This is a genomic window from Klebsiella sp. PL-2018 (genome assembly GCF_019048985.1).
Classification (GTDB): domain Bacteria; phylum Pseudomonadota; class Gammaproteobacteria; order Enterobacterales; family Enterobacteriaceae; genus Klebsiella; species Klebsiella michiganensis.
Map to the genome: position 1 here is coordinate 2,928,444 of NZ_CP077673.1, position 115,007 is coordinate 3,043,450.

Sequence of the window (115,007 nt, forward strand, 5' to 3'; positions counted from 1 at the left end):
CTAGAAATGCCTGAGCGTCATCTGATGACCGGATAACGATAATTTTCGCTTCACAGTTGTAGTGATAAACACGGTAATCGCCATCCCATGACTTTGCGAATGCCTGCGGCTCTCTCGATGACGTGAGAAGATGAACTGCAGTAAACGGATCCTTTGACTCTGGAATCTTCTGTTGCGCGTAAATTGGACTGTCGCCCACCAACTCAATCATTGCCTGTCTTGCCCGTACCATTGCAACGTAGGGCGCACCGCTCAGGATTGTTGGTCTGGCCTGTGTATCGGTTTCTTTGAGTGTGCCAGCCGGAAATTTGACAACATCGCCAACATCCAGCCGGAAATCAGCCGAAATATTGATAGTGGTTCCGCTGCCATTATCCAGCACAACAGAACTGACCACAGACGGATCCCGAAAATTATATGGCGTGAATAAAATATCTTTGCTGTTACCGTTAGCGGAGAATGTCGCCTTTTCTGCGCGATAATCAGAATATGATAATTCCCCGTCAACGGTCATTAATTTGACCGTATAATTAGTCATTATCCCACCAGCGCGAGCGCGTCCCGTTCTTTCATACCAAATAGCAAATATTCGTAGTGGTTAATAACGCCGTTTTGCCACTCCTGCCGCTGCACCACTTCGTAATATTTACCCGCACACAGGACTATAGCGCCGTTATGCTCGCCCTCTTCTGTAACCTCTAAATCCGTTTCGCCCATGGCTTCCATGTAATCTTGAGGTTTGCGCCCGGTTAGGTACGCCCGAAATGAACCGCCACCATCAACCGGCTGCATACTGAGGAAAGCGGATTGTTGCTCCGAATATCCCTCGCGTGGCATACCTCCAACTATCTCAATCGGTAATGGACGCCAGTAATGAATTAATCGTCTCATGCAAAAGCCCTGTAATTGACTGTCTGAATAAGCGTACCGCTATGAATAAGCGGCTTTGTTGAACCCTTGCGGGCGATGGTGATATCTGAGTTAGGACGGTATAGCGCGGAATCAGCGATTGTTTTTCTGGTAATTTGAACAGCCTGAGCACCTATGCGAGCAATAGCCTGTTGCGGAGTAATGCGACCTCGCGCAACATCACGCAAGACCTCCTTGTAAGCGTCTGTACGCATCCAGTCAGCTATTCTGTCTGCCGCAAATCGCATAAATGGACGCTCTGGTATTAACTCCCATCCCATAGCGTTCTTTGTGCCGAAGTTATTCCAGGCTCCATACAGCGCAACATCGACGCCCTGATTCATTTTCCCTCTGTGAATACCAACGGTAAGCTTGACGCCCGCCAGCGCATTCACGCGCTGACGGATTACGCGGTCAAAGCCCTTTGTTTCAAACTTTGCACCTCCACGCATGGATCAAACTCCGTTAAACGTTTTCAAATATCAGAATATTTATCTTCAAAATCGAGCGTTGACCCTCTTTTTATTGCTGATGGCCAAGCTGGCCAATCGCATTTTTTAGAATAAAATCCCGTTAATAGGCGTGACCGATAAGGATGCAACCGCCTGTCAAATCCCCCATTGCGTCTAAAAACTCCTGCCCCCACTGCGTACCCTGCCAGCCAGACTTTTGCGCGGCTTCTGTGAATGTCACCGCAACTTTCCCTTCCCGGCGACTTGCAACACCGCGAACACTTGCGCTTATGCCTTCTACTGCTATTGGGGCGAGATTGGCAGCAACATACAGCGCTTTCAGGCGCTCAATGTCGTAACCGTACTCCGCAGCGGCCCGCAGGTTGTAAAGCCGCTCACATTGAGAAGAAAGGTCGCTAATAGCGCCCTCATCAAGTGTCACCCCCGGTAGCAGAATGGCGAGCCAGTCATTTACCGTCATGCTATGCCCTTACTCGTCGTCAGAATCAACTACGCCGTCATGCTCTTTATTGAGCTTTTTGGCTTCAGCGGCTGAAACTTCTTTTAACCATCCTTCGTCCAGAAACTGCTTAACGCCGCCGATGGTCAGTGTTGCGCTGTCCACCTCGACCGCCTCCAGCGGAGCGATTGAGATAGTAATAACGGTGCCTTCACTGTTTTTTGCACCGATATGAATCGGTGCCTGAGTAGTGTTAGTCAGAAAAACTTTTTCTTTCTCAGCCATGAGTTAAATCACCTTAGAGGATTTGGCAGCAGCCAGCGGCGCACGGACGATAACGCCAGCAGAGCGCGACAGGCACGGAATAGACAGGTCTAACCCGCTACGCTGAACCGGCAACTGACGGAACAGCACAGGAGTAGCCTGGGCGAAGTGGCGACGATTGTTTGCCAGCGCGATACAGATACCGTCATCATCCAGATCGGAGTTTTTGCGGAAAGTAACTTCCGGGTAAGAGCTACGCAGGAATGACAGCACCGTGCCGAGCGTACCACTCAGGCGCAAGCCCTGAATTCGCGCCCACGCCTTAGACGGCATATGGAATTCATTCACTTCGTAGATTTTCGTGGTGTTTACTGCAGCAATAAGCGCTGATGCGTCGTCGCAAATCTTATCGCCGTCAGAAGTCGCCCAGGCACCTTGCAGCGCCACCAGCGGAATATTCGGATGTTCGATAAAGCCGATAATCTGATATTCCTTGTTACCGCGCCACAGCAGATTAGAAACGGTGCGTTCATGCGCTTCGCGGGTATTGAGCGCCAGAATGTTATCAAGCGGAGTACCGGACATTGCCGCCGCCATAACGTCACTGTAGGTGTAGCCATAGCCCAGCCCGATATCGTACATCAGCGCGAAGTATTCCCGGCCTTTGGCGCTCATCATTGGCATATCTGTACCGAATGCCGCCATGATTTTAGCCATGCCCTGAGCGGAATACATGCGATAACCCGCCCACTTAGCGCCCTCGTTGATGCCCGGCTCCTGCTGGAACATGGTCAACGCGACCGGCGCGGGCATTTCTTCCATGTAAACATCGTTTGACATGGAAATAAGGTCACGGGCAAAAATTAGCCCTTGCTCGTCAACGTTGATACCCGGCACCGCGCCAGCTACCTGAGCTTCGGTAAAAAGCTGCGCCATAAGCGCGGCTAAATATTTCTCATTCATCTTTTGGGGTTTCCCTGTTAGCTAACGGTGATTACAGCGGTGTCAGTGAAACCACCGTCTTCAGTACGTACCGTAATGGTTGCCGTCTGTCCGGTTGTTGCCCCGCCTTTCACCGTGGCAAGGCCGGATGCGTCTACTGTTGCTACGTTCGCATTGCTGGATGCATAGGTAACGTCTTTATTGGTCGCACCTGCCGGAGAAACTGTCGGCGTAAACTGCTGAGTCGCGCCAGCGGCTTTAGATGCTGTTTTAGGCGACAGCGCAACGCCAGTTACAGCGACTTCGCGGGGATATCCGGCGCTGAGTAGTTCGCCATCAATGACCATCACAATTGCCGTACCACCGCGCTGAGTTGGCGATTCAAAGCGGAAGCGGCTTTTATCGCCGGATGCAGCAACACCCCATTCCATATAACCGGTAGTGGCGTTACGGCCTTTCGGCACGGCTAAATCACCCACCTTCGGCGATTCACCCGTTTTGACCGCTACGCGAATCGGGCCATTTTCGACAATACCAATCGGGCAATTGATAGTGACCACACCAATGCGCGTGTTGCTACCAAATCCCGGTGTGGCGGGCATATTTGAATGCGCGGTAACAGCAATGCCGATGGCATCCGTAACATCTCCATCATCAGGTAAAGCAACGCAGGTTGAATCATTACCGGAGGTAAGTTTCACCGCATCGCCCGGCGCAACTTCACCACCAGCGCGACGGGAGGTTACCCGAGCGGAGGAACGGAAAGACGGCAGCACCGCCAAATCACCCGGCAAGCCCGCGTCAAAATCGTCTTTAATCGTGGTCTGCATTATTTGCCTGCCTCTTTTTTGCCAAAGGTGCGAGCCAGATAATCCTGATGGGCTGACTTCTGAGCACCCTGCTCATCGGTGTTAACTGCTGCGCGGGGATTACGCGGGGTTTGTTCGAACTTCTTACCGCAGGCAACCAGCGCCATTGACAGCGCAACATCCACCTGCTCATCCGTCCAGCTATCCATGTTTACTTCAGGGTTTGCCTTACGGATGATGGCCTGTTTGACCAGATTGATATCGCCCAGGCTGTCGGTGTTGATGTTCAGGCGTTTAGCTGCTGCTTTCAGGTCATTTTCCTGACGACCATCAGCAACACCGCGCTCGTAAGCTTCGTTGCTGGCTGAGTCCATATTCACAAGGCGCGTATTTGCTTTCAGCAGGTCGCCCTGTGTTTTGCTTAAATCAGTCGTAAGCGTTTGATTTTTCGCTTTTAGACTCTCAATTTCGGCTAACGCCTCTTCTAATTCCATCGATTCACCGTCCAGATTAAATTTTGCATTTTCGTATCGGGGGTTATATACAATGCTCATATGGTTGTATTTAATCCCCCTTTGCAGCGTGTCGTGCTCTTTTCCGTCAGGTGACAACCCTATAACTTTAGGCTTCTCATCACACTGATAGCCCAACGACGCCCCTCGCAATTTCTTGTCACGCTGTATCAGCCGTATAGACTTCTCATCCTGAATTAGAGCGCGAGCAAACAACTCATCACCCTGACGCATAACAGCAGTAACAACCCCCGCAGAAACGGCCCGGTAGTTTTTGGACGTCACCAGACCATTGCGAGGATGTGACACCGTCACAGGCTTGCCGATTAAGGTATTCATTGAGTCCTGGTTAAACAATTCATCGGCTGAGCGGTACTCTTTAGCCGTGAATGCATCACCGCGCTTGCGGTCATAAACCAGTACGCCCGGACGGGCGACAGGGATATCAATCTGGAGATAACCTTCCGGGGTTATCTCCCATTGCTTGATGGCGTCAACGTTGACCTGTGTTTCTTGCAGCAATTTCTTTCTCCGCTTCTTCAACGTCCGACGCAGAGAACAACCATTCAGGGAAGCAGCGGCATAAATGCGGTTGCCCCGGATTCCCGTCCTGTGGCGGTCTGGTCGGCTCGTATGCCTTACCTTCGCGCTCAACATGCAATTTTCGCTCGCGTTCGTCTAACATCCCCCGCCAGCGGTATATTTTCATCCCGGCAATACGGGCGTTGGCTTCCTCCAGATTCCAGGCCTGATTACCTATCTCATTGCGGGCGACGTTGCGGGCTCTCCGATAGGGAATTTCCATTTCGGTTGCCAGTTTGTCGGCGATATAGTCAACTCCCCGCCCCTCGCGTAACCCCTGCTGTACGACCTTAATTCCGCGCTGTAGCGCCTCATCGGTGACGTTATCCATTCGCCCCATGCTTTCCGTGAGCCAGTCAGTCGTTTGCTCCAGCAGTTTTTTATCGCCGTCATAAATATCAATGGATATCAGGTCAGCCATATTTTCTGTTGGCAGTTTGATACCCGGTGCCAAATCAATATCGGCGGCAGCGCGAACAATCAGCCGGAAATCGTCAACCGCCGAGTTAGCAAGCTGGGTATTTACCGCTTCCATAGCCGGTAATGATGGAACCGTGCTCGCTGCTCTCATCGGATCCGTTAAGCTGGCGAGCGGCTTAGATATTGCCCCCGCTGTATCTGGTGTGGCTGATAGCCCTGTTTTCAGGTCAATAAGATTCACACCATCGACGCGGAAACGCTGGTAATAGTTCTGGTAATACTCGTCAGTCAGGCCAAATTGACCATTTACAATAGCGGCCTGAACATCATCAGCGGTGCGATTGATAACACGAAGGTAGGTATCGGGCTTTGAGCCGGTCACTCGGGCGAAGTCTTTAGCCAGGCTGATTCCTGCCTGCCGCCTTACTTCACTGAATGCATAGGCGGGAACAGCCCCAAACTCACCATCTTTCAACAGCGCCGGAATAGCTTTAAGGAATATTGATGCATCCGGCAAAAGTTCCTGAGCAACAGACCTGACAAGCCTTTCCTGCTGCTCACGCGTCATTCGTGAATAATTGCTTCCGGCTTTCTTCTTAATATATACGCGCACTTTTTTGACCGTTGCGGCGGCGATGAAATCCCCCAGCAGGTCATCAACGGAAATATCTTTGCCATCTGCGGCATCGGTATTGAGCACCGCGCCGGATTTACCGATTGCTCTGTATGTCTTTATGCAGGCATCGCGAACCCATTTACCAATAAGCCGGGCGTTATCGCCCAGCCTTTGAGCGTAAACCAGTTCGATAGCCAGCGGATACCCGGCGTCGTAACGTGGTTCACTCTTCGCCATTATTGGCCTCGTCGTTGTCTTTTTTGGCGCTATTCCGGTTCAGATTCTCGTTGTTCTGGTTCGAATCGTCGTCATTCTGGTCATCAATGGTGCCAGTTGCGGGCGGAGTGGTCGCAAGCATAACCACCGCTCCAGTTTCCTGCGCCGTTGCGCGGGCCTCTTCGCTGGTAATAGCTCGCATTGAATAGTAAAGCTGTGCCGTTTCCGCTCGTTTCTTGTCCCGGTCTACCTCGCGGTCTATTTGCCCCTGAGATTTATTCGGCACAAAGTCAGCGCGGATCCCCGTATAGCGAAAAGCCAGCTTTTTCAGTGCCGGAATGATGTAATTGGTGTTGATATGAGAAACAAGGTTTTGCCATTGTGCATCGGCGCTGGTATCGCTATTGGAAAGACCGCCTTTACGCTCTGCCAGCATAGCTATGGGGAAACCTGTTTCTGCGCATACCAGCTTAATAGCCATATCAACAAGGTCGGCTGTTCCGGTCATGGTTGACTGTAGGCGGTTAATTTCCTCTTCAGCATCAATCGCGACCATGTCATTTAACTGACGGGTTGCCGCTATCCCTGCCAGCCTTCGGGCTGCTGTAGCCTCTCCTTTTGCCGTTTTCAGGTCTTCCGCTAAGTCATTCTTTTTATAGATATCCTGAACGGAAAGGGAAAGAATGCTGATGATTAGCTCATGCGAAAGCCCCAGACGTTGTAACGCTGCATAAGGCTTGCAGAGCAATGGTTCGCCAAATTCGATACCGACCATCGCGTAAATCGGCTGATAGTTTTTATCGCCAAAGAGGATCGAATCTTCCTGCTCAATAAACACTTCGCCACCGATGGGGCTTTTAAGCTGGATACGCCAGCCTTCCGGCAGGCCAAAAAATGGCGAATTGTAGTCTGCAAACCAGTCATTCGACGGGGTAATCCAGTGTGAGCCGTGGCAGCGTACCCACTCTTCCCCCATAACCAGCACAGACCAGCCATGATGACGCTTCAGAATAGCGGCGTTTTCCACTACCTGCCACGCACCCATTTCGTCAAAAATCTGCTGAATACGTTTTGAATCATCAGGATTTTCAGTAACCACTGTGAATCCGTTCAGCATTGCGGCAGCAACCGGTTCGCTGATAATGCGCCAGCCTATGCCGGATAGCTCCCCGGTCATTGCAGCCACCAGCGGAATCATCCCCTCTGCGGCGCGAGCCTTCATGCGGTTGGCTGTCGGTGAACTCATCCCCGCCGCACCCTTTGAGCTTGCCGCTGCGCTGGTCATCATACTGACATAGCCGTCAACATTGTAATTAGCCGGCTGCAAGCCCTCTTTCGTTAAAATCCCCTCAGTGGGAATCAAGCTGGTTTTGTTCGTCATTCGATAATTCCTGATTTCATGCGTACCAGATGTGGGAATATGGCGTCAGCGTAGTCAGTGGACACGCCCAGCCGTTTTTTAACTTTTTTCTTCGCTTCAATAAGGATTTTGTCGTCAGGAGTGGTTTCCCACATGACGCCAGTAGAATCAGAAAGGATGCGGTCGAGATATCGACGCGGTATCTGGTCAGAAATCGCGAAAAGGCCATCAGGCGGCATAATGTCTGTCTCTATCCAGCGCACAGAGTCGTTAACTGCATCCCGATACGCCCACCACGCCTGCGCTCGCAGGTTGTGGAAGGTATCTTCGTTCGGCCTCCCGCCGCGATATCTGGACTTTTTGCGCAACACTTCGCCCTGAGCGACGAATTTACGAAACTCAATCTCTGAATCTTCGTATTTGTTTAACTCGCCTTTAACACCAGAACCAACGCCGACAGAGTCGTAAATCAGGACGGTACAGCCTTCTTCCGTCGCCATCTTTAACGCCTGTTGCGCAAGCTGAACGGTGTCACGTGCCTGTAATCGCTCCATACGGTACAAAAAACGCCCGTCAAAGAACGACAATACCGAATCATCGTCGCCATCATCAGCAACATCGAGCACCGCCGTTTTAACGCCAGTTCGACACGCTTTCGCCAGCTTCGAATCTGGCGAAACAACTAACTTTTCAAGATGGCCACGGTTAACAACAGCGCCGGGTAAATCACTGACGGGAACGCCGTTCCAGATGTTGTCGTACTTGTCCGGGTAATACTTCAGCGTATAAAGCCGCTCTTTATCCAACGTCGAATTGAAATATGGGTTGTGATACCAGTTCACCTCCTCAATAAACCAGTCATCCTCTGCATTGAGAACATATCTGACATAGGTTTCATCCCACGCAAAAGCCGGGTTGAAGGTAATCCATAGTTCAGCCCCGTTGCGGCGCAATGTCGGGGCCAGCGTTTCCCACGCTTCAGCCGAAATCGCGTGCGCTTCTTCCACCCAGCAAATGTCCACACCTTCAATGGATTTAATGCTGTCGAGGTTCGACTGAAAGCCCAAAAACCGGAATTCAGCGCCGGATTTAGCCTTGATACTGTTTTGAGTTATCGTGAACTCTGATTCATACCCCAGACGGCGTATCGTATCGCTGAGCAGCTTATGTGATGATGCGTCGATAGATTTTTGCACCCGGCGCAAGCACAGAATGCGCAGGTCATATCGCACAGTGAGCTGAATCAGTGCTTCGGCAATCCTCCATGACTTACTGGAGCCACGCCCACCGCGCAGACATTTAACGCGGTGCGGTTTTGTCGTGAGCGAACGCATGACGCGCCGCCACTCTGCCATTTTCTTTTTCTCTGACAGCCAGTAGCGACGGCGCTCTAAATCATGCTCAGGTGCTATCTCAATCGCCGTCATCGAATCCCATATCCCGGTAAATTTCGGTCAGTGTTTCTCTCGCGAGGCGCTTACCTTCGTCGGTTATCGGCTTGCTGATATCCACCCCGGCAAGCGTAAGGATCCGCGCGGCAAGATGTGACTTATCCAGCCCCTCAACCTGCCATCCGTGCTTTGTTCTTTTGATGTTTTTAACTGCACGGGTATCAATTGCCGCCATGCGGCTGCGGAACACCTCCGGTTCAAGCCTCATTTTCTCCAGCGCCTGCAATTCCAGCATTACCGCTGTTGAATCCGGCGCACGGAAACGCGCCGAAAGGTCAATTAACGCCTCCTGACGCCCCACGATATCCGCTGCAATGATGTGCTTTTTGTAAACGCTGACGGCCTGCTGTATGTCGTCATTTTTAAGTAACTTTTCAGCCTGAAAATCATCGTTAAAGCCCTTGTAATCACGGTTGCGCGACTTTGCATAGCTGAACCCCGGCGCTTCCCGCGCTTCAGCCACCAGCTTTGCAAATGCATCATCACGCCTGTTTATTTTTATTGTCACAATTCCCCCCTTGTGAGGCTTGCAGCGTAGCGAGGAAAGAAGAGGATCAAAAACAGCGTTACCGCTGGCGTGTAGTACAAATAAAAAAAAGCCACTCCGGGGGCGGAATGGCTGAAATCACAAGGGTAATAACAAAGGCTTAAAGGTAACAGGCAATGCTTCCTGTCCGTGGCAGGTGCCATTATGGTTTTTTACCTGGAGGATTCAAAAGATGATGCGAGAGGTAACGCCAAAGAAAAGCCGCCCCCGAAGGAGCGGCGTTTAAAGGTGCTCAGGCCATGCCAGACAACCAGAAAGGCGGGGACGGATCCCCGCCCTGATTTAGCGACTCTCCTTAGCTTCGTAGGCAAACTTTGCCGCTACCTGCACACCTCCCTGACCTATGGACGCTTCGCAAAGCGTCCGGTTAAGGGCGGTATACGCCAGTAACGCCGCGATAAATATCGCGATAAACAAAAAAACTCCTTTGTAAAACAAAGTTGCCTCCTTCGCTTTTGGGAGGCTATAATCGTGTTGTCACGCAAGATTAGAGGCCTCGTTGGTTAATGAAAATTGACCTTCGGGGCTTTCTTCTATCTGCCACATGGTGACATGAGGCAGACAGCCTCAAGCACCGGGCGAGATTATACCCATAAACAATCCCTTACCGCAAAAAACACCCCTTCTTCCTTTCGTCTTATTTGTAGTTAATATAAGATAATCCCGCATCAGCAACGCTTGCTCAGCCACCAAAACCACAGGCATGTAAGCAGGTTTCCGATTGATATACCTAATGCCAGAGTAGCCGCAAAGTCAGCATAGGACATAAGGATAGCCTCATGAGTTACAGTGATGTAGTGGCAACGATAGCGCTTTTTGTTTCGTTTATCGGCACTTTTGCCAGCGGTTACATCAGCTATCACTATGCTATCAAGGGGGAAAAGCGGAAAGAATTTAACTCTGTTGCAGACAGAGTAACGCTTTCACTTATGCAGCAACGAGACACTGCAACCAATGGAACATTCCCAAATGTGACGTTAGGTAAGACTGACCTTCACGCCCTTCTCATTGTCACCAAACACGCAGAACGGGCCGGGCTACAAAAAGCCTTTTCCGACTATGAGGCGGCGTTAAAGTCTTGTGGTGAGTGGAAAGCCGGTTTCTATAGTTTCAAATCATCCGACACGTTGAAAGCCGCAATTGATGAACTTCTCAAGTTTGCCGAGCGCAAATAAGCCCTTGCTTCTAATTTGTAGTTGTCTTAAGATCTATATCAGGTGCTCAAAACACCAATCCAAAGCGGTACATCACCCCGTCAGCGTGATTTTTTTGTACCCAGAATTTATGCTCTGGTGGCTCCGGCTACGCGAGTGCTGAATTATGGGGTGGAGTGCGACGAATAGCAGGCCTCTCCGTCTGTGAATAAGTCCGCCGACTTTGGACGGTTTTGAGCTCCACCCCGCCCCATCTCAAAAGTGGGGATTCAGTCTCATCCAAAGGAGCAACCACAATGAGTACATTACTCACTATCCCCGACGCCGCAGAACTGGCAGTACATACAATGATGGCACTTAAAGCCGCTGGTTATGCAACTGCCGCTATGATTCCCGTTCACAAAAATGCCTCAAATGAAGTCGAAAAAACGGAAGTGACCGCGCCGGAAGTCTACGTAGCGCCCGGCAAACAGTACGCCAATGCTCAGGAAGCGCTGGCGCATCTGGTGCGCGAACTGAAAAACCCGGAACGCGACAACTATAACGAAACGCTGGACTTCACTTTTGCATCACTGGCGCAACTGCTGGACATGCTACGCGAGCCTATCTATCAGCATGGCCTGATGCTCAAACAGGAGTTTGAGAAAGGTGACGAACTTCCGCTGGAAATGGTGACAACCTTTATCCATATCCCAACCAGCACGGAAGTATCTTTCCGGCTCCCGGCCTTTATCAAAGAGGATAAGCGCCTTGATGAATGCCAGCGCGTCGGCGCGTCCTTCACCTATTTTCGCCGTTATGGTCTGCGTCAGGCGCTCGATATTACTGATGGTGATGACGATATCGACCAGGCAGACAGTAAACGCGAACGCCGTAAAGCCCGCTCTCTGAACAGTAGCCGCAAATGGAAGCCAACCAAATCAGAACGCACTAAAGCGGAATCTATCCTGAATATGCTGGTCGCGGCTGGTGAATTCACTGGCAGCGCGGTAATCGCCCAGGCTAAAGCCCGCAACCCGTTTCTGCGCACACCGTCAGAAGTTGCAGAGGATGTTATCCATTCCCGCGACAATTCCAAAGACGATGACGCAATGGCCCGCGATACAGTGTTGCGCTATGGCCTGACGGATGAACACTGGCAGAGTTTCTACAAACAGGCCGGATTCTTTCAGGTAGACGGCGACGAACTTATCGACACCAGAACCGGCGCACACGTCAGCGCTGAAGTCGCTATGGATATCGCAGAATCCCTTTCTTCTGTTGCGATTTCCAGCGCTGATTCAAACGATGTGCATGATACCCGCGATATGTCAGCGCCAGTCGCCCGGACGTTTATTCCTGACTGCACCCTGCTTGATGAGGATGAAGAGGCTTTTGTTGCTGCCGTTGAAGCGGGGCACGATTCGGAGATTATCGAAATTGCTATGCGTCAAATGGAAGTTCACGTGTCGCACGGTCTGGATATGCGCTCAGTACACAGCGACACAAGCTATCACCGCCGTAACTGGTATAACGCCTGCCGCGAGTTCTATACGCTGGCGCTGATGCGTGGTGATGTGAGCTTTGAAGCGCTGGCAAATCCTGAAATGAAAGTTGCCCGCACCATCATGGATATCGTCGGCGCTGACGGCGATAACGAGGCCAGCGAATCCACCATTGCAGACGCACAAGCGCAACTCCCCGCCGATGCGATGCAACAAAAAGTCGATATTGCGCAGGAAATCGCGACGGGCAACGCTGACACCGATATCAAGCTTCAACAGCTTAATGAAATTGCGCGTCGCTGCGATACGTACACCGCTGGCTATATCGAAACTCTAATCCTTCATGTTGAAAGTGGTGGCTTCAACAGTGAAATTCCGGCGTATGTCCCTGAATCTGACCTTCCTTACTAATATGCGGGGTTCTCAACATGAAAACCGTACAGGAAAAGTTACAACGTCACGTTGAAAAGCAACGTGAGTATCAGCAGCGGGCTATTGCCCGCCAGCGCGAGAAACAGGCAAACCCGGAATGGCGACAGGCTCAGTATGAAAAACAGCGGGAACGACAATCCCGCTATATTGAACGGGCAAAAAATAAACCTTGTGCGCGTGGCTTGAAAGGACGAACGCCCCGCGCCGCTGAACGCTCACTGATGGACAAAATCGGCGCTCTACCCTGCATTGCCTGTTACGTTCATGGGATTATTAACGATGTGGTCAGCCTACACCATATCGACGGGAGAACAGCAGCAGGCGCACACGCCCGCGTATTGCCACTGTGTGGCCATCACCACCAGCACGCAGCGCCAGCAGCAATACGCGCGGTTTATGCCTGGCTGATTCCGGTTCATGCTGATGGAACATGTGGAGGAAAAGCCGCATTTGAGGCGTTAAACGGCACTCAGGACGATTTATACGCCCAATGCCTTGAAATGATAGCCTGATACTCACCAAACGCCGCCATGCCCTATCTGGCGGCGTTACCGCTCGCCCGCTTTCTGTATCATCCCCGCCCCATCCGGTTAAATCGCACCTGTTAACAAACATGAGGTGCTTATGTCCGAAAATAATTATGGTGCGCTGATGATGAAATCGGCACTCAGCGCCAATGTTGATATTGATAGTGTACTCCAGCCGGGAATATATCCCGTTCCTTCGGGCAACACTTCATCTCCAGACCCTAACGGGGGAATCCTTACTATTTATCCAGACCCTTCCAAGCGTCGGATTTTTGCTTCCAATCGCTTCATTACTACACCTTCAAGCTATAACACATTGCTAAAACAATGGGATGAATGGGAAAGCTTAATACTTCACTCTGAACTTTCAGATGATAACGGCTTTAAACTGGTAGGTCAGGTGCACAGCGCAGCAGCACTGGCAGTACTGGCCGGTGAAGACGGAGACCGTGTTTTACTTCTCGGCTACCATGATGGCTGGGCCGCGTCCCGCAGCGAGCTTTCAGGCGGCGGTGAGTTCCATTACGTCAGCTCTCTTGCGGATGTGAACAACGGTGTCACGATTTTTAACGGATGGTGCCGTAAATTTACAGATACCGTTATCACTACCTACGATGCCGGGCTTGGTGATAATGACGGCATTGATGCGCGGGAACGTCTGACGACGCTGTTTAAAGTGGTGCCGGACGGGTTTACGGTCAAAATTCGCGGCCGTCACCTGACGTCAGGCCCGGTGAAGTGTGAAGGTAAACCCGGTCTCATCATTGACGGCATGAGCGGCGTTATTTCAGCAAAAGAGCTCCGCGACGTTTATACCGTTTATGACGTTGCTGAAACAGACCCCAGAGTAGCGATGACAGGGGTTCTGTCGTGCCTGGATTGTCCTGGTATTAAAATATTTGGCCTTGAGATTCAGGGGGCGATGAAGCTCTCCGTCAGAAATGAAGACGGTACACATAAGGGAGAGGAGCATGCATTAGTGGTACGTGCATGTGACGGTGGTGAGATTTGGGATACGCACCTTCATAACGTATTCGGGTATGGGTGTCGGGGACTATATCAGAGCAATGTTAAATTCCATCATAACTATGTCCATCACTGTCTGCGTGAGTCCGGCGTAAACTTAGTTACGGGTGGGAGTCACGGTTACATTTATTGTAATCGCTTTGAGTATATTGGTTTGTACGGTCGGTAATGGTGCCAACTTACTGATTTAGTGTATGATGGTGTTTTTGAGGTGCTCCAGTGGCTTCTGTTTCTATCAGCTGTCCCTCCTGTTCAGCTACTGAAGGCGTGGTGCGTAACGGTAAAAGCACTGCCGGACGTCAGCGCTATCTCTGCTCTCACTGCCGTAAAACATGGCAGCTACAGTTCACTTACACCGCCTCTCAGCCCGGTACACACCAGAAAATTATTGATATGGCCATGAATGGCGTCGGATGTCGCGCCAGTGCACGCATTATGGGCGTTGGCCTCAACACGATTTTACGACACTTAAAAAACTCAGGCCGCAGTCGGTAAACTCACGCATACAACCGGGCAGTGACGTCATTGTTTGCGCGGAAATGGACGAACAGTGGGGTTACGTCGGCGCTAAATCACGCCAGCGCTGGTTGTTTTACGCGTATGACAGGATACGGAGGACGGTTGTGGCGCACGTATTCGGTGAACGCACGTTGGCCACGCTGGAGCGTCTTCTTGGCCTGCTGTCGGCCTTTGAGGTCGTGGTATGGATGACGGATGGCTGGCCGCTTTATGAATCACGCCTGAAGGGAGAACTGCACGTTATCAGCAAGCGATATACGCAGCGCATTGAGCGGCATAACCTGAATCTGAGGCAGCATCTGGCAAGGCTGGGCAGGAAGTCACTGTCGTTCTCAAAATCGGTGGAGCTGCATGACAAAGTCATCGGGCATTATCTGAACATAAAACACTATCAGTAAGTTGGAGTCATTACCCAGGATTGGGCGCGGAGAGATTTCCTTAATATACGTCATCAGCGGGAAATTCATAAAGGACATCGGCGTTGTCACGGACCATGAGTTTCCGGAGTTGACGGCACGTGGATGATATCCGCGTTTGGTCATATAGTAGTCCGCGTATTCCACGAGGAACTGCGCTTCGCCGCCCTTCAGTTTATTGTAAGCTGGCTGATAGGCCGGTTGACCGGTTGACCGTTTGCCGCATCGTCCCAGCGCTGAAGGCTCATCTTCTCAAGCGCCTGCTCGCGTTGCGCCGGCGTTACGCTGTCATTGTAGCCCTTTGACATCACGCGGCTCATATCATACATGGTGCTGGCAACAACCGCTTTTACGCGTTTATCCACGACAACAGCGTTCAGCGCGATCCCCCCCATACCGCAGATACCGATGACGCCGATACGTTCACGGTCCACATAAGATTGCAGCCCAATAAAATCAACGGCTGCCATAAAGTCTTCGGTATTAATATCGGGTGACGCGATATTGCGCGGTTCCCCACTGCTTTCGCCGGTATAAGACGGATCAAATGCCAGCGTCACAAATCCGCGCTCGGCTAAGGTTTGCGCATAAAGACCTGAGGCCTGCTCTTTTACCGCGCCAAAGGGCCCGGAAATAACCAGTGCCGCAAGCTTCTTGTTTCCGCGATCTTTAGGAAGATACACATCTGCGGCCAGCGTAATGCCGTAACGGTTTTTAAAAGTTACTTTTTGATGATCCACTTTGTCGCTCCTTGGGAAGGTTTTATCCCACGTCTGAACCAGGCGTACTGAAGAATCTGCTGTGCCTGCTGCCGGCTGGGCGACCGCAGATTCTGTTGAAATCATGGCCAGCGCTCCGGCAAGGAGTGCGCCATTAAAAAAGCGGGTTGAAGTTTTTAGCGTCATGATAGTCATACCTTCATTCAAATTGGATGCGGGTTGGGTTGTAGTCAGCGCCTCATTTCGGTATGGCTATTTTGGATGTCGCTAATGAAATCTGTTATTAAAATACTCTGTATTATTTGCCTGATCCTATTAACATGATGCCAAAGCGTATATTTCACTTTTCATAACGGGTAAGTTGACGACGTCGCACAGACTTAACAAATATGAGGCGTGACGGAATGATTTCAGACAAATCGGTTGAGAGACGACTCGGCAAGCTCTCCCGGGATATTGCTCAGCGCACGCCCGGTACCGGTGATTTTCCCACCGCGGTTGAAGGGCTGGAACTCTTCCGGCGCAACGAACCCGCCCCTCCGGTGAGCTGCCTGGTTCCTCCGAGTATCGTCCTGGTGGCTGATGGCGCGAAGATCATGTGGGTTGGCGGTGAAGCTTATGAATATAATACGGAAAAATTCCTGATCACGTCTCTCGACTTGCCAGCCAGTTCGGAAGTGTTACAGGCATCGCCATCACGGCCCTGCGTCGGCGTCGCCTATAAACTTGACCAGCGCGTACTGATGGAATTAATTGCCCAGGGATGCCTGCCGCCAGTCAAAAAACGAGATGCGGGAACGGGGGTCGGTATAGGAACCATGACTGATGTTTTACTGGAGCCTTTCTGCCGCCTGCTTTCACTGCTGGACGAACCCGAAGCCATTCCCGTTCTCGGCCCGCTGATTCAGAGGGAGATACATTACCGACTGTTGATGAGCGATCGATCCGATCGTCTCAGACAGATTGCGGCAGTCGACGGCCATGGCTACCGTATCGGTAAAGCTATCGACTGGTTAAAGACCAATATTGCTTCGCCTCTGCGTGTCGAAGAGCTGGCAAGTCGAGTGCAAATGAGCACGCCCTCCTTCCACCACCATTTCAGACAGCTTGCGGGAATGAGTCCGCTCCGCTATCAGAAATGGCTGCGTCTCAATGAAGCAAGGCGACTGATGCTGAATGAGCATTACGATGTCACCACAGCGGCCTATGCTGTCGGCTACGAAAGCTTATCCCATTTCAGCCGGGAATATACGCGGATGTTTGGGGAGTCACCCAAGAGGGATATTACTGTGCTGAGAGAGTCTGCCGGTAAGATTTAATGGTACCGATTTTCATCGTTAATCCCGGGGTGAAAGTGAGTCGTCGTTTTTATCACTCCGTAGCGGCTATCAGAAAGTCGATCAGGGTTTTCACTCTTTTGGTTTTACCGGCGTTTTTCGGGTAATAGAGATAAACTGGCGGATAGGTTTTCCAGTAGCTCTCCATCACGGGTATAAACTGCTCTCGATCGGGCTGTAACCGCCAGATGGGTTCGAACAAGCGCCCTATCCCCAGCCCGTGGCGAATACCGTCTGCCATAACGTCAATATCGTTGCTGATTAACTGTCCGGGCATTTCTAAGGTCAATGGTTCTCCGCGATCGTTAAGGATCAGCGGAAGAATGCGGTTGTTGGTGATGAAACGATAGCCAATCAGCCGGTGATGGCTGAGATCGGCTGGCGCCTCAGGCATTCCATATTCGGCGAGATAGGCTGAAGACGCATATAACCCTTCACGAAACGGTTTCATCAACGGGCGTGCCACCACCCCGCCTTCAAGGATATCCCCAAAACGAATCCCCAGGTCAAAACGCTCCTCGATAATATTCACGGTACCGTCGTAGACCGAAATTTCCAGCTTTATACCCGGATATTGCCGACAGAATGCCGCCATTGCGGGTTTAAGAATGAGCTGGTAGGCAAAGCGCGAGAGCGTAATCCTCACCGCGCCGGAGGGCTCCCTATTCTGGTCACGGAGACTTTCCAGCGATTTCTCCAGCGAATCCACCGCGGCGGCGGTTTGCTCCAGCAGCTGTTGCCCGGTTTCCGTTAGCTCAATGCGCCGGGTCGTGCGCACAAAAAGCGGATGGCCAATATGTTCCTCCAGCAGCTTGAGCGCATTGCTGACGGAAGGCGGCGTAATTTCAAGTTTCCTGGCGGCTGCCGAAATATTGCCTTCGCGCGCAATGCTCTGAAAGATACGTATCTGATTATAAAGGGCGTTATTCATAGCATTTTCCTTAGCAAACCTCGGCTGATTATTAAGTACAGGCTAAATATGCTTAAGTCAATGCCCGCCTAATCTTCTGCGAATGAGGCGCTTATACTTTTTTCTCTTTCCGCTGAAAACTGAGTACAGGAGACGATGATGCGAATTTTATGTCTGGATATGCCCAACCCTGGCGCAACGCCGGAAAAATATGCGCCACACCTTACCGCTGAGGCCCTGCACGCCTGGGGGCTGTATAAATCCGGCTTTATCCGCGACATCTATTTCCGTCAGGACAGGCCCGGCGTCGCCATTTTCCTCGAATGTGACACCGTGGAAGAAGCCAGTAACGTGATGGCTGAATTCCCGCTGGCAAAGGCGGGCTTATTAACGTTTGAGTGCATTCCTCTCGGATCCTTTATTAGCTGGGAAAGTCTCTTCTCCGCAGAATTTAAAAATCAAAAATGAAGGAAAGGTGATGACCGACGAACGCCTTAATACAGAGCGGATGGCGTGAGCATGGCGCGGGTGCATGCGCGCCACCAGCCAGCGTAAGGCGGCAGAAAGCATTGCATTCTTATCCACGCCTTTGGCCGCAAGCAGCGCTTCGGCCTTTTTAAGGTGCTGATTATTAGCTTCTGTCTAAAAGTGATTGAGCCTTTACTGCGCTAAAAAATAATCCTGCATCCCTATACTGAGTTAATCTTTATCAACGGACTTAACTGATTGAAATGAAAAATATCCTCATCGTATCCGGGCATCCCGATGTTAACCATTCCGTCGCCAACGCCACCATCCTTGACGAGGTGGCGACCGCCCTGCCCGACGCTGAAATTCGTCGTCTGGACTGGCTTTATCCAGACGGCAAAATCAATATCGGCGCGGAGCAGAAAAGTCTGCTGAAAGCGGATGTCATCGTCTGGCAGTTTCCCTTTTCCTGGTATGGCCTCCCGGGGCTGATGAAACAGTGGCTGGATGAGGTTTTTGTTCACGGCTTCGCGCACGGTTCGGCGGCGAAACTGGGCGGTAAAAAGCTGCTCCTCTCCTTCACAACGGGTGCGCCGCAGGCAATGTATACCTCTGACGGCTTCTTTGGTCACACCATTGAGGAGTACCTTATTCCGTTCGAGACCACGGCAAGGCTGTGCCGGCTTGACCTGCTGACGCCGGTTTATACCTGCGGTATCAGCTATGCCGACCGGGATGCCGATAAAATTGCCCAGCAAAAGACGCTCGCCAGGGAGCACGCTTCCAGGCTGATCGCGCAGCTTAACGCCCTTCCTGAATAAACCCACGAGGGAAATGAAGATGCAGTATACCCGACTCGGCAAAAGTGACTTACTGGTCTCCCGCATCTGCATGGGGTGTATGGGATTTGGCGATCCGTCTACGGGCCAGCATCGCTGGACGCTGAATGAAACGGAAAGCCGGAACATCATTCGCTACGGTCTTGAAAAAGGTATCAATTTTTACGATACCGCCATCGCCTATCAGAACGGCTCGAGCGAGCGGTACGTTGGCCGGGCGCTGCGAGATATGGCAAAACGCGATGAGATCGTCCTTGCTACCAAGTTTCTGCCGCGTACGCCAGCGCAAATTGCGCAGGGTATGAGCGGAAAACAGGCGATTACCCGTTCGCTTGAACAGAGCCTGCAGAATCTTGGTATGGACTATATAGACCTCTACATTTACCACCTCTGGGACTATAACACCCCCGCGATCGAGGTCCTTGAAGCACTGCATGCCGCCGTCACCGCCGGCAAGGTACGCGCCATTGGCATTTCAAACTGCTATGCATGGCAGCTGGCGAAGATGAACGCGCTTGCCGAACGCGAAAGGCTCACGCCCTTTGTTTCCGTGCAAAGCCACTACAACCTGATTATGCGCGAAGATGAACGCGAACTCTTGGGGCTGTGCGCTGAAGACGGCATCGCAGTGACTCCCTATAGCGCACTGGCAAGCGGTCGTCTTTCCCGTAAGGAAGGCCACACGCGGCGGGCCGCTGAGGATGACTATGCCCGCGGGAAATATGACCGCACGGCGGAACAGGACAGCGTCATTATCGAGCGGGTCGCTGAGCTTGCCGAACGGCATCAGGTGTCCATGACGGAAATCTCACTATCCTGGCTGCTTAATAAGGTCACCGCCCCGGTCGTAGGCGCGACCCAAAAAAGGCATGTCGACGGCGCGGTTAACGCCGTGAATTTTCAATTGAGCGCGGAGGAAATCGGGTATCTGGAAGAGTCCTATCAGCCGCATTTTCTGACAGGGATTATGGCGCAAAACACACCGCAGACCAAAGACGCCAGGCAGGTATGGACACGATAGATGCCGCGAATCTGATACGCTGAAAACCGAATGACAGTTCCAGAGGATTTCCATCAGGCTATCGCGTGGCAAAAGAAACCCGGCATTCAGCGCCGGGTTTGTCTGAGGCTTTAAGGCCGTCTGAAAAGGGCAATGCTGCGCCCGGCCAGAACAAAATCAATTGTCTCGGTAATGATGACGCCGTCCGTTTTTTCTTCAGCGGTCGACAGCTCAAGAACCCAGCCGCCTTCGCCAAACTGCGGGATCTGGAACGGAACGTCGCCCTCAAAGGGATTGAACAGCATCAGCACGTCATGCCAGATGCCCTCCTCCTGTTCAAGATCGGGTCGGCTGATGGCGAGACCTAACGTCGAACCTTCATCCCATTGTTCAGATTGCTGCAGACCGCCGCCGGCGTTAAACCAGCGTATCTCGAGCCCGTCACGCCAGCTTTCACGGCGTAAAAGCGGTTGCTCCGCACGCAGCGCTATCAGACGCTGGGTGAAATGGCGCAACGCATGGTCCTGATCGGACAGTGCTTCCCAGTTGACCCATGAAATCTCGCTGTCCTGGCAGTAGCCGTTATTATTGCCCTGCTGAGAACGGCCAAACTCATCGCCGGCCAGCAGCATCGGCGTACCGTGGGAGAACAATAACGTGGTCAGGAAATTCCGCTTCTGGCGTTCGCGGACGGCGACGATATCCTGGTTTTCTGTCGGGCCTTCTTCGCCATAATTGCAGGAGCGGTTGTCATTATGCCCGTCGTTATTGTCCTCACCGTTGGCTTCATTATGCTTCTCGTTATACGAAACCAGATCGTTCAACGTGAAGCCGTCATGGGCGGTAATAAAATTGACGCTGGACCACGGACGACGGCCGCGTAAATCGTACAGATCGCCGGAGCCCAGTAAACGGGCGGCAAAGTCGTTGGAAACATTATCCCCCTTCCAGTATTCCCGCACCGTATCACGATATTTGTCGTTCCACTCGCCCCAGCCAGGCGGAAAACCGCCGACCTGATAACCCCCGGGACCGATATCCCAGGGCTCACCAATCAGTTTAAGCTTCGATAAAACCGGATCCTGGGTTATCGCATCGAAAAACCCGCCTCGCGGATCGAAGCCTTCGGGTTCGCGCCCGAAAATGGTCCCCAGATCAAAACGAAAGCCGTCGACGTGCATAGCTTGCGCCCAGTAACGTAGCGAATCCATGACCATCTGCAGCACCCGGGGATGCGAGGTATTCACCGTGTTCCCCGTCCCGGTATCATTTATGTAATAGCGATGCTGGTCCGGCATCGTCCGGTAGTAGGAAAAATTATCAATGCCTTTAAATGAGAGCGTCGGTCCCAGCTCATTGCCTTCCGCGGTGTGGTTGTAAACCACGTCAAGGATCACTTCGATACCGGCATCATGAAATGCGCGCACCATGTCGCGGAAGCCCGCGATACCCGCAGGTCCATAGTAACGGGACGCGGGAGCGAAGAAGCCCAGCGTATTGTAACCCCAGAAGTTTTTTAGCCCTCTGTCGAGCAGATGCCGATCGTCCGGAAACCAGTGTATGGGAAGCAGCTCAACAGAAGTGATGCCCAGGCTCTTGATATAATCGACGGAAGCCTGATGCCCAAGCCCCTCAAATGTGCCGCGAAGCTCCGGGGGAAGCGCCGGATTGCGCTGGGTAAAACCCTTCACATGCGTTTCGTAGATAACTGCATGCGGCCAGGGGACGTCGGGACGATTTTCCCCCTGCCAGTCGAAGGCATCCGGGTCGACAACCTTGCATTTTGGCGTAAATGGCGCGCTATCGCGGGTATCAAAGCTCAGATCTTTCTCCTCATGGCCCAGCTCGTAGCCGAAATGCGCATCGTTCCATTCAATATCGCCTTCCAGCTCCCGCGCGTAAGGATCGATAAGCAATTTGTGTGGATTAAAGCGATGGCCGTTCTCCGGATCGTACGGCCCATAAACCCGATAACCGTATAAGGCTCCGGGCTGCAGACCGGGTACGTAGCCGTGCCAGATTTCGTGTGTATATTCAGGTAGTTCAAGCCGGGCTATTTCCTTTTTTCCGCAAGGATCGAATAAGCACAGCTCAACCCGCTCAGCGTGCGCTGAAAACAGCGCAAAGTTCACGCCCTTTCCGTCAAAATTAGCCCCCAGCTGCTGGCCGTCCCCGGGCTCTATTGCAAACGTTTCTTTCATTGACACTATTCCTCTCTACTTTTCTTTTCACTAATAAGCGTTACTAACCACCCCGTTGCTGACGCCAGATCGAGCGCCTCTTCGACCAGACGGTTTTCGCCGGTTAACGCATCGCGATAATGTCGTCCTGCCAGATCTTCGGGTATGGCTACCGCAGTGTTGCCCCACAGCCTGACCGGGGAATCAGCCAATCCGTGCGCCGCGACGTCAAACGCCAGGCGAGGAACCACCACGATAAGGGCCTCCTCGTCGTTGATGCGCGCGTAGGCGATAAGATTCTCTTCCCTGTCACCGGTGACCTTTAATGGTACCCAGTCACCATAATGGAAGAGCGCGGAATGCCGCTGCCTTAACCTGAGAAACGACGCGGTGACGTACTGCTTCAGCTGCCCGTCTCGCCATGCGTTTTCGCTATTAAACAACTCAGGGCCTTCGCTATCGAGGTTATGCGCCAGGACGGCGAAGTCAGGTTCACGTCGGTTATCCGGATCGACAAGGCTGAAGTTCAGCGCCTCGCTCCCCTGATAAATATCCGGTACGCCGGGCGCGGTCAGTTTGATGACCGTCTGGCTGAGGCTGTTCACCAGGCCAGCACGGATAAAAGGCTGCAGGGCGGTGTGAAAATCGTTGAGAAAGAGCGAATTATCCGCAGCGAACAGCTGTTGCGCATAGTTCAGCACAACGCTTTCATAGCTTTCATTGCTGTCGATCCAGTCGGTTCTTTGCTTGGCCTCGCGCAGCGCTTTTTCCATAAAAGCAAGAAAACGCGTCTCGAGTTCTTTCAGCCCTGCGGTATCGTCGGGCAGCAGCGTTGCAGGCCACACGCCGGCGAGCGCCTGATAGATCATCCACGTATCCGCCGCGTTCGGCGCCGTACCGTCGTTCAAAAAACGCACCTGGGTTTGATTCATCTGACGCCAGCGCGCAAGGTTTTCCGCCCACAGCAGCGGGGCTTCCGTCAGGGTGTAAAGCCGGGCGCGCGCATCTTCCCCGCGTTTAGTATCGTGCGTCGACGTTCCCAGCAGCGCGTCGGGCTGGCGGGCAAGACGAATGCGCATCTCCTGGTGAAAACGAGAGAGAGAAAAAGCGCGAGGAGTAGGATCGGCCCCGACTTCGTTCAATGCCAGGTCGAGGTTATGGCGAAAGAACAGCGTATCCTCGACCGATTTAGCCATCAACGGCCCCGTCAGCTGCTGAAAGCGGGTCCTGAAGAGTGACGCGGTGTCGAGGCTACTTTCGTGCAGATTGCCGGTCAGGATGGCGATAATGACCTCAAGCGCCCTGGCATCGGGTTTGTCTTCCCTGGCGTTCACCTGGTCAACCACCCGGTTTAACAGCGTAATATCGCCTGCGGTCAGCCCTTCGGCGGTGCCGTAGGTACGATAGACCGGGAAGGCCAGCAGCAGTTCACGCAAGGCATGGCGCAGCGCGTCGCTCTCAACCGCCATGCTATTACGCTCCGCCAGTTCGGTGGCCAGCCGCAATAAGGTGGTAAATTCACCCTCAAAATTGCGATCCACCATCAGTCCTTTCGCCTCGCGCAGCGCGGTATGGCGATCTATCGCTCCGCCGAGCGCTTCGTCATGAACCTGCTGCAGCTGATCGAGGTTATTGTCATCCACCAGCACTTCCGCCAGCGAAGCGATAAACTCATATCCTGTGGTGCCGGAGACGGGCCAGTCGGCGGGCAGCTGCTCGCCTTTGGCGAGGATTTTTTCCACCGTAATGTAGCACTCTGGCCCGGTTGCCTGGCGCAGGCGCTGCAAATACCCCAGCGGGTCGGCAAGGCCATCGATATGGTCAATGCGCAGACCATCGACGATGCCAGAATGCACCAGTTCAAGGATAAGGCGGTGGGTGTCGTCAAACACCGCCGGGTCTTCAACCCGGACGCCAATCAGGCCGGTAATTTCAAAAAAACGCCGCCAGGAGAGCTGCCTGGGCGCCTCCCGCCAGGACATCAGCCGCCAGCTTTGCGCCTTGTGCAGCGCCAGAATGGCGTCGCGATCCGAGGATGTTAGTAGTTGCTCACCTGTCGCCAGGGTTTGAGGATTCAGGGGCCAGGCCTGGTCATAGTAGACGAACGCCGGCTTCCCGGTTTCCGGATCGCGTTTTAGCGCGAGCGCCCCGCTCTCCAGCTCTGCCTCAAAGGTATCCCCCAGAAACGGCAGCGTAACGGGACGCGTCCAGTCAATATCGAAATAATGGGCCCAGGCGCTGTTTTTGCCCTGCTCGATGACGTCCCGCCACCAGCGATTCTCCAGCGAGGTCGCCATATGGTTGGGAACAATATCCAGAATCAGGCCAATTTGCGCGTTTCGCAGCGCCTTCACCATCCGGTCAAACCCTTCGCGGCCCCCGATGGCCGGATCGATCTCGTTAGGATCGGTAATATCATAGCCATGGGTTGACCCGCTGGTTGCCGTAAAAATCGGCGAGGCGTAAAGATGGCTGATACCCAGGTCTTTGAGATATGGCGCCAGCGCCGCCGCGCGATCGAAAGTCATGCCGTTACGGAACTGAATACGATAAGTTGCGGAAGGGATCATGATGAGGCTTCTCCATGTGCAAAACGGACAACAATACTGTTTGGCGATAACGCCTCCTGCCGCTCCGGCCAGCTAAAAATGACCTCGCCCGGTATTTCCGGCATCGCGGTCCGCTCCTCGCCGATATTCAGCGCCACCGAGAGCGTGCCGCCGGAGAATTGCCAGCTCACCGCCAGCGCCTGCGCCGCCGCGTGCAGGATCATGCCCTCCGCGGCCCCTCCCGCCGCGAGCAGCGGGACAATGTAGCGATGGCGCAGCTGGATAAGGTGGCGCGTGAAGCGCAGCCAGGCTTTCCCCTCCTCGCTTGCCGCCTTCTGCCAGTCGAGCTTAGAACGGATAAAGGTCCGGGGATCGTTCGGGTCAGGGACTGATGCATCGTGTCCCGCGTGCCCGGCAAACTCTTTAGCCCGCCCTTCCCGCACCGCCTTCGCGAGGTCGCCATGAAAATCGGTAAAGAACAGAAAGGGGTTCGTCTCCGCAAACTCTTCGCCCATAAACAGCAAAGGAATGTGGGGCGACAGAAGCAATGCGGCGAGAAGAACGCGCGTTTTCCCGGCGCCGGCAAGAGAAATCAGCCTCTCCCCCTGCGCACGGTTCCCGGTCTGATCGTGATTCTGAATAAAGTCGACAAAAAACTGCGGCGGCTGAGCGGCGCAGGCCACGCCGCGTGGCTTTCCGGTTTGCGCAGAAAGCTCACCCTGGTAGACAAACCCTTCGGCCAGCGCCCTTGCGACATTCTTTGCCGGCTGATGCGCAAAATCCTGATAATAGGCGTGCGTTTCGCCGGTCGCGAAAACGTGGGCGGCGTTATGAAAGTCATCATTCCACTCGGCGGTAAAGAGCGGCGTCTGTCCGTTCTCATCGCGCGGATGGAGGAAAATCACGTTCCGGCTGTCTTCAGTGGTGAGGTGGATGTGGCGGTCGGGAATCGCGGCGCGGATATTTTCGGCTATTTCTATCAGTACGTGCCTGGCGGAGCGATCTTCAATCTGATCGATAGCATCAAAGCGCAGCCCATCAAGCTGGTATTCGGTCAGCCAGAACAGCGGCGCCTCGGTAATATACTGCCGCACGGCCTCGGTTTCATAGGCGATAGCGTTACCCCACGGGGTCATCCGGTCCTGATGAAAAAAGCCCGGCGACAGCAGAGAGAGATAGTTGCCTTCCGGGCCAAAATGGTTCAGCACGATATCGAGAACCACCGATAGCCCTAACCCGTGGGCGGCATCAATAAAGGCGTGAAAATCCTCCGGTGCGCCATACGCTGCGTGCGGCGCATAGAGTAATACGCCGTCGTAACCCCAGCCGCGGGAACCGCCAAACTGGGCTACGGGCATGACCTCTATCTGGGTGATCCCCAGCTCCGCCAGATAAGGCAGCTTTTCGATGGCGGCCAGAAAGGTGCCATCCGGCGTAAAGGTGCCCGGATGAAGTTCATATATCACTGTTTCTTCCCACGGACGCCCTTTCCAGCCAGCGTTAACCGGCTGAAAACGCCTGGGGTCGATGACCACCGAAGGGCCGTTAACATCATCGCGTTGCGCGCGCGACGCCGGGTCCGGAATGCGCGTGCCGTCGGCTAAACGGAGCATATATTCATCACCATGCTTTACGCCGGGGACGTCAATCTGGAACCAGCCCTCTCCCGCGGCGTCCATCGGAATATCCCGGCCCGTCAGGCTCAGCGTCATCGTTTTTTGACCTTCGGCCCAGACGCGAAAGCGGACCGTGTCCGCGGCAATGAACTCCGCCCCCCAATGTTTTTTAAATACTCTGGATTCCATTAAATATCCTCAAATGACCTGTGGAAAATGCGGCATGAATATAAGATTAGACCAGGTTTAAACGCGTGCGCTGTTGATGGCGAGGCTGTTATTTTTAAAGACGTTGTCTATGATTAATAAATCGCTTAAAAAACAAGGAATGCTATGCAGATTCGTAAAGGATTAAATTCTGACCTGGCTCGTCTGGAATATTGTGATTTTTCCTTCACCGTCAGCCAGATTGCCACCGGCCCCTTTGTCAATAATGATCTGAAAATTGAAACACTTCCCAGCGCTTATAATAAAACCTATGAACTGGACATCCAGACGCTGGAAAACCACTGCGTTAATCCGGATGCTATATTTTTAATCGCGGAAACCGACGCGGGGCAAGTCGCCGGATTTATCACCGCTTCCTTGATCTGGAACAAATTTATTTCCGTGGATTATATCGCCATCGAGCGCTCACAGCGCAGAACGGGCGCGGCCAACAAGCTCATGGCGGCAGCCCATATATGGGCTCGGAGCATGAGCGCGGCGGGATTAAAGCTGGAAACCCAGAACGTCAACGTTCCCGCCTGCCTTTTCTACCGAAATTATGGCTTTACCCTGGGCGGATACGATCGTTATCTCTACAGCGCGTTACCGGAAAAAGATGAAATTGCGTTGTTCTGGTATTACATGTTGACTTAAAAGCCAGGTAAATAATTCCTGGTTTTACGATGTTAATTATTCCTGGTTTACGCTTTTTTTATCGCCCAAACGCAGTCATTGACTAATCTTAAATTTCATTTATTAAGGAGGCCGGTATGACAACAGGAAATAACCCAACGCTACACTATCCACTTCCGCCGTTTGTCGAGCAGCCGCAGCAGCCCCCGGGGCTGGCATCCGAAATGAAGCCCCTTCCCGATCACGGTGAGACCAGCTATACCGGTTCCGGAAAGCTGGCGGGGAAAAAAGCGCTGATTACCGGCGGTGATTCGGGGATTGGTCGGGCTGTCGCGATTGCCTACGCGCGGGAAGGCGCGGATGTCGCTATCGGCTACCTGCCGGAGGAGGAGTCCGACGCGGCTGCCGTTATCGCGCTGATCCAGGCCGAGGGAAGAAAAGCCGTCGCCATTCCCGGCGATATTCGGATTGAGTCATTTTGCGATACCCTGGTTGAAAAGGCGGTCGCTGAGCTGGGCGGGCTGGATATTCTGGTTAACAACGCCGGCAGGCAGCAGTATTGTGAATCCATTGAGACGTTAACGACCGCCGCGTTTGACGCCACGTTTAAAACCAACGTTTATGCGCCCTTCTGGATAACCAAAGCCGCGCTTCGTCATCTCTCGCAGGGGGCGGCGATCATTAACACCTCTTCCGTGCAGGCGTTTAAACCCAGCGAGATCCTGCTGGATTATGCCCAGACCAAAGCCTGCAACGTGGCGTTTACCAAATCGCTGGCTAAGCAGCTTGGTCCGCGCGGTATCCGCGTTAACGCCGTGGCGCCCGGCCCGTACTGGACTCCGCTGCAGTCAAGCGGCGGCCAGCCGCAAGAGAAAGTTCAGCATTTTGGTGAGGATACGCCGCTCGGCAGACCGGGACAGCCGGTCGAGATTGCGCCCCTTTACGTTCTCCTCGCCTCAGATGCCTGCTCGTACGCTTCCGGTCAGGTCTGGTGCTCAGACGGCGGTACCGGCGTCGCATAAAAGAAGCGCTCGCCGCTGTCGCGCGCTGTTCCAGCTCGCCGCAGCGGCGAACGCCAGGTGCGTAAAAAGAATCTGGCGAGAGATACCAGCATAAAAATTTAAGCCTCATCCTGGAATAATCTTATATATGTCAGAAAGGTGAATTGGGGCTTTTCTATTTATTAAATATGTAGTAACGAGGTGCGGGTAATATTAGCAGTCTTATTATTCAAAAAGTTAAAATTTGCAAAAACAGACGCAACCGCTAAAATAATTATGAGCTAACTCACTTAACAGGGAGATATTATGGGTTTTTGGCGAATTGTGTTGACGATTATTCTACCCCCGCTTGGCGTACTGCTGGGTAAAGGCTTTGGTTGGGCGTTTATCCTCAATATTATTTTAACGATCCTCGGCTATATTCCAGGCCTTATCCACGCTTTTTGGGTTCAGACCAAAAACAGCTAATCAGAGCCATTATCACCGGTCATCAAACGGAATCAGAAAGTTCGCAGGAGCAATTTTATGCTTAAACACTTAACCGCTATCGCTTTTCTGGCTGCATCCACCCACGCCATGGCGCAAACCGATATGACGCTGGACGGTCTGGCCGAAAAGGAACCGGCAGCCTTTAGCCAGATGGTTAAAGGGCATACCCTGCCCGCCTGGATAAAGTCCGGCGGCACGGGCTCGCCTGCCCGGACGGTGAAGCTTGGCGCCGAGGTCTATCAGGTATTCAGCGTCTGCAAACCCCACGACTGCGCAGCGGAGCGCTTCGCCGTGCTGTGGTCGGAAAAATCCGGACAGATGTCCGGGCTTTATTCCGCCGTTGACGAAAAAACCGCCCAGGAGACACTGACCTGGCTGAATGTTAGCGATGAGCGCTCTATCGATGGCAAGACGGTGCTCTTTGCCGCCCTGAGCGGCAGCCTGGAGAACCATCCGGATGCGTTTAACTACCCGTAGTAAAACGCTGAGGCAATAATTTCGCGCCTTCTGCCGTACAACCCCAGGGTCTGGACGGCAGAAACTCTCCCCCGATGTTCAGCGCAGCCTACAGCGAGATGCCGGCGAACGACATAAACCCCAGCGACATTAAGCCGGCGGTAATAAATACGCTGCCTAAACCGCGTAAGCCTTTCGGCATATTGGCATATTTCAGCTTTTCACGAATGCCGGCCAGCGCCACAATCGCCAGCGCCCAGCCAATACCGCACCCGGTGCCATAAGTCAGTGATTCAAGGAAGCTGTATTCACGCTGCACCATAAAAATCGTCGCGCCGAAAATGGCGCAGTGGATAGTTAACAGCGGCAGGAACGGCCCCAGAGCATGGTTTAACGCGTGGAAATATTTGTCGATCACCATTTCGAGGATCTGCACCAGCGCCGCAAGAACGCCGATAAACGTGATGAAATCGAGGAAGCTCAGGTCAACCCCTTCGATCAGGGCGTTCTCTTTCAGCAGGTAATGGTAAATCAGGTTGTTAATCGGCGTCGCAATGGCCAGCAGCGCCGTCACGGTTACCCCGAGGCGAAATGCGACATCGATTTTTTTGGAGATAGCGAGAAAAGTACACATCCCGAGGAAAAAATTGAGCGCCATATTTTCAACGAAAACCGCGCGGATAAAAATATTGAGATGAGTTTCAAACAAGACAACCTCCATGTTGTTGAGTTGTTTCTCAATAATGCCAAATTTTCAGCTTGAACGGGTTATTATTACTCGGTTTTGCCGAGTCGATCACCTTTTAATTTCCTGTGTTTTTGCGTGGGCAAGAGCGTCGCCTTTAGGGCCTTCCTGACTCGCTAAACGAGCGAGGAAGCATCTGAATAAACGCATCGACCGGCACCGGTTTAGAAAAGTAATAGCCCTGATAGAGGGTAATCCCCATATTTTTGAGCATCGCGAGCTGCTCCTTATCCTCGATGCCCTCAGCAATAATCTGGCAATGAAACTTCCTGGCCAGATTAACCATATTCTTCACCACCAGCGCGGAAGCCGTGTTGGTCACAATGTTGAGGGTAAAGACCTTATCGATTTTGATAATCTCAGGATTAAATTGCTGGATGTAGCTGTAGTTCGCGTAGCCGGTACCAAAATCATCCAGCGAAAACTGGACGCCGATACGCCTGAGTTTGTCCGTCACCGCTGATGTTTGCCGGGTATTTTCGATCGACTCCCGTTCGGTGATCTCCAGAACAAGGCGGACTTGCGCCTCTTTCATCTGCTGGATAAACGTCTGGCACAGGGTCACTATTTCGTCGTCCTGAAAGTTTACCGAACTGGTGTTAAAGCAAATAAACAGCCCTCCAGGGATAACGGATTGATGGCGCCGAAGCTGACGGATCACCTCGGCAAAGCAAATCGCCGTCACGTCTTTAATCAAGCCGGTCTGCTCTGCCACGGAAATAAATTTATCCGGCGCAATAAATCCCTGCTTCGGATGTTCCCAGCGCACCAGCACCTCACCACCGATAACCGCTCCGCTGTCATTGTTGATAATTGGCTGAATATAGGGCTTGAGCTGCTTCAGTTCGATAGCCTTTCTGAGCTGATACTCAATCGTATTACGGTAGCGGAGGTAGTTTCTGAATAAAAAGGTGAGCAGCAAGGAGGCCAGAATAATGGCGATAAGCGTGTGTTGCTCATAGCGGATAAACGCACCGACGCCAGAGGCGTAGCCGCGGTCGGCAATAACCGAATAGGTAAACAGCTCAGAGGCCAGGCGCACGGGAACCTTGATATCCGGCGTCGCCGTCACTTCCCCTTTGCGGGTCATTATCCGATCGCCAACCTGAAGATAGAGATGCGCATCGCCATCAAGAACGGTCAAAATGTTGTATAAATAATAGCCGTCAACGCCAACCAGAATCGTATTTCCCCGCTCATCCTGTTCGCTGTAAACCATCAAGGGATGAAACGGCGTGATTTCGCTGCCGCTCAGCAGGCGCAGAGCGCCATGCGTATACTGACGGCGATCGAACTGAAATTTACGCCCGCCAAAAACCGAGGTGCAGTATATTTCGTTATCCTTACCTAAATTCACCGTGCGCACATCGGGAATGGTGGCCACCAGCGTGCGCAGCTCCGTCAGGACATTCTCGCTACAGCTTTTACCATAAAAAGGCTCAGCCAGATCGGCTGCCTGCTCCGCATGGGAGACGGTCACATCGAGGCTGGCTATCGCCTGCTGCAGGCGCGAATGGATATCTTGATCCACCTTTTTTTGCATTTGCCAGTAGCAAAGCCCGGTTCCCAGGCTCAGTAACGCAAGCAGAAACAGGAGTATCCACAGACGATGGCGTGATGATGAGTAGTTCATTGTGCTAATCCAGTTTGACTCGCCGGAAAAGGCCAAAGGTCAATTGTTTGGCCAAATTTTAATAAATCCTGTTTATACTCGCCCTGAACCGATCAAGTTTTAATGCATATCAATGATATATCATGGCAAACCATTGCGCGGCGCAGGAGGCGTTTTCTGCGTCTGAGGTTTGCGTGCTTATGCCGCCGCATCTGTAGCTAAATGATTGACTTAAAGCCGAATAATACGAAAATGACTCTTTTGTGCGATGACCAGAAAAGCTGGCAAATATGATGACGATCCGCTCTCGTAAGTTTATTCTGAACAAGGTGAAAATATCCGCGGTAGCTATAGCTGCCGCGCTGCTGTTAGCCCACTGCGGTAGCAAACCGCCCGTTTCTCTTGTCACGCCCATGCCGCCCGCGGCCCGCCAGCCGACGTTGCCCAAAAGCCAGGAGCCGGTGCGCGGCGTCTGGCTGACGACCGTGTCGCGCCTCGACTGGCCGCCGCTGGAATCCGTCAATGGCGGCATTAGCGCCGAACGGCGCATCGCCCTGCAGCAGCAGGCGCTGGTTGCCAAGCTGGATAATTTAAAAAGCCTCGGCATTAACACCGTCTTCTTCCAGGTGAAACCGGATGGCACCGCGCTCTGGCCATCGAAGATTCTGCCGTGGTCCGATATGCTGACCGGCAAAATCGGTGAGGATCCGGGCTACGATCCGCTCAAATTTATGCTGGATGAAGCCCATAAGCGCGGCATGCGCGTTCATGCCTGGTTTAACCCCTATCGCGTCTCGGTCAATACGCGGCCGAAAACCGTCACCGAACTGAACAGCACGCTGTCGCAGGTTCCCGCCAGCGTATACGTCCTGCACCCTGAGTGGATTCGCACCTCCGGCGATCGCTTCGTGCTCGATCCGGGCATTCCGGAAGTCCGCGACTGGATCACCAGCATCGTGGCCGAGGTTGTGGAGCATTACCCGGTTGACGGCGTCCAATTCGACGATTACTTCTACACCGAATCACCGGGATCGGCCCTTAACGACAACCGGACGTTCCAGCAGTACGGCCAGGGCTTTGCCGCGAAAGCGGACTGGCGGCGGCACAACACGCAGCTGCTGATTGAGCAGGTTTCCCGCACCATCAAGCAGCTGAATCCCGATGTTGAATTTGGCGTCAGTCCGGCAGGCGTCTGGCGCAACCGCTCCCACGATCCGGCGGGTTCAGATACCCGCGGCGCAGCGGCCTACGATGAGTCGTATGCGGATACCCGCCTCTGGGTCCAGCAGGGATGGCTGGACTACATCGCGCCGCAGATTTACTGGCCTTTCGCTCGCGACGCGGCCCGCTACGATGTGCTGGCAAAGTGGTGGGCTGACGTGGTGAAACCCACCCATACCCGCCTCTATATCGGCGTGGCGCTGTACAAAGTTGGCGAGCCATCGAAGAATGAACCTGACTGGATGATTAGCGGCGGCGTGCCGGAGCTGAAAAAGCAGCTTGATCTGAATGAATCCATGCCGCAAATTCAGGGCACGATTTTATTCAGAGAGAATTACCTCAATCAGCCGCAAACCCAGCAGGCCGTTAACTACCTGAAAAGCCGCTGGGGAAGCTGATGCACTCACCTGACAGGCCAGGAGCCTGGTATCAACCCCACCGGAGGATGTATGTTGAAAAAATCGATCGTCGCCTTTTCCTTGTTCTGCGCTCTGACGCCCGCCGTTTTTGCGGGCAACAGTGAAAATGAACAGCTGAATAAAAAGAATGTTATTGATTTTTATAATAAAGCGTTAAATGACAAAGACTTTGCCGCCGCCAGACCCTATCTGGGAGACCGCTACGTACAGCATAACCCGATGGCGAAAGACGGCGTTGCAGGCTTTGAGCAATTTATCGCCTTCCTGAAGAACAAATATCCCGACTCGCACAGCGAAATTAAGCAGGCGTTTGTCGACGGCGATCATGTGATCCTGCACGTTGAGGTCACCGGCCGCGAGCCGGGCGTGACGCGGGCGATTATCGATATCTTCCGCGTCGACGAGCAGCATAAAATCGTTGAACACTGGGACGTGACCCAGAACGTTCCGCAAAAAACCGCCAGCGGCAACGGCATGTTTTAAATCCTGAGCAGGCGTATCCTGCTCATCCCCCCTCGCTTTCCCCGTTTACTCTTCGTACAGATGAACGCTTGTTTAAACAGTTTATTTACTTTACTGTAAAGTAAATAAACTAGCGGAGTGAATCTGATGATTAACAAAGAAAAATGGGGAAAGCTTTTTTATTTCATTGCATTAGCCATTTTCCCCTGCGCGATGAACGCCGCTTTACCCAGCCTGCCCGCGCAGGGCGCCCCGCTCTATGACGCCTGCTCGCACCTACAAGAACCGTCCGAGGCCTGGCGCTGTCGCGCCCTGCTTATTAGCCAGCGCGTGGAACAGCGGCAACGCTATCTGCACTTTTTACTGCAGCAGAATATTTTCAGCATTCAAACCTACGACTATCTGTGGAGTGAGTACCAGCGTACGACGTCATGTTCTGAGATCGGCGCCTTCTTGATGAGCAAAGTCCACGATGAGGCATTCCATGGGCTGCCCTTTACCCCGATTCCGCCCGACGATGCGATAAACGCGCCGCCCGCCGTGTTTGCTCTGCAAGCATCCCTTAACTGACCGAAGGTGCACCACGATGCTGGCTCGCTTTTTTGTGTTTCGCCCGGTTTTCGCCGTCGTCATCGCCATCTGTATTATGGCGGCCGGCACCCTTGCCCTGCTGACCCTGCCGGTTGAACAGTATCCGGATATCGCCCCGCCCGGCGTCAACGTCACGGCAAACTACCCCGGCGCCTCGGCTGAAACCGTGGAAGACAGCGTGACGCAGGTGCTGGAGCAGCAGATTAAAGGTATCGACGGCCTGCTTTATTTTTCCTCCAGCAGCAGTTCAGCGGGCCAGGCGCGCATTAGCCTCAGTTTTGATCAGCGCATTAACCCTGACATGGCGCAGGTACAGGTGCAAAACGCCGTCAATCAGGCTATCACGCGCTTACCGCAGGAGGTGCAGCAGCAAGGGATCGCGGTGACCAAATCACAGGGAGACAGCCTGATGGTGGTGGCCCTGTATGACCAAAGCCGGTCGTTAACCAGCCTCGATATTAGCGACTTTCTCGTCAGTTCCCTGCAGGAGCCGCTGAGCCGGGTTGAAGGCGTCGGAGAAACCACCGTTTTCGGCGCCCAGTATGCAATGCGCATCTGGCTCAATCCGCTGCAGCTGACCAGCTACGGTCTGATGCCCTCCGACGTGCAGGCCGCCATCGAGGCGCAGAATTCGCAGGTCACCAGCGGTGAAATCGGTTCGCTGCCCACGCTGGAGGGGCAGTATCTGAACGCAACGGTCACCACCCAGTCCCGCCTTGAGCGTCCGGAACAGTTCGAAAATATTATCCTGCGTACCCACAGCGACGGCTCGGTGGTCTATCTGCGCGATGTCGCCCGGGTGGAGATCGGCGCGGAAAACTATCAAAACCAAACCACGCTCAACGGTTTCCCCTCCGCCGGGATCTCAATTCAGCTGGCATCGGGGGCTAACGCGCTGGCGACGGCGGAGAAGATCCGGGCGGAGGTCGAACGCCTGACGCCGCGCTTTCCGCAAGGCGTTGTCGCCGCTTACCCGCGCGACAGCACGCCGTTCGTGACGGTCTCTATTGAAAGCGTGGTGCGTACGCTGATTGAGGCGATTCTTTTTGTGGTGGCCGTCATGTACCTCTTTCTTCAGAGCTGGCGGGCTACGCTGATCCCGACGCTCACGGTGCCGGTGGTTCTGCTCGGCACCTTCGGCATCCTCAGCCTGCTGGGCTACAGCATTAATACCCTCACCCTGTTTGCGATGGTTCTGGCAATCGGTTTGCTGGTTGATGATGCCATTGTGGTGGTGGAGAACGTTGAACGCCTGATGGCGGAGGAGGATCTTACCCCGCCTGAAGCCACCCTGCGCTCTATGAATGAGATCGCCGGCGCGCTGATTGGCATCGCGCTGGTTCTCTCTGCGGTATTTATCCCGATGGCGTTTTTCGGCGGCTCGGTGGGGATTATCTACCGCCAGTTCAGCGTCACCATCGTCTCGGCAATGGCGCTCTCTGCGCTGGTGGCGTTAACCCTGACGCCGACGCTGTGCGCCCATCTGCTTAAACCCGGGCACCTTAAAAAAGGGCGATTCTTCACCTGTTTCAACCGCGGCGTCGCCGCCAGCCAGAACCGTTACCTCGCCATACTCCGGCGGATAATCGTTCGCCCGCTCCGCTTTGTGCTGCTGGCCCTGACGCTGACGCTTTTGATGCTCTGGCAGTATCAGAAGCTGGCCAGCGGCTTTCTGCCCGAAGAGGATCAGGGCGCGGTGATGGTTCAGTTTACGCTCCCATCCGGTTCGCCGATGGCGATGACCGAGGCGGTCGGCACGGACATTACCCGCTATTTCATGGCCGAGGAGGAGGATAACCTCAACGTCATCTTTATGGTCACCGGCAGAAACAACGCCGGCAGCGGGCAGAACGTCGGGATGGCCTTCGCCGAACTAAAGCACTGGGACGCGCGTCCCGGGGAACAGAACAGCGCGCAGGCGATTATCGCGCGGGCGAACCGGTACTTTTTAAAAAACGCCCGGCTGGCCACCATCAGCGTCATGTCGCCGCCTACCGTACGCGGACTCGGGCAGTCGAGCGGCTTTGAACTCTGGCTGCAGGACAGCGCGGAAAACGGCCGCCAGGCGCTCATCGAGGCGCAAACCACCCTCCTCACTGCCGCCAGGCAAACGCCGACGCTGGACGCCGTGCGAATTAACAGCCTGGAGGAGAAAGCGCAGCTGCAGGTGGATATCGACAGACAAAAAGCCCAGGCCCAGGGGCTGGATCAGGCCGCCATCAATAGCACCCTCTCTGCGGCCTGGGGCGGCGTGTACATCAACGATTTTATCGACCGCGGGCGCGTCAAGCGCGTGTATATGCAGGGGGATGCGGCCTGGCGTTCGACGCCGGATAATTTATCCGCCTGGTTTGTCCGCGGCGACAGCAACAACATGGCCTCCTTCGACAGCTTCTCATCATTCCGCTGGACCACCGGGCCGCAAATGCTCCAGCGGTTTAACGGACTGTCGGCCGTGCAGTTTCAGGGAAACGCGGCGCCGGGAGTCAGTTCCGGTGCGGCGATGGCGACGATGTCCGAACTGGTGGGCGAGCTGAGCGGGTTTGAAAGGCAATGGAGCGGTTTATCCTGGCAGGAGCAGACCTCCTCAGTGCAGACGTTATGGGTATACCTGGCGTCGCTGGCCTTTATGTTTTTGTGTCTCGCCGCCTTATATGAAAGCTGGTCGATTCCTGTCGCCGTACTGCTGATCGTCCCGTTAGGCATTCTTGGGGCCGTGAGCGCTTCGTTGCTCGCCGGATACGAAAACGATATCTACTTTCAGGTCGGTATGCTGACGACCATGGGGCTTTCCGCCAAAAACGCGATTCTGATCGTTGAGTTCGCCCTGGCGCGGTTTCAGCAAGGTAAAACGCTGGCCGACGCGGCGCTGGAGGGCGCTCGCCTGCGCTTGCGCCCCATCGTGATGACCTCACTTGCATTTGTTGTCGGCGTTATCCCTCTGGTACTCTCTACCGGCGCCGGCGCTTCCAGCCAGCGTGAGATTGGCGCCGCGGTGATCGGCGGTATGCTCACCGGGACGCTGCTGACCTTGCTCTTCGTTCCACTCTTTTTCCTGCTGGTACAGCAAGGAATGATGCGCCTTAAAGGGCGCAAACGGTAAGGACTCAATTGATGGGAAATCAACGCGGGCGGCCAATGAAAGCCCGCCCACGCATTTTACAAACCGCCCGTGAGCTGTTTCTCAGCCACGGGCTTGATGTGTCGCTGGATACCATTGCCGCCGAAGCGGGTACCACGCGCCCGACCCTGTACAGCCATTTTCCCGGCGGCAAAGACGCGCTGCTGCTGGAGACGTTCGCGTTTCTCAATGACACCATGCAGCCGCCCCTGCGCCAGCTTTTGCAGGATCGTCAGCAGGATCTTCCCGCGCTGCTGCGCGGGTTTGCGAAAGTGGTGCAACAACACTTTTATGCGCCGGAGAATATTCACTTTCAGCGCCTGCTGATCCAGGTGCTGGTGCAAAAGCCCGAGCTTTACGTCACGCTCGAACAGCGCCCCTCAGGCCGCGTACTGCAGGCGCTGAGCGATATCCTGGCGCAGAAACAAGACGAAGGTCTGCTGACCCTCAGCGAGCCGGAGCTAGAGGCGACGGCGTTTCTCGGCGCGATTATGGGCTATCCGCTGCCGGGGGCCTTAATTGCGCAAAAAGCGGTGGCGCCAGAGAGGCTGGAGCAGCTCGCCGAATGCGCGATTAGCGCCTTCCTCACGGCCTGGGGCTACAGGCAATAATTCAATCAGCGGTTTAAACGCACCTCTCCGGCCCCTGCAGCAGGAGCCGGAGAATGCCTAACTGGCCAGCAGTTCATCGTACAGCGCGCGCAGGCGGGTACGAAGGTAGAGTACCGCTTTATGCTTACGTGAGAGCAGCGCCTGTTCGCTGACGCCGGACTCCTCTGCCAGCTCCCGGTAGCTGTAGCCATGCAGTTCGGTTTTCTCAAAGGCTTCACGCTGGGCGGGCGGCAGCTCCGAGAGCGCCTGACTTAATTCCTCCCAGAGCAGCGCTTTCAGATACTCATCCTCCGGCGTTTGCGCAACGCCAAACAGCGTTTCGGCCAGCTCATCCTCGGGAAAATCGCCCTCCTCCTCGTCGCTGAAACCGCCCGCCAGCGGCAGCTCGCGCTTTTTTCTTGCCCTGTCGGTCATCTCGTTACGCGCCGCCCGGAACAACCAGGCGGCGATATTCTCCACCGGCTGCTCGACGCGAATGAGCTGATACGTCACTTCCTGCAGGATATCGTCCGCCTCATCGCGCAGCGGGGTCCGTCCGCGAATAAAAGCCTTCAGCCGCGACCGGCAGGCATCGAGGGCGGAAACAAGCCGTGATGGCGCCACGATCCTGTTTTTCATTGTGCTCACTCGGGATCCGCGCTTTTAGGCGAACTCTCCTGCTGCGGAGCATGCTCGCTGCGGCGGTCGCGCCAGCCGCAGTGGCCGCGATGCCCGCGGTGGCCAAAGCGCTGCACAAACTCATCGCGCTGCTCCGGGCTCATGTTCATCCAGCGTTCATGCATCCGACGCCGCGCGTTACCGATGCCGAACATTCCCGGGCGAAAGCCGAGACCGCCGAACAGGATCCGCGACAGCGCCAGCACACCTAACGCCTGCCAGAAGCCAATGCTCTTCACCCCAAGGATGGCCGGCAGCAGCGCATTCCACAGCGACATCACCAGCAGCCCAAGTATGGCGATTAGCGCCACGCCGATAAGAAGCGGCTTCGCCATTCTGTGGCGGCCAAAGCGGTGATGGTGGTGCTGACCGTGCATATCGATATCTCTCATCGTCTGTTTACCTCATTACGCTATTGAATAATTACCCTGTGCGGAGGTAGACGAATGAGCGGGCAAAATATTGCTGAGAAGAGTAAAAAAATTGACACACTTTATTTGTATGACAAATATTTTTTATGTGATCTCTATCACCTACATGCAGGCGCGACGGCGGTAACGTTACCCGGTGATTCATTGAAAAAGAGGAACTTATGAACGCGGTAAAATCACTAAAAGCCGACTGGGCGATTATTACGCTGATGATTGTTGTCGCCGTCGTTATGTATGGCTATCTGATCCCCAAATACTGGTAATCGACGCCATACCTGTACTGAACCGCCCCTTGCTCAGGGCGGCTCATCATCCCTTCGCCGCTACCGCTTATCGTTGAGCGTCTTAATCAAAAACGGCACTGAGTCGCGTATAGACGGGTTAACCGTACCGCTATGATCCAGCCCCTCATAAATATGCACGTCCGCACGGGTTCCCGCGCTTTTCACCGCGTCCGCAAAGCGTTTTTGCATTGCCGTCGGCACGTTAATATCCGCGCTGCCGATACCGATAAACACCGGGTGATCGATTTTCAGCGTCGGGTAGAGCATGGCGCCCACGCTGGCGTTTAACAGCGAATCCACCCCCGGCTTCAGGGCGTTAGCCGCATTCAGACCGGCCTTCATCACTTCATCGTTGAGCGGCGTAATGCATAAATTGCTCGCCTCTTTCAGCAGCGGCAGCGCTTTATCCTGGAAATAATCAGCCGGATTGAGCTGCGGGTTGCTATCGGCAGCCGAGAGGTAAATATAGAAAATATAGGGTATTTTCGGGTCGCCGCCGATCGGCGCTTTGCCGACTGCCGGCGGAAGAATGTCGGCTGCGGTGGTCCCCTTCTCAAAATACGGCGTCCCGGTCAGCACCGTTGCGCGAACATTCAGCTCCGGCGCGTAGTGGGGTTGATATCCGGCGCTGGCGAACGCGGCGTGCGCGCCCTGCGACTGTCCGACCAGAATGAGTTCATTTTTCAGCGGGAACTGTTTCAGGGCGGCGCGAACGCTATCAAGCACGCTCCACGCTTCGCCGCGGGCATTAAGATAATGGTGCAGGCCAGACGAACCCAGACCGGCATAATCCGGCGCGACCACCGCGTAGCCCAGCGACAGCCAGGTGTTCAGGTACTGCTTATCGCGATCGCTGCGCGGGTTTAACGACGGCGCGCAGTGATTAGCCACGCCCACGGTACCGTGGGCCCAGACCACAACCGGCCATCCCCCTTCCGGGGTGGCGCCAAACGGAATAAAGACCGCGGCGGTATCTTCGCGGGCGGTTTTGCCGTCCACGCCGCTGCGGGAGGGATAGCGCAGGAGATACTGCTTTGCCGCTTCGCTTAAGCCATTTCCGGCGCTGAGCGGAGAGACCGCGTCGCTATTATCGGCGGCGGCGCTGGCCGGGACCGCGCTCATGGAGAGCAGTAGCAGCGCAGAGGTGGCGGCGAGGAATTTTTTTGAGAGGGAATACGTCATAACATCCTGTTCCTGAGTGGGGATGCACTTAGTGTAGACCCTGGCGGTTGAATATCAGGTCAATGAAGCCAGTGCGGCGAAATGATTTTCCTGAAGTCTGACCCGCCTCGCTGTTTGCCTGTCACAATAATGATAGCTTTTTATCATTACCCTCAAAGGAAGAGAATCATGTCAGCAAAAAAAGTCACCATGGCGGATATCGCCAAAGAGGCCAGAGTCGGTATCGCGACGGTGGACAGGGTGCTCAATAAACGCACGCCCGTGAAAGAGAGCACCGAACGTAAAGTGCTGGAATCCGCGCGGCGCTTAGGCTTCGCGCTGGAGCAATCCCGCTATCGGCTGGCGGCGGATCGGCCGGCGGTAGCCCTCAGAATGGGCTTCATTCTGCTACAGCAGTCACACTCGTTTTACCATCAGCTGGCGCAGGCGCTGGAGCAGGCGGCGTTACCGTGGCATAGCCCGGCGCAGGCCCCCGCTTTCCTGCATTATGATATTAACGCCATCGACGATATGGCCGCCGCGATCGCCCGTCTGAGCGATACGGTCGACGTTATCGGTATTGTCGCGCTGGATAATCCGCTTATCCGCCATGCGGTCGTGCAGGCCATCGAGAAAGGCGTCCGCGTCTTCACCCTGCTCTCCGATATGAGCATCCCGCAGCGTACCGGCTATATCGGGCTGGATAACCAGAAAGCGGGCCGCACCGCCGGTTGGGCGGTGGACAGGCTGTGCCACGAAGACGGCGAAATTGGCATTATCGTCGGCGATAACCGGTTTATTTGTCAGGAAAGCTGCGAGATAAGTTTCCGCTCCTACCTGCGTGAACAGGGCAAAGGCGATCGGGTGCTTGAACCGGTGCGCAGCCACGAACGCGCCGATGTCGCGCGCCAGGTTACGGAAGAGATGCTGCAACAGTACCCCGATCTGAAGGCCATTTACGCGCCCTGCGGCGGCGTGGAAGGGATTGTCGCCGCCCTGCGCGCGCGCCAGCGCCAGCATCAGGTCACCCTGATTTGTCATGGCCCGGTGGATAGCGGCGAGCTGGCGCTAATTGACGGCACTATCGATCTCATGCTTACCCATCGGCTTGACGAATTTGCCGCCGCCACCATCAACGCGTTTGTCCACGCCGCCAGCCAGCCGCAGGCGGCGTTTATCAACGCTCTACAGCCGTTTGACCTCCTCACTAAAGAACACCTCTGATTGCCGCAGGCGCGGGTAAAGTTGCCGCGCCCCGCTTCAGCGCTGCGTTTGATAAAAAACTATCATTTATGCCATCAAAATAAACCTTGAATCCCATCAAAGAATTTAAATTTCATCATTGTTGGATATGAAATTTTCATTCAATACTGGTCATGTTTTCTCCTCATCTGAAAAGGAAGCCATCATGACCATACATATTGCCAACGCGCCGTGCAGCTGGGGCGTCGATGATCCCAAAAATCCTTATCTGCCGCCGTGGTCCAAGGTACTGGAAGAAGCGGCGACCGCCGGTTATAAAAGCATTGAACTGGGCCCGTGGAGCTATCTGCCGACCCGGGCCGATGAACTCAGCGCAGCGCTGAATAAACAGGGGCTGTCGCTGGTTGCCGGAACGATCTTCGACGATCTGGTCAGCGAAGAGAACTTCGCGAATATTGTCGAACTGACGCATAACCTCTGCCGCAACCTGTCGCAGGTGCCGTCGGCGGAAAAGACGCCGGGCAACCCCTTCCAGCCGCCTTATCTGGTCATTATTGATTTCGGCAATCCGCAGCGGGCGAAATATGCCGGGCGCGGCGAGCTGGCTCCCCGCCTGTCACCCGCCGACTGGCAGCGGATGGTCGACCACATTGTGACCATCAGCCGACTGGCGTGGCAGGAGTACGGCGTTCGCCCGGTTATCCATCCTCACGCCGGCGGCTGCATTGAGTTTGCCGATGAAATCGATCTGCTGGCGGCGCAAATCCCCCATGACGTAGCCGGTTTATGTCTCGACACCGGCCATCTCTTCTATTCGGGTATGGACCCCATCAGCTGGCTGGATCGCCATTTTGATCGCCTTGACTACCTGCACTTTAAAGATGTCGACCCGCAGGTGTTCAGGAGCGTGATTTCCCGCGGCATCGACTTCTTCTCCGCCTGCGCGGAGGGGGTGATGTGCCCGCTCGGCAGCGGCGCCATTGATTATCCGGCGGTGCGCGCCTTTCTCGACAAGCGGGGCTATCAGGGCTGGATCACCATTGAGCAAGAGCGCGATCCGCGCAACGTCGAGGGCAGCCTGCAGGCGGTCACGGAAAGCCTGCGCTACCTGCGCTCGGTTGGTTTTTAATCGGGAGAAAACACATGATTAACGGTATTAAACCTGTTGGCCGCTCCTTGCGCTGGGGTATGGTGGGCGGCGGCGGAAGCAGCCAGATTGGCTATATTCACCGCTCTGCGGCGCTGCGTGACGGATCGTTTACCCTGCTGGCCGGAGCCTTTGATATTGACCCACGGCGCGGGCGCGAGTTTGGCCAGCAGCTGGGCGTGGAGGCCGGGCGCTGTTACCCCGACTACGAAACGTTGTTTCGCGAAGAGGCGGCGCGGGAAGACGGCATTGAAGCGGTCTCCATCGCCACGCCAAACAACACCCACTACGCCATTTGCCGCGCGGCGCTGGAGGCCGGACTGCATGTGGTCTGCGAAAAACCGCTCTGTTTTACCGGCGAAGAGGCCGATGCGCTGGTGGCCCTGAGCGAAAAGCAGCGCAAAATCATCGGCGTCACCTACGGCTACGCCGGGCATCAGCTGATTCTCCAGGCGCGGCAGATGATTGAACAGGGGCTACTGGGCGAGATCCGCATCATCAATATGCAGTTCGCCCACGGTTTCCATAACCAGCCGGTAGAGCAGGATAACCCCAGCACCCGCTGGCGGGTGGACCCGAAATTTGTCGGTCCCAGCTACGTGCTGGGCGATCTGGCCACCCACCCGCTGTTCCTGGCGGAGACCATGGCGCCGAAGCTCAATATCACTCGCCTGATGTGCTCCCGCCAGAGCTTTGTCAAAAGCCGCGCGCCGCTGGAGGATAACGCGCATGTGCTGATGGAGTACGACAACGGCGCCGTAGGGTCGATGTGGTGCTCGGCGGTCAACAGCGGCTCAATGCACGGACAGAAGGTCCGCATCGTCGGGGAGAAAGCCAGCCTGGAGTGGTGGGATGAACAGCCGAACCAGCTGCGCTACGAAATTCAGGGCGAGCCGGTGCGCATCCTCGAACGCGGAATGTCCTATCTCGATCCGCTGGCCCTGCAGGACGACCGGATCGGCGGCGGCCATCCCGAAGGGCTGTTTGAGGCCTGGTCGAATCTGTATCGCCGCTTTGCCATCGCCATGGATGCCACCGACCGTCGCGACGCGGCTTTGCTGGAAAACTTCTGGTATCCGGATGCCAGAGCCGGGGCGCTCGGCGTGCACTGGGTCGAGAAGTGCGTACGTTCAGCAGACAGCGGCGCCAGCTGGGTAGAATTTCACTGATCCTTTGATAATACGCGCCCGGCAAGGCATCAGCCGCCGCCGGGCTGCCGCGATGTACAAAGCCCTTTCTCGCGACACTCACACGTGACAACGTCACCTTTCCTCATAAAATTCACAGCATTGTAATCAAAAAGGGAATGTCGTATAACAGGGGCCAAACCGAGGGGTGTCCCGTGAGGGCTGAGATGGCGTAAGCCGAACCCTTTGAACCTGATCTGGGTCATGCCAGCGAAGGGACGGGTCGGCATTTCCGCCAGTTTTGCGCCATTGCCTGTTCACACTTCTTTCAGCACGCCCGGATCTCCCTTTTTTTCAGGAGGTCCTGTGATTCTTCCCGCGTTTACCCAGGGTATTTATGGTCGTCTGCGTCAGCAGGCCGGCGCCGACTGGCAGCACTACGTCGCCCACCCCTTCCTGCGCCAGCTCGCCAACGGTACCCTCCCCGAGCCCGCTTTTCGCCGCTATCTGACGCAGGACTATCTGTTTCTGATCCACTTCGCCCGCAGCTACGCCCTGCTGGTCAGCAAGCTGCGCACCCTGGCGGAAATGCGCGCTGCCGCCGCGTCGATGAACGCCATTCTCGACGAACTGCCGCTCCACGTTGGCTACTGCCGGGAATGGGGGCTGGATGAAGCGACGATGGCCGCCGAAACGGAAGCCGCGGAAACCGTCAACTACACCCGCTACGTACTGGACATTGGCCACTCCGGCGACGCCCTGGATCTGCTGGCGGCGCTGATGCCCTGCGTGGCCGGCTACGCGGAAATCGGCCTCGGCCTGCTGCACGATCCGGCGACCCGGCTGACCGCCAATCCTTATGACTCGTGGATCCGCAACTACGGCGATGAGGGTTACCTGAACGGCGTCAATAACGCCATCGGCCTGCTGGAAACCCTCTGGCAGCAGCGCGGCGGTGAGGCGCGTTTCGCTGAACTCAGCGCTATTTTCACCACCGCCACGCGTCTGGAGGCTAACTTCTGGCAGATGGGCCTTAACGCCGTCGCGGAGCGCCCGGCGTGACGGCTCCCGGAATTGAGGTGCACGGCCTGGGCCTGCGCTTTGGCTCGCGGCAGATCTTCGACAATCTGACGTTCACTATCCCCGGCGGCCAGTGGGTATCGCTGCTGGGGGCCAGCGGCGCCGGAAAGACCAGCCTGCTGCGTATTATCGCCGGGCTGGCAAAAGCCACCGCCGGTGAGGTTCGCGCCAGCGACGGGCAGCCAATAAACAAGCGGCTGGCGTGGATGGGGCAAAAAGATCTGCTGTATCCGTGGTTAAGCGTGCGCGACAACGTCTCGCTTGGCGCGCGTCTGCGCGGGGAGCGCGTGGACCATCGGCGGGTTGCCGAGCTGTTACAGCAGGTTGGCCTTGAACACTGCGCCGGCGACCGCCCGGCCGCCCTCTCAGGCGGCATGCGCCAGCGTGCGGCGCTGGCGCGTACGCTCTACGAAGACCGGCCCATCGTGCTGATGGACGAGCCCTTTTCCGCGCTCGACACGATTACCCGCACGCGCATTCAGACCCTGGCCGCCGGGCTGCTGGTAAACCGCACCGTCGTGCTGATCACCCACGACCCGATGGAAGCCTGCCGCCTGAGCCACCGTCTGCTGGTCCTTTCCCCCGCTCCCGGCGGGATTGACGACGGGCATCACCTCTCCGGCATGCCGCCGCGAGCGCCGGACGACCCGGCGCTGTTGGCCAGCCAGGCGGAGCTGCTGCAACAGCTCATAAGGGCTAACGGATGAGCGCAAAACTGTTTCGCGCCGCCGTGGTGTTCTGCGGCCTGCTGCTGCTCTGGTGGCTGGCGACCCGCAGCGGCATTCCCGCTTTCCTGCTGCCTTCCCCCTCGGCGGTGGCAAGCGCTCTGTGGGTCAACCGCGCGTACCTCGGCGAACACATGCTGATCACATTAAGCGAGATCCTCAGCGGCCTCGCGCTCGGCGTTCTGCTCGGCGTGATCCTGGCGCTGTGCATGATTGTCTCGCCTCGCCTTCAGCGCTGGCTGATGCCGCTGGTGCTGACCAGTCAGGCGATCCCGGTTTTCGCCCTTGCCCCGCTGCTGGTGCTGTGGTTCGGTTTCGGCATGAGCGCCAAGGTCATGATGGCGGTGCTGGTGATTTTCTTTCCCGTCACCTCGGCGTTTTTCGACGGTCTGCGCCGGGTTAACCACGACTATCTCGATCTGGCACGCACGATGGGGGCCTCTTTTGGCGCGCAGCTGCGCCACGTTCGCCTGATGGCTGCCCTTCCGGCCCTCGGTTCCGGCCTGCGGATGGCGGCCGCCGTCGCCCCCATCGGGGCGATCATCGGCGAATGGGTCGGTTCAGCCGAAGGATTGGGCTACGTGATGCTTAACGCCAACGCCCGTCTGCAAACCGATATCTGCTTTGCGGCCCTGTTTATTCTGGTGCTACTGACCGTCCTGCTCTGGCTGGCGGTGGATGCTTTCTTACACCGGCTGATTAACTGGACGCCGGAATAACGCTCTTAAATAAAAGGACTAATCATGCGTAAACGTGTTTATGCCGGTATGACGATTGCCGCGCTGTTCAGCGGTCAGGCGCTGGCCAACGAGAAACTCACCCTGGTGCTGGACTGGTATATCAATCCCGACCACGCGCCGATCCTGGTGGCCGAACAGATTGGCGCCTTTAAAGACGCGGGGCTGGACGTCAAGATTGTGCCGCCGTCCGACCCGGCGCTGCCGCCGCGGCTGGTCGCCGCCCGCCAGGCGGACCTGGCGATTACCTACCAGCCGCAGGTGCATTTTTTTGCTGATGAAGGGCTGCCGCTGGTCCGCGTCGGCACGCTGATTAATTCGCCGCTGAATACGGTGATCGCGCTGGATAAAAGCATAAAATCTCCCGCCGATCTGCAGGGCAAAAAAGTGGGGTATTCGGTGAGCGGCATCGAACAGGCGACGCTGGCCACCATGGCGCAGCATGCGAAAATCGATCCCAAAAGCATCAAGCTCATCAATGTTAACTTCCAGCTGACCAGCGCCCTGCTGGCCGGACAGGTCGACGCGGTCATTGGCGGCTATCGTAATATCGAAGCGCTGGAGCTGAAGCTGCAGGGGAAAGATCCGCAGGTGATGAACGTTGAGGATTACGGCGTACCGGCCTACGACGAGCTGGTGATTGTCGCCAACCGGGATGAAGTCCACGCGGCGAAAATCAGGGCCTTCCTCAAGGCGCTGCAAAAAGGCGTCGCTTACCTGCGCGCTCACCCGCAGGAGACCTGGCAGGCGTTTGCCGCCGCGCATCCCGAGCTCAACACCGAACTGAACAAGCAGGCATGGCTGAAAACCCTTCCTCTGTTTGCCAGCGATCCGGCGGCGCTGGATAAACCACGGTATGAAGCTTATGAACAGTTTTTATATAACAATAAGTTGGTGAAAAAAGTCACACCTTTAACAAATTATGCGGTTGAGCTGCATTGAGTCATGCCATTGCTGGCGGAAACTTTTCGCCAGCAATGCCCGCCCGGCAGTATTAAAAAACGAGAAACTTCCTCACTAATAATTACAATTTTAAAGGTCTTTTATCCTTTAAAACACCTGATTTAAATCAAATGGTTACGTTGGTTTTTGCTTGTGTAAAAATAACGTAAATATACCTTAATCAATAAAACGTTGAATGCGTATCTAAAAAGCCATATATTGTGCCCGCTTTAATGTATGGCGATTCAATTTCTTACACCAATTTATTCAACCAGCGCTCAACCGTAACGCTGGTTGTGGGAGTGATATGATGACGGATAAAGTCCGTATTGATACTTTAGGCGCAGATTTATTAGATGCAAACAACGATACCTTTTTGGCCCGTCAGGCTGAATTCGAATCGAATGTCAGGAGCTACCCGCGCAAGCTGCCCCTTGCGATTACCAAAGCGGAAGGCGTCTGGCTGACCGATGCGGATAATAAACAGTATCTGGACTGCCTTGCCGGCGCAGGTACTCTGGCACTCGGCCACAACCACCCTGATGTGCTGCAGAGCATCCAAAGTGTCATTACCAGCGGCTTGCCGTTACATACTCTCGATCTGACCACTCCGTTAAAAGATCGCTTCTCTGAATACCTGCTTTCCCTGCTGCCGGGCGAAGGCAAAGAATACTGCCTGCAGTTCACCGGTCCGTCCGGCGCTGACGCCGTGGAAGCGGCGCTGAAGCTGGCGAAAAAATACACCGGCCGTTCTTCCGTGATCAGCTTCTCCGGCGGCTACCATGGAATGACCCACGGCGCGCTGTCCGTCACCGGCAACCTGTCGCCAAAAGCGGCGGTTAACGGCATGATGCCGGAAGTGCAGTTTATGCCTTACCCGCACCAGTACCGCTGCCCGCTGGGTATCGGCGGTGAAGCCGGCGTGAAAGCGCTGACTTACTACTTCGAAAACCTGATCAATGACGTCGAAAGCGGCGTGCGTAAACCGGCGGCGGTGATCCTGGAAGCCGTTCAGGGTGAAGGCGGCGTGAACCCGGCTCCGGTCGAGTGGCTGCAGCGCATCCGTAAAGTGACTCAGGAACACGGCATTCTGCTGATCATCGATGAAGTTCAGGCTGGCTTTGCGCGTACCGGTAAATTCTTCGCCTTCGAACACGCGGGCATCGAGCCGGACATTATCGTGATGTCGAAAGCCGTTGGCGGCGGTCTGCCGCTGGCCGTTCTCGGTATCAAAAAGCAGTTCGACGCCTGGGAACCGGGTCACCATACCGGCACCTTCCGCGGCAACCAGCTGGCGATGGCCACCGGCCTGACCACCCTGCGCCACCTGAAAGACAATAACATTGCGGATAAAACCGCCGCTCAGGGCGAATGGCTGAAAGGCAAGCTGGCCGAGATGCAGAAACGCTATCCGGTTATCGGCCACGTTCGCGGTCTGGGCCTGATGATCGGCATCGAGATCGTTAAACCGAACGAAGCGCCGGACCACATGGGCTGCTACCCGGCGGATGGCGAACTCTCCGCGCTGCTGCAGAAGAAATGCTTCGAAGCGGGTCTGATCCTCGAGCGCGGCGGCCGCCACGGCTGCGTGCTGCGTCTGCTGCCGTCCCTGCTGATCAGCAACGCTGAGCTGGAAATTTTCTTCGACAAATTTGAACAGGCCCTGCTGGCCGCCGGCGTAAAACCGGTCTGAGTGGAGTAAGTGACCGCAATGTCCAAGTTGAATCCGATTCTTGCTGGTTCCGCGCATAGTATTGATGCCTACCAGCAAGCGATCGCCCAGACCAGCCAGGCGGTAGCGCAGTGGCTGCAGCAGCCTGAAATGTATCAGGGGAAAAGCGTTGACGAACTGCGTGAGCGCATCACCCTTGATTTCAACGAACAGGGTCTGGGCAACCAGGCGGCGATTGAACGTGCGATCGAGTACTTCCTTAAAGACAGCCTGTCGGTACATCACCCGCAGTGCGTGGCGCATCTGCACTGCCCGAGCCTGGTGATTAGCCAGGCGGCGGAAGTGCTGATTAACGCCACCAACCAGAGCATGGACTCCTGGGACCAAAGCCCGTCAGCCACCATCATCGAGATCAAGCTGATTGAATGGCTGCGCGCTCAGGTCGGCTACGGCGCCGGCGATGCGGGCGTTTTCACCAGCGGCGGCACCCAGAGCAACATGATGGGCCTGATGCTGGCGCGCGATGCCTTCTTTGCCCGCCGGGGTCATTCCATCCAGCAGGATGGTCTGCCGGGCGATATTCGTCAGTACAAAGTGCTGTGTTCAGAAAACGCCCACTTCTCGGTGCAGAAGAACATGGCGCTGATGGGCCTCGGCTACCGTTCCGTGACGCTGGTGAAAACCGACGAATTCGCGCGGATGGACGTGGCGGATCTGAAAGCGAAAATCGCCGAGGCGCAGGCTAACGGCGAACAGATTATGGCCATCGTTGCCACCGCCGGCACCACCGACGCGGGGGCAATCGACCCGCTGCGCGAGATTGCGGCCGTCGCGGCTGAGCACCAGATCTGGCTGCACGTTGACGCGGCCTGGGGCGGCGCCCTGCTGATGTCCGACAAGTATCGCGATCGTCTGGACGGCATTGACTTAGTGGACTCCATCACCCTGGATTTCCACAAGCAGTTCTTCCAGACCATCAGCTGCGGCGCGTTTCTGTTAAAAGAAGCCCGCCACTATGAGCTGATGCGCTATCAGGCGGCCTATCTGAACTCTGAGTTCGATGAAGAGCACGGCGTACCGAACCTGGTATCCAAATCGCTGCAGACCACCCGCCGCTTCGACGCGCTGAAGCTGTGGATGGGCCTGGAGGCGCTGGGCCAGAAGCAGTACGCGGAAATCATCGATCACGGCGTGACGATGGCGCTGAACGTGGCGGATTACGTCAAAACGCAGCCGACGCTGGAGCTGGTCATGCAGCCGCAGCTGGCGAGCGTGCTGTTCCGTTCCCGTCCGCAGCAGATGGCGGGCAGCGACGATGCCGCGATCGCCCTGCTCAACCAGCGGGTTGGCGATGCGCTGCTGGCTTCCGGTCGCGCTAACGTCGGCGTGACCGAGCACAACGGCGTCACCTGTCTGAAGCTGACGCTGCTGAACCCGATCGTGACGTTAGAGGACGTGAAGGTGCTGCTGAGTCTGGTAGAACGTACCGCCCAGGAGCTGCTGGCGCAGTAAATTTGTTTTCGCATTAACCTTGAAAGCCGATAACTCACCTTATCGGCTTTTTTATTGGTTTTTCGCCCTGAATTTGTGACGTTGTCACAATATTGAGGCTACCGGCCTGAAGATGGCTGTGAACCTGTAGATACTGTGAACGCCTGCAACCATTTTTAGTTGCCGATACTTTCTCCGGCTCCCGGATGACAGGCACACCAACGACAGCACTCTCTGGTGCTGTCGTTTTTTCTCAGGGAACGTTGTTACGCTATCAACAGCTCATGCTGTGAGGCATCGAACGCCTTTCCTGACTTCAGTACTCCATAAGCCACCTGCGCCAGCTTTCGCATCATCGCCCCTATGATGACTTTTGCCCGCTTTCCGCTCTCTTCCAGCCTTTTCCTGAACGCTTTTCCCCACGCCGTATGGTACAGCGCCGATAACGCTGGCATGTATAACGCCTTGCGCAGTTGAACCGGCCCCGCTTTGCTCATCCGGCTCGCCCGCATCACGCTGCTGCCCGACTCATGCTGCACCGGCGTCAGTCCTGCATACGCCGCGAACTGCCGCGCTGTACCGAACTTCAGCCTCAGGCCCGTATACGCCAGCAGAACAGCCGCTGTTTTCTCCCCGATGCCCGGAATACTGTTCAGCAGCTTCCGCCGTCGTTTCATATCCGGGTCGTTATCCGTCAGGTCTTTTATCTGTTTTTCGATACGTGCCAGCTCCGCGCTCAGACATCCCAGCAGGATGTCAATGCTGGCCAGCTGAACCTCCGGCGCGGTTTCCCGTCGGTTTTTCTCCTGCGTCTGCATCTCTGTCAGCGCCTGATGCCTTAACACCAGGGCTTTCAGTGCCCGCTCTGTCGGATGAGGGGCCTCCCAGGCTGACGGGCGTTTTTCCCGGCAGAAGTGAGCCAGCATACGGGCGTCCACTTTGTCAGTTTTACTGCGCAACCCCTCACTCTGTGCGAAAGCTTTACTGAGGGCGGGGTTGATGATGGACACGGTATACCCGGCATCACTCAGATGCGCGGCCGCGTCTTCCATGTAGGTGCTGGTGGACTCCATGCAGACATGGGCACGGTTCACGTCATGGCCGCGAAGCCAGCGGACCAGCGCTTCGTGTCCGGAGAGGGTATTATCAAATTTTTTACAACGATGCCGGCCATCAGGGCGAAGAATATCGACATCCAGTTTAGCTTTGGCGACATCAATACCGATGAAGTGGAGTTCATTTTCCATAGTGAAACCAACCTTGCAAATACGGGTTACCGGTGAAAGCCGGTCCATGATACTGTCCGGTTTATCACATGAGAAAGAACGGCGGTCCGGTGCAAAGGATCTACGGAACAGGCGCGAAAGCCTAAGCCCGGACACGGCATCCGGACCGCCATCAGAGAGAACTGGCCGGTTCTTTCTGACGGAGTAATCATACAAGCCCGGACAGGTGCGCAGCACCGCCTCCGGGTATTCTGCCACTCAGCGCTCTTCTCCCGGGGGCGGCGCAAAGCGCCTGCCCGGGCTACCGGCCCGATGATAGCTATGCGCAGCACCGCCTTCCAGAGGCGTTGTATCTGCGCCGGGCGTGACATGGCGGGATGTTGTCGCACCGTGTATCGACTCTCCTTTCCGATACACGGTGCGACAAACTCACGATCGCGACAGGTAACGGGCCGCGGGTTCAGATTGCGCAAAGCCGGGGAGCATGGCCTGACGCGTCGCGTTCAGCGTCTGCCACTGCGTTTCATCATGCAGCGGCGGTATGGTCACCGATTCGCGGCGGTCGAACCCCACCAGGGCGGCATCCACCAGTTTATCCACCTCCATGACGCCAGGAATGGTATCCACGTCTTTGCCGCTGTGCTGCCAAATCTCGGTGCGCGTTGCCGCCGGCAGTACCGCCTGAACGTATACGCCTTTCGCGCTCAGCTCAACGTCGAGCCCCTGCGAGAGAAACAGCACAAAGGCTTTCGTGGCGCCGTAGACGGTCAACCGCATTTCCGGACCCAGCCCAACGACCGACGCAATGTTGACAATCGCCCCCTCTCCGGCCTCGGCCAGACGCGGCGCGATCGCGTTCGCCAGGCGAGCCACAGAGGTCACGTTGAGGGTAATCAGGCGAGTGATATCGTCACTGCTCTGGTGGAGGAAATCACCGGGAATCGAGGTGCCGGCATTGTTGACCAGAATCCTGATACGCGCGTCTTCCCGCAGCCGCTGCTCCACGGCGGCGATGTCGCTATCCTGGGTTAAGTCGGCCTGCAGGATGTCGACCTGAACGCCGGTTTCGTCGCGCAGCCGCTCGGCCAGCGCCGTCAGCCGCTCGTGATTACGCGCGACCAGCACCAGGTCATGGCCGCGGCGGGCAAAACGTTCGGCATAGACTGCGCCAATTCCGGTCGATGCGCCGGTTACCAGCACCGCTGATTCACTGCTCATAGGTGTACTCCTCAATTTATACATGATGGTCGTCATGTATAATGGCACGGGCTGGGTATGCTGTAAATAATGTTATATGATGGTCATCATAAATAATTTCGCAGCAGGACGACGCCATGAGAGTGAGCAGAAAACAGGTTGAAGAGAATAAGCAGACAATCCTGACCGCCGCCGGGCGGTTGTTTCGCGAGCGGGGTTTTGACGCGGTCACGGTCACCGATATTATGAAATCAGCCGGTCTGACCCACGGCGGATTCTACGGCTACTTCAAATCGAAGGATGACCTGATCGCCCAAACCCTCGCGGAACTGAAGATAGAGAACGACGCGGCGAAAAACGACGTCGTCGCGCAAATCGAGCGTTATCTTTCCCCCGAACATCGGGATAATTTTGCCAGCGGCTGCCCGCTGGCGGCGCTGGCGGCGGAAACCATCCGCCAGTCCGAACCCGCGCGTGACGAAATGAGTGCGCGGCTGCAGCAGCAGATAGCGCAGCTCAGTGAAGCGATGGATGATCGGGACGCTCAAGCCAGCCGCCGCGCGGCGATTGGCAGCTGGTCGGCCATGGTCGGCGCGTTAATTCTGGCGCGGATGACCGCAGATTCAACGTTTTCCGACGAAATCCTCGGTGAAACGGCGGCCTGGCTCGCGGAAAAACAGCGCTGAGGTTAAGCCGGGTTCAGGTCTGGCTGCAGGTAGCCTGCGACAAAGCGGATCAGAATCGCCGAGGCCACCGGGCTCTCCACAACGTCACGACTCATCCTGTCCGGGTCAACCCCCTCGTTGCGCAGCGCCGCCTGGCGGAACGCGATCAGCGAGCGGGCAATCGCCGGGGTGATCTCCGGATGAAACTGCGTAGAAACGGCATGCGTGCCGTAGCGTACAATCTGGTGAGGGTCGTGCTGCGACGAAGCCAGCACCTTCGCCCCTGGCGGTAATCGGGTGACCGTTTGCATATGCGTGAGGTGCGCGCTGAACGGCGCCGGGTGGTCAGCCAGCAGACGATCCGCCAGGCCGTGTGCGGACAGCGAAATGGTTTTACTCCCGGCTTCGCGTCCGGCTGGATGGTAGTCCACCTCACCCCCCAGGGCGTGCGCCATCAGTTGATGCCCGTAGCAAACGCCAAACAGCGGCATCTCTATCGCCATCGCCTCGCGGATCCAGGCCGCGGTCATTTCACTCCACGGCAGGCGTTCGGTCACCATATCCCAGGAGCCGGTAATCACCGCGATGGTCGCGTTATCCGGCACGGGAAGCGGCTCTCCGGCATAGACGCGCGCCACGCTGATTTTTTTGCGCCACGGCGCCAGTAAATTGCCAAACCAGAGGGGAAGATCGCCGTGGTCGGAGACGATTTCATCCGGCGGAGTCCCGGTTTGTACAAGAAGAAGCGTATTTCGGCTTAACGACATCAGAGCGCCTTTTTTCACAGCAATACAGAACGCTACTATGAGCAAAAGCGCCGGCGGCGGCAAATAACCAATCCGCTAACGCTTATGCTCAGAGTGAATAACGTTTACTGCGCGTCGGCGCTCTCCACCTGCGGCACCGTCGACGTCGCGCCCTGTTCCGCCGGCGCGTTGGCCGGGTCGAAGATATGGTCGAGGATGGCGCGCGCCGTCGGTCCCGCAACCACGCCATCGCCGCCGCCGTTCTCCAGAATCAGCGCCATCGCCACCTTCGGATGCTGATAGGGGGCAAACAGGGTATAGAAGATATGGTCGCGCAGGCGCACCGGGATCATCTTCGCGTTGTAGGTCTGGTTCTCCTTCAGGCTGAAGACCTGGGACGTCCCGGATTTTGCGGCGATCTGGTACGGCGCGGTATGGAACAGCTTATAGCCGGTGCCGTTTGGCAGGTTCGCCATGCCGTACATGCCGTTGCGCACCACGCCCCAGTACGGCGAATGCGGATCGCCAACCTGCGGCAGATCCTGCGGCGGCTGATAGCGCTCGACCTTATTACCCTGCTTCATGGAGTAAAGCAGATGCGGATTTTGCACTTTGCCGTTGTTAATCAGGGTCGTCAGCGCCTTGACCATCTGGATCGGCGTGGCAATCCAGTAGCCCTGACCGATACCGACGGAAATGGTATCCCCCTGATACCACGGTTTTTTATGCACCCGCTGTTTCCACTCCCGGCTCGGCAGCACCCCGGCATACTCCTCGTTAAGATCGATGCCGGTAGACTGACCGTAGCCAAACTTGCTTAGCCACTCGTGAATGCGGTCGATACCCATCTCAAACGCCACCTGATAGAAGAAAGTATCCGCCGATTCTTCTATCGCTTTGGTGACGTTAAGCATGCCGTGGCCGCTCTTCAGCCAGTCGCGGTAGCGGCGCTGGGTCCCCGGCAGCGTCCAGGTCGGCGCGCCGAAGAAGGAGGTGGTTGGCGTGATCACGCCCGCCGACAGCGCCGACAGCGCCATGTAAGGCTTCACCGTCGACGCGGGCGGATAGAGGCCCTGGGTGACCCGGTTAATCAGCGGCCGGTCCGGGTTATCGAGCAGCGAACGGTAGGCCTGATAGCCGATGCCCCTGACAAAGGGATTGGGATCGTAGCTGGGGCTCGACACCATGGCCAGCACGCCGCCATCGCGCGGATCGACGGCCACTACCGCCGCGCGCTGCCCCTTCAGCACCGACTCGATATACTGCTGCAGGTGCAGATCCAGCGTCAGGTAGATGTTCTTCCCGGCCACCGGCGGGACCTCTTTTAGCAGACGCACGACCCGCCCGTGGTTATCCACTTCCACTTCCTGATAGCCGGTGGTGCCGTGCAGCGCTTTCTCGTAGTAGCCTTCAATGCCCTGCTTGCCGATATTGTGGTCGGCGGCGTAGTTCTCTTCTTCCCCGGCTTTGGCCAGCTTTTGCAGATCGCTGTCGTTGATCTTCGAGACATAGCCAACCACGTGCGCCAGTTCGGCGCCGTAGGGGTAAGCGCGCTGCTGATAGCTCTCCACCGTGACGCCGGGGAAGTGAAACTCATTGACCGCAAAACGCGCTACTTCAACATCGCTCAGGTCCGATTTTAACGTCACCTCTTTGTAGCGGCTGTTGTGGTGCATATCGTCGCGGAAGTCGGCGATATCCTGCGGGGTTAAATCAACGATCGGCGTCAGCTGCTGCAGCAGCGCCGTCATATCGGCGATTTTGCTCGGGATCACCTGCAAACGGTAGAGGGTAATATTTTGTACCAGCGGGATGCCGTTGCGGTCGAAAATCAGCCCCCGGCTCGGCGCGATAGGCAGCATTTTAATGTCGTTCTGGTTTGAACGCGTCTGATAAAAGTCGTGCTGATCCACCTGCAGGCGGTAAAGATTAAGGATCAGGATGGCGAAGCAAATCACCACCAGTAGAAACGCAATGACGGCACGGCGGATAAATAGCATCTTTTCCGCTGAATGGTCGCGAATTTCATCTCTCATTAGGGACATTAGCGGTCATTTACCTGGGTTACAAAGTGCCTGAAAAGGGAAAAGCGGGGAAGAATAGCGTTATCGCAGCGGGAGCCCTACCGAAAGGTTGCTAATGATCTGGCAGAAATGTTTCAGCATGTTAGAAATTTAAGGTGACACTGTCACTAACCCCCTCCATCGCTTCTTGATGTAGGGGGTTGTAGTTTAGCGTGCCAGCCAGGCGCGCCAGCCGCCGTAGGCGGTAATCTCCGTGGCTTCGCCTAATCCGTTGGCTTCGCAGATAAAGCCCGCTAACCGGCGTCCGTCGGCAAGCTCAACTTTTCCCAGGCCTAGCGGCGCGGGGATGGCCGCCAGCAGCGAACCGACCTCCGCGCTGGGTAGCTCCCACACTTCAACCGCGATCGACGCCCCGCCGCTATCGGCGCGAACCATCGCCGGGCGTTTGCCGTCCGCGAGAGCGTATAAACGATAGTGGGGCGCGCTGCGGGTCGCCTGCAGCAGCCGACCGCCCCGCGCCAGCAGCTGGCCGTTAAGCGGCAGGCCAGAAAGATGAGCGCCGCAAACAACCAGCGCCATTCGGTCATGCCCGGCGACGCGTTCAGGCGGCGGGGTCTCCAGCCGCGCTCCGCCCGCCAGCGGCAGCCGCTCAGCGCGCTGAAACGCATCGGCCAGGCCCAGTAAATACTGGTCGGTAAAGGCCCGGCCAAACAGCGTGACGCCCGAAGGCAATCCGTCCGGCATAAATCCGCATGGCACGCTCACCGCGGCATAGTCCAGCAGGTTCATAAAGTTGGTGTAGTACCCGAGATCGGCGTTGCGCGCGATCGGCTCCGCCTCCAGCTCGTCAAGCGTCACCGGGCGCGGATAGGTGGGCGTCAGCACGCAGTCCAGGGTCTCGAGTATCGCGTCGCACCGGGCTTTGTACTGCTGTAGCTGATAGATCGCCGTAAAGGTCGCCGTGGCGTCGGTGCCCGGCGCTTTTGCCAGCACGTCGCGAATAACCGGCAGTACCGCCTCCGGCTGCCGCGCCATCAGCGGACCGACCACCGCGTAGCGTTCGGCGACCCACGGCCCGTCATACAGCAGCCGGGCTGCCGCCAGAAACGGCGTGAAATCAATCTCAACTGCCACCCCGCCCAGCGCCGTCAGCCGTTGCCGGGCCTGGGAAAACAGGCGTTCGCTTGCGCGGCAGCCGAGGAAATTGAGCTCGCGCGGAACGCCAAAACGAAACCCCGCGGACGGCCTGCCGAACGCCTGACGGCTATTCCACTGAGGATTACGGCGGCTCCAGGCGTCCTGCGGATCGCACTGTGCGACGAGCGCCAGCAGCTGGCTGGCCTCGTCGGCGGTGGGGCTGAAAAAGGTCACGCAGTCTAACGTACGACAGGCGGGGACCACCCCTGCGGTGGATATCAGCCCTTTACTGGCCTTCAGACCCACCAGGTTATTCAGCCCTGCCGGGACGCGGCCGCTACCGGCGGTATCCGTGCCCAACGAGAAGCTGGCAACGCCCAGCGCCACCGCCAGCGCGGAACCGGCGCTGGAACCGCCGGAGGGATACTCCGCATGATAGCTATTGCGGCAGCGACCGTACGGCGATCGGGTACCGTTCAGGCCGGTAGCGAACTGATCGAGATTGGTTTTACCGACCGGCACGGCGCCCAGCGCAATCAGCTGAGCGACAATCGTCGCGCTCTGCTCCGCCCGATACGCAAACGCCGGACAGGCCGCGGTGGTGACAATCTCCGCCAGATCGATATTGTCTTTGATGGCGAACGGCACGCCGTACAGCGGCAGCGCGGCCGGCGAAAGGCCATCCAGCGCCGCCAGAAACGGCTCCTGCTCCTCTTCGCTCAGAATATGGATAAACAACCGGAACTCGGGGTTCAGCGCCTGCGCCCGCTGGCGGATGTCCGCCAGCACGCTGCGCGGTGTGGTTTTACCGGTGCGATAACGCTCCGCCAGGGTTGCCAGGCGTAAATCAAACGTCTGCTGCATCATGCCTTCTCCTCAATAATCACCGCCACCCGCTGCCCGGCGCGTACCGCGCTGCCCGGCTGCACGTGAACCTGTTGAATAACGCCATCGCAGGGGGCCAGCAGCGGGATCTCCATCTTCATCGACTCCAGCACGACCAGCACATCCCCCGCGCGGACCCGGCTGCCTGCCGCCGTTTGTACTTGCCACAGGTTTCCGGAAATCGGGCTTTCCACCCCCTGTTCGCCCTGCCGCAGCGGCGCGTCTCCGCCCTCATCCACGGCGCTCTCCTGGCTGTCAAAATGGGCCTGCCCGCTGGCTATCCAGCGATCGCGTTCGGCGTTAAATGCCTGCTGCTGATGCTCGCGAAACGCGCCGATGCTGTGCGCTTCACGGCGGAGAAACTGCTGGTATTCCGCCAGCCGCAGCGTGCTGTGCTCAATGCGCAGCGGGTAGCGTCCGAGCGGGAAATCGCGGCGAATCTGCAGCAGCTCTTCGGCCGAAACCGGATAGAAACGCAGTTGGTCGAAGAAACGCAGCAGCCAGGGCTTGCCGGCAAAATCCGCTACCTCGCGATAGCGATTCCACATCTGCAGGGTCCGGCCAACGAACTGATAGCCGCCGGGCCCCTCCATGCCGTAGACGCACAGATAGGCCCCGCCGATGCCGACCGAGTTTTCCGCCGTCCAGGTGCGCGCCGGGTTGTACTTGGTGGTAACCAGGCGATGGCGCGGGTCAAGCGGCGTCGCCACCGGCGCGCCGAGATAAACATCGCCCAGCCCCATCACCAGATAGCTGGCGTCAAATACCGTATTCCATACCGCCTGTTCATCGGGCAGATCGTTGATGCGACGTATAAATTCCAGATTACTCGGGCACCAGGGCGCGTCCTGGCGCACGGTGGTCATATATTTATCGATTGCCCTGCGGCAGGCCGGATCGTCCCAGGAGAGCGGCAGATGCACCACGCGCGTCGGCACCTGCAGATCGTCACTCAGGCAGACCGTGGACCACTCGCTGCGCACCCACGCCAGCAGCGTCTCAAGGGGCAACGTTTCCGGCTGAAAATGGATTTGCAGCGAGCGAATCCCCGGGGTGATATCGATCGCGCCGTCTCTTGATTGCGCTTCCAGGGCCTGCATCAGGGCGTGAATGCGGAAACGCAGAACCAGATCCAGCTCCGGCTCCCCGGCTTCCAGCAGCAGATGCGTATCGCCGGAGAGTCGCGCCACCAGGCGTTTGTCCGCCTCGCCGCAGGTCATCACGACAGGCGACGTCAGCGGCACGGGCTGCCAGGCTATCGCCTGGTGACTTAGGGTCGCCAGCTCGGCGCGCCGCCCTTCCGCCAGCCGCCGGGCGGTGGGTAAATCCACCGCCACGAAACGTACCTTATCCCCGGCCTTGAGCTGGCCTAACTGCCAGAGGTCGGCTTCAATCACCGTGACCGGGCAGACAAAACCGCCGAGGCTCGGCCCATCCGGTCCAAGGATCACCGGCATATCGCCGGTAAAATCGACCGCGCCCACCGCGTAAGGGTTATCGTGAATATTCGACGGATGCAGCCCCGCTTCGCCGCCGCTGTCGCGGGCCCACAGCGGCTTGGGGCCAATCAGGCGCACGCCGGTGCGGCTGGAGTTAAAGTGGACCGCCCACTCCGTGGCGAAGAACGTCGCAATATATTCCGGCGCAAAGAATTCCGGCGCGCCGTGGGGGCCGTAAATCACCCGCAGCGTCCGCACCTCAGCCAGCGCTGTGCGTAGCGCGGCGGGTAGTTGATCCCCGCATCTGGCGGCGGCGTGCGGCGCCAGATGCAGCACGTCGCCTCCGCGCAGCGCCCGTCCACCGTGGCCGCCAAACTGGCCGAGGGTAAAGGTGCTTTTACTCCCCAGATAGTCCGGTACCTGAATGCCGCCGCTCAGGCAGAGATAGCTTCTGACCCCCGCGCCGCTTATCGCGCCCAGCTTCAGGGTCGCCCCCGCCGGAATAGTCAATACGCAGTCCAGCGGCTGGTCTACGCCATCGAGCGTCACCGCCAATGGCGCGCCGCACACCACCGCCTGAACGTCGGTATTAAATTTCAGGGTCGGCCCGTTGAGGGTGATTTCCAGCGCGGCCGCTCCCTCGGCATTGCCCAGCAGGCGGTTGCCGAGACGCAGGGCGCGATCGTCCATCGGCCCCGACGGCGGTACGCCCACCGCCCAGTACCCCAAACGTCCCGGATAGTCCTGCACGCTGGTCTGGGTTCCGGCGCTCAGCACCTCTACGGTCGCCGCGCGGTAGCGCAGCTGCTCGAGGCAGCGGGTCCAGGGCTCGCCTTCGGTAAAGGGCGCAAAGCCAAGAATTTGTTGCAGGTACACGCGGTTAGTTTCTACGCCGTACAGGCGGGTCTCCGCCAGCGCCTGCGCCAGGCCGGCAATAGCCTCATCGCGGCTGGGGCGCCAGGCGATCGCTTTCGCCAGCATCGGGTCGAAGAACGGCGGGACTTCGCACCCGGCTTCCACCCAGCGGTCAATACGCAGGGCTGCGCCGTCCGCCGGAGGAAAGAAGACGTCCGTTAACAGTCCGGGAGAAGGCTGGAATTGACGCCCCGGATCTTCGGCGTAAATTCGCGCCTGGATAGCGTGGCCCTGGGGCCGTAACCCGGCGGCCAGCTCAGGTAGCGGAGGCAGTTCCCCCGCCGCCAGCTCAATCATCCAGCGCACCAGGTCAACGCCCCACACCTGCTCCGTGACGCCGTGTTCGACCTGAAGCCGGGTATTTACCTCGAGGAAATAAAACTGCCGCGCCGCGCTGTCATAGACAAACTCCACCGTCCCGGCGCTGCGGTAGCTCACCGCTTTACCCAACGCGATAGCCGCCGCGCATAGCGCCTGCGCCATCCCGTCAGGCAGATTCGGCGCGGGCGTCTCTTCAATCACTTTCTGGTTACGCCGCTGGACTGAACAGTCGCGAACGCCGAGCGCGATGACCTCTCCCCGCCCGTCGCCGAAGATTTGTACCTCCAGATGGCGGGCGCGTTCGATATATTTTTCGAGAAATACCCCGCCGTCGCTGAAGTTGTTTTGTCCCAGCCGCTGCACCGCGGCAAACGCCTCAATCAGCTCACGGGCGTCGCGACAGACGCGCATGCCAATTCCGCCGCCGCCGGCGGTGCTTTTGAGCATGACCGGATAGCCCACCGCCTCAGCCGCCCGGCAGGCTTCGCCGCTGTCGGCCAGCAGCTCGCTGCCTTCCAGCAGCGGCACGCCCTCGGATTTGGCTAAGGCGCGAGCGGTATGCTTCAGGCCGAAGGTGCGCAGCTGTTGCGGAGTGGGGCCGACAAACGCCACCCCCGCCGCCTCGCAGGCCTCGGCGAAGGCCGCGTTTTCAGACAGAAAGCCGTAGCCGGGGTGGATCGCTTTGGCGCCGCTCTGCTGCGCGGCGGCCAGGATCTTCTCCGTCACCAGATAGGTTTGCGCCGCCGGGCCGTCGCCGAGGCTTAACGCTTCATCCGCGTCGCGGATATGCAGACTACTCAGGTCGGCTTCGGAATAGACGGCGACGCCCTTCACCTGCATCGCGCGCAGGGTGCGCAGAATGCGGCAGGCGATGGCGCCGCGGTTGGCAATCAGTAAGGTATCAAACATAAGCGGAACTCACAGGGTCGCGGGTCGTCCCGCAATAATTCGATGTTCCCCTGAGGTCGTCCCCGGGGTGAACCGGCGCTTAAGGTTTGCGCGTCGGCGTACTGTTCAGGCGGTCTGCGCGGACGGCGAAGAGCCGAAAGGCCAGCAGACGCCAGCGCTGCCAGCGGGTCAGTTCCATACCAGCACCTCGGCGGGCGTGGGGTTCCAGCCGTTGCAGGGATTATTTAACTGCGGACAGTTGGAAATCAGCACCACGGCGTTGCACTCGGCGCGCAGCTCAACGTATTTCCCCGCCGCCGATATCCCGTCCTCAAAGGTCAGACCGCCTTCCGGCGTTACCGGGACGTTCATGAAAAAGTTAATGTTGGCACCGATATCGCGTTTATGCAGGCGGCCATCGTGCAGGCAGGCGCAGAGGAAATTATCCCGACAGCTGTGCATATAGCGTTTATCCTGGGCGTAGCGCACGGTGTTGCTCTCCTGGGCACAGGCGCCGCCGAGGGTATCGTGGCGACCGCAGGTGTCGGCAACGATGGTCAGCAGTGGATTGCCCAGATTGGAATAGAGTACGCTGCCGGTGGTCAGATAGGTATTGCCCTGGCGGCGCAGCGTGCGCTGCGGATCGTAGCGTTCTCGGGGGTTATCGGCGTTGTAAAACAGGGTATCAATGGCCTGGTTGCCTTCGAGGTCAAGCAGGCGCAGGGTTTGCCCTTTTTGTACCTCAAACAGCCAGGGTTCCCCTGCCGGGATCACATGGCGATAGACGGCATCTTCGGGACGACGGTTACTGGCGATCAGGGTCATCGCAGCCTCCTTACAGGGCAAAAAGTTGGGTGTTGAGGAACGCGCGCTGGTTTTCATCGCGGGTAAAGAGCGCTTCCGCGGCCGCCTGCGCATCGTCAGCCTGGTACCAGCTCAGCTGGATCGGCCGCGGGGCGTACTCAGCGGCAGGGTCCTGAGGATGCGGCAGCGCGGTCAGCACCATGAGGACATCCATCGGCGCAAACAGCTCAACGTAATCTCCGGCGCGGCTGTTGGCGGAAATAAACTGAAAACGGCCATCCTCATCGACGGTGACTTTGCTGAAGAAGTTAACCACCATCAGCAGGTCCTCCAGGCCCAGATCCCATTTACCCATTTCAACCAGCAGGTTATCGACGCCGTTGCGGTAGAAGCCGTTTCGCAGCTCCTGGTAGCGTCCTGCGCCATATTTTTCACGCGTCTCGTCGGCGTTGAGTATCCCGCCGAACGGGTCGTGCCAGCCGCAGCTGTCGGCAACAATCCCGGCCAGAACGCGCCCCATATCGGAGTAGAAACAGTGCCCGGCGGTCAGGCGCGCGGTGTGCTGCCCCTTGAGGGTATCCGGCAGATTCAGGCGCTCACTCTTCTCATGGGGATTCAGCATCATCATGCTGACGTTGGCTCCGCCGTCGATATCGGTCAGGCGCAGAATCTGCCCTTTGCGCAAAATCAACGAGGTGTGCGCCCCGCCGGGTAGCCGCTCTTCGCGCAGGCTGGGGGATGAGTGAAAAAGTGCGGTCATCAAACTATCTCCTTAATGCGTAAACGTTATTGTCGCTGCCGGTGGTTATCTGCGACATTCGCGCTTCATTGAGCGGAATATCGTAGGTAACGCGCGCACCCCAGGCGTTGGGCGCCTGCGGATCGATGCGCACTTTGTCGAAAACCAGCAGCCGGGTGCCAAGGTTGAAGCCCTCCGCGAGGTCGTGGGTGACCATAAATACCGTCATCCGCGTTTCGCTCCACAGCTGGAGCAGCAGCCCGTGCATATCCTTGCGAATACCGGGATCCAGCGCGCCGAAGGGTTCATCAAGCAGCAGTACGCGCGGCTGCATGACGAAAGCCTGGGCGATCGCCAGCCGCTGCTGCATCCCGCCGGAGAGCTGCGCCGGATATTTATTCAGCGCGTGCCCCAGCCCGACTTTCTCCAGCATCCGCTGCGCCCGTTCGCGCGCGTCGCGTTTCCTGCCGGCAAACAGCCGGCCAAACAGCGGTGACGCCGGGAGTTCGAGGCCAATGGCGACGTTATCCAGCACGTTGAGGTGCGGGAAAACCGAATAACGCTGAAACACCACGCCGCGGCTGCGGTCCGGCTCCGCCGCCAGCGGCTGGCCGTCGAGGGTGATTTCCCCGCGAGTCGGCTTTTCCTGGCCGAGCAGCAGGCGTAAAAACGTCGACTTCCCGCAGCCGGACGCGCCGACCATCGAACAGAACTCGCCCTCTTTCACCTGCAAATTGATGCGCTCCAGCACCACGTGGTCGCCGTACTCCTGCCAGATATTTTTGATGTCGATAAAGCTCATGCCCGGCCTCCTTCCGCCCACGGGAAACAGGCTTTGTGCAGCTGACGCAGCGCCAGATCCATCAGCCATGCCAGCAGGGTTATCCAGATGACGTAAGGAATAATCACATCCATCGCCATATAGCGGCGGACGAGGAATATGCGATAGCCGAGACCGGCGGTGGCGGAAATGGCCTCGGCGGAGATCAAAAACAGCCATGCGGAGCCCAGCAGCAGGCGCAGGGAGGTTATCAGCCGCGACAGCAGCTGCGGCAGCACTACCCGCAGCACCACCGTCCAGCTATTGGCGCCGAGGGTTTGCGCTTTGATAAACAGCTCCGCCGGGATTTCCCGCGCCCGCTGTTCAAGGTCGCGCGCCAGCATCGGCGTAATGCCAATGACGATAAGCATCACTTTTGATAGCTCATCCAGGCCGAAGACGATAAACAGCACCGGCAGGATCGCCAGCGGCGGGATCATCGACACCACGGTCATCAGCGGCGACAGCGCCGCGCGGTACATCGGGAACACGCCGGCGGCGATGCCGATGCCCAGGCCAATCAGCGACGAGAGCGCCAGACCAATCAGCAGGCGGCTCATACTAATCAGCGTGTCGGCCCACAGCAGATACTCGCCGCTGCGTTTATCCGGGGTGAAGGCCATCCGATCGATGGCCGCGATCATCTGCGACAGGCCGGGCAGCAGCTTATCCTGCGGGTTGGCTTCCAGCCGCACCGCCGAACCGATAAACCAGGCGGCGATCATCAGGACGAAGGGCAATAGCATCAGCGTCAGGCGCATACCCTGCCGGGGATAGCGGTTAATGTGGCGCATGGCGTGGACTCCCAAGGTCAATCATTACAGCTGCCCCGCCGCGGCCAGCTTCAGATAGCTGTCGTCAAAGCGCAATTTGCTGTTGGCGGTATCGCCGACGGTGACGCCGCCGGGGAAGGTCATGCCGATAAAGTCAGCGCTCTGCGCCCCCTCTCCCAGCAGCCCTTTATCAAAAGAGAACTGCGCCACCCGCTGCATGGTTTTTGCCAGCGCCGGCGAGGAGATAAACGTCAGGGTATCGGCAGGCGTCCAGAAGAGATGGGTTGTTTTTAGCTGCGCCCGGTAGCCCGCGAGGTCGGTGCCGGAATCGGCGGCCATTGCGCTTAGCGCCTGCGTATCTCCGGCCTGCATTTTGGCCATCATCTCGAACCAGGCGCCGGTCAGGGCTTTACCCAGCGCCGGGTTATCTTTCAGGGTCTGAGTATTCACCACCATCATGTCGATCAGCTCGCCGGGAACCTGCGAAGAGCTAAAGACCTCCGTGGTTTGCGGCGTCTTTTTGATAACCGAAAGCTGCGGATTCCAGGCCACCGCCGCGCGTACGCCGCTGGTGCCAAAAGCCGAGACGATATCCGCATCCGAGGTATTGACCACTTTGACGTCTTTTTCCTGCAGCCCGGCTTTTTCCAGACCGCGAACCAGCAGGTAGTGCGATACCGAAAGCTCCGGGAGATACACCGCCATGCCTTTCAGATCGCTGAGCTTTTTATCCGCCCCCTTCAGCACCACGCCGTCGTTGCCGTCGGAGTAGCTGCCGGTAATGAGCGCCGTGGTATCAACGCCCCCCGCCGCCGGAATGGTCAGGGCATCCATGTTGGTCATGGTGCAGCCGTCAAACTGGCCCGCGGTGTACTGGTTAATGGATTCGATGTAGTCGTTCAGCTGAACGATATTGATTTTGATGCCGTATTTGCTGGCCCATTTATCGATGATCTTTTCGTTGCTGATGGTGCCCCAGGGCATCCATCCGGCATAGATAGTCCAGCAGATGTTGAACTCTTTTTTGACGGCGGCAAACGAGGGGACGCTGGCCAGCAGCGCCAGCGACAGGATAAGAGAGCGGAGGATCGGCGGTGTCTTCATGGTGGACCTCTGGTTAGCACGAGAAACGGGGGCAGCGCGACACCCAACGGTGCTGCTGTCTCCCGGGCTTTTGTCCCGCCGTGTAACCTCGCAGAGGTCGCCAGCTCTCGGACCAGACGTTCACCTGAGTGAACCGGAACCCTAGCCAGCTATTGTGTTATCTCAATTGTCTGTTGCGCTGCCTTCTGAACAGGAGTGTGCAAGGTCTATGCCAGGCGCGCAGCGCGCGTAAAATCAGCCCTACGGCGGCAGGCGCCGCCGCGGCTCCCAAAAATGGGGAGTGATGATGGGGCATTGCATGGATTTGGTGCGTATGGCGTGAAGGCGGCGAGCGGTCGGGACGATAGCCGCTCGCCGGGAAACGCTTGCTAGCGCGCTTTTTCGCTCACCGTCATGGTGAATCGCGCGATCTTATCCCCGGCGTTAGCGTAGCTATGCGGGGCGTCGGTACGCGCGACGGCGGAATCCCCCTCTCGAATCAGATAGACCCCGTCGTTAACCGTCAGGGTTAAGGCGCCCTCGGTCACGAAAAGCAGCTCAGTCGTCCCCTCCCCGTGCCCCGGCGATGTGAACATTTCTCCCGGATTGAGGCTCCACTGCCAGAGCTCAACCATATCCGGACCGCTGGTACCGGCAAGGAGCCGCGCCTTGCCGCCCTGCTCGCCCTGCCACAGCGTGGGAATCTCGCCTTCTGCAATCACCTTTACCGGCGGCGCGGTGGCGACATTGACAAAATCGGCCACGGAAACGCCCAGCGCCGAGGCCAGACGGCACAACAGCGCAATGCTGGGATTGGCCCTGCAGGCTTCAATGTCTACCAGCATACCTTTGCTGACGCCCGCGCGTCGCGACAGCTCATCCAGGGAGATCTTCTTTTCCGCCCGGTAGCGCTTAATGCGCGCCGCAACGGCTTCATTAATCATGGCGGCATCGGCGCCCGCGTCGGTCGTTATATTGACTTTATTGGTCATCGGTCGATATTATGCTTTAAAATGGTCGTTACAGGATTATCCAATGAATAGCGTATTACCGTCAATCAGCCCGCAGGTCTCCGCGCTGGCCCCCGGCTTTCGCGCCCTGAGCATTGATGTCGTTTCCGCCGCCGTACGCGCCCCCCTGGTCGGGTCCGATGCGCTCCGCTCCGCCTGCCAGGCGGTTATCGCCGGCGAGCCGCAGTGGGCGGAGGCGCACCTGCAGGCCTGGAACGAGGTATTCCGCGCCTTTGGCGCAAAACCCAAGCGGACGCCCTGCTCGGCGGAAGCCTTGCGCAGGCGGGTGCTGCGCGATGGCGAGATGGCTGCGATCGATCCCATCGTCGATCTCTATAATGCGGTGAGCCTGCGCTACGCCGTGCCGGTCGGCGGCGAAAACCTGGCGGCTTACGTTGGCGCCCCGCACCTCAAGCTCGCGGACGGCAGCGAACCGTTCGATACCGTCAAAGAGGGGCAGATCGTTCACGAATATCCCGACGCGGGAGAAGTGGTCTGGGGCGACGATCGCGGCGTGACCTGCCGACGCTGGAACTGGCGACAGGGAGTACGTACTCGTCTGAGCGTGGAGAGTCCGCGGATGTGGTTTATTCTTGAAAGCCTGCCGGAAATGCCGCTTAGCGCGCTGCAGGAGGCGGGAGAGATGCTGAGCAACGGCCTGCTGGAGATGATGCCGGAGGCGACGATCCGCTCACAGCTGATAGGGCCAGGAGCCTAAAGCCATTCCTTGCGCCCGGCAGCGTAGCACCGCCGGGCGCAGCGATTACTTCCGCGCCTCGAAGGCAATTTTCACCGCCATCCCCGCCAGCACCGTCGCCATCAGCCAGCGCTGAAACTGCTGCCATAACGGGCGCCCCGCGAGAAACAGCGACACCTGCCCGGCCATCACCACAATCAGCGCATTAACCGCTACGCTAATGAGCGCCTGCGTCCCTCCCAGCACCAGCGACTGCGCAAGGATGCTGCCGTGTCCGGGAGAGATAAACTGCGGCAGCAGTGAGAGATACATGATGGCGATTTTAGGGTTCGCCAGGTTAGTAATAAAGCCCATCATAAACAGCTTACGGCCGCTATCGGCAGGCAGGTCGCGCACCGCAAAGACCGAGCGCCCGCCGGGCTTCACCGCCTGCCAGGCCAGATAAAGCAGATAGACCACGCCGCTGATGCGCAACGCGTCGTAAGCGTAGGGAACGGCGAAGATCAGTGCGGTAATACCGAAAGCGGCGCACAGCATATAAAACACAAACCCCAGCGCCACCCCGCCGAGGGAGACCAGTCCGGCCCTTCTTCCCTGGCAAATCGAGCGCGAAATCAGATAGATCATATTCGGCCCCGGGGTCAATACCAGGCCAAGGGCAACAAGCGCGAAGGTCAGCAGCGACGGTATCTCAGGCATAGCGTATCTCCGGTAAAGTGATGTGATGCCCAGGCGCGCGGCGGCGATCCCCATGCTCCCCGACAGTACCTGTCTAAAGCGCCAGTCACAGGGTGACGAACAGTATGACCGCGGTTGGCGATGTGCGACAACTCACCTGAACAGGTGGGCTAACTCTCCTTATCTTCAGCTTTTGCCGCCGCGCTGGAGCGGTAAATAAAGAACAGCGCCAGCCCCAGACAGACGATGGCCCCCAGCCGCCCCGCTGAAAAGGCAATGGCGTCGTTACCCAGCCAGCCAAAATTATCGATCAGCAGACTCATGGCCAGTTGGCCAAAAATCACCGCCACCGTGGCTGTCGCGGTACCGATACGCTGCACCGCCACCACCATAATTACGATATAGGGAACCCCGCAAAATGCGCCCAGCAGCTGCCATTTCGGCACATCCAGCAGCGTTGTCGACTGATGGGGGGCAAAATAAAAAATCAGCAGCGCCGTGATCAAGGCGCCCACCGCAAACGTGAGAAACGCGCTGCGAAATACGCCCACCTGGCTGCCCAAACGGCCATTAATCGCCGCCTGCATACTCAGCATCGCGCCGCCGACCAGCGCCAGCAAAATCATTATGCTACTCATGTTAACTCCTCAGCTTGTGGCGATCAGAATCAGGGCGACGATGATAAACAGCAGCGCGATAACCCGCCGTCCATCGATTTTACGTTTTGCCGAACCAAACAGACCGTAGTGGTCAATCAGCAGGCTTTTGCATACCTGACCGGCCAGAATGCCGATCATCGTCATGGCGATACCGATAACCGGTACGGCGATGGTTAAGATGACGACGTAAATGGGCCCCAGTACGCCCCCGGTAAGCTGCCAGCCCGGTAAGGAGAAGAACGAGGGACCCTGCCTGGGGCCAAACAGCAGCATCAGCAGAAAGGTTAGCGCGCTCCCGACGCTAAAAATGCTGAAGGTGGCCCACAGGTCCCCTACCTGACCGGCAAGCGGCCCGAGTAGTCCGGCTTCCACGGATAACCCCATGCCGCCGGCAATCACAAGAAAAATAAGTAATAACTGCATCGTTGATATCCGATTATTGATTGGGTGGCAGAGCATAAAGCAGCGAAGTAATGTGAAAAACGATACAATCAGGTAAACACTTTTGCGGATATTGCATTAATGAGCGATGCGGGTAATGTAAATTTTCGGGCGCTACAGCTGTTTATCGCCGTCTATGACAGCCAGAGTTTCTCCGTGGTGGCGAGGCGGGAAGGCGTTTCGCCCTCGATGGTGTCGCGCGTCATTCACCAGCTTGAGGATGCGCTCGGCCAGCAGCTCTTTTATCGTAATACCCGGGCGGTGGTTCCCACCGAAGCGGGACGCCTGTTTGCCGAACATGCCAGAGGGCTCGGCGAACGGTTCAGCGTTGCCAGGCGTGACCTGCAGGACCGTCGTCTTGAGCCGGGTGGACTGGTGCGGATCAACGCCCCGGTCTATTTTGGCCAGCGCCATATCGCGCCGTGGCTGCCGGGGCTGACGCAGCGCTATCCACATATGCAAATTGCGCTGGCGCTGACCGATGATTTTATCGATCCGCACCGCGAAGCGACCGACCTGATTTTCCGCATCGGCAGCCTGCCGGACTCCAGCGTTCATGCCAGAGTACTGGGTATGCAGCATCACTATCTGGTTGCGGCTCCGGACTATCTGCAGCGCTGCGGCACGCCGGAGAAACCGGAAGATCTTCGCCACCACAGCACGCTGGTCTACAGCGGTTCAAATGGACCTAACCGCTGGCTGTTCCGCCTCGGGGAGGGAGAATGGGTTCACTATCCGCAAACGCCGCGGCTGGCATCAAATAACGCCGATGCTCTGCTGACCGCTGCGCTGGGAGGCATGGGGGTGGTGCTCTTTCCCGATTGGATGGTCAATGAAGCCATGGGGGCTGGAAGGCTGGTTCAGCTGATGCCTCACTACAGCGCGGCGATCGGCAGCAGCCCCTCGCCGGTGTCGGCGATCTACCCTCACGCCCGTCATCCTTCGTTAAACGTACGTGCGGTAATAGACTATTTTATCGACGTTTTTGGTACGCCTTTATACTGGCAGCGCTAAGCCGTTTTACGCACTAAAATTGTCGTAACTCAAACAATCGGTCTTCGCTGGCGGGGATGATGTCTTAACGATTCCTTTACGCGTATGTTACGACTATTGTGGTTGAGTCAATACTGAACAATCAATCATTGAACAATGATATATGTTCGGTTTTTACAAAGGCATTGAACGGAAATAACTATTAAATCCGTAGACTCATTCAAATATCGCTTATTGGTAGCAGTGTATATCGTAATGGCATTCACAAAAGCAAACGGAGCCTGATATGAGCACGTCAAACGATCCTTCGAATACCCCGTCGGCAGGGAAATGCCCTTTCCACGCCGAGACGGCGACGCCCACCCAGAGCGCGGGCGGTGGCACCGGCAACCGCGACTGGTGGCCAAATCAACTACGGGTGGATCTGCTGAATCAGCACTCCAATCGTTCAAACCCGCTGGGCGAACACTTTAACTACCGCGAAGAGTTTAAGAAGCTCGACTACTCGGCCCTGAAGGCCGATCTGCGCGCCCTGCTCACCGATTCTCAGGAGTGGTGGCCAGCGGACTGGGGTAGCTATATCGGGCTGTTTATTCGTATGGCGTGGCACGGCGCCGGTACCTATCGTACCGTTGACGGACGCGGCGGCGCGGGCCGCGGCCAGCAGCGTTTCGCACCGCTCAACTCCTGGCCGGATAACGTCAGCCTCGACAAAGCCCGTCGCCTGCTGTGGCCGGTAAAACAAAAATACGGGCAAAAAATCTCCTGGGCCGACCTCTATATGCTGGCAGGCAACGTGGCGCTGGAAAATGCCGGTTTCCGTACGTTTGGCTTCGGTGCCGGTCGTGAAGACGTTTGGGAACCGGATCTGGACGTCGACTGGGGTAACGAAACCGAATGGTTGGCCCATCGTCATCCGGAAAGCCTGAATCAGCAGGCCATTGGCGCGACCGAAATGGGGCTGATTTACGTCAACCCTGAAGGCCCCAACGCCAGCGGCGACCCGCTCTCCGCCGCCTCCGCGATTCGCGCGACCTTCGGCAATATGGCAATGAATGATGAAGAGATCGTCGCGCTGATCGCCGGCGGTCATACGCTGGGCAAAACCCACGGTTCCGCGGTGACCAGCCACGTTGGCGCAGAGCCGGAAGCGGCGCCGATTGAAGCGCAGGGACTCGGCTGGGCGAACAGCTACGGCAGCGGCGCGGGCGCCGACGCGATCACCTCCGGTCTGGAAGTGGTCTGGACGCAAACGCCGACCCAGTGGAGCAACTACTTCTTCGAAAACCTGTACAAATATGAGTGGGTGCAAACCCGCAGCCCGGCAGGCGCGATTCAGTTCGAAGCGAAAGATGCGCCGGAGATCATTCCTGACCCGTTTAATCCGGAGAAAAAACGCAAGCCGACCATGCTGGTCACCGACCTGACGCTGCGCTTCGACCCGGAGTTCGACAAGATTTCCCGCCGCTTCCTTAACGACCCGCAGGCCTTTAACGAAGCCTTTGCCCGCGCGTGGTTTAAACTTATCCACCGCGATATGGGGCCGAAGTCCCGCTACATGGGCCCGGAAGTGCCGAAAGAAGATCTGATCTGGCAAGATCCGCTACCGGCGGCGGTCCACACCCCAACCGCAGAGGATATCGCGACGCTGAAAACCGCCATTGCCGACGCCGGCCTTTCGGTCAGCGAGCTGGTTTCCGTGGCCTGGGCATCGGCCTCCACCTTCCGCGGCGGCGATAAACGCGGCGGCGCCAACGGCGCGCGTCTGGCGCTGGAACCGCAGAAATCCTGGCCGGTAAACGCCATCGCGTCCCGCGTGCTGCCGACCCTGCAGGGGATTCAGCAGGCATCCGGTAAAGCGTCGCTGGCCGATATTATCGTTCTGGCCGGCGTGGTGGGCATTGAGCAGGCTGCCGCGGCGGCGGGCGTTCAGGTTAGCGTTCCCTTCGCCCCTGGCCGCGTCGATGCGCGTCAGGATCAGACCGATGTGGAAGCGATGGATCTGCTGCAGCCGCTGGCCGATGGTTTCCGCAACTATCGTCGCGTTGGCGGCGGCATCTCTACCGAAACGCTGCTGATTGATAAAGCGCAGCAGTTAACGCTGACGGCGCCGGAAATGACGGTACTGGTGGGCGGTCTGCGCGTGCTGGGCGCGAACTTCGACGGCAGCCGACACGGCGTGTTTACCGACCGCGTGGGGGGGTTGAGCAATGATTTCTTCGCTAACCTGCTCGATATGGGGACCGTCTGGAAAGCCGCTGACGAGCACGCTGAGCTGTTTATCGGCCGCGACCGTAAGAGCGGCGAAGAGAAATATACCGCGACCCGCGTTGACCTGGTGTTTGGCTCCAACTCCGTCCTGCGCGCCCTGGCTGAAGTGTATGCCTGCAGCGATGCGCGGCAGAAGTTCGTGAATGACTTCGTTGCCGCATGGACCAAGGTGATGAACCTCGACCGCTTCGATCTGTAATCCTTTCCCCGGCAGAAATGCTAAACCCGGGCCAATGGCCCGGGCTCCTCTTATCTAATCCAGATTGTCAGCAGAATAATGATGGCCGCAATAATCGCCACCTGAATAAAGACTTTATCCAGCGATCCTCTGCGCATCGCGCCCCCTTTTTCAGAACAGGATTTGCCAGATAGCCAGCAACAGCACCAGCAGACCCACCAGGAAAAATATCAGCGCGATGAGGGTGTCCGGAGAACGATTCATCTCTGCGCCTCCTTATCATCAGAACCACTGACCAAAGCGTTTGATATAGAAACGCTTCATGCCCTGCGCGACCAGGCAGTAGCTGAGCAGCGTCGCGATCAGCCACGGGAAGTAGCTCAGCGGCAGCGGCTCCAGCCCGACCATCGCCCCCAGCGGCGAGAACGGAATGTAGATGCCCATCGCCATAATGACCGCGGTGGTGAGCAGCACCGGCAACGTCGCCCGACTCTGGATAAACGGAATTTTCTGCGTTCTCAGCATATGCACCACCAGCGTTTGCGACAGCAGCCCTTCAATAAACCACCCGGACTGGAACAGCGCCTGGGCTTCGACGTGATTCGCCGCAAACACGTACCACATCAGCGCGAAGGTGGTGATATCAAAAATGGACGACGTCGGGCCAATCCACAGCATAAAGCGGCCGATATTTTTCGCATCCCACTTGCGCGGCTTACGCAGGAATTCCTTATCCATCTTGTCCCACGGCAGCGAGAGCTGAGAGAGATCGTACATCAGGTTCTGGATCAGCAGATGAATCGCCAGCATCGGCAGAAACGGAATAAACGCGCTGGCCACCAGTACCGAGAAGACGTTGCCGAAGTTAGAGCTGGCGGTCATATTCAGGTACTTAATGATATTGCCAAAGGTCTCACGCCCTTTGATCACCCCTTCTTCCAGCACCATCAAATCCTTTTCCAGCAGGATGATATCGGATGCCTCTTTGGCGATATCCGCCGCGCTGTCGACGGAAATACCGACGTCCGCATCGCGCAGCGCCGGCGCATCGTTGATGCCATCGCCGAGGAAGCCGACGGTGTGGCCGTTTTTCTGCAGCGTTTTCAGGATGCGCGACTTCTGCAGCGGCGTCAGTTTGGCGAATACCGAACGCGTTTCCACTTCGCGCTCCAGTTCGTTATCCGTCATCGCTTCAATCTGCGCGCCGGTCAGGATACCGTGGGCATCAATCCCCACTTCCAGGCAAATACGCGCCGTGACCACCGGGTTATCGCCGGTCAACACTTTGACCGCCACGCCGTTATCGCGCAGCGCGGTAATCGCTTTTCCCGCGCTCTCCTTCGGCGGATCGAGGAAGGTCAGCATCCCTTCGACCGTCAGCCCTTGCTCATCCGCGGCGCACAGCGGGGTTGTCAGGGCGGAGTCATCCAGCTTGCGGGTCGCGACCAGCAGCACGCGGAAACCCTGGGCGTTGTAATCCTGCGTTTTGGCTAACAGCAGATCGCGGCGGGTTTCATCCAGCGCAACCACGCGGTCGCCTTCGCGCAGATGCGTGGCCACCATCAGCATCTCTTCAACCGCGCCTTTGCAGATCAGGCTTTTATCGCCGTGGCGGACATCTTCCACCGACACCGAGACCCGACGGCGGACAAAATCAAACGGCAGTTCATCAAGCTTTACGAAGCGCTCTTTGGTCGCTGGCGCAATCCGCCCCTCGCCAAAGCGCAGCACCGCCCGGTCCATCAGGTTGCGCGCCCCGCTCTGGCTGCTGCTGTTGAGCCACGCCAGCGTCAGCACCCGGTCGCTCTCGCTGCCGCTGACGTCAAGATGATGCTCAAGAATGATATTGTCCTGCGTCAGCGTGCCGGTTTTATCGGTGCACAGCACGTCCATGGCGCCAAAGTTCTGAATAGCGTTCAGCCGCTTGACGATCACTTTGCGTCGCGACATGGCGATAGCGCCTTTCGCCAGGTTTGAGCTGACGATCATCGGCAGCATTTCCGGCGTCAGGCCCACCGCGACCGCCAGGGCAAACAGCGATGCCTCAACCCAGTCTCCTTTGCTGAAGCCGTTAATCAGCAGCACAATCGGCACCATCACCAGCATAAAACGGATCAGCAGCCAACTGACGCTGTTTACCCCACGGTCGAACGCCGTCTGGGTGCGCGTACCGACAATGGACTTCGCCAGCGAACCAAACCAGGTGCGGTTTCCGGTAGCCACCACCACCGCCTGCGCCCTGCCGCTGGTCACGTTGGTGCCCATCAGACAGATATTGCCCATCTCCAGCAGGCTTTTATCTTTGTTCGGCTCGGGAAGCCTGTCGCACCCTTTGCCGGACACGCTGGCCAGAACATCATACTTTTCCACCGGCAGCGATTCGCCGCTAAGTATCGACTGGCTGACGAACAGGTCCCGGGACTCCAGCAGGCGGACATCCGCCGGAACCAGATCCCCCGCAGCCAGGAAGATGATGTCACCGGGCACCAGTTCCTCAATGGCAATCTCCTCCTGCGCCGGCCCCATGTTACCAGGACCGCGACGCAGTACCGTCGCCGTGGTACGAACCATGGATTTCAGCGCCTGCGCCGCTTTGTTGGTGCGAAACTCCTGCCAGAAACGCAATAACCCGCTCAGGCTGACCATCGTGACGATAATGATAATCCCGGTCAGATCGGTCTCTTCGCCGTTACGCAGCGGTAGCCAGTAATCGGTCACGAAGCTGACGGCGGCCAGCGCCATCAGGACATAGATAAACGGGTTATTGAATGCCTGCAAAAGCTGGATTAGCGCCGGCGGCGCCTGCTCGTGCGCGACTTCATTGCGGCCGTATTCATTCAGCCGTTCAAGGGCATCTTCGGTGGTGAGCCCCTGACGGCTGCTGTTGAGCCGCGCCAGCGTATGATCCGGGCTGTTAAATGCCTCGGTTTCAATGGCGAAGCTTTTTTTATGCTGCTTATCATTTTCTGACGCAGACCGGTTTATTTTCCGGTTTTCTATTTTCATGTCAGTCATGATTATTCCTCAAATTTAAGACGTCGTTATCCCTGCATAATTGACTTATGCATAATTCATTTTTACGTTATTAAACGCTTATTACTTTAATTGCCTGGGAATATCCATCATTCCCTCCTTAGACAAATCATTGCCAGAGTAGAATATCAGGGAGGCTAACTCCCCTCGACGCACCAGCGCACTGACGTAATGTTTTCGTCACCGCCAATTCTTGACATAATAAGATCTCGCGCTTTGCGGGAGTCGGTATTACCAACCAGTTCGATGCGGATTTCTTTATGCCCTTGTTCTTTTGCTGCTATCGACACCAGCCCCTGCAAGCTGAGCGTCATCTCTTTACTGATATTAAGCAATAGCTGACGAATCGCGTTTTCATGTTCGCTATGACAGATAATATTCAGGACGTAGCATTTTTCTTCTTCTGTCGCGCCGGGGATCTGATTAATTCTCTGCGCCGCTTCGCGCAGTAGAATATTGGCGCACAGGATGATCAGCGTTGCCGCCGCCGCTTGCCAGAACTGGCCTAAGCCACACAGTACGCCAATCGCCGCAGAGCACCACAGGGTTGCCGCGGTATTCAGGCCGCGCACGTTCATGCCTTCCCGCATGATGACCCCGGCGCCGAGAAAACCAATTCCGGAAACCACCTGCGCGGCAATACGTCCCGGACTATCCGGCGATGTGGAGATAGAGCTCAGAATAAAAACCGCCGCGCCGGTGGCGACCAGCGCATTGGTGCGCAGGCCAGCCATCCGCTGACGCCACTGTCTTTCGGCGCCAATCAGCGCGCCCAACAGCATCGCGGCGAGTAAATTTGCGATATAAGGAAACATCAACATAGCTTCCTCCATTTTTGCTGGAAGAATTAACTACGTGCTTTATTAAGCACACGACAAATTGTCGCCAGAGAGGCGATTAACGTCGCGTTGACGGTGGAGGGAATAATGTATTTTTAAACATGAACATGACGATTATCCTCGCAGCTATGCTGCGTTATTTTTTATGGGATGCAATCGTCTGGATGAGGAGATTGCTGCCCGCCGGTTGGCAAGCAGCGCAGAAAAAATAGCGTCAGCTTGCCTTGATGTTTAAGTAAGGGTGACTGTCCAACATATTTCTCCTGTGTGAATTTGTGCTCATTATAGTCATTCAATTATTTGAGTAAAGTTAAAATCTCGCTTTAGTGACGATTTGTTTAGAATGACCTTAATGCGCTAAGCCTGCCCGCCAGGATTAACCCCGGCGCGAACCGGGGTTAATTCACTAGTCAAAGACGCCATTAATTATCGACGTCACGATCGCCGTACTCAGCGCGATCAGCACTAAATCCTGGCCCACCACGCGCCATTCATAGCCAGGATAGTAAGGCAGTTCGTTGAGCATCGATGCCGGAACCGCTTTTTTTGCAATCCCCGGAGGTAAGGGTTTACCGCGAGCCAGATTTTTGGCGATTCCCGGCGGCAGCGACTGATAGCCGGTTAAACCGTAGTTTACCGCCAGCGAACGCGCTCTGGAGAAGCTGATATCAGCGGAGACATGATCGGGTTTGCCGTAGTTTTTTCTCTGCCCCGGATTTCCTTCTTTATGACCCTGGTTGCCCTTATCAACGTTGTTTTTACCGCTATTGCCGTTGTTACCGTTATTGCCATGGTTACCGCCGCCGTTGCCATTACCCGGGTTGGCGAAAACCGGCGTAGCCATCATTGACAGCGAAAGCGCCGCGGCCAGCGCTGCCTGTAGGACTTTCTTACTGGACATGATTTTTTCCTGAGTGGGAGTACTCGCTTTGAATGTAGGTGAATAACCTTAGCGCAACAATCTCTCGTTATCTTAAATTTATTTCAGGTCAAACTTGGCGGCCCGATGGTGAATTCCTTCACTCTGCGGCCGGGCCACAGGCGAAAACCAGCACACAACGCCAGCCAAACCACATTGGCATTATTTTATTCTGCAAATCTCTCTCCCCCGATGCGATTAAAAATTTAAAACCATTAACAATCAAATAACATTAGCAGGCAAACATTTTATCTGAGGAAAATAATAATATGTCTACCACCCAGGTTCTGGGCGACGCCGCGTTCGCCTCCCCAGGACATCCCCACTCCAGCCTGACCGCTCGCATCGATGCGCTCCCCGCCTCCGTTGGCCTGTGGTCTTTTATCACCCTCCTGGCGCTGGGCGGCTTCTTCGAGCTGTACGATCTTTTTCAGACCGGCTATATCAGCACCGGGCTGCTGGCAGAGGATATTTTCCATACCGGCGAGCAGGGTATCTTCGGTATCTCCGACCAGGCCGCCTTCGCGTCGTCCACCTTTATGGGGCTGTTTATTGGCGCCAGCCTGCTTGCGCCGCTGGCGGATAAGCTGGGCCGCCGCCTGACGTTTATGTTTGCCCTCGCCTGGTACGGCGTATTTTCGCTGATGATGGCCCTGCAAAGCAGCGCTGAAGGGGTTATCTTCTGCCGCTTTCTGGTCGGCGTCGGTCTCGGCATTGAGCTGGTGACCATCGACACCTATTTAAGCGAATGGGTGCCGACGCATCTGCGCAATAAAGCCTTCGCTTTCGCCTTCTTTATTCAGTTTTTATCGGTTCCCGCCGTGGCGCTGATGTCGTGGCTGCTGGTGCCGATTACCCTTTTCGGCCTGACCGGCTGGCGCTGGGTGATCATCTTCGGCGCGCTCTGTTCGCTGATTATCTGGGTTATCCGCAAGAAGCTGCCGGAGTCGGCGCGCTGGCTGGATGAAAAAGGCCGCCACGAGGAAGCCCATAAGGTGATGTGCGAAATGGAACAGCGCTGCGGCGTTTCTCCCTCGCCACGCCACCAGGTTGAGAGGCAGGATAACCCGCGCAGGCTGGGAAGCTTTAAAGCGATCTGGGCGCCGCAGTACCGCAAACGTACGATCATGCTGATGGTAATGAACTTCTTCCAGGCCATCGGCTTCTTTGGCTTCGGCAACTGGCTACCGGCCCTGCTTTCCGGCCAGGGGGCGAGCATCACCCACAGCCTGCTGTATGCGTTCTTTATTACCCTCGCCTATCCGATTGGCTGTCTGTTCTGCACCCGCTTCGTTCATCGTTTTGAAAACAAATGGCAAATTGTGCTTTCCGCGCTGATGACGGTGGTGTTTGGCACCCTGTTTGCCCTGCAGAACAGCCCGGTGCTGCTGGTGATCTGCGGGTTTATGATCACCTGGTCAAACGCCTGGCTGACCATTAGCTATCACGCCTACCAGGCCGAAGTTTTCCCGACCCACATTCGCGCGCGGGCGGTCGGCTTCTGCTACTCCTTTAGCCGGCTGTCGACGGCGATCACCAGCATTTTGATCGGCATTATTTTGCAATACGCCGGTACCCCAGGCGTGATTAGCTTTATCGTCGCCAGCATGCTGATGGTGATGCTGTCGGTGGGCATCTTTGGTCCGAAAACTCGCGGGATCAGCCTGGAGAATATTTGATGGTAGCCGCCGCCGGGTTAGCCGGCGGCGCGCGTGGCTAATCTTTTCTCCTGAACCCGCAGCAGCCACGGCAGCGGCAATGCGCTCAGGGCGCAGAGCAGCAATATCCCCTGCATCGCCCGCTCGCCGTTGCCGTCAACCGAGAGCACCCACGACGAAAGCAGAAAGGCCGCTGCCGTACTTAATGACATCAGGGTATTCTGTAAAAGCGTAAACCCGGACCTGGCGCTATCCGCTGGAAAACGCATTGCCACAGCCGATGAGGCCACCAGACGACAGTAGGCGGCGGCCAGAAACAGCACCATAAACAGTGCGCCGCCGCGGTTGCAGGTAAAAGCGATGCTCAGGCTCAGTATAAACAGCAGACTGGCCAGCAGGCTGATGCGGTAGCCGCTGTAATGCTGGCATAGCTTGCCGGTGAGTTTAGTTGCGCATAGTCCGGCCACGCCTCCGCCGAAAAAGAGCCACGGCAATTCATCGCCGCTGGCCCCCATTTTCACCGTCAGTAACGGTATCAGCAGCGGAATGATTAACATCGGACTGAACTGCGCGAGCGCGTTGCCGGAGGCGTAAAACAGCACCGATGACGACCAGCGCAAACCCGCCTGACGGCTCGCCTCGATGGGTTGCTCCGGCAGCGCCAGTTGTATCAGCGGTAACGCGATTAAGCAGAGTCCGCCGATCGTCGCGGGGGCTATCTGCCAGCCGATTTTTGCACTGAGAAATAGCATCGTCGGCATACCGACAATACTGACCAGCGAGAATGCGGCAATCGTGGAGGCCAATGCCCGCGGGCGCAGGTGCGGCGGCATATTGTTGATTAACAGACTGCTGCCCACGCCCATTGTGGTCCCGCCAACCAGACCGGCAAGAAAACGCCAGAACAATAATACGTCAAACCGGGTGGTGGTCAGCGTCATCATCGTTAATCCCCCCAACAGGGCCATATTGCAGAGCAAAAAGCGCCGCGGTTTAACGTTACCGACCCATCGCCAGACGCTTACCCCAGCAATGACGGAAGCCAGCGTATAAACGCCGGTGACGTAACCCGCCTGGCTTACCGGCACCTGAAACGTCGGCGCCATCCAGGTAAATAAGGGATTAAAAATCATATATTCAAGGGCGTTGATGAATTGAACAAAGGCCACGATCAACGTTATTCGTACCAGATATCCGGGCATGTAAGACTCCTGACTATGTAATGCGGAGAGTCTAGCGTCTGGCAAAACCGGGCATAAGACGGTAAAAATGACGTTGTTAATTATCAAAATCGGGATAATCGAGAGTGAAAAAATTGGATCTCAACGCCCTGCGGGTCTTCGTCACCGTGGCGGAAAATGGCTCCTTTCGCGCCGGAGCAAAAGCGCTGCAGATGCCCTCATCGAACGTGAGCCGACAGATTTCGCAGCTTGAGGAGAGCCTTCAGCTACGCCTGATACAACGCAGTACCCGGCACATGAAGCTGAGCCCTGCCGGTCAGACGCTGCTCGCCAGTATGCGACCGGTGCTGGAGCAACTTGCCGCTACGGAAGCTGAACTGACGCAGCAGCAGGCCGAACCCGAAGGGCCTCTACGCCTGTGTCTTCCGAACGAAATTGGCCCCTCGCTGTTTGCGCCGCTGATGGCGCAATTTGCCATGCGCTATCCAAAAATAATCGTCAGCTGTACCACGAATCTGGCGGGAATGGAGGTGTTAAAAGAGGATGTGGATATTGCGGTGATTATCACCCGCGGCAAAATGGAAGACGCCAGCGTCATTGCGCGCCCGCTCTTTTCGTTTCCCTGCTGCGTGGTCGCTTCTCCGCAGCTGATTGCCAGAACGGGTATGCCGACACACAGCGAGCAATTAACCGCGCTACCCTGCATTACCACCGTCAGCGCCCTCGCGGGGCAAGCCTGGCAATTTGCCGCGGCGGACGGTAGCTTTAAAAAGGTTAACGTCAACGGGCACTATCGCGTCAACAGCGGCGAAATGGCGCTGCATGCCGCGCTTGCCGGCGTTGGCTTTGCTATTCTGGGGGAGAAACCCTGCCGCCCGTTTATCGATCGCGGTGAACTCCAGGAAGTCGCGCTGGAGCTGCCGCCGGCGCCGTTACAGCTCTCCGCCCTCTATCGGGAGCGCCACTTTATGCCCGCCAGAACGCGCGTCTGGCTTGAATTTATCCAGTCGCAGATGGCCAGCTAAGCGCCGTCAGCCGACTGGCGTTCGCTAAAAATCACCTGCGCATCGGCGAAGCATTTTTCCGCCAGCGACGACACCGGCTCTTTGTTGCGCATGATCAGCGCCAGCATCGAGTCGACCTCCGTCTCGGGGATCGGCCTGATTTCCAGATTATCGCTTAGCGCTTCGAGGCCGTTGTTCAGCGGCATAATCGCACAGCAGATCCCGGCCTGCACCGCCTGGATGATCTGAAACGTAGAGTCGCTTTCAAAAACGTATTTTGGCGCCAGCCCCTTGGCCTTAAAGCTCATCTCAATCGATTCACGGTAGTACATGCCCTTGGTCAGAAAGCCCAGCGGCAGCGCGGCCAGGGTATCCCACTCAGGCGTCGCGTCGGCAAACTGATAATGACGCCTATCGTGCAGCAGCCCCATGCGGGTATTCGGCAGCCAGACCACGTTGAACAGTTGGCTATCGACGTGGTGCAGATAGCAGATCCCCAGATCCAGCTGGTTGCGGCTAACGCCGTCGATAATCTGTTCCGAGGTCATGGACAGCAGACTGAACTGCAGCTCCGGGTATTTATCCGCCAGCGGCTTGATCAGCTGCATCGGATTCAGGCTGGCTAAAGGCACCATCCCGACTCTTAGCTGGCCGACCATCTGCCCGCGACAGATAGCCGCCTCCGCCTCCAGCCCGTCGTGCGCCGCCAGCAGCGCTCGCGCCCAGGCCAGAATACGCTCGCCCTCTGGGGTAAACCCTTCAAACCGCTGCCCGCGCTGAATCAGCGTCAGATTAAGTTCTTCTTCAAGATTGCGGATACGCATCGATAGCGTGGGCTGGGTGATATGGCAGGCCGCCGCGGCCTGGCCGAAATGTCGTGTTCTGTCGAGCGCAATCAGATACTTAAGCTGTTTAATATCCATTATCATCCACTGTTTGCGCAATCTGCTGGCAGCGCAGCAGGCAAAATGTTAGCTAAATGTTATGTTCTGCGTTGATGAAATTCAAGCGCCGGTCGACCGTTGCTCGTCCCGCGTGCCTGAGGCTACACTCATGCTATGCCCCGGCAGGAGAAACCGTTGAAAACTCGCCTTCATCACGTTCAGCAGCACCGGCTCACCATGCCGGGACTGGAAGCCATGTCGTTAGTCACGGAACAGAGTTTTCCGCGCCATTCCCACGACCAGTTCGGCATCGGGATTTTCACTCAGGGCGCGCAGCGTTCGTGGAGCCATCTGGGCAAAATTGAGGCCGCCGCCGGAAATATCATTATGGTTAATCCGGGGGAGATGCACGACGGTATCCCGCTGAATGGCCCGCGCAGCTGGCAGATGATCTATCTCGATCCCGAGCGGGTTGCCGCTGAATTTCAGGGGGCGATAAAGGCCGAAGATATTCTCCTGCGCCCGGTGGTCGAGGACCCGCAGCTGCGCGGACTGATGCTGCGGCTGTTTAGCGAGATTGTCGCCAGCGCCCCTGAGGATACCGCCGTAGAAGAGGCGCTACTGCTCTGCCTGATGCGGGTGAGCCGATACCATCTCTGCGCACGGCGGCCTGATAAAAGCGGTACCCCCTCCATCGCGCTGGCCAGGCAATATCTCGATGATGCCCCCGAAGAGAAAATCTCTCTCGAGGTGCTTGCTACCCTCTGCGGCCTCAGCCGCTTTCAGCTGATACGCGGCTTCGCTCGCGAAACCGGCATCACGCCGCACGCTTATCTGGTACAGGCCCGCCTGCGCCTGGCGCGCCGCCTGCTCGCCGAAGGTCACTCCCCCGCCGATACCGCCTTCATGGCCGGCTTTGCCGATCAAAGCCATCTGACCCGCGCGTTTCAAAGGCAGTTCGCCATGACCCCAGGCAGCTATCAGGCGAGCCGCTAGCCGACGCTGTGCAATTTTGTTCAATACCGGCGCGCGGCTTTGCGAAATACTCAGGGCCTCGATTCTCTGCAACAGGAATGACATCATGGCGTTCATCACCCCTGAGTTTCTTTTGACTTCGCTGATTGTGGTCATCGCCCCCGGCACCGGGACGCTTTACACCATTGCCACCGGCCTGGCGGCGGGCAGAGGCATGAGTTTTGCCGCGGCCTTCGGCTGCACGCTGGGCATTATTCCGCATATGCTGGCGGCGATAACCGGGCTGGCGGCCATCCTCCACAGCACCCCCGGCGTCTTCGAGCTGGTGAAGTACGCCGGCGTCGCCTGGCTGCTGTACCTCGCATGGGCCACCCTGACCCAGCGCGGCAGCCTGAACGTGGAGGGCGTCGAGCAACGCAACCCGCGCCAGGTCATCAGCCACGCGATTCTGATTAATTTGCTTAACCCTAAGCTGCCGCTCTTCTTTCTCGCCTTTCTGCCGCAGTTTATCCAGCGCGGCTCGGCTTCGCCGATCGGGGAAATGCTGATCCTGAGCGCCGTTTTTATGCTGATGACGCTGCTGGTTTTTATGCTCTATGGCGCCTTTTCGGCGGCGATGCGCGGATACGTGCTGTCGCGTCCGCGGGTGTTACAGGGGCTGAGAGCCTGCTTTGCCGCCGGTTTTGTCGGGCTGGGGATTAAGCTGATTCTGGCGCAGAGGTAGCGATTTTGCCCACGACGCGACGATCGCCGCGGGCAAACGGCGTTTTAGCGAAGCCCCGCCAGCGCGCGGATCTCTTTCGAGCGCAGCGTTAAACGGACGGGCGCCGATTTATACGACGGCGTGCCGCTCTCTTTATCGAGATAATCCAGAGGGACCAGCACGTTGGCTTCGGGGTAATAGGCGGCAACGGTGCCCGGCGCGATGCTGTAGGCGACCAGCGTGATATCTTCCAGCCGCTGATGGTGGCCCGGCAGCGCGGAGCTGATATCCACCCGATCGCCGTGTTCGAATCCCTGCTCAGCCATATCCTGCTCGTTCATAAACAACACGTCGCGACGGCCAAACACGCCGCGGTAGCGGTCGTCCATGGCGTAAATGGTGGTGTTGTACTGATCGTGGCTGCGCAGCGTCACCAGGCGCATCACGTCATGCCCTGCTACCTGCTGGTTTTCGTGCACCCCGTGAAAAACGGAAAACATCGCTTTGCCGGTCGGCGTCGGCCAGATACGCTCCGTCGGCGGCAGCGGCATGCGAAAACCGCCGGGATGGCGAATACGCTGGTTGTACTGGTCAAAGCCGGGAATGGTCTGCTCGATCAGATCGCGAATGCGATCGTAGTCGGCGACCAGCGACAGCCAGTCAACCTTGCTTTCCGGCAGCGTCGCCATGGCCATCCCCGCGACAATCGCCGGCTCCGATCGCAGCTCTGGCGAACCGGGTTTCAGCTTGCCCGACGACGCATGCACCATCGACATCGAATCTTCCACGGTGATTGACTGGCGTCCCGTCTCCTGAATATCGAGTTCGGTTCGGCCAAGGCACGGCAGGATAAAGGTCTCATTGGCCACCAGAAGATGCGAGCGATTGAGCTTGGTGCCAATATGCACGCTCAGATCCAGCCCCCGCATCGCCGGAAAAGCCCGTTCGCTATCCGGCATAGCCACCGCGAAGTTCCCGCCAAGGCAGAGCAGCGCTTTCGATTCGCCGTCGATCATCGCCTGTAGCGCTTTTACCGCATCGTGACCATGCTCCTGCGGCGGCGTAAAACCAAACACCCGCTGCAGGCTGGCGAGAAACTGGGGGCTCGGCTTTTCCGTGATGCCGACGGTACGGTTGCCCTGTACGTTGGAGTGCCCACGCAGCGGGCAGATCCCGGCTCCCGGCTTGCCGATATTCCCGCGCATCAGCAGCAGGTCGGCTATCAGGCGTACATTAGAGGTGCCCTTATTGTGCTGGGTGATGCCCATACCGTAGGTGATAATCGTGGCGTTAGATTTAGCGTAAGCCGCCGCTACCCGTTCAAGATCGCCGCGCGTCAGGCCGGACTCGCGTTCAATATCCGGCCACGGCGTCGCATTCACATCCTGCGCAAATTCGGTAAAGCCCAGCGTATGCTCATCGATAAACGCCCGATCCAGCACCTCGCCCTGCTCTGCTTCCAGCCGGAGCAGCGCCTTCGCGATACCCTTAAGCGCCGCCGCGTCGCCGCCCGCTTTGACCTGGAAATAGGTCGACGCGATGTTGGTTGAGCCGTAGGTCGCCATCTCAATGACGTTCTGCGGATCGGCGAAACGCTCCAGCGCCCGCTCTTTTAGCGGATTGAAGACGATAATCGGCACCCCCCGGCGCGCCAGTTCGTGCAGCGTACCCATCATGCGCGGATGGTTGGTTCCGGGATTGTGGCCGATAGAGATAACCAGCTCGGTCTTATCAAAGTCATCGAGGGAGACCGTCCCTTTACCGATGCCGATGGACTGCGGCAGGCCGACGCTGGTCGACTCGTGGCACATATTGGAGCAGTCCGGAAAGTTGTTGGTGCCATATTCGCGGGCAAACAGCTGGAACAGGAAGGCCACTTCGTTAGAGGCGCGCCCGGAGGTATAAAACTCGACTTCATTGGGCTGCAGCGTACGAAGAATGGCGCCGATGCGGGTAAACGCCGCGTCCCATGAGACCGGACGCAGGGTATCGCTGGCCTTATCGTAGGCCAGGGGCTGGGTTAAGCGCCCGTAGCCTTCCAGCTCAAAATCGCTGCGCGCCAGCAGCGACGTCACGGTGTTAGCCGCGAGAAACTCAGCCGTGACCCGTTTACTGGTGGCTTCCCAGGTCACCGCTTTGGCGCCGTTTTCGCAGAACTGAAACGTCGATTTATGCTCTTTGTCGGGCCAGGCGCAGCCGGGACAATCAAAGCCATCCGGCTGATTGGTCCGCAGCAGCGTGGCGGGGGCATCGAGCGCATCCATTTGCGTACGAACGGCGATAGCGGTGGCTTTTAAGGCACCCCAGCCGCCCGCCGGACCATCATAGGGATGGACGCCGGGAACGACGCGTCTTCTGTTACTCATGTTCACTCCTGATGCGCTTTCGGCGGCGTATGGCAGGTGAAACGCCGCACGATCTCTTATCACCCGTTACCAGCCAGGATAACGGGCGTTTTTTGTTAACGAAAGCATAACAATCAGGGCGGTGACTGTATAATCAATGTTATCTATCACGCGTTAGATTTAACTTATTTAACTAATAATAAACATACAAAAATCAGGTCAGATTGTAGTGGCGATCCGGCGCCAGTTTCTCCGGTAAGGGATGCTGGCCGGTCATATCCAGCAGGTTGCGCTCAATGGTGTTACACATCGCGTTCAGCGGCAAATCGTTGGCTGCGGTACCGAACGGGTCCTCCAGCTCTTCCGCCAGCGAATCCCACGACAGAAAGGTGTAGGAGATAAACACCGACACGAACGGCGTCATATAGTGAAGATCGCCGACCAGCGCAAACGGCAGCAGCGTACAGAACAGATACACGGTGCGCTGCAAAATGAGCGTGTAGGCAAAGGGCACCGGGGTGCTGGCGAGGCGCTCACAGCCGCCCAGGGCGTGCCCCAGCTCATCAAGCTTATTGTCCATCAGGCTGAAGGTGACATCGCCGATCTTCCCTTCTGCGCGCAGGCGCCCAAGCTCATCGCCTGCCAGCAGCAGAATGCGGTTGGTTGGCATCGAACTGGCGAGAATTTCCGCCACGCTTTGCGCCGGCAGCAGACGCGCTAAATCGGCGCTCGGATCCGTCTTGCGCAGCTGATGCTTCAGGCTCCAGCTAAACGCCACCAGGTAGCTCACCAGGCGTTGATGGGCTGCGCTTTCCGTCGGCAGAATATTTTTCAGCTGGCGCACCAGCGTTCTCTGGGCAATCAGCACCGTTCCCCACAAATTGCGCGCTTCAACAAAGCGGTTGTATCCGGCGCTATTGCGAAAGCCAAGAAAAATGGCAATGGCGATCCCCAGCAGGCTAAACGGCGCGACGGTAAGATGGATACCCAGCTGTTCGTACCATTGATAGCTGACGATCGCGATAATCGACATCATCAGGTTAAGCAGCAGGCGAAAGACGATTTTTGACAGCACGGAGCCGTGCCAGTCAAACAAGCGAAGGAACCAGTGTTGTTCTGGCCGGATAATCATTGTTTTACTTCCTGAAGTTTCGAACGAATAATAGATACTTTCTATTATGCGATTGCCTTTTTATATTGTTTAAAAACACGACACGGCGTCAGCCGGCTATTTATCAGCGATGAAAGAATAGCCGCTGGATTATGGTCCTTTTTTATTTCACAGGCAATATTATCCGCAGGCTGACAAAGCCCTTAAGCGTTCAGGGGAATAACCTAAGCGATAATCGCGTCGCTATCCGCGCGGCAAGGGTCAATATGAATCATCATATGCAGCACGTTTTGGCTGTTTAGCACCCGCGCGCGGGCCAACAGCGCAATATCGTGCCCTTCCGCCACCGATAAATCTCCCGGCACCTCGATATGTACATCGACCAGGATCCCATCGCCGGCGCGTCGGGTTTTCAGGTCATGCAGCGCCACGACGCCGGGCGTTGCCAGAATAGTGGTGATTATCTGCTGCTCGCTGTCGCTATCCACTGACCGATCCATCAAGTCATGGAGGGCGTCATACGAAAAGGTATAGCCCATGCGGGTGACCAGCGCGCCGACGGCCAGCGCGGCCACCGGATCGAGCCAGGCGAAGCCGGCCAGGTTACCGATGATGCCGACCGCGACCACCACCGACGACGCGGCATCCGAGCGGGCGTGCCAGGCGTTGGCAATCAGCATGGACGACTGAATTTGTTTAGCCGCCCTGAGCATATAGCGGAATAACATCTCTTTGGCGGTCAGCGCGGCGAGCGCCACCCACAGAGCGGTAATATGCACGCTCGGGATAGACGCCGGATGCAGCAGTTTGCCGCAGGCGGACCACAGCATACCCGCGCCAACCAGTAACAGCAGCGCGCCAATCACCAGTGAAGCGCCGTTTTCATAGCGCCGGTGTCCGTAGTGATGATCGCTATCCGAGGGTTTGCCGCTTTTATTATTGGCCAACAGCACGACGAAATCAGCGACTAAATCGGAAAGAGAATGAATACCATCGGCAATTAATCCCTGCGAACCGGAAAAAACGCCCGCCAGAACCTGGGCGCTGGATAAAAAAAGATTGACCACCACGCTGACCAGCGTCGTTTTACGCGCAACCTGGGCGCGCTGACCATCGTCAGTCATTTTCGCCATGATGACTCCCCCGTAAAAAAAGAAATAACGTACGCGATTTGGCTTAATTTTTCCTGAATAATCCGCCGCCGTTAAGAGAATATTTACTTATTTTTATTGCTGTCAAATATATAAATGAGAATAGTTTGTTTTTAAAAAACATAGCCATGACAATAATAGCCATGGCTATATTTTTGGCGTAAAAACGCAGCCTGAATAATTAAAACTGATTCATCCGGCGCATTGCGCAATGATACGCGCCGTTACGCACCGACGCGCGCAGTACGCGGGCGACGCCGTGTACCGCAATTCGTGCGCTGTGCCGCTGCAGCGCGCTCATCGGCAAATTGAGCATCGCCTGCGCCCACGGCGGCAGCAGGTCAATCCCGGCGCGCATCATCATTCGCCCGACGGGCTGACTCAGGCGCCCCGGCAGGCGGGTCGATAGCAGGACGTCGGCAATTTCCTGCGTTCGCTCATCGCAGCGCAGCGTTGGGCGCATATCCTGCAGGTAGTCGGCAACCTGACGCGGCGTTACCGGGATATCCCGAGCGCCAAGGCGGCGGGCAATTTCGGCGGCCTCCTGATAATACTGCTCCTGGCGGGCGGCGCTGACCACGGTCCGCTTGTAGCGCAGGTGCGAGGCCATAAAGCTGCTGCATTCGGCGACATGAACCCAGGTGAGCAGCGCCGGGTCGCTGGCCTGATAGGGCGTGCCGTCTTTATCCTTGCCGCTCACCCGCAGGTGGATCCCCTGCACTTTTGCGATCAGCCGTTCGGCGTCGGCGGTGGTACCAAAGGTGGTGGCGGAAATAAACTGGCTGGTACGGCGCAGGCGGCCAAAGATATCTTCGCGGAAGTTTGAATGATCCCAGACGCCCGCCAGCGCCAGAGGATGCAGCATCTGTAACAGCAGCGCGCTGACGCCGCCGCAGAGCATGGAGGTAAAATCGCCATGAACCTGCCAGATGGCCGACTGCGGACCAAATAGCCCCGGTTCGCCTTTGGGGTGTTCAAAATCGATCTCTTTTAGCTCCATGCCGGTTAAGCCCAGAACCTGAGCTTCAATCATTCCGCGTATGCTGGTCATTACCCACCTGCTCTGTTCCGTGAGCGAGAAAGATAGCATTTATTAACGCCGGGGGCATTTGCCAACGATGGCTTTTAGGGCAGGAGCGCCCGCCGATAGCGGGCGCCAGTGAGCTTATGGATTGAGCTGGTAGTCGAGGCTTATCTCCGCGTTCAGCACCTGCGACACCGGGCAACCGGCTTTGGCTTTTTGAATGATGCCGTCAAACGCATCGGCCTCGATGCCTGGCAGCACAATTTTACTCTGCAGCGCGATTTGGGTGATGGCGAAGCCGCCGCCGGACTTATCCAGCGTCACCACCGCCACGGTATCAATGGAGGTGGCGGTGTAGCCCTCTTCACTCAGCATCAGCGAGAGCGCCATGGAGAAACAGGCGGCATGGGCGGCCCCGATAAGCTCTTCCGGGTTGGTGCCCTTGACGCCTTCGAAACGGGTGTTAAAACCATAAGGCTGCTGGTTCAGCGCGCCGCTCTCGGTCGAGACGGTTCCTTTTCCGCTTTTCAGATCCCCTTCCCAATGCGCCTGACCTTTCTTATGGATTGCCATAATATCGCTCCTTTTTTGATATGAAAGGGTTAAGTATAGAACCCCCTAAGGCATTTGGGCGGCGCGCGGCGTTTTTCAGATCAATCCGTCGGGATATTTTTACTCATATTAACGCCGGTAACGCGGAAACCCGCGGCGTCGTAGAGATGGCGCGCGCGCTGATTATCCCCGGCCACGCGCAGTTTAATTTGGCCGATCCCCTGGCTTTTCAGCGCATGCTCAAAAGCCGCCATCGCTTGTTTACCCAGGCCCTGTCCCTGAAACGCCGGATAAATATAAAAATCGCAGATAAAGGCGGAGCGCATTTCTTCGTCAGGCTTGTACCAGAGATAGCCGACCCGCTTTTCTGCGCCGTCACTGTCATCAAATAAGCAGCATAAAACCTGGCCGCGAGTATTGACGCCGTCGGGCAGATCCGCGGCGATTTCGCGCTGCGCCTGGGCTAACGCGGCCGCCGGCGAGAGCGCGTAATTGGCGGAGATTTCCGCCGCGTAGTCGGGGATAAAGTAGTCGAGATACGCGGGGTACTCCGTATCGCGCATTGGGCGAAGCACTATCATTAAAGGGTTCCTTTTATATCGTGAGTTTGCGCCAGTTTCTGCTGAATCTCACCGAGAAACAGCGGCAGCGCGCTTGGCTGATAGTCCCGTGAAAGGTAAATACCATATACGCTTAGCGCTTTTGGCCGCCAGGCCGGTAAAACCTGTTTCAGCGCCCCACTGTTGAGCGCCCGCTGCGCCTCCAGCTCCGGCAGCATCGCGATGCCGCAGCCGGCGACCGCCGCCTCCATCAGCAGCGAGGAGATCCCGGCGCTAAGGTTGCCGGAAACCGCCACCGCCACGTTTTCGCCGCTGGCGTCGCTAAACTGCCAGGTCTGGCTGGCAAAATGGCTGTAATGCAGGCAGTTGTGACGAGTGAGATCTTCCGGCGTTTGCAGCGGACCGTTCTGCTGAAGCCAGCGCGGCGACGCGCACAGCACCGAACGACACACGCCAAGGCGGCGGGCGATAGCCCCGGGCTCCGGATTGTCGGTGATCCGAATCGCCACGTCGATCCGTTCGCCGATCAGGCTGACCGGGTGATTATTGATATCCAGCTCAAGGCGCAGCTGCGGATAACGGGCGAGAAAATCGGGTAGCAGCGGCGAAATCAGCTGCATCGCCGTAAAGTGAGCGCAGGCGACGCGCAGCGTCCCGCTGGGGATCGCACGCTCGCTTTGCCCGGCGATCTCATCCGACAGCTGCGTCAGGGTGCGCGTTTTTTGCAGCACCTTTTCCCCCGCAGCCGTGAGCGTCAGTTTGCGGGTTGAGCGATGGACCAGCCGGGTTCCCGCCCACTGCTCCATCTGTTCCAGATAGCGGCTGACCATCGGACGCGACATCCCCAGCGCGCGGGCGGCGGCGCTTAAGCTCCCCAGTTCACAAATGCGCATATACACCTGCGCGGCAATAACCCGATCCATAACTGATTTCCATCTGCACGTTTTATGAAACTCAGCATCTCTTTTTTCAGGAATTTTCGCAAATCATGAAATCCGTACAATAGCGCCTATTCACCTGACCAAGAGAAAACGAATATGAAATTATCTGCCCTTGCTATCGCGACCACGCTGTTCAGCACGTCAGTTCTGGCCGCGCCCCTAACGCTGCAAACCTACAACCCGCAGGAGAACGGCATTTTCGCGGTTAACTCCACCCTCGCCTCCGGCCCGCATGAAGCGGTGCTGTTTGACGCTCAATTCAGCGTCAAAGATGGCGAGAAGCTGGTTGAAATGATTAAGAAAAGCGGTAAAAAACTGACCCGCATCGTGATTACCTCCGGCGATCCGGACTTCTATTTCGGCCTCGAGCCGCTGGTAAAGGCTTTCCCGGATGTCAACGTGGTGGCGACCGCGGAAGTGGTTAAACACATTAACGCAACCAAAGCGGCCAAACTGGCCTACTGGGGCCCGCAGATGAAGGACGGCGCGCCGAAGCAGGTTTACGTCCCGCAAGCGCTGACGGCAAACACCTTCACCATCGACGGCGAAAAGGTTGAGATCCACCAGCCGCAAAATTATGCCGCCTATGTCTGGATCCCGGCGAATAAAGCCATTCTTGGCGGGACCGGCGTGGCGTGGGGCATGCACGTCTGGACGGCGGATACCCAGAGCGTCGAAAGCCGCCAGCAGTGGATAAGTACGCTCGACGAGATGGCCGCGTTGCATCCGCAGCAGGTGATCCCCGGCCATTACCTCGGGACTCCCCCCGCAGGCGACCGCGCGATTACCTTTACCCGCGATTATCTGACCCAGTTCGAGCAGGCGCTCAACGCGCACAAAGATTCCGCCGGCGTTATCAAGGCGATGAAACAGCGCTGGCCGGGACTCGCGGAAGAGAGTTCGCTGGATCTGAGCGCCAAAGTGAATACCGGCGAAATGAAGTGGTAAGACTGGCTAACGTGCGGGTCTTTGTGCCGGATGGCGGGTGACCACCTGCCCGGCCGACGAACCGGGGTCCGCTAAAAAGACTGTTCTTAATCTGCCGACTCAACGTTGCTAAACCCGGCAAAATGGGCCACGATGATTATCGCCGCGCTAAAAATGCGCGGCGTACTTAAGGGTTAAATTTCGTCCGACACCCGTCGGGCTTGTCCTTGAAACCGACACAGGATAAAGGAGTAAGAATGAAATCGAACCAACAGGCACGTCATCTTCTTGGTCTGAACTACAAGCTTTCTCAGCAGAAAAAAGTGCTGCTGGAAGGCGATGCGGAAACCACGGTTAACCATGTTCGCGCCACCGGCCGCAAGCGCCGCGGTGGCTAACTTTTCAGCTGAATGATGATAAAAACACCGTCCTCTCCCCGGGATGGTGTTTTTTTAAGACTATCGGCCTCATGTTTACCCTCCTTTGATGTCTTCTGCTTTATACTCTGCCCGCTGCCATTCCCTGCCAGCCCCCGCCTGTCGCCGAGCCCGGGCTGAAGCGATTATCAAGGAGTTAGTGCGATGCAATTCACTCATAAGAAAAACCGCTCTCTATACATCCCTTACGCCGGCCCCGTGCTGCTTGAATTTCCGCTGCTCAACAAAGGCAGCGCCTTCAGCATGGAAGAGCGCAGCAGCTTCAACCTGCTGGGCCTGCTGCCGGAAGTGGTCGAAACCATTGAAGAACAGGCCGAACGCGCGTGGATCCAGTACCAGGGATTTAAAACCGAGATCGACAAACACATCTACCTGCGCAATATCCAGGATACCAACGAAACGCTGTTCTACCGCCTGGTCGGCAACCACCTCGACGAAATGATGCCGGTTATCTACACCCCAACCGTCGGCGCCGCCTGTGAACGCTTCTCTGAGATCTATCGTCGCGCCCGCGGCGTGTTTATCTCGTATCAGAACCGCAATAACCTCGACGATATTCTGCAAAACGTACCGAACCACAACGTTAAGGTTATCGTGATGACCGACGGCGAACGTATTCTCGGCCTCGGTGACCAGGGTATCGGCGGGATGGGCATTCCTATCGGCAAACTGTCGCTGTATACCACCTGCGGCGGCATCAGCCCGGCCTACACGCTGCCGGTGGTGCTGGACGTCGGTACTAACAACCAGCAGCTGCTGGACGATCCGCTGTATATGGGCTGGCGCCACCCGCGCATCACCGACGACGAGTACTATCAGTTTGTCGACGACGTTATCCAGGCGATTAAAGCCCGCTGGCCGGACGTACTGCTGCAGTTCGAAGACTTCGCGCAGAAAAACGCCATGCCCCTGCTCAACCGCTATCGCCACGAAGTGTGCTCCTTTAACGATGATATCCAGGGCACCGCTTCGGTCACCGTCGGTACGCTGATCGCCGCCAGCCGCGGCGCGGGCAGCCAGCTGAGCGAGCAGAAAATTGTCTTCCTCGGCGCCGGCTCCGCGGGCTGCGGTATCGCAGAGCAGATCGTCGCGCAAATCCAGCGCGAAGGGTTAAGCGAAGAGGAAGCCCGTAAACGCGTCTTTATGGTTGACCGTTTCGGTCTGCTGACCGACGCCATGCCGAACCTGCTGCCGTTCCAGAGCAAACTGGTGCAAAAGCGTGAGCATCTGCAAGCATGGGACACCACGAATGATGTGCTGTCGCTGCTCGACGTGGTGCGCAACGTCAAACCGGATATCCTGATCGGCGTTTCCGGGCAGCCGGGGCTGTTCACCGAAGAGATTATCCGCGAGATGCACAAGCACTGCCCGCGGCCAATCGTGATGCCGCTCTCCAACCCGACCTCCCGGGTGGAAGCCACGCCGCAGAATATCCTCAGCTGGACCGACGGCGCGGCGCTGGTCGCCACCGGCAGCCCGTTTGCCCCGGTCACCCTCAAAGGCAAACAGTACGTTATCGCCCAGTGCAATAACTCCTATATTTTCCCGGGAATTGGCCTCGGCGTTATCGCTTCGGGCGCATCGCGCGTGACCGATGAGATGCTGATGGCCGCCAGCGAAACCCTGGCGAAACATTCGCCGCTGGTGAATAACGGTGAAGGCCCGGTTCTGCCGGAGCTGAAGGATATTCAGAGCGTTTCGCGCGCTATCGCGTTTGCGGTGGGTAAAATCGCCCAGGAACAGGGCGTGGCGGTGAAAACCTCCGCCGAAGCGTTGCTGCAGGCGATCGCCGATAACTTCTGGCAGCCGGAGTACCGGAACTACCGCCGCACGTCGATTTAACCGGTAGATGAGTCATACAGGGGGCCTGCTTTGCAGGCCTTTTTTTATTCTCATCTGGTCAAAACCGCTTTCTCCCTCTACACTGCCAGCACCCATCAACTCACTGAATAAAAAAGGAGGATCCCATGTCGTACTGTGAAATGTTTTTTTCACGTGCATTTGGCGATCGCACCTGCTCAAGCGTTATCGGTATCGTGCTGCGATAACTTCAGCTTGAGCGAAGAAACCATAGACTAACTCCCTTCCCTCGGGCTTACCGGGTTATCGTCAGCGATGTTTGACGAGGCATTCACATGCCTGTAACTCTTGAGTAAGTTCACAATGAGCACATTACTAACTGCACAATCTCTTCATGTTGATACGGCGTTTGGCCCGCTGTTCACAAACCTCTCCTTTACCCTGAAAAAAGGCGACCGTATTGGCCTGATTGGCTATAACGGCTGCGGAAAAAGTACCCTGCTACAGGTGCTGGACGGCACGATCGTGCCCAGTTCGGGCAGCGTGGCGCTGGCCAGTCACTGTCTGATGGCGCGTGTGGAACAGCATCTACCCGATGCGCTGTTAGCGCAGCCCCTGCTGCAGGTGGTACTGGCGAAACTTCCCGCCCCTGAGCGTGAGAGTCAGCGCTGGCAAGCGGAGAGGCTATTGGCAGAGATGGGCTTTACGCCAGATGAGGCCGCGCAGCGGGCGTCAACCCTGAGCGGCGGTCAGCATACCCGGCTGCTGCTTGCCAGGGCGCTGATTCAGCAGCCGGATCTCCTGCTGCTGGATGAGCCGGGAAACCACCTCGACCTGCCGACCCTCCTGTGGCTGGAAAGCTTCCTGCAAACCTGGCAGGGGAGCTTCGTTCTGGTGTCGCATGATAATATCTTATTGGATGCTGTAACTAATTCCAGTTGGATCCTGCGCGACAGAACGCTGCACGCCTTCTCCCTGCCCTGCAGCGCCGCCCGCCGGGCGCTGGAAGAGCAGGACGCCAGCGATGCGCAGCGCCATAAAGCCGAGCAAAAGGAGATCGACCGGGTCGCCGCCAGCGCCAAACGGCTGGCTATCTGGGGTCGGACCTATGACAACGAAGATCTCTCCCGCAAAGCCAAGCAGATGGAGAAGCAGGTTCAACGCCTGAAGGAGAGCCAAACCGAGCTGACCATGGGCACCCCCTGGCGGCTGGCGCTCCACGGCGACATGCTGCGGGCTGACCGACTGCTGGAGATGGAACAGCTCCCCGTTCCCCCCGCGCCCGGTCTGCCGGCCCTGTTTACCGCGGGCCTGGCTCGCCTGAAAAGCGGCGATCGGGTGGCGGTGATGGGCCGTAACGGCGGCGGCAAGTCTTCGCTGCTGCGTCTGCTGTGGCGGCAAATGCAGCAGGAAACGGCGGAGAGCGGTTTGCGCCTGCATCCGCGGCTGAAGCCGGGTTATTACGACCAGACCCTGCATCAGCTGGCGGATGACGATACCCTTCTCGACGCGCTGGAGCCCTTTGAACCAGGCCCGGATGCGCGCAGGCGGGCGCTGATTTCCGCCGGATTCAGCTGGCCGCGTCACGGGCAAAAGGTCGCCACCTTAAGCGGCGGCGAGCGTTCGCGCCTGCTGTTCGTCGGCCTCTCTCTGGCGCGCTATAGCCTGCTGCTGCTGGATGAGCCTACCAACCATTTAGATATAGATGGCAAAACGGCGCTGGCGGCTACGCTGAGCGACTATCCCGGCGGCCTGCTGCTGGTGAGCCACGATCGCGAGCTCATTAACCGCAGCTGCAATCGCTTCTGGCTTATCGACGAGCGCGGGCTGAGCGAATGGCACAGCAGCGAAGAGGTGTATGAGATTTTGCGCACCGCCGTTCGTCGTCCGGCGACGCAGGCCGTGATGGTGAACAGTAGCGAACCGGAGGAGGACCAGGATGCGCTGCTGGAGCGGTTAGTCACGCTTGAGCAGCTGCTGGCCGACGATCTGGCGCGCAAGCCAAAACATCAAAAACCGCAGCTGCAGGCGCAGTGGCGTAAGGAGATAACAACGATTGCGACGTTATTAGGCTAACAGGCGCTCTCCCGGCGCGGCGATCCGCGCCGGGAGATTATTCCGCGCCGGCAGGCGAACTGGGTTTGACCCGACTAAACTGCTGCTCGGTCATCATCCGCCCCCACTGGTCCCCCTGCCACGCTTTATCCAGCGTAAAGCCGAAGGATTCATACAGCCTGCGGGCGGCGTTCAGCCCGCTGAAGGTCCACAGCCGCACCGCGGCGAAGTTCTGGCTATCGCAAAAGGCCATCGCTTCATTCAGCAGACGTCGGCCAACACCGCTTCCCCGGCAGCTATCGTCGAGGATAAACCAGCGCAGATGCGCTTCATTATTACCAAGATCCTCGCCGTCAATCGCCACCGATCCGACAATCTGCCCACCCTGAACGGCAAGCCAAACCCGGTTGCACGGTTTCTCAAGACGACCGGAAAACTCCGCCAGCCCGCTGGCCACTTTGCTCTCGAAAAAGTGACCAAATTCATAATGCTTCGCATAGTACTCGCCGTGCATCTGCGTAATGCGGCCAATCATTCCCGGACGATAGCCGGTAACGATATCAATCGCCTTTTTCGCGGCGGTCGCCTCAGCGTCGCGACATTTTTCCAGCGCCCCGGCCCAGGCGGTGAGCCCCTGCGCTACACATTGTTTCTGCTCATCGCTCAGGTGCGCCAGCGCGTTGACAACCCGCATTGCGCCGTAGGCGTTAATTTTATCGACTGTCGCCGCGCCTTTGGCGGTTAACGCAAGCTGCTTGAAGCGCCCGTCGCCGGCGGAGGGTTTTTCCTGGAGCTCGCCGGCGGCCAGTAGTCGGGAAAGCATTCGGCTAACGCTCGATTTATCGAGCCCGAGGATCTGTACCAGCTGCGCGGCGGTCATCGCCCCGCGGAGCGATATTTCCAGTAAGGTGTGCACGGCGGAAGGTGAATAGTCCGTGGCGGCAAGCGTCGCGCTCATAAAGCCCAGCTCTCGCACCATCAGGCGCGACGCGATACGAATTTCATCAACAAGCGGGGACGTCGTCATGGTCAGGCAGCCTGGTCAGCAAATGGTTGCACCATACAACCATCATCCGAACGCGGCTGTCAATGCCCGGGGCTTCCCGGCCGCCCGGCAGGGTTAGCATCATGTCGGGGGTAATCAGCGCTTTCGTAGCGTATTACCTCACTCTGCGGATAATAGGGCGAAGAAAAAGCGACAGGCACCGGGCGATGCCTGTTTTTCCGCTTATTGCGGATTTTTCTCTTTCCAGGCATCCCATGCCGCTTTAATTTCCTGCTTCGCGGCGGCGGCATCGTTAAAGCCGTTCAGCTCCACTTTTTTACGCCCTTCCGGCAGCTGTTTGTAAACGCGGAAGAAAGCCTGCAAACGCTCCTGCTCGATTTTCGGCAGATCGCCGATGGTGTTGATGTCATCGTAGGTTGGGTCGATTTTGCTTGCCGGAACGGCAATGATTTTGTCGTCCTTCTCGCCGCCATCAATCATCTTGAGCACGCCAATCGCGCGCAGCTTAATCAGCGTTCCCGGCGCCATCGGCGCGCGGGTATAAAACACCACGTCCAGCGGATCGCCATCCCCTGCCAGGGATTGCGTCAGCGAACCGTAGTTAGCCGGATAGACCACCGGCATTGACTGGAAACGATCGGCGATCAAAAAGCCGGTTTTGGCGTCGGTTTCATATTTGATAATGCCGCCCGCGGGAATTTCGGTCACGGCATAAAACTCTTCAGGGTTGTTTTTCGGCTGCGGGAAATCCAGTACGTTCTGCGCCTGAACGGTAGCGGAAAGCAGAAGGCCTGAGGCAAGGAGTGTTTTTACCAGATGCATTGTCGTGTCGCTCTATCGTTATAAGAAATTGAAAAACAGAACGATAGAGGCCGCAAATGAAGCGTGTATGACGTAACGATGACAGTAATGTGACGCGAATTTCATTAATAATTCTGATTAAAAAATCGGCGCACCAAGCTCACCCCGGCAAGGAATATCTATTATTTCCTTGATTTAATGAAGATTTAAGCTAAACCTTAGCATGCGTAAAAAACAAAATTGTGTTAATACGCTTATGTTCAATAAGGAGAACAGAATGAAAGCTGCTGTCGTCACGCAAGATCATCAGGTCAATGTTACGGAAAAAACGCTTCGTCCCCTGCAACATGGCGAAGCCCTTTTAAAAATGGATTGCTGCGGCGTATGTCATACCGACCTGCACGTTAAGAACGGCGACTTTGGCGATAAAACCGGGGTCATTCTGGGCCATGAAGGCGTGGGCGTTGTGCAGCAGGTCGGCCCCGGCGTTCATTCTCTGAAGCCGGGCGATCGCGCCAGCGTGGCGTGGTTCTTCGAAGGCTGCGGGCATTGTGAATATTGTAACAGCGGCAACGAAACGCTGTGTCGCTCGGTGAAAAATGCCGGCTACACCGTGGATGGCGGTATGGCGGAAGAGTGTATCGTCATGGCCGATTATGCGGTCAAAGTGCCGGACGGGCTCGATTCTGCGGCGGCCAGCAGCATCACCTGCGCGGGCGTCACCACCTATAAAGCGGTCAAAGTCTCACATATCAAACCCGGCCAGTGGATTGCCATTTATGGCCTCGGCGGCCTCGGCAATCTGGCGCTGCAGTATGCCAAAAACGTGTTTAACGCCAAAGTCATCGCCCTTGACGTTAATGATGAACAGCTGAAGCTGGCCGCGGAAATGGGCGCGGACCTGACCATCAACTCCCGCAGCGAAGACGCGGCCAAAATTATTCATGAGAAAACCGGCGGCGCGCATGCCGCGGTGGTAACCGCCGTCGCCAAAGCGGCGTTTAACTCAGCGGTGGATGCGGTTCGCGCCGGCGGACGCGTGGTGGCGGTGGGCCTGCCTCCGGAAGCGATGAGCCTGGACATTCCGCGTCTGGTCCTCGACGGTATTGAAGTGGTGGGTTCGCTGGTCGGTACCCGTCAGGACCTGACCGAGGCCTTCCAGTTTGCCGCGGAAGGGAAAGTCGTACCGAAAGTGACCCTGCGTCCGCTGGGCGATATCAACGCCATCTTCAAGGAGATGGAACAGGGACAGATTCGCGGCCGTATGGTCATTGATTTCCGCCGCTAATCTTCGGACCTCTCCCGCTACGGGAGAGGTTTAATTGTCCCTTTACACGCACGGCCCCGTTGCGCAACCGTACATCATCACCAGCGGAAATAGCGGCACCAGCGGAATCAGGGCGATCTCTCCCAGAGGGCTAATGGTCTGCGTTTTATCGTTAATTGACACGACGACGGGTCTGGCAAGGCGATAAGCGTCATCCAGCTCATTGGGATCAACGGTTGACCAGAAACCGGTCGCTTTAAACAGTACGCCAAGATGGTCGTTGTCCAGCGCGGTCGCATGATACTGGGTGGTTAACAGACTTAGCTGACTGGCATCCAGCCTGCGCTTGTCGAGCACCACCAGATATTCCGCAACAACCTCATGCTGTTTCACGACAAAATTCACCCGTACGCCGGATGCGACCTTATTGAAGCGTTCGTAGAAAGTATTATAACGCTGGTACTCCTGCGGCACCCCTTTACGGAAGAATCGATAGCTGTATTTGTTTGAATTGGCAATGATGCCCGACTCAATAGGTTTAACCTTAATAATGGTATCAGTAGAGGGCAAATTGGGTGCGCTGGTACAGCCTGCCAGCACCGTCATCGCCAACATCAGTAAATACTTCAGCATCGTCGCTATCCCTTTATTACGCTGACTATCTCTCAGTCATTAAATTATCCAGCATGAGTTTCAGCTGAAAGGTATGTAAATACCAGCCCCTAAAAATCGAGCCGGGTATAAATGCTTTTTATGCAAATGCTTAGCGCAAATCCTTACTTCCTTTGTTAAAACGCGCGCCCGATGATGGCCAAACAAGAGATAACAAAGGAATTCACCATGCACACCCGTTTTCGCCTGCCCGCGCTGGCGGCATTTTTTTTGAGCGGCGCGTTTTCCGCGTGGGCCGCCGACGCGCCGGTTAAAGGCGGCACGTTAATTTATCTGGAGCAGCAGCCGCATACCAATCTTTATCCCCCGGCCGGAGGCTTTTATCCTAACGGCGGTATTCTTAATCAAATAACCGATAAGCTGACCTGGCAAAATCCAAAAACCTTACAAGTCGAACCGTGGATTGCCGAAAGCTGGAGCGCCAACGCGGATAAAACCGAATATACCTTTAAGATTCGCCCTGGCGTCACCTTTTCTGATGGCACCCCGCTTGACGCCAATGCGGTTGCCAAAAACTTTGATACCTACGGTCTCGGTAACAAAGCGCACCGCCTGCCGGTGTCCGAGGTGATTAATAACTACGATCGCAGCGAAGTCATCGATCCGCTGACGGTTAAGTTCTACTTTAAAAAGCCCTCGCCGGGATTTCTGCAGGGCACCGCGACCATAGGCTCCGGGCTGGTTTCCCTGAGCACCCTGGCGCGAAATTTTGAAGAGCTGGGCGACGCCCGCCATATTATTGGCTCCGGGCCTTTTACGGTTAAAGATGAAAAGCCGGGACGTGAACTCGCTCTGGTCGCACGTCAGGATTATCAATGGGGGCCGAAAAGCCTCGCCCAGCAGGGGCCAGCGAATCTCGACGGCATAACCTATATCGTCACCCCGGAAGATGGCGTACGCGTTGGCGCGCTGCTGGCAGGCCAGGCCGATTTTATTCGCCAGGTGCAGGCCTATGATGAAAAGCAGGCAACCGATCGGGGCTTTAAAATCTATGCCGCCCCGACGCGCGGCGTTAACGACAGCCTGAGCTTCCGCCCGGATAATCCGCTGGTTGCCGACCTGCGCGTTCGTCAGGCGCTGCTGCACGCCACCGACGCCAGACAGGTGGTTGAAACCCTGTTCTCCGCCAACTACCCGCAGGCGACCTCCGTCGTCGCCAGCACCGCGGCCGGATACGTTAACCTTAGCGATAAGCTGGCTTTCGATCCGGCCAAAGCGAAACAGCTGCTTGATGAGGCGGGCTGGAAACCGGCCGCCGACGGTATACGGGTCAAAGATGGCCAGCGCCTGGCATTAACCGTCTATGAATCCCTGCCCCAGCCGCAAAACAAAGAGGTACTCCAGCTTGTCGCCCAGCAGTGGCGCCAGGTCGGCGTTGCGCTGGCGGTCAAAGCCGGTGATGCCGGCAGCCGTACGCTGGACAGCCTCGACCCGTTGAAAACGCCGCTTACCGTGTCGGAAGTGGGCCGCGCCGACCCTGACGTGGTGAAAAGCATGTTCTTCCCCGCTAACCGCGACGCGCTGCTGCAAAAAGGCGGCTCCAGCGACAAAGTCCAACGCTTCCGCGACGATAAGCTCAACGCGCTGCTGACCGCGATCTCAGCCGAAGTCGAGCCGCAAAAACGCCTCCAGCTCACCGGCGACGCCCAGCGCTACCTGCTGGACAACGCCTACGTAATCCCGATATTTGAAGAGCCGCAGGTCTTTGCCGGCGCGCCGTGGGTGAAAGGCGTCAGTTTTGAAGCGGTAGGCCGCCCGTCGTTCTACGGCGCGTGGCTGGAAAAGCACTAAGGAGCCCGCGATGAGCCACTATCTTCTGCGGCGGTTCGGTCAGGGTTTACTGGTACTGTGGGCCGCGTTTACCCTCTCCTTCGTCCTGTTACAGGTGCTGCCCGGCGATGCGGTACTGATCAAGTTTCAGAATCCGGATCTGGGGCTCAGCCCTGAGCAGATCGCCGAAATGCGCCTCGCCTACGGGGCCGATAACCCGCTGTGGAGACAGTACTTCCACACGCTGATGGCCATGCTGCGTGGCGATTTTGGCTATTCGCTGCAGGCCGGGCTGCCGGTCAGCGCGCTTATCGCCAGCAACCTGCCGGAAACATTAAGCCTGGCGCTGCCCGCCTTTGCTCTGGCGGTGGCGCTGGCCTTCGCCCTCGCCTTCGCCTCACGGCTGCCGGGCCTGCGCTGGCTCAGCAACGCGCTGCAATCCCTGCCGGCGCTGTTTATCTCGCTGCCGACGTTCTGGCTCGGCATCGCCCTGATTCAGATTTTCTCCTTTCAGCTGCGCTGGATCCCGGTGATCAATCCCGGGCCGATTGAGGGGCTGATTTTGCCCATTATTGCCGTCGCGGTGCCGATTTCCGCTCCGCTGGCGCAAATCCTGATACGCAGTCTGGATCAGGTCGCCGCGCAGCCGTTTGTCGCCGTTGCCCGCGCCAAAGGCCTGAGCGAAACCGGCGCCCTGTGGCGGCACGTTACCGGCAACGCCCTGCTGCCGGTGCTCAACATCGCCGGTCTGCTGCTGGGGGAACTGATCGCCGGCGCGCTGATTACCGAAACCGTGTTTGGCCGCGGCGGTCTGGGGCTGCTGACGCAGCAGGCCGTCAATAATCAGGATATCGCGGTACTGCAGGCGGTGGTGATGATCTCTGCCCTCGGTTTCGTGCTGATTAATCTGCTGGTCGACCTGCTGATGCCGCTGTTCGATCCGCGCCTGAAAACCGTTATCGGAGGTGCCGTATGAGCCTGGTGGATTACGCAACCGCCGCGCGCCGCCGCACGTCAAACTGGCGTACGCGGCGCGTTCAGCCCGGCCTGCTGCTGGCCTGGGCGGTGATGATCGCTGCCGCGCTGATGGCTATCGCTCCGCAGCTGTTTACCGCCTATAGCCCGCTGGAAGGGTTCCCCGGCGCCCAGCGGCTGGCCCCGCAGGCCGGCCACTGGCTGGGAACCGACCAGCTGGGCCGCGATCTGTGGAGCCGCATCGTCTTCGGCGCCGTTCATTCGCTTTCCGCCGCGCTGGCGGCGGTGGCGATCGGCCTGTTTATCGGTACCGCGCTGGGCACGCTGGCCGGCGCGCTGGCGGGACGCGTGGAGTCGGCAATCATGCGCCTGGTCGACGTGCTGCTGGCGATCCCCTCTTTATTGCTGTCGCTGACGGTCATCATTCTGCTCGGTTTCGGCACGCTCAACGCCGCCGTCGCGGTAGGCGCGGCGGCCGTCGCCAGCTTTGCCCGCCTGGCGCGAGCGGAGGTGGTCCGCGTACGCCACAGCGACTTCGTCGAAGCGGCCTACGGCAGCGGCGGCACCTTTTTCGCCGTTTTCTGGCGGCATATTCTGCCCAACTCGCTCACCGCGGTGCTGGCCTTTGCCACCCTCCAGTTCGGCCAGGCCATTCTGGCGCTCTCGACCCTGAGTTTTCTCGGCTACGGCACGCCGCCGCCGGTCCCGGAGTGGGGTCTGCTGATCGCCGAAGGCCGCAACTATCTCTCCACCGCCTGGTGGCTGACCACCCTTCCCGGTATTGCGGTGATTGCGGTCGTGCTCGCCGCCAACCGTATTAGCCGTCAATTTAGCGGAGAACGCCGATGAATGTTTTAAGCGTAGAGCATCTGCGCATCAGCTATCGTTCACAGCGTGAATGGCGCGAGGTCGTGCACGACGTGAGTTTTCAGGTCAAACGCGGCGAAATGCTGGCGTTTGTCGGTGAATCCGGCTCGGGTAAAACCACCACCGCGCAGGCGATTATTGGCCTGCTGGCGGATAACGCGCGCCGGGACAGCGGGCGTATCTTGATTAATGGCGAAGATATCAGCGGCTGGTCCGCTAAACGCCTCGACGGCCTGCGCGGCGCGCGGATTAGCCTGGTGCCTCAGGATCCGGGCAACTCCCTGAATCCGGTGAAAACCATCGGCGCGCAGGTGGGGGAAATCCTGCGTCTGCATCAAAAAAGCAGCGCCGCGGCGCGTAAAGCGCAGGTGCTGGCGCTGCTGACCAAAGTTGGGCTGAGCCACCCGGAACAGCGCATCGATCAATATCCCCACCAGCTTTCAGGCGGTATGAAGCAGCGGGTGCTGATTGCTATCGCGATCGCCCTGAAACCCGACTTAATCATTGCCGATGAACCCACCAGCGCCCTCGACGTGACGGTACAGAAAAGGATCCTCGACCTGCTGGATACGCTTCGCCGGGAGTCCGGCACGGCGGTACTGTTCGTCACCCACGATCTGGCGCTGGCGGCGGAACGCGCCGACCGCCTGCTGGTCTTTCGCCACGGCGAGATTCAGGAACAGGGCGCGACCGGCGACGTCATACGTACGCCGCAGCATACCTATACCCGCCAGCTGCTGAGCGATCTCCAGGGTTCGACGCTAACCATTGCCCCGGCCAGCGGGCGCGTGCTGGCGACCCCGGCGATCCGCGTGGAGGGCATCAGCAAGCGCTTCTCATTAGGCCGCGCGCATTTGCAGGCGCTGGACGCCGTGAGCTTCGAGGTGAAGCGCGGCAGCACCCACGCGCTGGTCGGCGAGTCCGGCTCCGGCAAAACGACCCTTGCGCGGATCCTGCTGGGATTCGAAAAGGCCGATAGCGGCCATATCGCTATCGACGGTATCGATGCCGGGCATCTCAGCCGCGAGGCGCTCCGCCAGCTGCGGCGTAAAATTCAGTTCGTTTACCAGAATCCTTTTGCCTCGCTGGACCCGCGGCAAACGCTGTTTGAGATTATCGAAGAGCCGTTAAAAAACTTCGACCGCCTCAACGCCGAAGTGCGGCGCCAGCGCGTCGAAACGGTCGCCGCCCGCGTGGCGCTCGCTCCGGAGCTGCTGTCGCGAACCGCCCGTGAGCTTTCCGGCGGCCAGCGGCAGCGGGTTGCCATCGCCCGCGCCTTAATCCTTGAACCGACGATCCTTGTCCTCGATGAAGCGACTTCGGCGCTGGACGTCACGGTGCAGGCGCAAATTCTCGCGCTGCTGCAGCAGCTTCAGCAGCAGCTGGGGCTGAGCTATCTGTTTATCACTCACGATTTGGCGACGGTGCGCCGTATCGCCCACAGCGTGACGGTGCTGCGGGCGGGCCAGGTGGTTGAACACGGCGACGTCAGCCGACTGTTCAGCGCCCCGCAGCATGACTATACCCGCGAGCTTATCGCCGCGATTCCCCACTTTTCATCCCCGAGCAAGGAGGTTGCATGACGCGTAAACGACTGGGCTTTTTCACCCGTCTGCTGGACCACGCCACGCCTAAAGAGCGCTACCGGCTGGCCACCGAGCAAATTCGCCACGCGGAACGCCTGGGATTCGACAGCGCGTGGATCGCTCAGCACCATTTTCATGAGCACGAAGGCGGCCTGCCGTCGCCGCTGGTCTTTCTCGCCCACGCCGCGGCGCACACCGAGCGCATTCGTCTTGGCACCGCCATTATCACCCTGCCGATGGAAAACCCGCTGCGGGTGGCGGAGGATGCGGCGGTGCTGGATCTGCTCGCCGATGGACGGCTGGAGGTGGGCTTCGGCTCCGGCGGCACCCCCACTTCGTTTTTACCCTTCGGGCTGACGATGGACCAGCGCAGCGCGGTATTTGCCGAACACCTGCATCTGATTCAAAGCGCCTGGCGCGGGGATTCGCTCTCGCACCCGGATAATCATCTGTACCCTCAGGCGCCGCAGCTGGCGGAGCGCATCTGGATTGCCACCTTTTCCATTGAGGGGGCGGTTCGCGCGGCTCAGGCCGGGCACGGGCTGATGCTCTCGCGCACGCAGCCGCGTCCGGCCGGACAGCCCACGCTGCCGCTGGACGCTATCCAGAATCCGATTATTGACGCCTATCTCGCCGCGCTGCCGGCGGGCGTCGAGCCAAGGATCCTCGCCTCGCGGACGGCCTTTGTCGCCGATAGCCAGCAGTATGCGCTGCAGGTCGCTGAACCCGGCCTGCGCCAGCAGGCTGCCCAGCATCGCGCCGCAGGTCATGATATTATTGGTGACACTGTCACTGATTTTTTGCCGCAGCTTGACGCACACGTTGGCGACCCGCAGCACGTCGCCGCTTCGCTGGCCCGCGATAGCGTCCTGCGGCGGGTAACCGATATTTCGTTTCAGGTGCACTCCGTTGAACCCTCGCACCGCGACACGCTTCGTTCCATTGAGCTGATCGCTCAGCATATTGCCCCGCAGATACGATAAGGAGTCACCATGACGCTCAGTCAGGATATATTGGCCGAACTGGCAGAAATTGCCCCCGATTCCGCCTTAGCGGCGGCGCGAGCCGTGCGCGAGGCGGCCACCCGCCATGCTCAGGGAAGTTATGAAACGCTGTTTGGTCAGCAGGATAACGACTTTCCGCTCGACGAGCGTTTTGCCGTGGCCGCGAGGGTGGCGAAGCTGCATGAGAGCGATGCGCTGGCCGCCCACTACGCCGGCTTTGGCATTGCCGACCCCACATCGCCGCGGCTGGCGCCGGCGCTGGCCTTTGCCCGGCTGTTGACCTTTACGCCCGTGGAGGCCACGCCGTCGGCGCTTGAGGCCTTAATCCGCGCCGGATGGAGCCTGCGCGGCATCGTCACCCTCGCCCAGCTTATCGCGTTTGTCAGCTTCCAGAGCCGGCTGGTCGTCGGGCTGCGCCTGCTTAACGGCAAAAATATCCACGTCGCACAAACCCCGACGGTGGCGGGATTCTGGCATACCTCGCCGCAAACCATCAGCGGTAAGAAGGCGCCGGTGCACTTCACCCGCGATGAACTGCACTGGGAGCCCTGGCTGGCGGCTAAACCGCTGGCGGAATTTACCCCCGACGAGCAGGCGCTGCTGGCGAAATTCGGCCACAGCGATTCGCCCTACTTCCGCCTGCTGGCGCGCAACCTGCCGGTGCTGGAGCAGCGTACGTTAACCGACAAAGGGATCTTTTATACTCCCGGCGGCCTGCCGCGCGCCGAGCGCGAGCTGGCGGCAACGGTGGCGAGCAAAATCAACGGCTGTATTTATTGCGCCTCGGTGCATGCGCGCAAAGCGGCACAGCTGGCCAAAGATGAAACGGCGGTAGAGACGCTGCTGGCGGTGACGCCGGGAGAGCAGTTAAGCGACGGGCAGACGCCGGGATGGCAGGCGCAGATCGATTTCGCCGCCGCGATTTCCGTTACCCCTCCCGCTCTGTCCGTTGACCACCTTGCCGCCGTCGAGCAACAGGGGCTGGATACCCTCGCCCGACTGGATTTACTGCAATCGGCGGCTTTCTTTGCCTGGGCCAACCGGTTAATGCTGACCCTCGGCGAGCCGTGGCAGGAATAGCTGCCAGCGGGCTTAATCAGGCCAGACGCCGCTGATGGCGGGCATAAATCAGCAGCGAACTGAGCGCAAGAAACGAAAGCAGCGCGGCCGGTAAGGCAACGAAACGCCAGCCAGGACCGGCCGTAATCATCATCCCGCCGAATAGCGCCCCAATGGCGCTGCCGAGATTAAAGGCGATCTGGCCGCCCGCCGCGCCCAGCATCTCGCCGCCCTTCGCATTTTGCAGCAGCAGAATTTGCAGCGGTGCCGACAGGGCAAACAGGGCCGCGCAGCAAATAAACGCGAGGGTTAATGCGGCGGCTTTATTCTCACCCAGCAGGAACAGAAGTAATACGGTCACGACAATCACGCCATTCGTCACGGCGGCAATACGTAACGGGCTATAACGGACGGAGACTTTACCGCTGAATAAATTCCCCAGAACCATCCCCAGCCCCGCCAGCAGCATAATGGCTATGATGGCGCTCTCACCAAAACCGGAGACGTTAATCATAAACGGCTTAATATAGCTAAACCACGCGAATACGCCGGCATTGCCGAACATCGTCGCGGCAAAAATTAACCACGGTGCGGGCGATGTTAAAAAATGAAACTGCGAGCGCAAGCGCGTCGTCGGTTTATCAAACAGCGTGGGCACCCACCAGGCGATAGCGACCAGTACGGCGATGTCAAACACCGCAATCGCCAGAAAGGTATAGCGCCAGCTAAACTGATGGCAAAGCCAGGTTCCGGCGGGAACCCCCAGCAAATTAGCGACCGTCATTCCGGCAATCATTCCCGCCACCGCGGCGGTGACCTTCCCCGGCGGCGCAATTTTCGACAGAACGATCGCCCCCACCCCAAAGAAGGCGCCGTGCGGGAAACCGGAGATCAGGCGCCCCAGCGCCAGCATCGAATAGCTGGAAGATAGCGTAAAGATGGCATTGCCGATAACGCACAGCGCCACGAGGAACAGCATCACCGATTTTAACGAAAAGCGGCTGGAGAACAGCGCCATCACCGGCGCGCCGATGACGACGCCAAGCGCATACCAGGAGATCATATTGCCCGCGGCGGGAATAGATATTCCGACGTCACGGGCAATTTCAGGTAATACGCCCATGATGCCAAATTCCGCCATTCCGAGACCAAAAGTGCCAAGCGCTAACGAAAAAATAGTCTTTTTCATACAACTAATCACTTGTTATAAAACATACCGCCGGCATTATTGTGCATTATTAAACGGCAGACCAGATAAAAACGCCGGGTGGCATATTTATCCATAAAACGGCGTGATTATTTCATAGGTTCACTGGCAGATTGATTATTCAGTTCCTGAGGTAAATATTGAATTTGAAACGTTTATGCTTTGTTCGCCGATGATGACAAACCTTAATAATAAGCTGATCAAGCGCGAAGATTTTATCTGTAACTTAAAAAGCGCCAGAGGCGAAGTTATTTCCGCCATTGACGCCCTTGTTACCAATACCCGATCCGCTCCGGCTTCAGCCAGAGCGGGTTGCTCAGTTACGCTTACTTCAGCCCTTCACAGCTCTCTTTCTTCGCTTCCTGACGCTCCACCTCGCGATACCAGCGCGGATGATGCTTCTTCGCCCAGCGGCGACTCACCTTCCCTTCGATCATGCCTTTAATCGATCCCTTCACCCAAAACGCCATATACATGTGGATCAGAATCGCATGAATAAGAATAATCGCCGAGGTCGCGTGAATCAGCAGGCTATAGCGAATAACCTGAATCGGGAAATAGTGGGCAAACCAGGGCCGCCAGATAATCACGCCGGTCACCAGCAGCACAAAAATCATGCTCATGATGGTCCAGAACATCATTTTCTGCCCCGCGTTATATTTCCCTACCCGCGCCACTTTATGCTCGTTGCCTTTCAGTACCTCAATAATGCCCTTTAGCCAGGGGATATCCTGCTTGTCGGGAATATTGTGATGGACAAAACGCACAAACATAAACATCAGAGCCACGAAAATCAGTACCCCGAAGAACGGATGCAGAATTCGCCCCATCTGCGGCGTACCGAAGGTTTCGGTCAGCCACTGCAGCGTCGGGAAGAAAAACGAGATCCCCGATAGCGCCACCAGGAAAAAGCAGATGACCACCGTCCAGTGACAGGCGCGGTCAATAAACTTCGTGCGCACAATCATTTTCGATTTACTCATCATGCTCCTCCTCATCGTCATCCGCTTCTTTATTCGGCCCAATCCCGATGTAGTGATAAATCAGCCCGGCAAAGGTGGCGATAAACCCGACCGCCGAGAGCGGCTTCAGCGCGCCTTTCCACAGGTTGATCGACGTATCGATCTGCGGCTCTTTCGGCAGGTTGTGGTACAGCTCCGGCTGGTCCGCATGATGCAGCACGTACATCACGTGGGTGCCGCCGACGCCCGGCGGGTTATACACCCCGGCATGGGGATAGCCGCGTTTCTTCAGCTTTTCCACGCGCTCGTTGGCCACTTCCAGCATCTCTTTCTTGCTGCCGAAGTGAATCGCGCCGGTTGGGCAGGTTTTCACGCAGGCCGGTTCCTGGCCGACGCTGACCCGGTCAACGCACAGGGTGCACTTATAGACCCGGTTATCCTCTTTATTGAGGCGCGGGACGTTAAAGGGGCACCCGGCGATGCAGTAGCCGCAGCCGATGCAGTTCTCCTGCTGAAAGTCGACGATGCCGTTAGCGTACTGAATAATCGCCCCGGCGGACGGGCACGCCTTCAGGCAGCCCGGGTCCTCGCAGTGCATGCAGCCGTCTTTGCGTATCAGCCACTCCAGCTTGCCGTTCTGTTCGGTTTCGCTAAAGCGCATTACCGTCCAGGATTTGGCGCTCAGATCGGCGGGGTTGTCGTACACCCCGACGCAGTGCCCAACCTCATCGCGGATATCGTTCCACTCGGAACAGGCCACCTGGCAGGCTTTACAGCCTACGCAGGAGGAGACATCGATCAGCTTCGCCACTTCCGCCTTAAAATCCCGCGCGCGCGGCGCGGGCGTGATCGGGTTGGTGGCGGAGCGTTTGATAATGTCCTGGGTTTCCATCGCCATGCATTCGCTCCTTACGCTTTCTCGATGTTGACCAGAAACGCCTTGTACTCCGGCGTTTGCGAGTTGGAATCCCCGACGTTTGGCGTCAGGGTATTGGCGATGTAACCTTTGCGGGCTACCCCTTCAAAACCCCAGTGCAGCGGGATCCCGACGGTTTCAACCTGCTGGCCGTTAACGTTGAGCGTTTGCAGACGACGCGTCACCACCGCTACCGCGCGAATAAAGCCGCGCTTGCTGCTGACCGTCACCCGATCGCCGTTGGCAATCCCCTTCGCTTTCGCCAGACCTTCGCTGATTTCGACAAACTGTTCCGGCTGCGCAATCGCATTGAGCCGCGCATGCTTGGTCCAGGTATGAAAATGCTCGGTCAGGCGATAGGTGGTGCCGACGTACGGGAATTTATCCTTCTTACCTAAACGAAGGGCATCCTCTTCATACAGGCGCACCACCGGGCTGGAGACCACGTTCGGGTGCAGCGGGTTGGTGCCAAGCGGCGTTTCCATCGGCTCGTAGTGTTCCGGGAACGGACCTTCCGCCAGCTTATTCAGGGCAAACAGGCGCCCCAGTCCTTCCGGCTGCATAATAAACGGCCCGGTTTTGCTGCCCGGCGGCGCGGTATTGAAGTCCGGAATATCGTTGCCAACCCACTTGCTGCCGTTCCACTGGATCAGCATCCGCTTCGCATCCCACGGCTTGCCGTTAATATCCGACGACGCGCGGTTGTACAGCACACGCCGGTTGAGCGGCCACGCCCATGCCCAGCCGAGCGTGTTGCCAAGGCCTGACGGATCGGCGTTATCGCGGTTGGCCATCTGGTTGCCCTGCTCGGTCCAGCTGCCGGTATAGATCCAGCAGGACGACGCGGTGGTACCGTCATCGCGCAGCAGCGCGAAGCTGTTCAACAGCTGGCCCTTCTTCGCCAGCGGCGCGCCGTTAGCGTCGAAGAGATCCGCCAGCGCGTAGCCGTTGTTCTCTTTCGCGACCTCTTCTGATTCCGGACGATCCGGCTGCTTGTAGTGCCATCCCATCTTCAGCAGCGGCTCGACGCCTTTGCCGCCCTCGGTGCGATACAGCTCGCGCAGACGGTGGTAAATGCCGGCCAGAATTTCGCCGTCGTTGCGCGCTTCGCCCGGCGCGTCCTGGCCTTTCCAGTGCCACTGCAGCCAGCGCCCGGAGTTGGCGATTGAACCATCCTCTTCGGCGAAGCAGGTGGACGGCAGGCGGAACACTTCGGTCTGAATCGCCGCCGGGTCAACATCGTTCGACTCGCCGTGGTTTTGCCAGAAGGTCGACGTTTCGGTCACCAGCGGGTCGATAACCACCATGTACTTCAGCTTGCTCAGGCTGCGGACCACCTTGTTTTTGTCCGGGAACGAAGCCACCGGATTGAAGCCCTGGCAGATATAGCCCGTGACGTTACCGTTATCCATCATATTGAAATATTTGATAACGTCGTAAGCCTGGTCCCATTTCGGCAGCCAGTGGAAGCCCCAGTCGTTCTCTTTTTGCGCCGCGTCGCCGTAGAACGATTTCATCAGGCTGACGAAGAACTTCGGATAGTTGCTCCAGTAGTTCACCTGTTCGGCCAGCGTCGCCTTCGGCGTATTGGCGGCGAGATAGCTTTGCAGATCCGTCTGCTGTTCCGACGGCAGCGTCAGGTAGCCCGGCAGGCTGGTCGAGAGCAGGCCTAAATCGGTTAGCCCCTGAATATTGGAGTGCCCGCGCAGCGCGTTGACGCCGCCGCCCGCCATCCCCATATTGCCGAGCAGCAGCTGAATCATCGCCATGGTACGGATGTTCTGCGCCCCGACGGTATGCTGCGTCCAGCCCAGCGCGTAAAGGAAGGTGGTGGTTCGGTCCGCCGCGCTGGTTGACGCCAGCACTTCGCACACTTTGAGGAAGTCCGCCTTTGGCGTACCGCAGATATTCTCCACCACCTCCGGCGTATAGCGCGAAACGTGCTGCTTCAGCAGGTTCCAGACGCAGCGCGGATGCTGCAGCGTCTCGTCGCGCATGGCGTAGCCGTTTTCGTCGAACTGATAGTTCCACGACGATTTATCGTACTGACGCTTTTCGGCATCGTAGCCGCTGAACAGGCCATCTTCGAAGGCAAAATCGTCGCGCACCAGCAGGTTGGCGTTGGTGTAGTGTTTAACGTACTCGGCATTGATTTTGTTATTTTCGATCAGGTACAGCAGCACGCCGGACAGGAAGGTAATGTCCGTGCCGGAGCGAATAGGCGCATAGATATCGGCCACCGACGCCGTGCGCGTAAAGCGCGGGTCGACGACAATCAGCGTCGCATCGTTGTTGTTTTTCGCCTCCATCGCCCAGCGGAATCCCACCGGATGGGCTTCGGCGGCGTTACCGCCCATCACCACCACGACGTTAGCGTTTTTGATATCAACCCAGTGGTTGGTCATCGCACCGCGACCAAATGTTGGAGCAAGACTTGCTACCGTTGGTCCGTGTCAGACGCGCGCCTGGTTGTCTACCGCCAGCATGCCGAGGGAGCGCACAAATTTTTGCGTCAGCATGCCGGTTTCATTATTGGCCGCAGAGGCACATAACATCCCGGTGGACAGCCAGCGGTTAACCGTCACGCCCTGTTCGTTCTTTTCAATAAAATTGGCGTCGCGGTCGGCTTTCATCAGTTTGGCGATGCGGGTAAACGCGTCATCCCAGGAGATGCGCTGCCATGTATCGGAACCCGGCGCGCGGTACTGCGGATAGCGCAGGCGGTTGTCGCTATGAACATAGTCAAGCAGCCCCGCGCCTTTCGGGCACAGCGCGCCGCGGCTCACCGGATGATCCGGGTCACCTTCAATGTGGTAAATCGCTTCTTTCGCGTTTTTCGCGCCGTCGCCCAGGCTATACATTAATAGCCCGCAGCCCACGGAGCAGTATGTGCAGGTGTTGCGGATCTCTTTGGCGCGCAGCAATTTGTAATTACGCGCCTGAGCCAGGGCCATTTTGGGCGCAAAACCCAATGCAGCGGCTGTTGTTCCGGCCATACCGCCTGCGCAGATTTTAAAAAACTTTCTGCGGCTGACGTCCATTGTTCCCCTCCATGCGGGATGTTTATTCATTGCGGGAGTGGAAATTAACAGCAATAACCCTGTTTTATTTGCGTCAAATCAATGTCCTGAACCCATGACCCCTTAATAGTCAGCCGCGTTGAATTTCGTTACTCCATTAGGATTAAGCACGGTGGAAAATATCCCCCGGAAGCGAAAAAAAAGTGTTATAAAACCCGACTGCGTTTGAACCAACATCAGGTTAAATATGGAGAAGAAGAGAGCCA

At 57.2% G+C, this 115,007-nt stretch carries 106 protein-coding genes, 1 pseudogene and 2 riboswitches (2 of these 109 cut by a window edge); of the genes and pseudogenes, 48 read left to right on the top strand and 59 right to left on the bottom strand.

The window, feature by feature from the left end; translation table 11 throughout:
- The 13 genes from MKleb_RS13610 to MKleb_RS13670 all read right to left on the bottom strand — a co-directional run.
- Positions 1–538, bottom strand: the 5' portion of a protein-coding gene (locus MKleb_RS13610) for a phage neck terminator protein (RefSeq protein ID WP_064411792.1). 248 nt of this gene lie to the left of the window's left edge; 538 of the gene's 786 nt are visible here — the first part of the coding sequence; the start codon lies at positions 536–538; its stop codon lies off the left edge, out of view.
- On the bottom strand, positions 538–891 hold the full coding sequence (locus MKleb_RS13615) for a hypothetical protein (RefSeq protein WP_228740732.1): 354 nt from the start codon (positions 889–891) through the stop codon (positions 538–540). The genes MKleb_RS13610 and MKleb_RS13615 overlap by 1 nt, the downstream gene beginning before the upstream one ends.
- A complete protein-coding gene (locus tag MKleb_RS13620; RefSeq protein ID WP_016808976.1) occupies positions 888–1,361 on the bottom strand; it encodes a hypothetical protein in 474 nt (157 codons plus the stop codon). Before MKleb_RS13620 ends, MKleb_RS13615 begins: the two co-directional genes overlap by 4 nt.
- Before the next feature lie 121 nt (positions 1,362–1,482).
- Entirely contained in the window at positions 1,483–1,842 is a 360-nt protein-coding gene (locus tag MKleb_RS13625) for a DUF4054 domain-containing protein (RefSeq protein WP_217075928.1), read from the bottom strand.
- 9 nt (positions 1,843–1,851) lie between these two features.
- Positions 1,852–2,106 carry a hypothetical protein gene (locus MKleb_RS13630; RefSeq protein ID WP_217075929.1) on the bottom strand — a complete coding sequence of 85 codons (255 nt, stop codon included), beginning with the start codon at positions 2,104–2,106 and terminating at the stop codon, positions 1,852–1,854.
- A gap of 3 nt (positions 2,107–2,109) precedes the next feature.
- A complete protein-coding gene (locus MKleb_RS13635; protein ID WP_004113058.1) occupies positions 2,110–3,048 on the bottom strand; it encodes a major capsid family protein in 939 nt (312 codons plus the stop codon).
- 17 nt (positions 3,049–3,065) lie between these two features.
- A complete protein-coding gene (locus tag MKleb_RS13640; RefSeq protein WP_217075930.1) occupies positions 3,066–3,857 on the bottom strand; it encodes an Ig-like domain-containing protein in 792 nt (263 codons plus the stop codon).
- Positions 3,857–4,870, bottom strand: a complete 1,014-nt coding sequence (locus tag MKleb_RS13645; protein WP_076752206.1) for a DUF2213 domain-containing protein — start codon at positions 4,868–4,870, stop codon at positions 3,857–3,859. Before MKleb_RS13645 ends, MKleb_RS13640 begins: the two co-directional genes overlap by 1 nt.
- Positions 4,842–6,203, bottom strand: a complete 1,362-nt coding sequence (locus MKleb_RS13650; protein WP_217075931.1) for a phage minor head protein — start codon at positions 6,201–6,203, stop codon at positions 4,842–4,844. Before MKleb_RS13650 ends, MKleb_RS13645 begins: the two co-directional genes overlap by 29 nt.
- On the bottom strand, positions 6,190–7,563 hold the full coding sequence (locus MKleb_RS13655) for an anti-CBASS protein Acb1 family protein (protein WP_217075932.1): 1,374 nt from the start codon (positions 7,561–7,563) through the stop codon (positions 6,190–6,192). Before MKleb_RS13655 ends, MKleb_RS13650 begins: the two co-directional genes overlap by 14 nt.
- Positions 7,560–8,969, bottom strand: a complete 1,410-nt coding sequence (locus MKleb_RS13660) for a PBSX family phage terminase large subunit (RefSeq protein ID WP_070585197.1) — start codon at positions 8,967–8,969, stop codon at positions 7,560–7,562. The genes MKleb_RS13655 and MKleb_RS13660 overlap by 4 nt, the downstream gene beginning before the upstream one ends.
- The gene (locus MKleb_RS13665) at positions 8,956–9,501 is read right to left on the bottom strand and encodes a hypothetical protein (protein WP_004113051.1); all 546 of its coding nucleotides are present in this window, start codon (positions 9,499–9,501) and stop codon (positions 8,956–8,958) included. Before MKleb_RS13665 ends, MKleb_RS13660 begins: the two co-directional genes overlap by 14 nt.
- Before the next feature lie 321 nt (positions 9,502–9,822).
- A complete protein-coding gene (locus tag MKleb_RS13670) occupies positions 9,823–9,957 on the bottom strand; it encodes a Hok/Gef family protein (RefSeq protein ID WP_196552838.1) in 135 nt (44 codons plus the stop codon).
- Positions 9,958–10,319: 362 nt separating this feature from the next.
- Between MKleb_RS13670 and MKleb_RS13675 the strand changes: the two genes are divergently transcribed.
- The 5 genes from MKleb_RS13675 to MKleb_RS13695 all read left to right on the top strand — a co-directional run bounded on the left by MKleb_RS13675 (position 10,320) and on the right by MKleb_RS13695 (position 15,080).
- A complete protein-coding gene (locus tag MKleb_RS13675; protein WP_004113049.1) occupies positions 10,320–10,715 on the top strand; it encodes a hypothetical protein in 396 nt (131 codons plus the stop codon).
- A 212-nt stretch (positions 10,716–10,927) separates the two neighbouring features.
- Complete coding sequence (locus MKleb_RS13680; protein ID WP_228740734.1) at positions 10,928–12,589, top strand: ERF family protein; 1,662 nt, start codon at positions 10,928–10,930, stop codon at positions 12,587–12,589.
- A 17-nt stretch (positions 12,590–12,606) separates the two neighbouring features.
- Positions 12,607–13,122, top strand: a complete 516-nt coding sequence (locus tag MKleb_RS13685) for a Ref family recombination enhancement nuclease (protein WP_217075934.1) — start codon at positions 12,607–12,609, stop codon at positions 13,120–13,122.
- A 112-nt stretch (positions 13,123–13,234) separates the two neighbouring features.
- Complete coding sequence (locus MKleb_RS13690) at positions 13,235–14,332, top strand: hypothetical protein (RefSeq protein ID WP_217075935.1); 1,098 nt, start codon at positions 13,235–13,237, stop codon at positions 14,330–14,332.
- Positions 14,333–14,382: 50 nt separating this feature from the next.
- Positions 14,383–15,080, top strand: a protein-coding gene (locus MKleb_RS13695) for an IS1 family transposase (protein ID WP_228740736.1) whose coding sequence is annotated in 2 segments (ribosomal slippage) — positions 14,383–14,632 and positions 14,632–15,080 — 699 coding nt in all. Because the reading frame shifts where the segments join, the coding sequence is not laid out codon by codon here.
- 15 nt (positions 15,081–15,095) lie between these two features.
- On the opposite strand, the pseudogene MKleb_RS13700 reads toward MKleb_RS13695, so the two are convergent.
- Positions 15,096–16,012 (bottom strand): annotated as a pseudogene (locus MKleb_RS13700) (alpha/beta hydrolase); the annotation flags it as partial.
- Positions 16,013–16,221: 209 nt separating this feature from the next.
- Here MKleb_RS13700 and MKleb_RS13705 point away from each other — a divergent pair.
- Positions 16,222–17,136, top strand: a complete 915-nt coding sequence (locus MKleb_RS13705) for an AraC family transcriptional regulator (protein WP_025108359.1) — start codon at positions 16,222–16,224, stop codon at positions 17,134–17,136.
- A gap of 52 nt (positions 17,137–17,188) precedes the next feature.
- On the opposite strand, the gene MKleb_RS13710 is transcribed toward MKleb_RS13705, so the two are convergent.
- Entirely contained in the window at positions 17,189–18,085 is an 897-nt protein-coding gene (locus MKleb_RS13710) for a LysR family transcriptional regulator (RefSeq protein WP_025108360.1), read from the bottom strand.
- A gap of 138 nt (positions 18,086–18,223) precedes the next feature.
- Here MKleb_RS13710 and MKleb_RS13715 point away from each other — a divergent pair, with 138 nt between their 5' ends.
- From MKleb_RS13715 to MKleb_RS13725, 3 genes are all read left to right on the top strand, one after another.
- Entirely contained in the window at positions 18,224–18,532 is a 309-nt protein-coding gene (locus MKleb_RS13715; protein WP_025108361.1) for a hypothetical protein, read from the top strand.
- 263 nt (positions 18,533–18,795) lie between these two features.
- A complete protein-coding gene (locus MKleb_RS13720) occupies positions 18,796–19,353 on the top strand; it encodes an NAD(P)H-dependent oxidoreductase (RefSeq protein ID WP_025108362.1) in 558 nt (185 codons plus the stop codon).
- A 19-nt stretch (positions 19,354–19,372) separates the two neighbouring features.
- Positions 19,373–20,392, top strand: a complete 1,020-nt coding sequence (locus tag MKleb_RS13725) for an aldo/keto reductase (protein WP_108703434.1) — start codon at positions 19,373–19,375, stop codon at positions 20,390–20,392.
- Positions 20,393–20,502: 110 nt separating this feature from the next.
- Here the strand turns inward: MKleb_RS13725 and glgX are convergent, their stop codons facing one another.
- From glgX to treZ, 3 genes are read right to left on the bottom strand one after another with little or no spacing between them, the layout of a single operon-like run.
- Positions 20,503–22,572, bottom strand: a complete 2,070-nt coding sequence (gene glgX, locus MKleb_RS13730) for a glycogen debranching protein GlgX (protein WP_217075936.1) — start codon at positions 22,570–22,572, stop codon at positions 20,503–20,505.
- Positions 22,573–22,577: 5 nt separating this feature from the next.
- Positions 22,578–25,121, bottom strand: a complete 2,544-nt coding sequence (treY, locus tag MKleb_RS13735; protein ID WP_025108364.1) for a malto-oligosyltrehalose synthase — start codon at positions 25,119–25,121, stop codon at positions 22,578–22,580.
- Positions 25,118–26,905: a malto-oligosyltrehalose trehalohydrolase gene (gene treZ, locus MKleb_RS13740; protein WP_025108365.1), complete on the bottom strand. Its 1,788-nt coding sequence runs from the start codon at positions 26,903–26,905 to the stop codon at positions 25,118–25,120. The genes treY and treZ overlap by 4 nt, the downstream gene beginning before the upstream one ends.
- 144 nt (positions 26,906–27,049) lie before the next feature.
- On the opposite strand from treZ, the gene MKleb_RS13745 reads away from it, so the two are divergent.
- The 4 genes from MKleb_RS13745 (at position 27,050) to ivy (ending at position 29,523) form a co-directional block, all read left to right on the top strand.
- Positions 27,050–27,577: a GNAT family N-acetyltransferase gene (locus MKleb_RS13745; protein WP_025108366.1), complete on the top strand. Its 528-nt coding sequence runs from the start codon at positions 27,050–27,052 to the stop codon at positions 27,575–27,577.
- A gap of 116 nt (positions 27,578–27,693) precedes the next feature.
- On the top strand, positions 27,694–28,578 hold the full coding sequence (locus MKleb_RS13750) for an SDR family oxidoreductase (RefSeq protein WP_025108367.1): 885 nt from the start codon (positions 27,694–27,696) through the stop codon (positions 28,576–28,578).
- 285 nt (positions 28,579–28,863) lie between these two features.
- Positions 28,864–29,025: a YqaE/Pmp3 family membrane protein gene (locus tag MKleb_RS13755; protein WP_004102047.1), complete on the top strand. Its 162-nt coding sequence runs from the start codon at positions 28,864–28,866 to the stop codon at positions 29,023–29,025.
- A 57-nt stretch (positions 29,026–29,082) separates the two neighbouring features.
- On the top strand, positions 29,083–29,523 hold the full coding sequence (ivy, locus tag MKleb_RS13760) for an Ivy family C-type lysozyme inhibitor (RefSeq protein ID WP_025108368.1): 441 nt from the start codon (positions 29,083–29,085) through the stop codon (positions 29,521–29,523).
- Between the two features lie 88 nt (positions 29,524–29,611).
- Here ivy and nqrE read toward each other — a convergent pair whose 3' ends face one another.
- Positions 29,612–30,223 carry an NADH:ubiquinone reductase (Na(+)-transporting) subunit E gene (gene nqrE / locus MKleb_RS13765; protein ID WP_033837173.1) on the bottom strand — a complete coding sequence of 204 codons (612 nt, stop codon included), beginning with the start codon at positions 30,221–30,223 and terminating at the stop codon, positions 29,612–29,614.
- 121 nt (positions 30,224–30,344) lie between these two features.
- Positions 30,345–31,880, bottom strand: a complete 1,536-nt coding sequence (locus MKleb_RS13770) for an EAL domain-containing protein (RefSeq protein ID WP_025108370.1) — start codon at positions 31,878–31,880, stop codon at positions 30,345–30,347.
- 269 nt (positions 31,881–32,149) lie between these two features.
- Here MKleb_RS13770 and MKleb_RS13775 point away from each other — a divergent pair, with 269 nt between their 5' ends.
- The 5 genes from MKleb_RS13775 (at position 32,150) to MKleb_RS13795 (ending at position 38,284) form a co-directional block, all read left to right on the top strand.
- A complete protein-coding gene (locus MKleb_RS13775; protein ID WP_025108371.1) occupies positions 32,150–33,478 on the top strand; it encodes a glycoside hydrolase family 10-like protein in 1,329 nt (442 codons plus the stop codon).
- 51 nt (positions 33,479–33,529) lie between these two features.
- The gene (locus tag MKleb_RS13780; protein WP_025108372.1) at positions 33,530–33,982 is read left to right on the top strand and encodes a nuclear transport factor 2 family protein; all 453 of its coding nucleotides are present in this window, start codon (positions 33,530–33,532) and stop codon (positions 33,980–33,982) included.
- Positions 33,983–34,108: 126 nt separating this feature from the next.
- Positions 34,109–34,531: a hypothetical protein gene (locus MKleb_RS13785; protein ID WP_025108373.1), complete on the top strand. Its 423-nt coding sequence runs from the start codon at positions 34,109–34,111 to the stop codon at positions 34,529–34,531.
- Positions 34,532–34,547: 16 nt separating this feature from the next.
- The gene (locus tag MKleb_RS13790) at positions 34,548–37,655 is read left to right on the top strand and encodes a multidrug efflux RND transporter permease subunit (protein ID WP_025108374.1); all 3,108 of its coding nucleotides are present in this window, start codon (positions 34,548–34,550) and stop codon (positions 37,653–37,655) included.
- A gap of 11 nt (positions 37,656–37,666) precedes the next feature.
- On the top strand, positions 37,667–38,284 hold the full coding sequence (locus tag MKleb_RS13795; RefSeq protein WP_025108375.1) for a TetR/AcrR family transcriptional regulator: 618 nt from the start codon (positions 37,667–37,669) through the stop codon (positions 38,282–38,284).
- A gap of 57 nt (positions 38,285–38,341) precedes the next feature.
- Here the strand turns inward: MKleb_RS13795 and MKleb_RS13800 are convergent, their stop codons facing one another.
- Together MKleb_RS13800 and MKleb_RS13805 are read right to left on the bottom strand one after the other, a co-directional pair.
- Positions 38,342–38,902 (bottom strand): RNA polymerase sigma factor, encoded by a 561-nt coding sequence (locus MKleb_RS13800; RefSeq protein ID WP_014229338.1) that lies wholly within the window; start codon positions 38,900–38,902, stop codon positions 38,342–38,344.
- 5 nt (positions 38,903–38,907) lie between these two features.
- A complete protein-coding gene (locus MKleb_RS13805) occupies positions 38,908–39,333 on the bottom strand; it encodes a hypothetical protein (protein WP_025108376.1) in 426 nt (141 codons plus the stop codon).
- A gap of 200 nt (positions 39,334–39,533) precedes the next feature.
- On the opposite strand from MKleb_RS13805, the gene ykgR reads away from it, so the two are divergent.
- Positions 39,534–39,635, top strand: coding sequence for a small membrane protein YkgR (gene ykgR / locus MKleb_RS30210; RefSeq protein WP_004137159.1), 102 nt, complete (start codon positions 39,534–39,536; stop codon positions 39,633–39,635).
- A gap of 60 nt (positions 39,636–39,695) precedes the next feature.
- Here ykgR and MKleb_RS13810 read toward each other — a convergent pair whose 3' ends face one another.
- Positions 39,696–40,838, bottom strand: a complete 1,143-nt coding sequence (locus tag MKleb_RS13810) for an alpha/beta fold hydrolase (protein ID WP_108703433.1) — start codon at positions 40,836–40,838, stop codon at positions 39,696–39,698.
- A gap of 168 nt (positions 40,839–41,006) precedes the next feature.
- Here MKleb_RS13810 and MKleb_RS13815 point away from each other — a divergent pair, with 168 nt between their 5' ends.
- The 9 genes from MKleb_RS13815 to MKleb_RS13855 all read left to right on the top strand — a co-directional run bounded on the left by MKleb_RS13815 (position 41,007) and on the right by MKleb_RS13855 (position 50,962).
- Positions 41,007–42,041 carry a LacI family DNA-binding transcriptional regulator gene (locus MKleb_RS13815; RefSeq protein WP_217075937.1) on the top strand — a complete coding sequence of 345 codons (1,035 nt, stop codon included), beginning with the start codon at positions 41,007–41,009 and terminating at the stop codon, positions 42,039–42,041.
- 184 nt (positions 42,042–42,225) lie between these two features.
- Positions 42,226–43,149 (top strand): sugar phosphate isomerase/epimerase family protein, encoded by a 924-nt coding sequence (locus MKleb_RS13820; protein WP_009652232.1) that lies wholly within the window; start codon positions 42,226–42,228, stop codon positions 43,147–43,149.
- Positions 43,150–43,163: 14 nt separating this feature from the next.
- Complete coding sequence (locus MKleb_RS13825) at positions 43,164–44,336, top strand: Gfo/Idh/MocA family protein (RefSeq protein ID WP_025108379.1); 1,173 nt, start codon at positions 43,164–43,166, stop codon at positions 44,334–44,336.
- Positions 44,337–44,488: 152 nt separating this feature from the next.
- Positions 44,489–44,590, top strand: a riboswitch (TPP riboswitch).
- A gap of 70 nt (positions 44,591–44,660) precedes the next feature.
- Complete coding sequence (locus MKleb_RS13830) at positions 44,661–45,356, top strand: TenA family protein (protein WP_025108380.1); 696 nt, start codon at positions 44,661–44,663, stop codon at positions 45,354–45,356.
- On the top strand, positions 45,353–46,081 hold the full coding sequence (locus tag MKleb_RS13835; RefSeq protein ID WP_025108381.1) for an ABC transporter ATP-binding protein: 729 nt from the start codon (positions 45,353–45,355) through the stop codon (positions 46,079–46,081). The genes MKleb_RS13830 and MKleb_RS13835 overlap by 4 nt, the downstream gene beginning before the upstream one ends.
- Positions 46,078–46,818: an ABC transporter permease gene (locus MKleb_RS13840; protein ID WP_033837174.1), complete on the top strand. Its 741-nt coding sequence runs from the start codon at positions 46,078–46,080 to the stop codon at positions 46,816–46,818. Before MKleb_RS13835 ends, MKleb_RS13840 begins: the two co-directional genes overlap by 4 nt.
- A 24-nt stretch (positions 46,819–46,842) precedes the next feature.
- Positions 46,843–47,778 carry an ABC transporter substrate-binding protein gene (locus MKleb_RS13845; RefSeq protein WP_025108383.1) on the top strand — a complete coding sequence of 312 codons (936 nt, stop codon included), beginning with the start codon at positions 46,843–46,845 and terminating at the stop codon, positions 47,776–47,778.
- Positions 47,779–48,085: 307 nt separating this feature from the next.
- Positions 48,086–49,471, top strand: coding sequence for a diaminobutyrate--2-oxoglutarate transaminase (locus tag MKleb_RS13850; protein ID WP_009652210.1), 1,386 nt, complete (start codon positions 48,086–48,088; stop codon positions 49,469–49,471).
- A 9-nt stretch (positions 49,472–49,480) separates the two neighbouring features.
- Entirely contained in the window at positions 49,481–50,962 is a 1,482-nt protein-coding gene (locus MKleb_RS13855) for a pyridoxal phosphate-dependent decarboxylase family protein (RefSeq protein WP_217075938.1), read from the top strand.
- Between the two features lie 245 nt (positions 50,963–51,207).
- Here the strand turns inward: MKleb_RS13855 and MKleb_RS13860 are convergent, their stop codons facing one another.
- Both MKleb_RS13860 and MKleb_RS13865 read right to left on the bottom strand, forming a co-directional pair.
- The gene (locus MKleb_RS13860) at positions 51,208–52,188 is read right to left on the bottom strand and encodes an IS110 family RNA-guided transposase (RefSeq protein ID WP_032747738.1); all 981 of its coding nucleotides are present in this window, start codon (positions 52,186–52,188) and stop codon (positions 51,208–51,210) included.
- Positions 52,189–52,596: 408 nt separating this feature from the next.
- The gene (locus MKleb_RS13865; RefSeq protein ID WP_217075940.1) at positions 52,597–53,385 is read right to left on the bottom strand and encodes an SDR family NAD(P)-dependent oxidoreductase; all 789 of its coding nucleotides are present in this window, start codon (positions 53,383–53,385) and stop codon (positions 52,597–52,599) included.
- A 116-nt stretch (positions 53,386–53,501) separates the two neighbouring features.
- On the opposite strand from MKleb_RS13865, the gene MKleb_RS13870 reads away from it, so the two are divergent.
- Positions 53,502–54,050: a TetR/AcrR family transcriptional regulator gene (locus MKleb_RS13870; protein WP_025108286.1), complete on the top strand. Its 549-nt coding sequence runs from the start codon at positions 53,502–53,504 to the stop codon at positions 54,048–54,050.
- A gap of 2 nt (positions 54,051–54,052) precedes the next feature.
- Here the strand turns inward: MKleb_RS13870 and MKleb_RS13875 are convergent, their stop codons facing one another.
- The 10 genes from MKleb_RS13875 to MKleb_RS13920 form a co-directional block, all read right to left on the bottom strand.
- Complete coding sequence (locus tag MKleb_RS13875) at positions 54,053–54,796, bottom strand: glutamine amidotransferase (protein ID WP_025108285.1); 744 nt, start codon at positions 54,794–54,796, stop codon at positions 54,053–54,055.
- A 104-nt stretch (positions 54,797–54,900) separates the two neighbouring features.
- A complete protein-coding gene (gene mrdA / locus MKleb_RS13880; protein ID WP_004850811.1) occupies positions 54,901–56,820 on the bottom strand; it encodes a penicillin-binding protein 2 in 1,920 nt (639 codons plus the stop codon).
- 186 nt (positions 56,821–57,006) lie between these two features.
- Positions 57,007–58,803: an allophanate hydrolase gene (gene atzF / locus MKleb_RS13885; RefSeq protein ID WP_025108284.1), complete on the bottom strand. Its 1,797-nt coding sequence runs from the start codon at positions 58,801–58,803 to the stop codon at positions 57,007–57,009.
- The gene (gene uca / locus MKleb_RS13890; RefSeq protein ID WP_025108283.1) at positions 58,800–62,405 is read right to left on the bottom strand and encodes an urea carboxylase; all 3,606 of its coding nucleotides are present in this window, start codon (positions 62,403–62,405) and stop codon (positions 58,800–58,802) included. Before uca ends, atzF begins: the two co-directional genes overlap by 4 nt.
- A 168-nt stretch (positions 62,406–62,573) precedes the next feature.
- The gene (locus MKleb_RS13895) at positions 62,574–63,209 is read right to left on the bottom strand and encodes an urea amidolyase associated protein UAAP2 (RefSeq protein ID WP_025108282.1); all 636 of its coding nucleotides are present in this window, start codon (positions 63,207–63,209) and stop codon (positions 62,574–62,576) included.
- Positions 63,210–63,219: 10 nt separating this feature from the next.
- Entirely contained in the window at positions 63,220–63,948 is a 729-nt protein-coding gene (locus MKleb_RS13900) for an urea amidolyase associated protein UAAP1 (protein WP_014838455.1), read from the bottom strand.
- A 4-nt stretch (positions 63,949–63,952) separates the two neighbouring features.
- Positions 63,953–64,729: an ABC transporter ATP-binding protein gene (locus MKleb_RS13905; protein ID WP_009652163.1), complete on the bottom strand. Its 777-nt coding sequence runs from the start codon at positions 64,727–64,729 to the stop codon at positions 63,953–63,955.
- A complete protein-coding gene (locus MKleb_RS13910; protein WP_009652192.1) occupies positions 64,726–65,541 on the bottom strand; it encodes an ABC transporter permease in 816 nt (271 codons plus the stop codon). Before MKleb_RS13910 ends, MKleb_RS13905 begins: the two co-directional genes overlap by 4 nt.
- A 24-nt stretch (positions 65,542–65,565) precedes the next feature.
- Positions 65,566–66,624: a putative urea ABC transporter substrate-binding protein gene (locus MKleb_RS13915; protein WP_014838452.1), complete on the bottom strand. Its 1,059-nt coding sequence runs from the start codon at positions 66,622–66,624 to the stop codon at positions 65,566–65,568.
- A gap of 57 nt (positions 66,625–66,681) precedes the next feature.
- A riboswitch (guanidine-I (ykkC/yxkD leader) is annotated at positions 66,682–66,780 on the bottom strand.
- A gap of 212 nt (positions 66,781–66,992) precedes the next feature.
- A complete protein-coding gene (locus MKleb_RS13920) occupies positions 66,993–67,595 on the bottom strand; it encodes a helix-turn-helix domain-containing protein (protein WP_014229319.1) in 603 nt (200 codons plus the stop codon).
- A 43-nt stretch (positions 67,596–67,638) separates the two neighbouring features.
- On the opposite strand from MKleb_RS13920, the gene MKleb_RS13925 reads away from it, so the two are divergent.
- Positions 67,639–68,331: a B3/B4 domain-containing protein gene (locus MKleb_RS13925; RefSeq protein ID WP_014229318.1), complete on the top strand. Its 693-nt coding sequence runs from the start codon at positions 67,639–67,641 to the stop codon at positions 68,329–68,331.
- Positions 68,332–68,376: 45 nt separating this feature from the next.
- Here the strand turns inward: MKleb_RS13925 and MKleb_RS13930 are convergent, their stop codons facing one another.
- The 3 genes from MKleb_RS13930 to MKleb_RS13940 all read right to left on the bottom strand — a co-directional run bounded on the left by MKleb_RS13930 (position 68,377) and on the right by MKleb_RS13940 (position 70,070).
- Positions 68,377–69,009, bottom strand: coding sequence for a LysE family translocator (locus MKleb_RS13930; protein WP_014229317.1), 633 nt, complete (start codon positions 69,007–69,009; stop codon positions 68,377–68,379).
- 149 nt (positions 69,010–69,158) lie between these two features.
- Complete coding sequence (locus MKleb_RS13935) at positions 69,159–69,626, bottom strand: DMT family transporter (protein WP_025108281.1); 468 nt, start codon at positions 69,624–69,626, stop codon at positions 69,159–69,161.
- Positions 69,627–69,635: 9 nt separating this feature from the next.
- On the bottom strand, positions 69,636–70,070 hold the full coding sequence (locus MKleb_RS13940) for a DMT family transporter (protein WP_004850792.1): 435 nt from the start codon (positions 70,068–70,070) through the stop codon (positions 69,636–69,638).
- Between the two features lie 99 nt (positions 70,071–70,169).
- Here MKleb_RS13940 and MKleb_RS13945 point away from each other — a divergent pair, with 99 nt between their 5' ends.
- Together MKleb_RS13945 and katG are read left to right on the top strand one after the other, a co-directional pair.
- The gene (locus MKleb_RS13945) at positions 70,170–71,102 is read left to right on the top strand and encodes a LysR family transcriptional regulator (RefSeq protein WP_025108280.1); all 933 of its coding nucleotides are present in this window, start codon (positions 70,170–70,172) and stop codon (positions 71,100–71,102) included.
- Between the two features lie 265 nt (positions 71,103–71,367).
- Positions 71,368–73,551, top strand: coding sequence for a catalase/peroxidase HPI (katG, locus tag MKleb_RS13950; protein WP_025108279.1), 2,184 nt, complete (start codon positions 71,368–71,370; stop codon positions 73,549–73,551).
- A gap of 50 nt (positions 73,552–73,601) precedes the next feature.
- Here the strand turns inward: katG and mgtU are convergent, their stop codons facing one another.
- From mgtU to MKleb_RS13970, 5 genes are all read right to left on the bottom strand, one after another.
- Complete coding sequence (gene mgtU / locus MKleb_RS30150; RefSeq protein ID WP_251009858.1) at positions 73,602–73,688, bottom strand: magnesium transporter protection protein MgtU; 87 nt, start codon at positions 73,686–73,688, stop codon at positions 73,602–73,604.
- A 13-nt stretch (positions 73,689–73,701) separates the two neighbouring features.
- Positions 73,702–73,794 carry a protein MgtR gene (gene mgtR / locus MKleb_RS13955; protein ID WP_014229313.1) on the bottom strand — a complete coding sequence of 31 codons (93 nt, stop codon included), beginning with the start codon at positions 73,792–73,794 and terminating at the stop codon, positions 73,702–73,704.
- Positions 73,795–73,812: 18 nt separating this feature from the next.
- A complete protein-coding gene (gene mgtA, locus MKleb_RS13960) occupies positions 73,813–76,545 on the bottom strand; it encodes a magnesium-translocating P-type ATPase (RefSeq protein WP_025108278.1) in 2,733 nt (910 codons plus the stop codon).
- A gap of 155 nt (positions 76,546–76,700) precedes the next feature.
- Positions 76,701–77,396, bottom strand: coding sequence for an MgtC family protein (locus tag MKleb_RS13965; protein WP_025108277.1), 696 nt, complete (start codon positions 77,394–77,396; stop codon positions 76,701–76,703).
- A 412-nt stretch (positions 77,397–77,808) separates the two neighbouring features.
- Positions 77,809–78,303, bottom strand: a complete 495-nt coding sequence (locus tag MKleb_RS13970; protein WP_025108276.1) for an anti-virulence regulator CigR family protein — start codon at positions 78,301–78,303, stop codon at positions 77,809–77,811.
- A 287-nt stretch (positions 78,304–78,590) separates the two neighbouring features.
- On the opposite strand from MKleb_RS13970, the gene MKleb_RS13975 reads away from it, so the two are divergent.
- A complete protein-coding gene (locus tag MKleb_RS13975) occupies positions 78,591–80,000 on the top strand; it encodes an MFS transporter (protein WP_025108275.1) in 1,410 nt (469 codons plus the stop codon).
- 17 nt (positions 80,001–80,017) lie between these two features.
- On the opposite strand, the gene MKleb_RS13980 is transcribed toward MKleb_RS13975, so the two are convergent.
- Positions 80,018–81,181, bottom strand: a complete 1,164-nt coding sequence (locus tag MKleb_RS13980; RefSeq protein WP_025108274.1) for an MFS transporter — start codon at positions 81,179–81,181, stop codon at positions 80,018–80,020.
- A 104-nt stretch (positions 81,182–81,285) separates the two neighbouring features.
- Here MKleb_RS13980 and MKleb_RS13985 point away from each other — a divergent pair, with 104 nt between their 5' ends.
- Complete coding sequence (locus MKleb_RS13985) at positions 81,286–82,185, top strand: LysR family transcriptional regulator (protein ID WP_108703431.1); 900 nt, start codon at positions 81,286–81,288, stop codon at positions 82,183–82,185.
- Here MKleb_RS13985 and MKleb_RS13990 read toward each other — a convergent pair.
- Complete coding sequence (locus MKleb_RS13990) at positions 82,182–83,087, bottom strand: LysR family transcriptional regulator (protein WP_014229305.1); 906 nt, start codon at positions 83,085–83,087, stop codon at positions 82,182–82,184. The two genes, MKleb_RS13985 and MKleb_RS13990, sit on opposite strands and share 4 nt — an antisense overlap.
- 156 nt (positions 83,088–83,243) lie before the next feature.
- Between MKleb_RS13990 and MKleb_RS13995 the strand changes: the two genes are divergently transcribed.
- Complete coding sequence (locus MKleb_RS13995; protein ID WP_025108273.1) at positions 83,244–84,044, top strand: AraC family transcriptional regulator; 801 nt, start codon at positions 83,244–83,246, stop codon at positions 84,042–84,044.
- An 85-nt stretch (positions 84,045–84,129) separates the two neighbouring features.
- Positions 84,130–84,747 (top strand): LysE family translocator, encoded by a 618-nt coding sequence (locus MKleb_RS14000; protein ID WP_025108272.1) that lies wholly within the window; start codon positions 84,130–84,132, stop codon positions 84,745–84,747.
- Between the two features lie 44 nt (positions 84,748–84,791).
- Here the strand turns inward: MKleb_RS14000 and MKleb_RS14005 are convergent, their stop codons facing one another.
- From MKleb_RS14005 to MKleb_RS14035, 7 genes are all read right to left on the bottom strand, one after another.
- Positions 84,792–87,092, bottom strand: a complete 2,301-nt coding sequence (locus MKleb_RS14005) for an FdhF/YdeP family oxidoreductase (RefSeq protein ID WP_025108271.1) — start codon at positions 87,090–87,092, stop codon at positions 84,792–84,794.
- 193 nt (positions 87,093–87,285) lie between these two features.
- Positions 87,286–88,203 (bottom strand): bestrophin family protein, encoded by a 918-nt coding sequence (locus MKleb_RS14010; RefSeq protein ID WP_025108270.1) that lies wholly within the window; start codon positions 88,201–88,203, stop codon positions 87,286–87,288.
- Positions 88,204–88,406: 203 nt separating this feature from the next.
- Positions 88,407–89,315: a cation diffusion facilitator family transporter gene (locus tag MKleb_RS14015; RefSeq protein ID WP_025108269.1), complete on the bottom strand. Its 909-nt coding sequence runs from the start codon at positions 89,313–89,315 to the stop codon at positions 88,407–88,409.
- A gap of 199 nt (positions 89,316–89,514) precedes the next feature.
- On the bottom strand, positions 89,515–90,384 hold the full coding sequence (locus tag MKleb_RS14020) for an oxygenase MpaB family protein (protein ID WP_217075942.1): 870 nt from the start codon (positions 90,382–90,384) through the stop codon (positions 89,515–89,517).
- 114 nt (positions 90,385–90,498) lie between these two features.
- Entirely contained in the window at positions 90,499–90,930 is a 432-nt protein-coding gene (locus MKleb_RS14025) for an OsmC family protein (protein WP_004138064.1), read from the bottom strand.
- A gap of 80 nt (positions 90,931–91,010) precedes the next feature.
- The gene (locus MKleb_RS14030; protein WP_025108267.1) at positions 91,011–91,490 is read right to left on the bottom strand and encodes a GNAT family N-acetyltransferase; all 480 of its coding nucleotides are present in this window, start codon (positions 91,488–91,490) and stop codon (positions 91,011–91,013) included.
- On the bottom strand, positions 91,490–92,392 hold the full coding sequence (locus MKleb_RS14035; RefSeq protein ID WP_025108266.1) for a LysR family transcriptional regulator: 903 nt from the start codon (positions 92,390–92,392) through the stop codon (positions 91,490–91,492). The genes MKleb_RS14030 and MKleb_RS14035 overlap by 1 nt, the downstream gene beginning before the upstream one ends.
- 114 nt (positions 92,393–92,506) lie before the next feature.
- Between MKleb_RS14035 and MKleb_RS14040 the strand changes: the two genes are divergently transcribed.
- The 4 genes from MKleb_RS14040 to MKleb_RS14055 all read left to right on the top strand — a co-directional run bounded on the left by MKleb_RS14040 (position 92,507) and on the right by MKleb_RS14055 (position 97,650).
- Positions 92,507–93,358 (top strand): Vmh family MBL fold metallo-hydrolase, encoded by an 852-nt coding sequence (locus MKleb_RS14040; RefSeq protein ID WP_025108265.1) that lies wholly within the window; start codon positions 92,507–92,509, stop codon positions 93,356–93,358.
- A gap of 236 nt (positions 93,359–93,594) precedes the next feature.
- Entirely contained in the window at positions 93,595–93,735 is a 141-nt protein-coding gene (sra, locus tag MKleb_RS14045) for a stationary-phase-induced ribosome-associated protein (protein WP_004101955.1), read from the top strand.
- Between the two features lie 183 nt (positions 93,736–93,918).
- The gene (locus tag MKleb_RS14050) at positions 93,919–95,616 is read left to right on the top strand and encodes an NAD-dependent malic enzyme (RefSeq protein ID WP_014229295.1); all 1,698 of its coding nucleotides are present in this window, start codon (positions 93,919–93,921) and stop codon (positions 95,614–95,616) included.
- A gap of 321 nt (positions 95,617–95,937) precedes the next feature.
- Positions 95,938–97,650, top strand: coding sequence for an ABC-F family ATP-binding cassette domain-containing protein (locus MKleb_RS14055; RefSeq protein ID WP_025108264.1), 1,713 nt, complete (start codon positions 95,938–95,940; stop codon positions 97,648–97,650).
- Positions 97,651–97,687: 37 nt separating this feature from the next.
- Here the strand turns inward: MKleb_RS14055 and MKleb_RS14060 are convergent, their stop codons facing one another.
- Positions 97,688–98,656, bottom strand: coding sequence for a bifunctional helix-turn-helix transcriptional regulator/GNAT family N-acetyltransferase (locus MKleb_RS14060; RefSeq protein ID WP_025108263.1), 969 nt, complete (start codon positions 98,654–98,656; stop codon positions 97,688–97,690).
- A gap of 201 nt (positions 98,657–98,857) precedes the next feature.
- A complete protein-coding gene (locus MKleb_RS14065; protein WP_025108262.1) occupies positions 98,858–99,457 on the bottom strand; it encodes an inorganic diphosphatase in 600 nt (199 codons plus the stop codon).
- Positions 99,458–99,713: 256 nt separating this feature from the next.
- Here MKleb_RS14065 and adhP point away from each other — a divergent pair, with 256 nt between their 5' ends.
- On the top strand, positions 99,714–100,724 hold the full coding sequence (gene adhP / locus MKleb_RS14070; protein WP_004120604.1) for an alcohol dehydrogenase AdhP: 1,011 nt from the start codon (positions 99,714–99,716) through the stop codon (positions 100,722–100,724).
- 42 nt (positions 100,725–100,766) lie between these two features.
- Here the strand turns inward: adhP and MKleb_RS14075 are convergent, their stop codons facing one another.
- Complete coding sequence (locus tag MKleb_RS14075) at positions 100,767–101,336, bottom strand: hypothetical protein (protein WP_025108261.1); 570 nt, start codon at positions 101,334–101,336, stop codon at positions 100,767–100,769.
- 207 nt (positions 101,337–101,543) lie between these two features.
- Here MKleb_RS14075 and MKleb_RS14080 point away from each other — a divergent pair, with 207 nt between their 5' ends.
- Genes MKleb_RS14080 through MKleb_RS14105 form a run of 6 tightly spaced genes read left to right on the top strand, consistent with a single transcriptional unit; the run spans position 101,544 to position 108,657 of the window.
- Positions 101,544–103,166 (top strand): TIGR04028 family ABC transporter substrate-binding protein, encoded by a 1,623-nt coding sequence (locus MKleb_RS14080; RefSeq protein WP_025108260.1) that lies wholly within the window; start codon positions 101,544–101,546, stop codon positions 103,164–103,166.
- 10 nt (positions 103,167–103,176) lie between these two features.
- On the top strand, positions 103,177–104,121 hold the full coding sequence (locus tag MKleb_RS14085) for an ABC transporter permease (protein ID WP_025108259.1): 945 nt from the start codon (positions 103,177–103,179) through the stop codon (positions 104,119–104,121).
- On the top strand, positions 104,118–104,969 hold the full coding sequence (locus MKleb_RS14090; RefSeq protein WP_025108258.1) for an ABC transporter permease: 852 nt from the start codon (positions 104,118–104,120) through the stop codon (positions 104,967–104,969). Before MKleb_RS14085 ends, MKleb_RS14090 begins: the two co-directional genes overlap by 4 nt.
- Complete coding sequence (locus MKleb_RS14095; RefSeq protein ID WP_014229286.1) at positions 104,966–106,570, top strand: dipeptide ABC transporter ATP-binding protein; 1,605 nt, start codon at positions 104,966–104,968, stop codon at positions 106,568–106,570. The genes MKleb_RS14090 and MKleb_RS14095 overlap by 4 nt, the downstream gene beginning before the upstream one ends.
- Positions 106,567–107,556: a putative FMN-dependent luciferase-like monooxygenase gene (locus MKleb_RS14100; RefSeq protein WP_025108257.1), complete on the top strand. Its 990-nt coding sequence runs from the start codon at positions 106,567–106,569 to the stop codon at positions 107,554–107,556. The genes MKleb_RS14095 and MKleb_RS14100 overlap by 4 nt, the downstream gene beginning before the upstream one ends.
- 9 nt (positions 107,557–107,565) lie before the next feature.
- On the top strand, positions 107,566–108,657 hold the full coding sequence (locus MKleb_RS14105) for an alkylhydroperoxidase domain protein (RefSeq protein WP_025108256.1): 1,092 nt from the start codon (positions 107,566–107,568) through the stop codon (positions 108,655–108,657).
- A 16-nt stretch (positions 108,658–108,673) separates the two neighbouring features.
- On the opposite strand, the gene araJ is transcribed toward MKleb_RS14105, so the two are convergent.
- The 4 genes from araJ to fdnG all read right to left on the bottom strand — a co-directional run bounded on the left by araJ (position 108,674) and on the right by fdnG (position 114,762).
- Entirely contained in the window at positions 108,674–109,825 is a 1,152-nt protein-coding gene (gene araJ, locus MKleb_RS14110; RefSeq protein WP_217075944.1) for an MFS transporter AraJ, read from the bottom strand.
- Between the two features lie 344 nt (positions 109,826–110,169).
- The gene (fdnI, locus tag MKleb_RS14115) at positions 110,170–110,826 is read right to left on the bottom strand and encodes a formate dehydrogenase-N subunit gamma (RefSeq protein WP_004120645.1); all 657 of its coding nucleotides are present in this window, start codon (positions 110,824–110,826) and stop codon (positions 110,170–110,172) included.
- Complete coding sequence (fdxH, locus tag MKleb_RS14120; protein ID WP_014838425.1) at positions 110,819–111,703, bottom strand: formate dehydrogenase subunit beta; 885 nt, start codon at positions 111,701–111,703, stop codon at positions 110,819–110,821. The genes fdnI and fdxH overlap by 8 nt, the downstream gene beginning before the upstream one ends.
- A gap of 11 nt (positions 111,704–111,714) precedes the next feature.
- Positions 111,715–114,762 (bottom strand): formate dehydrogenase-N subunit alpha, encoded by a 3,048-nt coding sequence (fdnG, locus tag MKleb_RS14125; protein WP_217075945.1) that lies wholly within the window; start codon positions 114,760–114,762, stop codon positions 111,715–111,717.
- 226 nt (positions 114,763–114,988) lie between these two features.
- Between fdnG and yddG the strand changes: the two genes are divergently transcribed.
- Positions 114,989–115,007 carry the 5' end (the start) of an aromatic amino acid DMT transporter YddG gene (gene yddG / locus MKleb_RS14130; protein WP_004850709.1) on the top strand. 860 nt of this gene lie beyond the right edge of the window, so the window shows 19 of its 879 coding nt (coding positions 1–19); its start codon is at positions 114,989–114,991; its stop codon lies off the right edge, out of view.

Bases quoted from the DNA above. Each gene is read 5' to 3' on its own strand.
- MKleb_RS13940 (WP_004850792.1), bottom strand. From the start codon at position 70,070: ATGCAGTTATTACTTATTTTTCTTGTGATTGCCGGCGGCATGGGGTTA.
- MKleb_RS13925 (WP_014229318.1), top strand. From the start codon at position 67,639: ATGAATAGCGTATTACCGTCAATCAGCCCGCAGGTCTCCGCGCTGGCC.
- MKleb_RS13755 (WP_004102047.1), top strand. From the start codon at position 28,864: ATGGGTTTTTGGCGAATTGTGTTGACGATTATTCTACCCCCGCTTGGC.
- MKleb_RS13905 (WP_009652163.1), bottom strand. From the start codon at position 64,729: ATGAGCTTTATCGACATCAAAAATATCTGGCAGGAGTACGGCGACCAC.
- MKleb_RS13630 (WP_217075929.1), bottom strand. From the start codon at position 2,106: ATGGCTGAGAAAGAAAAAGTTTTTCTGACTAACACTACTCAGGCACCG.
- MKleb_RS13990 (WP_014229305.1), bottom strand. From the start codon at position 83,087: ATGGATATTAAACAGCTTAAGTATCTGATTGCGCTCGACAGAACACGA.
- mgtR (WP_014229313.1), bottom strand. From the start codon at position 73,794: ATGAATCGTTCTCCGGACACCCTCATCGCGCTGATATTTTTCCTGGTG.
- MKleb_RS14085 (WP_025108259.1), top strand. From the start codon at position 103,177: ATGAGCCACTATCTTCTGCGGCGGTTCGGTCAGGGTTTACTGGTACTG.
- katG (WP_025108279.1), top strand. From the start codon at position 71,368: ATGAGCACGTCAAACGATCCTTCGAATACCCCGTCGGCAGGGAAATGC.
- ykgR (WP_004137159.1), top strand. From the start codon at position 39,534: ATGAACGCGGTAAAATCACTAAAAGCCGACTGGGCGATTATTACGCTG.
- MKleb_RS13875 (WP_025108285.1), bottom strand. From the start codon at position 54,796: ATGTCGTTAAGCCGAAATACGCTTCTTCTTGTACAAACCGGGACTCCG.
- atzF (WP_025108284.1), bottom strand. From the start codon at position 58,803: ATGATGCAGCAGACGTTTGATTTACGCCTGGCAACCCTGGCGGAGCGT.
- MKleb_RS14100 (WP_025108257.1), top strand. From the start codon at position 106,567: ATGACGCGTAAACGACTGGGCTTTTTCACCCGTCTGCTGGACCACGCC.
- MKleb_RS13635 (WP_004113058.1), bottom strand. From the start codon at position 3,048: ATGAATGAGAAATATTTAGCCGCGCTTATGGCGCAGCTTTTTACCGAA.
- MKleb_RS13650 (WP_217075931.1), bottom strand. From the start codon at position 6,203: ATGGCGAAGAGTGAACCACGTTACGACGCCGGGTATCCGCTGGCTATC.
- MKleb_RS13800 (WP_014229338.1), bottom strand. From the start codon at position 38,902: ATGAAAAACAGGATCGTGGCGCCATCACGGCTTGTTTCCGCCCTCGAT.
- MKleb_RS13790 (WP_025108374.1), top strand. From the start codon at position 34,548: ATGCTGGCTCGCTTTTTTGTGTTTCGCCCGGTTTTCGCCGTCGTCATC.
- mgtA (WP_025108278.1), bottom strand. From the start codon at position 76,545: ATGACTGACATGAAAATAGAAAACCGGAAAATAAACCGGTCTGCGTCA.
- MKleb_RS13685 (WP_217075934.1), top strand. From the start codon at position 12,607: ATGAAAACCGTACAGGAAAAGTTACAACGTCACGTTGAAAAGCAACGT.
- MKleb_RS13655 (WP_217075932.1), bottom strand. From the start codon at position 7,563: ATGACGAACAAAACCAGCTTGATTCCCACTGAGGGGATTTTAACGAAA.
- MKleb_RS13785 (WP_025108373.1), top strand. From the start codon at position 34,109: ATGATTAACAAAGAAAAATGGGGAAAGCTTTTTTATTTCATTGCATTA.
- MKleb_RS13965 (WP_025108277.1), bottom strand. From the start codon at position 77,396: ATGGAGGAAGCTATGTTGATGTTTCCTTATATCGCAAATTTACTCGCC.
- MKleb_RS14075 (WP_025108261.1), bottom strand. From the start codon at position 101,336: ATGCTGAAGTATTTACTGATGTTGGCGATGACGGTGCTGGCAGGCTGT.
- treY (WP_025108364.1), bottom strand. From the start codon at position 25,121: ATGATCCCTTCCGCAACTTATCGTATTCAGTTCCGTAACGGCATGACT.
- MKleb_RS13970 (WP_025108276.1), bottom strand. From the start codon at position 78,303: ATGTCCAGTAAGAAAGTCCTACAGGCAGCGCTGGCCGCGGCGCTTTCG.
- ivy (WP_025108368.1), top strand. From the start codon at position 29,083: ATGCTTAAACACTTAACCGCTATCGCTTTTCTGGCTGCATCCACCCAC.
- MKleb_RS14030 (WP_025108267.1), bottom strand. From the start codon at position 91,490: ATGATAGTGCTTCGCCCAATGCGCGATACGGAGTACCCCGCGTATCTC.
- MKleb_RS13675 (WP_004113049.1), top strand. From the start codon at position 10,320: ATGAGTTACAGTGATGTAGTGGCAACGATAGCGCTTTTTGTTTCGTTT.
- MKleb_RS13770 (WP_025108370.1), bottom strand. From the start codon at position 31,880: ATGAACTACTCATCATCACGCCATCGTCTGTGGATACTCCTGTTTCTG.
- MKleb_RS14025 (WP_004138064.1), bottom strand. From the start codon at position 90,930: ATGGCAATCCATAAGAAAGGTCAGGCGCATTGGGAAGGGGATCTGAAA.
- MKleb_RS13640 (WP_217075930.1), bottom strand. From the start codon at position 3,857: ATGCAGACCACGATTAAAGACGATTTTGACGCGGGCTTGCCGGGTGAT.
- mgtU (WP_251009858.1), bottom strand. From the start codon at position 73,688: ATGCGCAGAGGATCGCTGGATAAAGTCTTTATTCAGGTGGCGATTATT.
- MKleb_RS13820 (WP_009652232.1), top strand. From the start codon at position 42,226: ATGACCATACATATTGCCAACGCGCCGTGCAGCTGGGGCGTCGATGAT.
- MKleb_RS13620 (WP_016808976.1), bottom strand. From the start codon at position 1,361: ATGCGTGGAGGTGCAAAGTTTGAAACAAAGGGCTTTGACCGCGTAATC.
- MKleb_RS13690 (WP_217075935.1), top strand. From the start codon at position 13,235: ATGTCCGAAAATAATTATGGTGCGCTGATGATGAAATCGGCACTCAGC.
- glgX (WP_217075936.1), bottom strand. From the start codon at position 22,572: ATGAAAGAAACGTTTGCAATAGAGCCCGGGGACGGCCAGCAGCTGGGG.
- araJ (WP_217075944.1), bottom strand. From the start codon at position 109,825: ATGAAAAAGACTATTTTTTCGTTAGCGCTTGGCACTTTTGGTCTCGGA.
- MKleb_RS13920 (WP_014229319.1), bottom strand. From the start codon at position 67,595: ATGACCAATAAAGTCAATATAACGACCGACGCGGGCGCCGATGCCGCC.
- MKleb_RS14060 (WP_025108263.1), bottom strand. From the start codon at position 98,656: ATGACGACGTCCCCGCTTGTTGATGAAATTCGTATCGCGTCGCGCCTG.
- MKleb_RS13615 (WP_228740732.1), bottom strand. From the start codon at position 891: ATGAGACGATTAATTCATTACTGGCGTCCATTACCGATTGAGATAGTT.
- MKleb_RS13910 (WP_009652192.1), bottom strand. From the start codon at position 65,541: ATGCGCCACATTAACCGCTATCCCCGGCAGGGTATGCGCCTGACGCTG.
- fdxH (WP_014838425.1), bottom strand. From the start codon at position 111,703: ATGGCGATGGAAACCCAGGACATTATCAAACGCTCCGCCACCAACCCG.
- MKleb_RS13775 (WP_025108371.1), top strand. From the start codon at position 32,150: ATGATGACGATCCGCTCTCGTAAGTTTATTCTGAACAAGGTGAAAATA.
- MKleb_RS13660 (WP_070585197.1), bottom strand. From the start codon at position 8,969: ATGACGGCGATTGAGATAGCACCTGAGCATGATTTAGAGCGCCGTCGC.
- MKleb_RS13930 (WP_014229317.1), bottom strand. From the start codon at position 69,009: ATGCCTGAGATACCGTCGCTGCTGACCTTCGCGCTTGTTGCCCTTGGC.
- MKleb_RS14055 (WP_025108264.1), top strand. From the start codon at position 95,938: ATGAGCACATTACTAACTGCACAATCTCTTCATGTTGATACGGCGTTT.
- MKleb_RS14040 (WP_025108265.1), top strand. From the start codon at position 92,507: ATGAAATTATCTGCCCTTGCTATCGCGACCACGCTGTTCAGCACGTCA.
- MKleb_RS13805 (WP_025108376.1), bottom strand. From the start codon at position 39,333: ATGAGAGATATCGATATGCACGGTCAGCACCACCATCACCGCTTTGGC.
- MKleb_RS13870 (WP_025108286.1), top strand. From the start codon at position 53,502: ATGAGAGTGAGCAGAAAACAGGTTGAAGAGAATAAGCAGACAATCCTG.
- MKleb_RS13975 (WP_025108275.1), top strand. From the start codon at position 78,591: ATGTCTACCACCCAGGTTCTGGGCGACGCCGCGTTCGCCTCCCCAGGA.
- MKleb_RS13750 (WP_025108367.1), top strand. From the start codon at position 27,694: ATGACAACAGGAAATAACCCAACGCTACACTATCCACTTCCGCCGTTT.
- MKleb_RS14010 (WP_025108270.1), bottom strand. From the start codon at position 88,203: ATGATTATCCGGCCAGAACAACACTGGTTCCTTCGCTTGTTTGACTGG.
- MKleb_RS13980 (WP_025108274.1), bottom strand. From the start codon at position 81,181: ATGCCCGGATATCTGGTACGAATAACGTTGATCGTGGCCTTTGTTCAA.
- MKleb_RS13795 (WP_025108375.1), top strand. From the start codon at position 37,667: ATGGGAAATCAACGCGGGCGGCCAATGAAAGCCCGCCCACGCATTTTA.
- MKleb_RS14035 (WP_025108266.1), bottom strand. From the start codon at position 92,392: ATGGATCGGGTTATTGCCGCGCAGGTGTATATGCGCATTTGTGAACTG.
- nqrE (WP_033837173.1), bottom strand. From the start codon at position 30,223: ATGGAGGTTGTCTTGTTTGAAACTCATCTCAATATTTTTATCCGCGCG.
- MKleb_RS13825 (WP_025108379.1), top strand. From the start codon at position 43,164: ATGATTAACGGTATTAAACCTGTTGGCCGCTCCTTGCGCTGGGGTATG.
- MKleb_RS13935 (WP_025108281.1), bottom strand. From the start codon at position 69,626: ATGAGTAGCATAATGATTTTGCTGGCGCTGGTCGGCGGCGCGATGCTG.
- MKleb_RS14015 (WP_025108269.1), bottom strand. From the start codon at position 89,315: ATGGCGAAAATGACTGACGATGGTCAGCGCGCCCAGGTTGCGCGTAAA.
- MKleb_RS13850 (WP_009652210.1), top strand. From the start codon at position 48,086: ATGATGACGGATAAAGTCCGTATTGATACTTTAGGCGCAGATTTATTA.
- MKleb_RS13895 (WP_025108282.1), bottom strand. From the start codon at position 63,209: ATGACCCTGATCGCCAGTAACCGTCGTCCCGAAGATGCCGTCTATCGC.
- MKleb_RS13705 (WP_025108359.1), top strand. From the start codon at position 16,222: ATGATTTCAGACAAATCGGTTGAGAGACGACTCGGCAAGCTCTCCCGG.
- MKleb_RS14105 (WP_025108256.1), top strand. From the start codon at position 107,566: ATGACGCTCAGTCAGGATATATTGGCCGAACTGGCAGAAATTGCCCCC.
- MKleb_RS13915 (WP_014838452.1), bottom strand. From the start codon at position 66,624: ATGAAGACACCGCCGATCCTCCGCTCTCTTATCCTGTCGCTGGCGCTG.
- MKleb_RS13725 (WP_108703434.1), top strand. From the start codon at position 19,373: ATGCAGTATACCCGACTCGGCAAAAGTGACTTACTGGTCTCCCGCATC.
- MKleb_RS14020 (WP_217075942.1), bottom strand. From the start codon at position 90,384: ATGACCAGCATACGCGGAATGATTGAAGCTCAGGTTCTGGGCTTAACC.
- MKleb_RS13815 (WP_217075937.1), top strand. From the start codon at position 41,007: ATGTCAGCAAAAAAAGTCACCATGGCGGATATCGCCAAAGAGGCCAGA.
- treZ (WP_025108365.1), bottom strand. From the start codon at position 26,905: ATGGAATCCAGAGTATTTAAAAAACATTGGGGGGCGGAGTTCATTGCC.
- MKleb_RS13745 (WP_025108366.1), top strand. From the start codon at position 27,050: ATGCAGATTCGTAAAGGATTAAATTCTGACCTGGCTCGTCTGGAATAT.
- MKleb_RS13840 (WP_033837174.1), top strand. From the start codon at position 46,078: ATGAGCGCAAAACTGTTTCGCGCCGCCGTGGTGTTCTGCGGCCTGCTG.
- MKleb_RS14080 (WP_025108260.1), top strand. From the start codon at position 101,544: ATGCACACCCGTTTTCGCCTGCCCGCGCTGGCGGCATTTTTTTTGAGC.
- MKleb_RS13865 (WP_217075940.1), bottom strand. From the start codon at position 53,385: ATGAGCAGTGAATCAGCGGTGCTGGTAACCGGCGCATCGACCGGAATT.
- MKleb_RS14090 (WP_025108258.1), top strand. From the start codon at position 104,118: ATGAGCCTGGTGGATTACGCAACCGCCGCGCGCCGCCGCACGTCAAAC.
- MKleb_RS13710 (WP_025108360.1), bottom strand. From the start codon at position 18,085: ATGAATAACGCCCTTTATAATCAGATACGTATCTTTCAGAGCATTGCG.
- mrdA (WP_004850811.1), bottom strand. From the start codon at position 56,820: ATGTCCCTAATGAGAGATGAAATTCGCGACCATTCAGCGGAAAAGATG.
- MKleb_RS14000 (WP_025108272.1), top strand. From the start codon at position 84,130: ATGGCGTTCATCACCCCTGAGTTTCTTTTGACTTCGCTGATTGTGGTC.
- MKleb_RS14005 (WP_025108271.1), bottom strand. From the start codon at position 87,092: ATGAGTAACAGAAGACGCGTCGTTCCCGGCGTCCATCCCTATGATGGT.
- MKleb_RS13845 (WP_025108383.1), top strand. From the start codon at position 46,843: ATGCGTAAACGTGTTTATGCCGGTATGACGATTGCCGCGCTGTTCAGC.
- MKleb_RS13945 (WP_025108280.1), top strand. From the start codon at position 70,170: ATGAGCGATGCGGGTAATGTAAATTTTCGGGCGCTACAGCTGTTTATC.
- MKleb_RS14050 (WP_014229295.1), top strand. From the start codon at position 93,919: ATGCAATTCACTCATAAGAAAAACCGCTCTCTATACATCCCTTACGCC.
- sra (WP_004101955.1), top strand. From the start codon at position 93,595: ATGAAATCGAACCAACAGGCACGTCATCTTCTTGGTCTGAACTACAAG.
- uca (WP_025108283.1), bottom strand. From the start codon at position 62,405: ATGTTTGATACCTTACTGATTGCCAACCGCGGCGCCATCGCCTGCCGC.
- MKleb_RS13720 (WP_025108362.1), top strand. From the start codon at position 18,796: ATGAAAAATATCCTCATCGTATCCGGGCATCCCGATGTTAACCATTCC.
- MKleb_RS13810 (WP_108703433.1), bottom strand. From the start codon at position 40,838: ATGACGTATTCCCTCTCAAAAAAATTCCTCGCCGCCACCTCTGCGCTG.
- MKleb_RS14065 (WP_025108262.1), bottom strand. From the start codon at position 99,457: ATGCATCTGGTAAAAACACTCCTTGCCTCAGGCCTTCTGCTTTCCGCT.
- MKleb_RS14095 (WP_014229286.1), top strand. From the start codon at position 104,966: ATGAATGTTTTAAGCGTAGAGCATCTGCGCATCAGCTATCGTTCACAG.
- MKleb_RS13780 (WP_025108372.1), top strand. From the start codon at position 33,530: ATGTTGAAAAAATCGATCGTCGCCTTTTCCTTGTTCTGCGCTCTGACG.
- fdnI (WP_004120645.1), bottom strand. From the start codon at position 110,826: ATGAGTAAATCGAAAATGATTGTGCGCACGAAGTTTATTGACCGCGCC.
- MKleb_RS13715 (WP_025108361.1), top strand. From the start codon at position 18,224: ATGCGAATTTTATGTCTGGATATGCCCAACCCTGGCGCAACGCCGGAA.
- MKleb_RS13625 (WP_217075928.1), bottom strand. From the start codon at position 1,842: ATGACGGTAAATGACTGGCTCGCCATTCTGCTACCGGGGGTGACACTT.
- MKleb_RS13860 (WP_032747738.1), bottom strand. From the start codon at position 52,188: ATGGAAAATGAACTCCACTTCATCGGTATTGATGTCGCCAAAGCTAAA.
- adhP (WP_004120604.1), top strand. From the start codon at position 99,714: ATGAAAGCTGCTGTCGTCACGCAAGATCATCAGGTCAATGTTACGGAA.
- MKleb_RS13900 (WP_014838455.1), bottom strand. From the start codon at position 63,948: ATGACCGCACTTTTTCACTCATCCCCCAGCCTGCGCGAAGAGCGGCTA.